82 protein-coding genes, 1 other RNA gene, 6 pseudogenes and 1 riboswitch (1 of these 90 only partly in view) are annotated in these 87,665 nt (G+C 57.0%); of the genes and pseudogenes, 33 read left to right on the forward strand and 56 right to left on the reverse strand.

From position 1 onward, the window contains the following. A protein-coding gene (locus ACR3ES_RS22105; RefSeq protein WP_170437281.1) for an SDR family NAD(P)-dependent oxidoreductase crosses the window boundary here: on the reverse strand, positions 1–176 show its start. The gene continues 607 nt to the left of window position 1, outside the view; the window shows 176 of its 783 coding nt (coding positions 1–176); its start codon is at positions 174–176; its stop codon lies off the left edge, out of view. A 155-nt stretch (positions 177–331) separates the two neighbouring features. Here ACR3ES_RS22105 and ACR3ES_RS22110 point away from each other — a divergent pair. Further along, positions 332–1,449, forward strand: a pseudogene (locus tag ACR3ES_RS22110) (IS3 family transposase). Here ACR3ES_RS22110 and ACR3ES_RS22115 read toward each other — a convergent pair. The 13 genes from ACR3ES_RS22115 to rpsJ form a co-directional block, all read right to left on the reverse strand. Then, the gene (locus ACR3ES_RS22115) at positions 1,399–2,043 is read right to left on the reverse strand and encodes a TIGR02466 family protein (RefSeq protein WP_480424531.1); all 645 of its coding nucleotides are present in this window, start codon (positions 2,041–2,043) and stop codon (positions 1,399–1,401) included. The pseudogene ACR3ES_RS22110 and the gene ACR3ES_RS22115 overlap by 51 nt on opposite strands. 9 nt (positions 2,044–2,052) lie before the next feature. Further along, a complete protein-coding gene (locus ACR3ES_RS22120; protein WP_480493529.1) occupies positions 2,053–2,352 on the reverse strand; it encodes a hypothetical protein in 300 nt (99 codons plus the stop codon). A 141-nt stretch (positions 2,353–2,493) separates the two neighbouring features. After that, positions 2,494–2,907 carry a 50S ribosomal protein L16 gene (gene rplP, locus ACR3ES_RS22125; RefSeq protein ID WP_058283513.1) on the reverse strand — a complete coding sequence of 138 codons (414 nt, stop codon included), beginning with the start codon at positions 2,905–2,907 and terminating at the stop codon, positions 2,494–2,496. Between the two features lie 12 nt (positions 2,908–2,919). Next, on the reverse strand, positions 2,920–3,630 hold the full coding sequence (gene rpsC, locus ACR3ES_RS22130; RefSeq protein WP_008758042.1) for a 30S ribosomal protein S3: 711 nt from the start codon (positions 3,628–3,630) through the stop codon (positions 2,920–2,922). Further along, a complete protein-coding gene (rplV, locus tag ACR3ES_RS22135) occupies positions 3,630–4,010 on the reverse strand; it encodes a 50S ribosomal protein L22 (RefSeq protein WP_039538267.1) in 381 nt (126 codons plus the stop codon). The genes rpsC and rplV overlap by 1 nt, the downstream gene beginning before the upstream one ends. Before the next feature lie 3 nt (positions 4,011–4,013). Beyond that, complete coding sequence (rpsS, locus tag ACR3ES_RS22140; protein WP_005980699.1) at positions 4,014–4,292, reverse strand: 30S ribosomal protein S19; 279 nt, start codon at positions 4,290–4,292, stop codon at positions 4,014–4,016. A gap of 3 nt (positions 4,293–4,295) precedes the next feature. Next, positions 4,296–5,138 (reverse strand): 50S ribosomal protein L2, encoded by an 843-nt coding sequence (rplB, locus tag ACR3ES_RS22145; RefSeq protein WP_008757664.1) that lies wholly within the window; start codon positions 5,136–5,138, stop codon positions 4,296–4,298. Positions 5,139–5,429: 291 nt separating this feature from the next. Further along, a complete protein-coding gene (locus ACR3ES_RS22150; protein ID WP_170437277.1) occupies positions 5,430–6,362 on the reverse strand; it encodes a YHYH protein in 933 nt (310 codons plus the stop codon). A gap of 242 nt (positions 6,363–6,604) precedes the next feature. Beyond that, entirely contained in the window at positions 6,605–7,237 is a 633-nt protein-coding gene (locus ACR3ES_RS22155) for a hypothetical protein (RefSeq protein ID WP_170437275.1), read from the reverse strand. Beyond that, entirely contained in the window at positions 7,234–7,530 is a 297-nt protein-coding gene (locus tag ACR3ES_RS22160; protein ID WP_009176651.1) for a 50S ribosomal protein L23, read from the reverse strand. The genes ACR3ES_RS22155 and ACR3ES_RS22160 overlap by 4 nt, the downstream gene beginning before the upstream one ends. Continuing rightward, the gene (gene rplD / locus ACR3ES_RS22165) at positions 7,527–8,144 is read right to left on the reverse strand and encodes a 50S ribosomal protein L4 (protein WP_010437039.1); all 618 of its coding nucleotides are present in this window, start codon (positions 8,142–8,144) and stop codon (positions 7,527–7,529) included. Before rplD ends, ACR3ES_RS22160 begins: the two co-directional genes overlap by 4 nt. Next, on the reverse strand, positions 8,141–8,866 hold the full coding sequence (gene rplC / locus ACR3ES_RS22170; RefSeq protein WP_039538255.1) for a 50S ribosomal protein L3: 726 nt from the start codon (positions 8,864–8,866) through the stop codon (positions 8,141–8,143). Before rplC ends, rplD begins: the two co-directional genes overlap by 4 nt. Positions 8,867–8,884: 18 nt before the next feature. After that, the gene (gene rpsJ / locus ACR3ES_RS22175; RefSeq protein WP_008756422.1) at positions 8,885–9,199 is read right to left on the reverse strand and encodes a 30S ribosomal protein S10; all 315 of its coding nucleotides are present in this window, start codon (positions 9,197–9,199) and stop codon (positions 8,885–8,887) included. 259 nt (positions 9,200–9,458) lie between these two features. Between rpsJ and ACR3ES_RS22180 the strand changes: the two genes are divergently transcribed. Further along, positions 9,459–10,469: a formylglycine-generating enzyme family protein gene (locus tag ACR3ES_RS22180; protein WP_480424534.1), complete on the forward strand. Its 1,011-nt coding sequence runs from the start codon at positions 9,459–9,461 to the stop codon at positions 10,467–10,469. A gap of 220 nt (positions 10,470–10,689) precedes the next feature. Here ACR3ES_RS22180 and ACR3ES_RS22185 read toward each other — a convergent pair whose 3' ends face one another. From ACR3ES_RS22185 to rpsL, 5 genes are all read right to left on the reverse strand, one after another. Next, a complete protein-coding gene (locus ACR3ES_RS22185; RefSeq protein WP_480424535.1) occupies positions 10,690–11,934 on the reverse strand; it encodes a cation:proton antiporter domain-containing protein in 1,245 nt (414 codons plus the stop codon). Positions 11,935–12,600: 666 nt separating this feature from the next. Beyond that, complete coding sequence (tuf, locus tag ACR3ES_RS22190; protein ID WP_170438373.1) at positions 12,601–13,776, reverse strand: elongation factor Tu; 1,176 nt, start codon at positions 13,774–13,776, stop codon at positions 12,601–12,603. A gap of 60 nt (positions 13,777–13,836) precedes the next feature. After that, complete coding sequence (gene fusA, locus ACR3ES_RS22195; RefSeq protein ID WP_170431214.1) at positions 13,837–15,954, reverse strand: elongation factor G; 2,118 nt, start codon at positions 15,952–15,954, stop codon at positions 13,837–13,839. 18 nt (positions 15,955–15,972) lie between these two features. After that, positions 15,973–16,443, reverse strand: a complete 471-nt coding sequence (gene rpsG / locus ACR3ES_RS22200) for a 30S ribosomal protein S7 (RefSeq protein ID WP_039529242.1) — start codon at positions 16,441–16,443, stop codon at positions 15,973–15,975. Between the two features lie 15 nt (positions 16,444–16,458). Continuing rightward, positions 16,459–16,830, reverse strand: a complete 372-nt coding sequence (gene rpsL, locus ACR3ES_RS22205) for a 30S ribosomal protein S12 (RefSeq protein ID WP_005621086.1) — start codon at positions 16,828–16,830, stop codon at positions 16,459–16,461. Positions 16,831–17,223: 393 nt separating this feature from the next. On the opposite strand from rpsL, the gene ACR3ES_RS22210 reads away from it, so the two are divergent. Further along, on the forward strand, positions 17,224–18,039 hold the full coding sequence (locus ACR3ES_RS22210; protein ID WP_170431212.1) for a putative rhamnosyl transferase: 816 nt from the start codon (positions 17,224–17,226) through the stop codon (positions 18,037–18,039). On the opposite strand, the gene ACR3ES_RS22215 is transcribed toward ACR3ES_RS22210, so the two are convergent. Then, the gene (locus ACR3ES_RS22215; protein ID WP_170431210.1) at positions 18,024–18,893 is read right to left on the reverse strand and encodes a DMT family transporter; all 870 of its coding nucleotides are present in this window, start codon (positions 18,891–18,893) and stop codon (positions 18,024–18,026) included. The two genes, ACR3ES_RS22210 and ACR3ES_RS22215, sit on opposite strands and share 16 nt — an antisense overlap. A 107-nt stretch (positions 18,894–19,000) precedes the next feature. Beyond that, on the reverse strand, positions 19,001–19,852 hold the full coding sequence (locus ACR3ES_RS22220; protein ID WP_480634758.1) for an autotransporter outer membrane beta-barrel domain-containing protein: 852 nt from the start codon (positions 19,850–19,852) through the stop codon (positions 19,001–19,003). 433 nt (positions 19,853–20,285) lie between these two features. Here ACR3ES_RS22220 and ACR3ES_RS22225 point away from each other — a divergent pair, with 433 nt between their 5' ends. Beyond that, the gene (locus ACR3ES_RS22225; protein ID WP_480493525.1) at positions 20,286–20,531 is read left to right on the forward strand and encodes a hypothetical protein; all 246 of its coding nucleotides are present in this window, start codon (positions 20,286–20,288) and stop codon (positions 20,529–20,531) included. Between the two features lie 51 nt (positions 20,532–20,582). Here the strand turns inward: ACR3ES_RS22225 and rpoC are convergent, their stop codons facing one another. From rpoC to rplJ, 4 genes are all read right to left on the reverse strand, one after another. Then, on the reverse strand, positions 20,583–24,824 hold the full coding sequence (rpoC, locus tag ACR3ES_RS22230) for a DNA-directed RNA polymerase subunit beta' (protein ID WP_170431205.1): 4,242 nt from the start codon (positions 24,822–24,824) through the stop codon (positions 20,583–20,585). A 215-nt stretch (positions 24,825–25,039) separates the two neighbouring features. Continuing rightward, entirely contained in the window at positions 25,040–29,176 is a 4,137-nt protein-coding gene (rpoB, locus tag ACR3ES_RS22235) for a DNA-directed RNA polymerase subunit beta (protein WP_170431203.1), read from the reverse strand. Positions 29,177–29,426: 250 nt separating this feature from the next. After that, the gene (gene rplL / locus ACR3ES_RS22240) at positions 29,427–29,804 is read right to left on the reverse strand and encodes a 50S ribosomal protein L7/L12 (RefSeq protein ID WP_170431201.1); all 378 of its coding nucleotides are present in this window, start codon (positions 29,802–29,804) and stop codon (positions 29,427–29,429) included. Between the two features lie 79 nt (positions 29,805–29,883). After that, positions 29,884–30,402, reverse strand: a complete 519-nt coding sequence (gene rplJ, locus ACR3ES_RS22245) for a 50S ribosomal protein L10 (RefSeq protein WP_170431199.1) — start codon at positions 30,400–30,402, stop codon at positions 29,884–29,886. Positions 30,403–30,883: 481 nt separating this feature from the next. Between rplJ and ACR3ES_RS22250 the strand changes: the two genes are divergently transcribed. Together ACR3ES_RS22250 and ACR3ES_RS22255 are read left to right on the forward strand one after the other, a co-directional pair. Further along, a complete protein-coding gene (locus ACR3ES_RS22250) occupies positions 30,884–32,614 on the forward strand; it encodes an LTA synthase family protein (RefSeq protein ID WP_480424542.1) in 1,731 nt (576 codons plus the stop codon). 57 nt (positions 32,615–32,671) lie between these two features. Continuing rightward, positions 32,672–33,679, forward strand: a complete 1,008-nt coding sequence (locus tag ACR3ES_RS22255) for an aminoglycoside phosphotransferase family protein (protein ID WP_480493523.1) — start codon at positions 32,672–32,674, stop codon at positions 33,677–33,679. 55 nt (positions 33,680–33,734) lie between these two features. Here the strand turns inward: ACR3ES_RS22255 and rplA are convergent, their stop codons facing one another. Beyond that, the gene (rplA, locus tag ACR3ES_RS22260; RefSeq protein WP_170431193.1) at positions 33,735–34,433 is read right to left on the reverse strand and encodes a 50S ribosomal protein L1; all 699 of its coding nucleotides are present in this window, start codon (positions 34,431–34,433) and stop codon (positions 33,735–33,737) included. A 1-nt stretch (position 34,434) separates the two neighbouring features. Further along, entirely contained in the window at positions 34,435–34,884 is a 450-nt protein-coding gene (gene rplK / locus ACR3ES_RS22265; protein WP_010440985.1) for a 50S ribosomal protein L11, read from the reverse strand. A 366-nt stretch (positions 34,885–35,250) separates the two neighbouring features. Here rplK and ACR3ES_RS22270 point away from each other — a divergent pair, with 366 nt between their 5' ends. Beyond that, positions 35,251–35,724 carry a putative molybdenum carrier protein gene (locus tag ACR3ES_RS22270; RefSeq protein WP_170431191.1) on the forward strand — a complete coding sequence of 158 codons (474 nt, stop codon included), beginning with the start codon at positions 35,251–35,253 and terminating at the stop codon, positions 35,722–35,724. Between the two features lie 230 nt (positions 35,725–35,954). Here ACR3ES_RS22270 and ACR3ES_RS22275 read toward each other — a convergent pair whose 3' ends face one another. From ACR3ES_RS22275 to ACR3ES_RS22310, 8 genes are all read right to left on the reverse strand, one after another. Then, on the reverse strand, positions 35,955–37,103 hold the full coding sequence (locus ACR3ES_RS22275) for an alpha-hydroxy acid oxidase (protein ID WP_170431189.1): 1,149 nt from the start codon (positions 37,101–37,103) through the stop codon (positions 35,955–35,957). Positions 37,104–37,234: 131 nt separating this feature from the next. Beyond that, positions 37,235–37,768 carry a transcription termination/antitermination protein NusG gene (gene nusG / locus ACR3ES_RS22280; RefSeq protein ID WP_170431187.1) on the reverse strand — a complete coding sequence of 178 codons (534 nt, stop codon included), beginning with the start codon at positions 37,766–37,768 and terminating at the stop codon, positions 37,235–37,237. A 224-nt stretch (positions 37,769–37,992) separates the two neighbouring features. Next, entirely contained in the window at positions 37,993–38,190 is a 198-nt protein-coding gene (secE, locus tag ACR3ES_RS22285) for a preprotein translocase subunit SecE (RefSeq protein WP_170431185.1), read from the reverse strand. 89 nt (positions 38,191–38,279) lie between these two features. Next, positions 38,280–38,438 (reverse strand): cbb3-type cytochrome oxidase assembly protein CcoS, encoded by a 159-nt coding sequence (ccoS, locus tag ACR3ES_RS22290; RefSeq protein ID WP_170431184.1) that lies wholly within the window; start codon positions 38,436–38,438, stop codon positions 38,280–38,282. A 5-nt stretch (positions 38,439–38,443) separates the two neighbouring features. Beyond that, entirely contained in the window at positions 38,444–40,621 is a 2,178-nt protein-coding gene (locus ACR3ES_RS22295; protein ID WP_170431182.1) for a heavy metal translocating P-type ATPase, read from the reverse strand. 4 nt (positions 40,622–40,625) lie between these two features. Continuing rightward, entirely contained in the window at positions 40,626–41,084 is a 459-nt protein-coding gene (locus ACR3ES_RS22300) for a FixH family protein (RefSeq protein WP_170431179.1), read from the reverse strand. 2 nt (positions 41,085–41,086) lie between these two features. After that, positions 41,087–42,514 carry a cytochrome c oxidase accessory protein CcoG gene (gene ccoG / locus ACR3ES_RS22305; protein ID WP_170431176.1) on the reverse strand — a complete coding sequence of 476 codons (1,428 nt, stop codon included), beginning with the start codon at positions 42,512–42,514 and terminating at the stop codon, positions 41,087–41,089. 103 nt (positions 42,515–42,617) lie between these two features. After that, on the reverse strand, positions 42,618–43,493 hold the full coding sequence (locus ACR3ES_RS22310; RefSeq protein ID WP_170431174.1) for a LysR family transcriptional regulator: 876 nt from the start codon (positions 43,491–43,493) through the stop codon (positions 42,618–42,620). 100 nt (positions 43,494–43,593) lie between these two features. Between ACR3ES_RS22310 and ACR3ES_RS22315 the strand changes: the two genes are divergently transcribed. Beyond that, positions 43,594–43,752 (forward strand): hypothetical protein, encoded by a 159-nt coding sequence (locus ACR3ES_RS22315; protein ID WP_480424546.1) that lies wholly within the window; start codon positions 43,594–43,596, stop codon positions 43,750–43,752. A 152-nt stretch (positions 43,753–43,904) separates the two neighbouring features. Here ACR3ES_RS22315 and ccoP read toward each other — a convergent pair whose 3' ends face one another. From ccoP to ccoN, 4 genes are read right to left on the reverse strand one after another with little or no spacing between them, the layout of a single operon-like run. After that, complete coding sequence (gene ccoP, locus ACR3ES_RS22320; RefSeq protein ID WP_170431170.1) at positions 43,905–44,768, reverse strand: cytochrome-c oxidase, cbb3-type subunit III; 864 nt, start codon at positions 44,766–44,768, stop codon at positions 43,905–43,907. Further along, complete coding sequence (locus ACR3ES_RS22325; protein ID WP_170431168.1) at positions 44,765–44,950, reverse strand: cbb3-type cytochrome c oxidase subunit 3; 186 nt, start codon at positions 44,948–44,950, stop codon at positions 44,765–44,767. Before ACR3ES_RS22325 ends, ccoP begins: the two co-directional genes overlap by 4 nt. 11 nt (positions 44,951–44,961) lie before the next feature. Then, positions 44,962–45,690 (reverse strand): cytochrome-c oxidase, cbb3-type subunit II, encoded by a 729-nt coding sequence (gene ccoO, locus ACR3ES_RS22330; protein ID WP_170431166.1) that lies wholly within the window; start codon positions 45,688–45,690, stop codon positions 44,962–44,964. 13 nt (positions 45,691–45,703) lie between these two features. Continuing rightward, on the reverse strand, positions 45,704–47,311 hold the full coding sequence (gene ccoN / locus ACR3ES_RS22335; protein ID WP_170431164.1) for a cytochrome-c oxidase, cbb3-type subunit I: 1,608 nt from the start codon (positions 47,309–47,311) through the stop codon (positions 45,704–45,706). Positions 47,312–47,506: 195 nt separating this feature from the next. Between ccoN and ACR3ES_RS22340 the strand changes: the two genes are divergently transcribed. Next, positions 47,507–48,346 (forward strand): universal stress protein, encoded by an 840-nt coding sequence (locus ACR3ES_RS22340; RefSeq protein WP_170431162.1) that lies wholly within the window; start codon positions 47,507–47,509, stop codon positions 48,344–48,346. Between the two features lie 47 nt (positions 48,347–48,393). Here ACR3ES_RS22340 and ACR3ES_RS22345 read toward each other — a convergent pair whose 3' ends face one another. Both ACR3ES_RS22345 and fnrL read right to left on the reverse strand, forming a co-directional pair. Then, positions 48,394–48,648: a GlsB/YeaQ/YmgE family stress response membrane protein gene (locus ACR3ES_RS22345; protein ID WP_170431160.1), complete on the reverse strand. Its 255-nt coding sequence runs from the start codon at positions 48,646–48,648 to the stop codon at positions 48,394–48,396. Between the two features lie 74 nt (positions 48,649–48,722). Next, positions 48,723–49,466, reverse strand: a complete 744-nt coding sequence (fnrL, locus tag ACR3ES_RS22350; protein WP_170431158.1) for a transcriptional regulator FnrL — start codon at positions 49,464–49,466, stop codon at positions 48,723–48,725. 61 nt (positions 49,467–49,527) lie between these two features. Here fnrL and hemN point away from each other — a divergent pair, with 61 nt between their 5' ends. Continuing rightward, positions 49,528–50,883: an oxygen-independent coproporphyrinogen III oxidase gene (gene hemN / locus ACR3ES_RS22355; protein WP_170431156.1), complete on the forward strand. Its 1,356-nt coding sequence runs from the start codon at positions 49,528–49,530 to the stop codon at positions 50,881–50,883. A gap of 213 nt (positions 50,884–51,096) precedes the next feature. Continuing rightward, positions 51,097–53,024, forward strand: a pseudogene (locus ACR3ES_RS22360) (elongation factor G). A 23-nt stretch (positions 53,025–53,047) separates the two neighbouring features. On the opposite strand, the gene ACR3ES_RS22365 reads toward ACR3ES_RS22360, so the two are convergent. The 6 genes and pseudogenes from ACR3ES_RS22365 to ACR3ES_RS22390 all read right to left on the reverse strand — a co-directional run bounded on the left by ACR3ES_RS22365 (position 53,048) and on the right by ACR3ES_RS22390 (position 59,444). Then, a complete protein-coding gene (locus ACR3ES_RS22365; RefSeq protein WP_170431151.1) occupies positions 53,048–54,625 on the reverse strand; it encodes an ABC transporter ATP-binding protein in 1,578 nt (525 codons plus the stop codon). Then, positions 54,622–55,746 (reverse strand): ABC transporter permease, encoded by a 1,125-nt coding sequence (locus tag ACR3ES_RS22370; RefSeq protein WP_480634759.1) that lies wholly within the window; start codon positions 55,744–55,746, stop codon positions 54,622–54,624. Before ACR3ES_RS22370 ends, ACR3ES_RS22365 begins: the two co-directional genes overlap by 4 nt. Then, positions 55,727–56,811, reverse strand: a pseudogene (locus tag ACR3ES_RS22375) (microcin C ABC transporter permease YejB). The gene ACR3ES_RS22370 and the pseudogene ACR3ES_RS22375 overlap by 20 nt, the downstream one beginning before the upstream one ends. A gap of 6 nt (positions 56,812–56,817) precedes the next feature. Beyond that, positions 56,818–57,192 (reverse strand): hypothetical protein, encoded by a 375-nt coding sequence (locus ACR3ES_RS22380; protein ID WP_480634760.1) that lies wholly within the window; start codon positions 57,190–57,192, stop codon positions 56,818–56,820. Continuing rightward, positions 57,189–58,760: an extracellular solute-binding protein gene (locus ACR3ES_RS22385; protein WP_480634761.1), complete on the reverse strand. Its 1,572-nt coding sequence runs from the start codon at positions 58,758–58,760 to the stop codon at positions 57,189–57,191. Before ACR3ES_RS22385 ends, ACR3ES_RS22380 begins: the two co-directional genes overlap by 4 nt. Before the next feature lie 171 nt (positions 58,761–58,931). After that, positions 58,932–59,444: a c-type cytochrome gene (locus ACR3ES_RS22390; RefSeq protein ID WP_170431247.1), complete on the reverse strand. Its 513-nt coding sequence runs from the start codon at positions 59,442–59,444 to the stop codon at positions 58,932–58,934. Positions 59,445–59,564: 120 nt separating this feature from the next. Here ACR3ES_RS22390 and ACR3ES_RS22395 point away from each other — a divergent pair, with 120 nt between their 5' ends. Continuing rightward, positions 59,565–60,398 carry a prephenate dehydratase gene (locus tag ACR3ES_RS22395; protein WP_170431144.1) on the forward strand — a complete coding sequence of 278 codons (834 nt, stop codon included), beginning with the start codon at positions 59,565–59,567 and terminating at the stop codon, positions 60,396–60,398. 6 nt (positions 60,399–60,404) lie between these two features. Here ACR3ES_RS22395 and ACR3ES_RS22400 read toward each other — a convergent pair whose 3' ends face one another. From ACR3ES_RS22400 to nudC, 4 genes and pseudogenes are all read right to left on the reverse strand, one after another. Next, positions 60,405–60,950, reverse strand: a complete 546-nt coding sequence (locus ACR3ES_RS22400; RefSeq protein WP_480424551.1) for a chloramphenicol phosphotransferase CPT family protein — start codon at positions 60,948–60,950, stop codon at positions 60,405–60,407. 44 nt (positions 60,951–60,994) lie between these two features. Then, positions 60,995–61,507: a GNAT family N-acetyltransferase gene (locus ACR3ES_RS22405; protein WP_170431140.1), complete on the reverse strand. Its 513-nt coding sequence runs from the start codon at positions 61,505–61,507 to the stop codon at positions 60,995–60,997. Further along, entirely contained in the window at positions 61,497–61,964 is a 468-nt protein-coding gene (locus tag ACR3ES_RS22410; protein WP_170431138.1) for an SRPBCC family protein, read from the reverse strand. Before ACR3ES_RS22410 ends, ACR3ES_RS22405 begins: the two co-directional genes overlap by 11 nt. A 38-nt stretch (positions 61,965–62,002) precedes the next feature. Further along, a pseudogene (nudC, locus tag ACR3ES_RS22415) lies at positions 62,003–62,961 on the reverse strand (NAD(+) diphosphatase). Between the two features lie 183 nt (positions 62,962–63,144). Here nudC and ACR3ES_RS22420 point away from each other — a divergent pair. The 3 genes from ACR3ES_RS22420 (at position 63,145) to rsgA (ending at position 66,361) form a co-directional block, all read left to right on the forward strand. Continuing rightward, positions 63,145–64,959 carry a bifunctional 2',3'-cyclic-nucleotide 2'-phosphodiesterase/3'-nucleotidase gene (locus tag ACR3ES_RS22420; RefSeq protein WP_480634762.1) on the forward strand — a complete coding sequence of 605 codons (1,815 nt, stop codon included), beginning with the start codon at positions 63,145–63,147 and terminating at the stop codon, positions 64,957–64,959. A gap of 97 nt (positions 64,960–65,056) precedes the next feature. Next, an RNA gene (ffs, locus tag ACR3ES_RS22425) (signal recognition particle sRNA small type) lies at positions 65,057–65,155 on the forward strand. A gap of 177 nt (positions 65,156–65,332) precedes the next feature. After that, on the forward strand, positions 65,333–66,361 hold the full coding sequence (gene rsgA, locus ACR3ES_RS22430; RefSeq protein ID WP_170431134.1) for a ribosome small subunit-dependent GTPase A: 1,029 nt from the start codon (positions 65,333–65,335) through the stop codon (positions 66,359–66,361). Between the two features lie 33 nt (positions 66,362–66,394). Here the strand turns inward: rsgA and ACR3ES_RS22435 are convergent, their stop codons facing one another. Further along, positions 66,395–67,279, reverse strand: a complete 885-nt coding sequence (locus ACR3ES_RS22435) for an alpha/beta hydrolase family protein (RefSeq protein WP_480424555.1) — start codon at positions 67,277–67,279, stop codon at positions 66,395–66,397. Positions 67,280–67,410: 131 nt separating this feature from the next. After that, a riboswitch (cobalamin riboswitch) is annotated at positions 67,411–67,631 on the forward strand. Between the two features lie 89 nt (positions 67,632–67,720). Between ACR3ES_RS22435 and ACR3ES_RS22440 the strand changes: the two genes are divergently transcribed. Beyond that, the gene (locus tag ACR3ES_RS22440; RefSeq protein ID WP_170431243.1) at positions 67,721–68,128 is read left to right on the forward strand and encodes a hypothetical protein; all 408 of its coding nucleotides are present in this window, start codon (positions 67,721–67,723) and stop codon (positions 68,126–68,128) included. Between the two features lies 1 nt (position 68,129). Here ACR3ES_RS22440 and ACR3ES_RS22445 read toward each other — a convergent pair whose 3' ends face one another. Next, positions 68,130–68,633, reverse strand: a complete 504-nt coding sequence (locus ACR3ES_RS22445; RefSeq protein WP_170431130.1) for a phosphatase domain-containing putative toxin — start codon at positions 68,631–68,633, stop codon at positions 68,130–68,132. 170 nt (positions 68,634–68,803) lie between these two features. On the opposite strand from ACR3ES_RS22445, the gene ACR3ES_RS22450 reads away from it, so the two are divergent. From ACR3ES_RS22450 to ACR3ES_RS22470, 5 genes are all read left to right on the forward strand, one after another. Next, positions 68,804–70,567: a DNA polymerase III subunit gamma/tau gene (locus tag ACR3ES_RS22450; RefSeq protein WP_480424557.1), complete on the forward strand. Its 1,764-nt coding sequence runs from the start codon at positions 68,804–68,806 to the stop codon at positions 70,565–70,567. A gap of 154 nt (positions 70,568–70,721) precedes the next feature. Further along, a complete protein-coding gene (locus tag ACR3ES_RS22455; protein WP_170431126.1) occupies positions 70,722–71,066 on the forward strand; it encodes a YbaB/EbfC family nucleoid-associated protein in 345 nt (114 codons plus the stop codon). 62 nt (positions 71,067–71,128) lie between these two features. After that, entirely contained in the window at positions 71,129–71,722 is a 594-nt protein-coding gene (recR, locus tag ACR3ES_RS22460; RefSeq protein ID WP_170431125.1) for a recombination mediator RecR, read from the forward strand. A gap of 27 nt (positions 71,723–71,749) precedes the next feature. Then, entirely contained in the window at positions 71,750–72,346 is a 597-nt protein-coding gene (locus tag ACR3ES_RS22465; protein ID WP_480424559.1) for a hypothetical protein, read from the forward strand. 289 nt (positions 72,347–72,635) lie between these two features. Continuing rightward, the gene (locus tag ACR3ES_RS22470) at positions 72,636–73,124 is read left to right on the forward strand and encodes a hypothetical protein (protein WP_170431123.1); all 489 of its coding nucleotides are present in this window, start codon (positions 72,636–72,638) and stop codon (positions 73,122–73,124) included. Here ACR3ES_RS22470 and ACR3ES_RS22475 read toward each other — a convergent pair. Then, positions 73,121–73,750: a ribonuclease T2 gene (locus tag ACR3ES_RS22475; RefSeq protein WP_170431121.1), complete on the reverse strand. Its 630-nt coding sequence runs from the start codon at positions 73,748–73,750 to the stop codon at positions 73,121–73,123. The two genes, ACR3ES_RS22470 and ACR3ES_RS22475, sit on opposite strands and share 4 nt — an antisense overlap. Positions 73,751–73,880: 130 nt before the next feature. On the opposite strand from ACR3ES_RS22475, the gene ACR3ES_RS22480 reads away from it, so the two are divergent. Together ACR3ES_RS22480 and ACR3ES_RS22485 are read left to right on the forward strand one after the other, a co-directional pair. Next, positions 73,881–74,642: a cell cycle transcriptional regulator TrcR gene (locus tag ACR3ES_RS22480; protein WP_170431119.1), complete on the forward strand. Its 762-nt coding sequence runs from the start codon at positions 73,881–73,883 to the stop codon at positions 74,640–74,642. 51 nt (positions 74,643–74,693) lie between these two features. Further along, on the forward strand, positions 74,694–75,083 hold the full coding sequence (locus ACR3ES_RS22485; protein ID WP_170431117.1) for a hypothetical protein: 390 nt from the start codon (positions 74,694–74,696) through the stop codon (positions 75,081–75,083). Positions 75,084–75,138: 55 nt separating this feature from the next. Here ACR3ES_RS22485 and ACR3ES_RS22490 read toward each other — a convergent pair whose 3' ends face one another. Together ACR3ES_RS22490 and ACR3ES_RS22495 are read right to left on the reverse strand one after the other, a co-directional pair. Next, positions 75,139–76,170 (reverse strand): permease, encoded by a 1,032-nt coding sequence (locus ACR3ES_RS22490; protein WP_170431115.1) that lies wholly within the window; start codon positions 76,168–76,170, stop codon positions 75,139–75,141. Further along, a complete protein-coding gene (locus ACR3ES_RS22495; protein WP_170431113.1) occupies positions 76,163–76,471 on the reverse strand; it encodes a winged helix-turn-helix domain-containing protein in 309 nt (102 codons plus the stop codon). The genes ACR3ES_RS22490 and ACR3ES_RS22495 overlap by 8 nt, the downstream gene beginning before the upstream one ends. Positions 76,472–76,606: 135 nt before the next feature. Between ACR3ES_RS22495 and pdxR the strand changes: the two genes are divergently transcribed. From pdxR to ACR3ES_RS22545, 10 genes and pseudogenes are all read left to right on the forward strand, one after another. Continuing rightward, positions 76,607–78,034 (forward strand): MocR-like pyridoxine biosynthesis transcription factor PdxR, encoded by a 1,428-nt coding sequence (pdxR, locus tag ACR3ES_RS22500; protein WP_480634763.1) that lies wholly within the window; start codon positions 76,607–76,609, stop codon positions 78,032–78,034. Positions 78,035–78,192: 158 nt separating this feature from the next. Continuing rightward, positions 78,193–79,962: a sulfoacetaldehyde acetyltransferase gene (gene xsc, locus ACR3ES_RS22505; protein WP_170431108.1), complete on the forward strand. Its 1,770-nt coding sequence runs from the start codon at positions 78,193–78,195 to the stop codon at positions 79,960–79,962. 117 nt (positions 79,963–80,079) lie between these two features. Continuing rightward, a complete protein-coding gene (locus tag ACR3ES_RS22510) occupies positions 80,080–81,012 on the forward strand; it encodes a phosphate acyltransferase (protein WP_170431106.1) in 933 nt (310 codons plus the stop codon). Next, a complete protein-coding gene (locus tag ACR3ES_RS22515) occupies positions 81,009–82,091 on the forward strand; it encodes an acetate and sugar kinases/Hsc70/actin family protein (RefSeq protein WP_170431104.1) in 1,083 nt (360 codons plus the stop codon). Before ACR3ES_RS22510 ends, ACR3ES_RS22515 begins: the two co-directional genes overlap by 4 nt. Positions 82,092–82,171: 80 nt before the next feature. Beyond that, a pseudogene (locus tag ACR3ES_RS22520) lies at positions 82,172–84,917 on the forward strand (molybdopterin oxidoreductase family protein). Continuing rightward, complete coding sequence (locus ACR3ES_RS22525) at positions 84,914–85,678, forward strand: 4Fe-4S dicluster domain-containing protein (RefSeq protein WP_170431100.1); 765 nt, start codon at positions 84,914–84,916, stop codon at positions 85,676–85,678. Before ACR3ES_RS22520 ends, ACR3ES_RS22525 begins: the two are co-directional and overlap by 4 nt. Next, a pseudogene (locus ACR3ES_RS22530) lies at positions 85,678–86,564 on the forward strand (dimethyl sulfoxide reductase anchor subunit family protein). Before ACR3ES_RS22525 ends, ACR3ES_RS22530 begins: the two are co-directional and overlap by 1 nt. Before the next feature lie 179 nt (positions 86,565–86,743). Beyond that, positions 86,744–87,130 carry a carboxymuconolactone decarboxylase family protein gene (locus ACR3ES_RS22535; protein WP_480634772.1) on the forward strand — a complete coding sequence of 129 codons (387 nt, stop codon included), beginning with the start codon at positions 86,744–86,746 and terminating at the stop codon, positions 87,128–87,130. A 73-nt stretch (positions 87,131–87,203) separates the two neighbouring features. Further along, positions 87,204–87,545 (forward strand): sigma factor, encoded by a 342-nt coding sequence (locus ACR3ES_RS22540; RefSeq protein ID WP_480634764.1) that lies wholly within the window; start codon positions 87,204–87,206, stop codon positions 87,543–87,545. Further along, the coding region (locus tag ACR3ES_RS22545; RefSeq protein ID WP_480634773.1) for a sigma factor-like helix-turn-helix DNA-binding protein at positions 87,497–87,665 on the forward strand (169 nt) is incomplete at its 3' end. The genes ACR3ES_RS22540 and ACR3ES_RS22545, both read left to right, overlap by 49 nt.

Raw genomic sequence — 87,665 nt, forward strand, 5'->3', positions numbered from 1 at the left:
AGCGGAATTGCAGTGACTGTGATGCCATGCGCAGCCTCAAGCTCTAATTTAAGGGCATCCAACGCATCCCTGCGCCGCGCACTGATGATCAGATTGCCGCCTTGTGACGCATGATAACGCGCCAGTTCCCGGCCAATTCCGGATGATGCGCCTGTGACGAGAGCTGTTTTGGTCATAGTATCCTCCTAAGAAACACCCGGAACGCTTTCACCTTGGCGCTTCAAGATGCTTCACTCCCATTTATAGTTGAAGCTGACAGATATTCGCTCGTCCTCGTGTCTTGGCCCCCTAAAACTGTGCCACAGTTGGCTTAGTTTTGGAGACGGGATTGATGGCGCGGAAACGGTATTCGGACGAAGATATTCTGCGGCTTTTGCGCGAGATTGAGCTGGGCCTGGCATCTGGTTCGGATGTCGCGACGGCGTGCAGAACGGCTGGTGTCAGTGATGCGACCTATTACACATGGCGCAAGCGGTTTGGTGGGATGGGACGATCTGAGATGGCCAATCTGAAGGCACTGCAGAAAGAGAATGATCGGCTCAAGAAGATCGTGGCCGAGCTTGAACTGGACAAGCTCATTCTCAAGGAGAGCCTTGATTATCTAAAGCCGAAGGCCTGACGGCAGACCAGCTTCGTCAGGCCGTGATGCATACCCGACAAAAGCTGGCAACCTCTGAACGGCGCACCTGTCGCGTGATTGGATTGGCGCGGAGCACGCTGCAATACCGCGCAGCGCCAAAGGATGATGAGGCGTTACGTCTGGCGATGATCCGATTGGCCAAACGGTATGGGCGCTACGGCTACCGCAAGGTCGCCGAGCTGCTGCGTGTCGAAGGCTGGGCAGTCAATCATAAAAAGATCGAACGACTATGGCGCGAAGAAGGCTTGCAGCTCCCACAACGGCACAAGAAACGCAAACGGCTGTACCACAAGGACAGCTCGATCATCCGGCTCCGACCGCAACATCCCAATCACATCTGGAGCATTGACTTTGTCCACGACAAGCTGAGCAACGGACAGAGCTACAAGATGCTGACGGTGCTGGATGAGTATACCCGTGAGGCGCTCTGCGTAGCGGTCAAGCCGAAGATGAACAGCGCAGACGTGCTGGATGCGCTCTACCCACTCTTATTGCGGCACGGGAAGCCCGAACACATCCGTTCCGACAACGGCGCGGAGTTCATCGCAACGGCCCTGCAGACCTGGTTAAGAAAGGTGGGCATTAAGCCGATCCAAATCTACCCGGGATCACCTTGGGAGAATGGATACAACGAGCGCTTCAATGGCACTCTGCGCCGGGAAGTCCTCAACGCAGAATGGTTCCACACCACCAAACAGGCTCAGATCGTCATCAATACCTGGCTTAGACAGTACAATCGTGTCAGACCCCATCAGGCTCTAAACATGCGACCGCCCGTTCCAGAAACCTTGCTCAAAACTGGCCCATAGAATTGGGGCTGGACACTCGGCCATGTTTATCGGCACCTCGTGTCGTAGCCAGCTTTCCCATAGCAAAACATCTCCGATCTTGGGTTTCACATAGATGAACGGCTGCAGATCGCGCCGCCCGCCTTTCAGGCGCGTCGGCGCAGCCATCATACGGCCTGAGCGGGGGTCTTCCAGTTTCAACGCACTCGCCCCCTCAGGCATTGCCACATAGGTCGTACCCGAGATCACACTGTGTGGGTGCAAGTGGCTGGAATGCATGCCGCCTTCGGGCAGAATGTTGATCCACAGATCTTCAAGTTTTAGCTCACCCTCACCCAGATCGAATTCGAGATCCTTGGCAAAGGCCGCCACATGCTGATCCAACGCCGCTACCAGATCGGCGAAAATCGGAAACCGCCAGGGCAGATCGGTCAGCGAGGCATAGCTGGTATAACCGGGATAGCCGTTCTCCTCACACCATTCCTGCCCGGCCTCATCATCCTCGGCGATGACAAGACAAGAGCTTTCCAACTCGCCCGCGTCGATCTTGGGATCAAACTCGGACAAAGCTGCGCGATAGAGACGGGTAACGAAGAGCGATTCAATCTGTGGCATGGTGGGGTACTAGCGTTTTCTCTGGTCAGGTAAAAGCGCCAGCAGCGCGACAAAGGCGTAGCAGCAATAACTCCACACAGCGGCACAAAACAAAAAGCCAATCGCAATAGGAATGGCAAGACCCTCCATTCCTGTAGGGCAACATTGGCCACTGAAAGTGAAGAACCATATGAGCCAAGCTGCGGTTCCACCGCACAACAACAGGTTGGCGCGAAACACCCACTTACCGCCTCCGAGATAGGCAATGACCAACGCGGGCAAGGTTACAAATAGGAGAGTGTACTTTGCAAAGTAGAGAACTAGACCCATGCGTGGCACTGTGATCTGCGACCTCGATCTCGCCAATACCAGAATTCCCTATCTGCCAAAAAAGCAAGCAACTATTTAAAAACCCCGCCGGTTTCCCGACGGGGGTCAATCTTGTCACGAACGGGGTAGCCCCCGGATCGCTTACCAGTCTTCGCGAACCACAACGCGAGTCTTGATCGGCAGCTTCATCGCAGCCAGGCGCAGGGCCTCGCGGGCGATGTCGTCATTGACGCCGTCGATCTCGAACATCACGCGGCCAGGCTTGACTTTGCATGCCCAGCGGTCGACCGAACCTTTACCTTTACCCATACGAACTTCGATCGGCTTAGCCGTGACCGGAGTGTCGGGGAAGATGCGGATCCAGACACGACCCTGACGCTTCATGTGACGCGTCATGGCACGACGTGCAGCTTCGATCTGGCGTGCGGTTACACGCTCAGGCTCAAGAGCTTTCAGGCCGTAAGTGCCAAAGTTCAGATCAGAGCCGCCCTTGGCGAGACCCTTGATCCGGCCTTTGTGCATCTTGCGGAATTTAGTACGCTTTGGTTGAAGCATATCTTTCCCTCCTTAGCGACGACCGCCACCAGCACCACGAGGTGCAGGGCCGTCCTGGAGTTCCTGTGCTTTACGGTCACGTGCCTGCGGATCGTGCTCCATGATCTCACCTTTGAAGATCCAGACCTTGATCCCGATGATCCCGTAAGGAGTCATCGCTTCGGCATGTGCGTAATCGATGTCGGCACGCAGGGTGTGCAGAGGCACGCGGCCTTCGCGGTACCACTCGGTCCGTGCGATTTCAGCGCCGCCCAGACGACCAGCGACGTTCACCCGGATACCCAGGGCGCCCATGCGCATAGCATTCTGAACCGAGCGCTTCATGGCGCGACGGAACGAGACGCGGCGCTCCAGCTGCTGAGCGATGGACTCGGCAACCAGCTGCGCGTCAAGCTCGGGCTTGCGCACTTCGACGATGTTCAGGTGCAGTTCGCTGTCGGTCATACGAGCAAGCTTTTTGCGCAGAACTTCAATGTCCGCACCTTTCTTGCCGATGATGACACCGGGACGTGCAGTGTGGATCGTAACGCGGCACTTCTTGTGCGGACGTTCGATGATCACACGGGCAACACCGGCCTGCTTGCACTCTTTGTTGATGAATTCACGGATCTTGAGGTCTTCCAGCAGAAGATCACCGTAGTCCTTGGTGTCGGCGTACCAGCGGCTGTCCCAGGTGCGGTTGACCTGCAGGCGCATGCCGATCGGATTTACTTTATGACCCATTAGGCTTGCTCCTCAACTTGACGCACCTTGATGGTGATCTCCGAGAACGGCTTCATGATCTTGCCGAAACGGCCACGGGCACGCGGACGACCGCGCTTCATGACCAGGTTCTTGCCAACCCATGCTTCGGCGACGATCAGCTCGTCAACGTCCAGGTTGTGGTTGTTTTCGGCATTCGCGATTGCGGATTGCAGGCACTTCTTGACGTCCTGCGCGACACGCTTGTTCGAGAAAGTCAGGTCGGTCAGAGCCTTCTCAACTTTCTTGCCGCGGATCATTTGCGCAACCAGGTTCAGTTTCTGCGGGCTGGTGCGAAGCATGCGCGTTTTCGCCATTGCTTCGTTTTCAGCCACGCGGCGGGGGTTCTTTTCCTTGCCCATGACTTACTTCCGCTTCGCTTTTTTGTCAGCGGCGTGACCGTAATAGGTACGAGTTGGCGAGTATTCACCGAACTTCTGACCGATCATGTCTTCCGAGACGTTGACGGGGATATGCTTCTGGCCGTTGTACACACCAAAGGTCAGACCCACGAACTGGGGCAGAATGGTGGAACGACGCGACCAGATTTTGATGACTTCGTTGCGGCCCGACTCGCGCGCTGCTTCGGCTTTTTTCAGCACGTAAGCATCGACGAAAGGACCCTTCCAAACAGAGCGAGACATAGATTAACGTCCCTTCTTCTTGGCGTGCCGCGAGCGGATGATCAGCTTCTGGGACGCTTTGTTCTTGTTGCGGGTACGCTTACCCTTGGTGTCCTTACCCCACGGCGTAACCGGTGTACGGCCACCCGAAGTACGACCTTCACCACCACCGTGCGGGTGATCGATCGGGTTCATAGCAACACCACGAACCGACGGACGAACGCCCTTGTGGCGCATACGACCGGCTTTACCGAGGTTTTGGTTGCTGTTGTCGGGGTTGGACACGGCACCAACGGTGGCCATGCATTCCTGACGGACCATGCGCAGCTCGCCCGAGCTCAGACGGATCTGAGCGTAGCCGCCATCGCGACCAACGAACTGAGCGTAAGTACCCGCCGCACGTGCGATCTGACCACCTTTGCCAGGCTTCATCTCGATGTTGTGGACGATGGTACCAATGGGCATGCCCGAGAACGGCATTGCGTTGCCCGGCTTGATGTCGGCCTTGGCGGATGCCACGACTTTGTCACCAACAGCCAGACGCTGCGGAGCCAGGATATATGCCTGCTCGCCGTCTTCGTATTTTACCAGTGCGATGAATGCGGTCCGGTTCGGGTCATATTCGATCCGCTCGACGGTTGCCGCGACATCAAATTTGTTCCGTTTGAAGTCAACGATCCGGTAGAGACGCTTTGCGCCACCGCCGCGGCGGCGTGAAGTGATCCGTCCGGTGTTGTTCCGGCCGCCCGATTTGGTCAAACCCTCTGTGAGAGATTTGACCGGACGTCCTTTCCAAAGCTCCGAACGGTCGATCAGCACCAGCCCGCGCTGGCCCGGCGTCGTCGGCTTGTACGACTTGAGTGCCATGCTTTCTGTCTTCCGTTTAGCAAGTGCAGGGCGTTGCCCCGCTATGTGATAGGCCCCCGTAGGTGCCAAGGGTATAGGGCCCCGAAGGTCCCCGGTTACAAATATCAGAGGCCCCGGAACGAATCCGAGGCCGTAAGATTGGGTGCATTTAGCAGTGTTGGGGGTGGGTGTCTATAGGCCGCGGCGGATTCTTTCAAACTAGCTAAGTGCATACTGTAAATCTCGATAGCACTCGTTTTTTTCTTACCGGCGGCGCCACAGATTGGACAGTTTTAGCCAACCGTTGCCATATCACTTTCGGAACGAAGGGTTGGGAGTTCCTGTGTAGCAATTCAGAATCCATGGATACGAGCTTGTGACATAGTACCCGTATTGACCATCGACGGTCATACCATTGCATTCATCCAGATCTCCATTGCCAGTAAACTCATAGTCTTCAGTGTAAGTGCCATCCGGCATACCACCCGGGCCGTTCGGCGGTTTTGGCCTCTCTGTCGACTTCAACTCATAGCCCGAGATGGCCGCTCGAATTTTCCCATCGCTATCCTCAAAGATTGTTCCGAATATCGGGAAACCGTCTGACGCAAAACCGATTACTGGAGAAGGCGCATCGAACTGTCGGTCATTGAACAATGCGTTCGGGTTCGAATGGTAGTGATACCTGCCATCTGGCTGTGTATGCGCATTATGTAGATCAACCCCAAAGTACTTATCGTAATATGGCGGATCGATCAGCCACGGGTCGCGGATGGTACAACCAGCAAGCACGTTGCCGTTTTTGTCAGCTCGGGGAGCATCTGGTCGATAGCAACCTGCCGAAAGCAAATCCACAGGTACGCCATTCAACAATATGGCGTTGTATGCCTGTTGGCCGAGGGGACTCGGGTTTGTAGCCTTTTCTGGCTTTCGCGTAATTTGGAATTCACTCAACAAAGGACGAAAGTCATTGGCAAAACGTGCTGTCGCACCATTGAAGTCATGGTTGGGTGTCCCATTCGTAGCAATTGTACAAGTCTCGTTGTCGGCGTCTATCTTAACTTGTGCCTCGTAGGAGGTGCCCTTTTGGATATCTTCGACGTCCGCTTTGTAGCTACCAATGTAGTCAGCGCAATCGCCTGATCTGCTGGTCAGAATGGCATTCTTAATGTCGGTCGGAGCTGATTCCTGTGAAAAACAGGGAAACGGCAAGGCCAGGGTAAAAACGCAAAAGACAGACAATCTCAATTTCGATACCTCCACGAACTGGCGGTGACACTTCTCAGGTTCTTATGACATTGTATTTGAAACTTATTGTTGTTGTATCATCTTTCTGGGTCCAGCGCTCTGTGTGCGTAGTGCAGAGGTCCTTGCGTCGCAGAATACTAACAAGAGCAATAACAAGTCGATTTGATCGTTTCTGTCGCATACGCAGATTCCGGTATCGCAGGGGTGTCTATCGATCACACAACAAAGGCTTCACCAAGTACTCACCCCAAAGACCGCCTGCGGCACAGCGGCTCAGTCTCCACTGCAATCCTCTGCTTGAGTTTGATATGCCCCAGCACCTCGCGAAAGGCGCGGTGTTTGGGTTTGCCTTCCAGATAATCCGCCAGTTTGAGCAGGTTGATCGGGTGTTTCGCAATCAACGCCTCGATCCGCTGCACCGCGTCGTCCAGCGCGTAGTGATCGACATACTGACAGGCCACCTGCGTGGGCGTCAGCAGGCAGTAATCCTGCGGGCGTTTCTCGGTATAGCGCGCGATGTCGAAGGGCGACGCTCCGAGGGCGTGGAACTTGGGCATGTAGACGCGCATGTTTGCCTCGGCGTGCTCCAGCACCGTGCCCGAAATCTGACGGAACCCAAGCGGACCAAGCTTGCCGACCACATGCTTGCGCATCGCCGGAGAGATCATGTCCACATCCGCCCGGTCATATTTCAGATCATCAAAAACCGACAGCAGCCCCAGCTTTTCGTCAACGATCTGGAAATAGGGCTCGGCGCTGAACGCCCGCATTTGATCCAGAACCTGCGCACGCACAGCTTCAGGGTCCGAAACGAAATCGGCCCCGGCGGGTTGAACCGCCGAGGCCGTGAATACTCGCAGTAAGCGTTGGATCAAAGACCGGTGCTCACGTCGATTGTGTTGCCCTCTTCCAGGGTCACATATGCTTTTTTGACGTCTTTCCGCTTGCCCAACTGGCCGCGGAACCGCTTGACCTTGCCTTTGGTCACGGTGGTGTTCACCGCTTTGACCTTCACACCAAACAGCGCCTCAACGGCCTCTTTGATCTGCGGCTTGTTGCTGTCGATCGCCACTTCAAAGACAACTGCGCCATTTTCGGACGCCATGGTCGACTTTTCGGTAATGATCGGCTTGCGGATCACGTCGTAGTGTTCTGCCTTCGCGCTCATTTCAGACGAGCCTCCAGTGCTTCGACAGCCGCTTTGGTGAGCACCAGAGTGTCACGCTTGAGGATGTCATAGACGTTTGCGCCCATCGACGGCAGGATATCTAGACCTTCGATGTTCTTCGACGCTTTCAGGAACCCTTCGTTCACGGTCGCGCCGTCGATGACCAGAGCGCGTTTCCAGCCCAGGTTTGCAACCTGTTTGGCCAGAGCGGCGGTCTTGCCTTCGGCTTCGGCGTTCTCGATCACAACCAGTTCCCCTGCCTTGGCTTTGGCCGACAGAGCGTGGCGCAGGCCAAGCTTGCGGAACTTCTTGGGCAGGTCGTGACCATGCGAACGAACCACGGGGCCTTTGTAGATACCACCACCACGGAAGATCGGCGCGTTACGGTCACCATGGCGTGCGCCACCAGTGCCCTTCTGGCGATAGATCTTCTTGGTCGAGTAGCTGGTTTCCGAGCGGGTCTTTACCTTGTGGGTGCCGGCTTGCGCGTTATTGCGCTGCCAACGGACCACACGGTGCAGGATGTCCGCGCGCGGCTCGAGGCCGAACAGGTCTGCATCCAGCTCGATGTTGCCGGCTTTGCCGCCGTCCAGTTTGATTACATCAAGTTTCATGCTTCACCACCTTCCGCGGGCGCTTCTTCCGCCGGTGCTTCGGTTGCGGCACCTTTTACGGCTGCCGGGAACGGCAGACCTTCGGGTGCTTTCTTCTTGACGGCGTCCTTGACGGTGACCCAGCCCGATTTCGGTCCGGGAACGGCGCCTTTGATGAAGACCAGGTTCCGGTCGGCGTCGGTTTTGACAACTTCCAGATTCTGGGTGGTAACACGGGCAGCACCCATGTGACCGGCCATCTTCTTGCCTTTGAACACCTTGCCCGGGTCCTGACACTGACCGGTCGAACCGTGCGAACGGTGGCTGATCGAAACACCGTGCGAGGCGCGCAGACCACCAAAGTTCCAACGCTTCATCGCACCAGCAAAGCCTTTACCGATCGAGGTACCCGACACGTCAACCTTCTGACCTTCCAGGAAGTGTTCGGCCGAAATCTCGGCACCCACATCGATCAGGCCATCTTCGGAGACACGGAACTCGGCCAGCTTACGCTTGGGCTCAACCTTTGCAGCGGCATAGTGGCCGCGCATGGCTTTCGAGGTGCGTTTTGCTTTGGCAGCACCAGCACCCAGCTGAACAGCGGTGTAGCCGTCTTTGTCAGCGGTGCGCTGAGCAACAACCTGCAGGTTGTCCAGGTGAAGAACGGTCACAGGGATCTGCTTGCCGTCTTCCATGAACAGGCGGGTCATACCGACTTTTTTTGCGATAATACCAGAGCGCATAATCTATACCCTCCGATCTTACGACTGCAGCTTGATCTCGACGTCCACACCAGCAGCGAGGTCGAGCTTCATCAGCGCGTCAACGGTTTGGGGGGTCGGATCAACGATGTCGAGCAGACGCTTGTGCGTGCGGATCTCGAACTGGTCGCGAGATTTCTTGTCAACGTGAGGGCCACGGAGAACCGTGAACTTCTCAATCTTGTTCGGCAGCGGGATCGGGCCGCGCACGTTCGCGCCGGTCCGCTTGGCAGTGTTGACGATCTCTTGCGTGCTGGCATCCAGAACGCGATAGTCAAATGCCTTCAGCCGAATACGGATGTTTTGGCTTTGCATAGTAACAGCCTTTTATCAGGCGTTGAGGTTGAGAGGAGGACAGACGCGCATCGCCAACCCTCTTCGAACCCAAAAGGCGGGAATCACCCCGCCTTGATGTTCTTATTGAGAACTCGCGCGGTTTAGTGGGGTTGGTGGGGTTTGGCAAGGGGGAACGTGACTGCAATTTCTAGTATCAGCTATTTTGATCAAAGACAAAAAACCGCCGGAATAGTCAAATATGCTAACTCTAGTAATCACCGCTATGAAGGTTGTCAAAGTGGACTTTAAAAAAACGGCCAAGCATTTGCTGATCCTAGTCACTCTGTTGGCCGGAGCGATAGCTAAGGCCGACATAGTAAATCCAGCCTATGGAGACCAAAACCTCACTGATCTCAATACATTCAAAGAATGTGACTCTTGCCCTGAAATGATCGTGTTACCTTTGGGTCGATTTTTGTTTGGCACGTCAGAAATTGCGGCAGAAGAAGCGCACCAAAGGATGAAAAGTATTGCTCGATCAGATAAGATCAAAGACTCTTTTCCATACGGCAATTTTGTTAATGAACTGCCAGAGCACGAGGTCGTAATAGATATTCCAATTGCAATGGGACGCAATGAGGTCACTCGTGAAGAGTGGGCGGCTTGCGTGGCGGATGAAGTCTGTTCGGACAGATCGGACGAACGCATACATTTCCGGCATCCAAATGGACCATATCAAGACCATCCACGCAGCCCGATTGCCGCGATAACTTACTTAGAAGCCGAGGAATACGTTGCTTGGCTCAATAAGAAGATTGGCATGAGTGCTTACCGTTTACCTACGGAAGCAGAATGGGAATATGCAGCTCTTGCAGGTGCGAATACTCCGTTTGCACAAGGTAATACGCTGACACGCAAACAAGCTAATTTTGCGGTTTTCTGGCTAGACTTGGAGGACGGTGAAATCGTGTGGGAAAGTGACCCTGAAAACGAAAAACGACCTGTCTCTGCAGATGAGCTAGATGCCGCGAATGATTGGGGGCTAAGGCATATGTCCGGAAACCTTTCGGAGATGACAAGATCTTGTTGGAATGACAAACATATCGGTTTGGTATCCTCCAGTCGGTATCTAGCCACCTCAACCAGACCGCTGGGTTGCAAACGAGTGGACAAAGGCGGGTTTTTTGCCGGGCATGTAGAATTGTCGCGCCCAGCTCGTCGTACAAGCTTGTCTGAAGATCATTGGTCACCGTGGATTGGCTTTCGCGTTGTACGTGAAATGAACGCTCCGATTCGGCAGTCGAAATGATCACTCCTCAATCACGACTCAATCTTCAATGCCTCAAGAAGGCCGCCGCCTAGGGAACGGCCTTCTTGAGTTCAATCGATTGGGCTCTCATTGCTCTTTCAGAGCAACTGCCGCCCACTAGTCGGCAAAGCCGCCTTACTTAATGATTATGGACACGACACCGGCGCTGACGATGCACAGTAACCTTGGTCCTCCAACGCTTCGTCCAGAAACTGCACTCCTAACTCTCGGCCTGTTGGTTCTGCGCGTATCGGGGCGCAACAACCTTATCGTAGAAAACAAAAAACAGCGGCGTCAGCACCATTGATAGCGCAACGACAATGATCAGCGTATTCGCCAGATCCGCGCTCAACACATGCGTTGCGACTGAAAAAGACAGCAGAACAAACCCAAATTCCCCGGCCTGCGCCATCCCAAGGGCAAACAGCCAGTTACTCGCGCCTGTCACACCGAACAGGCGACCGAGAATGAGAAGAACCCCAGCCTTGATGAGCATCACACCAAGCGTCATCGCAACAACCGTTCCGAAGTGATCGACCATCAGTCCAAAATTCACCGAGGCGCCGACGCTGACAAAAAACAAGCCAAGAAACAGCCCTTTAAAGGGTGTAATTTCCTTTTCCAGGGCGGGCCGATACTCACTATTGGCCAAAGCAACACCCGCAATGAAGGCGCCGAGCGCCGGTGTCAGACCGACAATCATCATCAATACTGCAACACCCACGATAAGTGTCAGAGCCATGGCCGTAAGCAACTCGGGCAGTTTGGCGGACTCGACATATCGGAATACGGGTCCGGTCAGGTAAGAGCCCCCGGCGATGACCAGTATGATTGAACTGAGGGTTAGAAGTGCCCGCAGCCATTCGGGCAGGTGCTGAACCAGATTCAAGGAAAACCCGGGGTTTGTTGTGGGTCCATGACTGACGGTGCCGACGCCGGCCGCCACCAGATCGGGCATCGCCAGCAGTGGTAGAAGCGCCAGAATAGGGATGACGGCAATGTCCTGCATGAGCAGAACGGAAAAACTCGCCTGCCCTCCGCTGCCCATCAGCAAACCTTTTTCGTGCAGGGTCTGAAGCACAATTGCTGTTGAAGACAATGAAAAGATCAGCCCAATGGTCAGCGCGGTCGGCCACGGTTGGCCAAGTGCTGTCGCCAAACCCATGATGGCGAGGGTCGTGCAAATCAGTTGTAGCCCACCCAAGCCCAGCAATCTATGCCTTAAGTCCCAGAGCTTTTTCGGTGCCAGTTCGAGGCCGATCAGAAACAGCATCATGACGACGCCAAACTCGGCAAATTGCTCCATGCTGCCTACATCGACGTTCAGGGCGGTTAATGCCGGACCGAGCAGCATGCCCGCAACAAGAAACCCAAGAACGGAACCCAGCCCAAGCCAAACGGCGATTGGGACAATCGCAATACCCGTTCCGAGCAAGACAAAGGACAAAAGAAGATAATTTTCCATCTGGTTTAAAAAAATCGCTAACAGGCTTGTCTTTAAAAAGATCACATTCGGGAGGGTTCAGTTGGTCCGACACCATACCGCCCCCGCGGCAGAACGTCGAGCCGCAAGGACATAAACACGTGCTTTCAGAAGCACTATATTTAGCCATACAGTCTGGAACAGACTTGCTTCAGTAAGCTGGCTGCCTGTCAAAAATAGGGTGGCAGAGGAACAACCGGATCATCTTCCTGAGGGTTTCCATCGCACGGGTTATCACAATCCCAGTCCGCCTTGCTGTCTACCTCGCACAAAATGGCATCCCGCATGTCAGCAAGGTCACTGCTGTGCAGTATCCGCGTTCCATAGTTCACAAACTGGAGCCCAAACATGGTTCACCCTCTCTTTCATCAAGAACGCGCAACCAACCGTTAGGCGGTGGCCCTTTGCAGCGGGATTTGGGTTGATCCATCTCTGGTTGGGCAGCCCATGATCCGTTTGTGCTCGGTCGATCTTGACGTTGCGATTTACCTTCCCACTCGAAGTTAAGACCGAGGCGTTTGAACCACGTGGCCAAACAATTAATTCATTTTTGGAAAACAAAAAAAGGCCGCCCGTGAGGGACGGCCTTTCTTGTTGCAACGGTTGGGCCCGAGATTATTCGGCGAATAATCTCATCGCCGCCACCGATTACTCGATGATTTTCGACACGACGCCGGCGCCGACGGTGCGGCCGCCTTCGCGGATGGCGAAGCGCAGACCGTCTTCCATCGCGATCGGGGCGATCAGTTCGACGCTGAAACCAACGTTGTCACCGGGCATGACCATCTCGGTGCCTTCGGCCAGGGTCACGGTGCCGGTCACGTCCGTGGTCCGGAAGTAGAACTGCGGACGGTAGTTCGCGAAGAACGGGGTGTGACGGCCACCCTCTTCCTTGGTCAGGATATAGGCTTCGGCTTCGAACTTGGTGTGCGGGGTCACCGAACCCGGCTTACACAGAACCTGGCCACGCTCAACACCGTCACGGTCGATCCCGCGCAACAGGGCGCCGATGTTGTCGCCCGCTTCACCGCGGTCCAGCAGCTTGCGGAACATCTCAACACCGGTGCAGGTGGTTTTCTGGGTGTCGCGGATGCCGACGATTTCGATCTCGTCGCCCACATTGATCACGCCACGCTCGACACGGCCCGTGACAACGGTACCACGGCCCGAGATCGAGAACACGTCTTCGACCGGCATCAGGAACGGCTTGTCAACTTCACGCTCAGGGGTGTCGATATACTCATCAACAGCCGCCATCAGTTCCTTGATCTTCTCTTCGCCGATTTCCGGGTTGTTGCCTTCCATCGCGGCCAGAGCCGACCCTGCGATGATCGGAACATCGTCGCCGGGGTATTCATACGAAGACAGCAGCTCGCGGATTTCCATTTCCACCAGTTCCAGCAGCTCTTCGTCGTCGACCTGGTCGACCTTGTTCATGAACACGACCATCTTCGGGATGCCAACCTGGCGGCCCAGCAGGATGTGCTCACGCGTCTGCGGCATCGGGCCGTCGGCTGCGTTCACAACCAGGATCGCGCCGTCCATCTGGGCAGCACCGGTGATCATGTTCTTGACGTAGTCAGCGTGGCCGGGGCAGTCGACATGCGCATAGTGGCGCGCGTCGGTCTCGTATTCCACGTGGGCGGTCGAAATGGTGATGCCGCGCGCTTTCTCTTCCGGCGCGCCGTCAATCTGGTCATACGCCTTGAAGTCACCGAAATACTTGGTGATCGCTGCGGTCAGCGTCGTCTTGCCGTGGTCAACATGCCCAATCGTGCCAATGTTGACGTGCGGTTTTGTACGCTCAAACTTTTCCTTTGCCATGATGGCCTCCTTTTTCGGTAATGAAGGGAGCCCCTGACCGGAGCTCCCTCAAATCGTCGCTTATGCGTATTTCGCCTGAATCTCGTCCGAGATGTTCTGCGGAACCGGATCGTAGTGGTCGAACTGCATGGTGAACTGGGCACGGCCCGACGACATCGAACGCAGAGTGTTGATGTAGCCGAACATGTTCGCCAGCGGAACAAACGCGTCGATCGCGATCGCGTTGCCGCGCGGTTCCTGACCAGACACCTGGCCACGACGCGAGGTCAGGTCGCCGATGATACCGCCGGTGTATTCTTCCGGGGTGATCACTTCGACCTTCATGATCGGTTCCAGCAGTTTCGCGCCAGCTTTGCGCATGCCTTCACGCATACACATCCGCGATGCGATTTCGAACGCCAGCACGCTCGAGTCAACGTCGTGGAACTTACCATCGATCAACGCGACCTTGAAGTCGATCACGGGGAAGCCGGCCAGCGGGCCGCTGTCCATGACCGAGTTGATGCCTTTTTCAACGCCCGGGATGTATTCCTTGGGCACGGCACCACCAACGATGCGGCTTTCGAACGAATACCCTTCCCCCGGCTCTGTCGGGGAGATGATCATCTTCACCTCGGCGAACTGACCCGAACCACCCGACTGTTTCTTGTGGGTGTAGGTATGTTCGACCTCGTGACCGATGGTCTCACGATAGGCCACCTGCGGCGCACCGATATTGGCCTCGACCTTGAATTCACGCTTCAGACGATCAACCAGGATGTCCAGGTGGAGTTCGCCCATACCCTTCATGATGGTCTGACCCGATTCCATATCGGTTTCCACACGGAAGGACGGGTCTTCGGCGGCCAGACGGGCCAGACCCTGGGACATCTTCTCTTGGTCGCCCTTGGTTTTGGGCTCAACCGCGATTTCGATCACCGGATCGGGGAAGGTCATGGTTTCCAGAACCACCGGATCCTTTGCGTCACACAGAGTGTCACCGGTGGTGGTGTCTTTCAGACCCGCCAGCGCGATGATGTCGCCTGCAAACGCTTCTTCGATCTCTTCCCGGTTGTTCGAGTGCATCATCATCATACGACCGATGCGCTCTTTCTTACCTTTGGTCGAGTTAAGGATCGAGTCACCCTTGTTCATGGTGCCCGAGTAGATCCGAGTAAAGGTCAGCGAGCCAACGAAGGGGTCGTTCATGATTTTGAACGCCAGACCCGAGAAGGCCATTTCGTCGTCTGCACGACGGGCGATGTCACGAACTTCTTCCTCGTCGCCGGGTTTGAAGCCCATGTAATCAACAACGTCCAGCGGGCTGGGCAGATAGTCGATCACAGCGTTGAGCAGTGGCTGAACGCCTTTGTTCTTGAACGCCGAACCACCCAGAACCGGAACGAACGCGATGTCCAGAGTACCTTTGCGCAGCAGGGCGCGCAGGGTCGGAATGTCGGGTTCATTGCCTTCCAGGTATTCCATCATCGCGTCGTCGTCCATTTCGACGGCCGCTTCGATCATCTTGCCGCGCCATTCGTCAGCCATGTCTTTCAGGCTGTCGCGGATCGGTGCTTTGATCCAGCTTGCGCCCAGATCTTCACCCTGCCACAGCCATTCTTCCATGGTGACCAGATCGATCAGACCTTCCAGCTCGGACTCGGCGCCGATCGGAATACCAACCGGAACAGCGCGTGCGCCGGTGCGGTCTTCGATCATGCGAACGCAGTTGAAGAAGTCCGCGCCGATCTTGTCCATCTTGTTGACGAAAACCATACGCGGAACCTTGTAGCGGTCAGCCTGACGCCACACGGTTTCGGTCTGAGGCTCAACACCGGCGTTTGCGTCCAGAACGCAGACGGCACCGTCGAGAACCGCCAGCGAGCGTTCAACTTCGATGGTGAAGTCAACGTGGCCGGGGGTGTCGATGATGTTCAGGCGGTGCTTAGGGGTATCGGCGGTCTGACCGTCCTCAGTGCGCTCCCAGAAAGTGGTGGTCGCAGCCGAAGTGATGGTGATGCCGCGTTCCTGCTCCTGCTCCATCCAGTCCATGGTGGCTGCACCATCGTGCACCTCACCGATGTTGTGGGATTTACCAGTGTAATACAGGATACGCTCCGAGCAGGTGGTCTTACCTGCGTCGATGTGCGCCATGATACCGAAGTTACGGTATAGTTCGAGCGGATATTCGCGTGCCATTTTTGATAAGCCTCTGAATTACCAACGGTAGTGGCTGAAGGCTTTGTTCGCCTCGGCCATCTTGTGGGTGTCTTCGCGCTTCTTCACGGCGGTACCGCGGGACTGTACAGCGTCCAGCAGTTCACCGGCGAGGCGTTCTTCCATGGTGTTTTCGTTGCGGCCACGGGCAGCGGTGATCAGCCAGCGGATGGCCAGAGCTTCGCGGCGCTCGGGGCGGACTTCGACCGGAACCTGATAGGTTGCACCACCAACCCGGCGCGAGCGAACCTCGACCGACGGTTTGATGTTGTCGAGCGCTTCGTGGAACACTTCGACAGGTGCGCGCTTGATCTTGTTCTCAACGCGGTCAAAGGCGTTGTAGACGATGCGCTCTGCGACCGACTTCTTGCCGTCGATCATCAGGTTGTTCATGAATTTGGTAAGTACCTTATCGCCAAATTTGGCGTCAGGCAGGACTTCGCGTTTTTCGGCGGCGTGACGACGTGACATATCAGCCTCTCCTTCTTACTTGGGACGCTTCGCGCCGTATTTCGAACGACGCTGCTTACGGTCTTTGACGCCCTGAGTATCCAGAACACCGCGCAGGATGTGGTAACGCACACCGGGAAGGTCTTTCACACGGCCGCCACGGATCAGAACAACCGAGTGTTCCTGTAGGTTGTGGCTTTCACCTGGGATGTACGAGATGACCTCGAACCCGTTGGTCAGGCGCACCTTGGCAACCTTACGCATAGCCGAGTTCGGCTTTTTTGGTGTGGTGGTATATACACGTGTGCAGACGCCGCGTTTCTGCGGGCACTGCTCCAGGTGCATGGACTTCGAGCGTTTTACTTTGGGCTGCCGCGGTTTGCGGATCAGCTGTTGAATAGTTGGCATTCCGGTTTCTTCCCCGTTTTGCAACACACATGACATGCACGCGGCTGCGTGCGGTTAAATTCGCTACACTTATGCGTCCACAAGCGCAAAACCCGCGAGCGTTCCCATTCCGAGGTGAACGTCGCGGTTTGTTATCAGAGGGCGCGAACGACAAAATTGTCCGGGCCTTGACCAGTTCATTACTGAAATCGGTTACGGGGCGGCCCCCGGTACCGAGATGCGCGCGTCTTAAGGGGAGTCGATGCAAGTGTCAACAGCACGCCCCGCACATATCCAAGCCGCCGGGAAGTGCCTTGTTATCCATTCAAATCCAAAGTCGTAAAAACACTACCGCATTGCGGGCAACTGAGGTCACCGGCATAGTGACCCCAGAGATCTTAAGACGGTTGAATCATGCAAGTCATCGGCCTGTGCCGTTTTTCTTACCCGGCCCTCAGCAGTTTTCAAGTCGTACACGATACCGTGGAACAGCGACGGCGGCATCTCTACCAACCGGACCGCCTGGAGGAGCGGTTCCGTCTTTTTGAGTCCTCCACCCTGCCCTGCTTTCGTGAACAGACCGACGACGATTTTCAATTGAAGGTGGTGATCGGAGATTGTCTTCCCAAAGCGGCGTTCGATCGGCTGCACGACCTGACTGCGGAAATGAAACAGGTTCAAATTGTTCAGCGTCCGTCCGATACCAGTCTTAAGCATAGGCAGGTGATGAAGGACGTTCTGAATGCGGCGCGGATAAATCCCGATCAGTCATGCCTGCAGTTTCGCCATGACGACGATGACGCAGTGTCTGTTGATTTCGTAGAACGGTTGCGAAACGCCGCCAAAGAAAACAAGATTTTGCTAGAGCGCAACCGCACTGTGGGTATCGACTTTAACCGGGGGTTCTTTGCGCGAATGACGTCAAACGGAATCTGCGCAACTGAGGTTTTCAAATCCTTATTGGGCGTAGGTCTCGGTATGTATGTCTCCGGCAAGTGCAAACAAACCATCATCAGCTTTACGCACCACAGGCTCGGGCGGTTCATGCCCGTTGTCAGCTATCCGGACGCCCCCATGTGGGTCAGGACCCTTAGCAGCTTCAACGATGCCCCGGGAGCTCGCAAAAACACCAAAGAACTAAAACCTCTCACTCCTGAACAAGAAGGTGAGTTCATCGCGCGGTTTGCCATCGACCAAAACACCGTCCGGCAGGTTCATTCTGTTTCTTGACGCACCCGCTCGCGGAACAGGGTGAACATCCCGGCTGCAACAACAAGCGCAGCCCCCAGAAGGGTCACGCCGTCAGGCCACTCATCAAACACAAGCCAACCCAGCCCTAACGCCCAGATCAGACTCGAATACCTGAAGGGGGCGACAAATCCAACGTCGCCAACACGCATCACCATGACGCTGAACAGATATCCCATCAGCACGAACACCGCCGCGGATGCCACCAATATGCCAGCGCCAGTTGAAACCGGCACCCATCCCTCGAATACGGACACAACAGCCGCCGCAATCGCTATGGAAATGGACGTTGCCAGGGTAACGACCAATGACGGAACATCGGGCGACATACGCCGCGTAATCAGATCGCGCAGAGTGATGCACAACACCGCCACCAGAGCGTAAGCCGAAAAGACGCTGAACCCCTCTGGCCCGGGCCGTACGATCAGCAGCATGCCTACAAACCCCATGGTGATCGCCAGAATTCGGCGCCAGCCTATATGCTCGGAGAAGAACAAGGCCGCCCCCAAGGTCACGGTCAACGGCAATGCCTGAAGCACGGCGGTCACATTTGCCAGCGGCATGTTCTTTAGCGCTGTGAGAAAGAAGAAGGTCGCGGACAACTCTGCCAGACACCTCAGGGCAACCAACCATTTGTCATGGCGCGAGAAATTCAGGTGAAGCGCACCAATCGACCGTGCCAACAGGTAGACCAGAAAGGCGGCCAGACACCCGCGCATTGCAACCAACTGGAACAAGGGCATTTCCTGCAGGGCAACCTTTACCAGCGTATCGTTCAAGGTGAACGCCGCCATGCTGCCCGTCATCAGCAAGGCACCCTTGATGTTTGGTGTCATGACAATTCGAACCAGCCTCAATTCAACCGGCACATTGGCCCAATGAGTGGACGTGTTGTCAACTGCTGCATGGTGAGGAGGGACCGGTTTTCGAGCGGCTCTTGAGTTTAAAACTCAAAATTGTAGGCAAACTCAATTTCGACTTCATTGTACCCACTTAGCCCAATTCCATCGTAGAGGATGCTGGTAGTCCAGCGCCCGCCATTGTTCGTCAGAAGGTCCGTCCCCGCAGAGAGAGAACCAACAACATCACCAACGCTTTCGATTTCCAGATCATTGCCCAGAACAAGACCATCTCCGGGACGTTCTGCGTACCAATCAATGCCTGCACCAAAGAACGGAAGCCATTGCACCCCATTCGATCCGGCAAGTGGGTCGACCCATACGTCAACGGCGACTCTTGCGATGAGGGTTTCGGCATCATTGCTGGCCACATTGAAAGCGGTGACGCCATCTGTGTATTGATGATCCGGCATGTCGTCCTGCGCATAAAAGACGCCGAGTTTTGGGAAAATTGACAGGTTACCGCGATTGAGGCGCCTGGTTAGATTCGCATCGACAAAGAAACGATCCGCATCAAAAGAAGATCCAAAGGTTCCGATCCGGTTGGTGACTTCTCGATTTGCGTAGCCGAGCCAAACATCCACCAACGTGGAATTGTCCGGTCGCCACCCGAGATAGGGACCCACAAAATAGCTGTTTATGTCGGCAGAAACTGTATTGTTGAACGAGTTTGAATTGGCGGCGTCCAAACCGGCTGCAATACCAACCTGCAAAACGTCGTCACTCCAAACATCCAGACCAAAAATCAGCTGAGCGCTCGAGTCGCTTCCATCTCGGGAATACTGATCATTGTTGGCATAAGAGAATGACGTATCGAACCAGGCAAAGCTGTCCTCGTCGGTTGCGGAGTTGCCCAATTCTTCGACACCATACGGCCCAAGCGACCGTCTGCTCAAACGTTCGGTAATTGACCAATGCCCCAACAGCGTCGGGGAAAAACCAATGATCGCGCTTTCGGTTATGGGTTGTCCCCCTCCGCCGGATCCACCACCGGGAACAGGCGGCAGCCTCTGACTGGGACGCGCCAATTGGTTGGTGGTCGCAATTGCGCAACCCGAACCCGAAGTGTCACCCGAAATCTCCGAAAGCGTATGGGCTCCGGCGGGTCCCACCGCAACAAAAGGAGACGCCGAAATATGCAAACCTGAGCCAATCCACGTATCAACACGTGTTGAAGAAACGGTTGCGTCCAATGCAAACGCCGAACCCGCGGTGGTTCTGGATAGCCAGAGCGATTGGCTACCGTCCGCCGTTGTGCTCAACGAATACAGATTTCCCAAGCTTCCGCAGGGGCCAGCCTGAGCCTGTGCATCGCGTGGTAGGGATGCGATGCCGACAACGAAACTCAAGGCCAAGCCAATTCTCATAGAGCTTCTTGAAGAAGCTTCAAACTCAATCATTGGAATCTACCCTAAGAATAATTCCAATTCTTGCATCATTTTACAGATTGGTCCACTTGTGGATGCTCAAGCGATCTTTGAAACAACTCCAAGCGGCGGCAAAGTGCCTACAATGCATAACCAAAGCCCTGAGTGGTCGCGATTGATAAAACGCCAAGATACTGATTCAAAATAAAAAAGGCCCCGCGTTGTTGCGGGGCCTTCTCAGACTGTCGTTTGCCGAAGCTTACTCGCGACTTTCCGGCGTCTCCACCAGAACATCAAGTTCGTCACCGACCAGATCATCCTCCATCACTGGCGCGGCCAGTGCGGCGGCGGCTTCGGCCTCCTCCCGGCGCGCTTCGATCACCACATTGTCGCGGCTCTGCGCAATGTGGCGGACGTTTTGGGTGGCACCCCCTGTCCCGGCGGGGATCAGGCGACCAACGATGACGTTCTCTTTCAGGCCAACCAGCTTGTCCTTCTTGCCCTGAACCGAAGCTTCGGTCAGCACGCGGGTGGTTTCCTGGAACGACGCCGCCGAGATGAACGAACGCGTTTGCAGCGAAGCCTTGGTGATCCCCAAGAGGATCGGCTCGCCCTGAGCCGGACGACCACCGCGGGCGATGGTCTTCTCGTTGGCTGCGTCGAACTCTTGCTTGTCGACATGTTCGCCTTTCAGCAGGGTGGTGTCGCCTGAATCCAGGATCTCCCACTTCTGCAGCATCTGGCGCACGATGACTTCGATGTGCTTGTCGTTGATCTTCACGCCCTGCAGACGATAAACGTCCTGCACCTCGTCGATCATGTAATCCGCCAGCGCTTCGACCCCCATGATGGACAGGATGTCATGCGGAGCCGGGTTACCGTCCATCAGGTATTCACCCTTCTGGATGAAGTCCCCTTCTGCGACCGGGATGTGCTTGCCCTTGGGCACCATGTACTCGATGGTCTCCATGGACTCGTCCGCCGGTTCGATGCTGATGCGGCGCTTGTTCTTGTAGTCGCGGCCAAAGCGCACGTAACCATCGGCTTCTGCGATGATCGCGTGATCTTTCGGACGGCGGGCTTCGAACAGTTCGGCCACACGCGGCAGACCACCGGTGATGTCCTTGGTCTTGGCGCCTTCACGTGGGATACGCGCTACAACGTCACCGGCTTCGACTTGCTGACCGTCTTCGACCGACAGGATCGCATCCACCGACATCGGATAGTGAACCGGGTTGCCCGCATCGTTGCGGACCGGCTCGCCATCTTCACCGACCAGAATGATCTCGGGCTTGAGGTCGCTGCCTTTGGGCGCAGCGCGCCAGTCGATCACGATCTTCTGGGTCATGCCGGTTGCATCGTCGGTCTCGTCACGAACAGCAAGGCCCGAAACCAGATCGACATATTTCGCAGTACCGGCTTTCTCGGCGATGATCGGCAGGGTGTAGGGATCCCATTCGAACAGCTTGTCGCCACGGGCCACTTTGGTGCCGTCTTTGACGAACAGCTTGGAACCATAGCCCAGCTTGTGGCTGGCACGCTCTTCGCCGTGTTCGTCGTTGATCACCAGCTTCATGTTCCGGCCCATGACCAGGCTTTCGCCTGCGGCATTGACCAGGATCTGCGGGTTCTCGAACGAAACGACGCCTTCCTGGCTGGCTTCCTGGAACGACTGCTGACCACCTTGGGCAACACCACCGATGTGGAAGGTCCGCATCGTCAGCTGTGTACCCGGTTCACCGATGGACTGAGCGGCGATGATGCCGACAGCCTCACCTGTGTTCACGATAGTACCGCGCGCAAGGTCACGACCGTAGCACATCGCGCAGACGCCTTCCTCTGACTCACAGGTCAGAGGCGAGCGGATGCGGGCCGACTGAACACCGGCTTCATCGATCGAGTCAGCCATACGCTCATCGATCAACTGACCGGTTGCCACCAATACCTCATCCGATCCCGGACGCAGGATATCACTTGCCGCCACGCGACCCAGCACACGCTCGGCCAGGGATGCAACAACCTCACCGTCATTCACCGCTGCTTCTGCAGTGATGCCACGTTCAGTGCCACAGTCGATCTCACGAACGATGCAGTCCTGCGCGACGTCCACCAGACGACGGGTCAGGTAACCCGAGTTCGCCGTCTTCAGAGCGGTATCCGACAGACCCTTACGAGCACCGTGGGTCGAGTTGAAGTACTCGAGAACGGTCAGACCTTCTTTAAAGTTCGAGATGATCGGCGTCTCGATGATGTCGCCGTTCGGCTTGGCCATCAGGCCGCGCATACCGCCCAGCTGCTTCATCTGAGTAACCGAGCCACGCGCACCGGAGTGGGCCATCATGTAGACCGAGTTCGGTTCCTGCTCGGAGCCGTCCTCTGCCCGATCCGACGACGAGATCGTCGACATCATAGCCTCGGTGACGCGGTCGTTACACTTCGACCAGGCATCGACAACCTTGTTGTACTTTTCGCCCTGAGTGATCAGGCCGTCCATGTACTGTTGTTCAAAGTCTTTCACCTGACCGCGGGTGTCATCGACGATGCCCCACTTGTCATCTGGGATGACCATGTCGTCCTTACCGAACGAGATGCCCGCCTTGAACGCTTCTTTGAAGCCCATCGACATGATCTGGTCACAGAAGATAACCGACTCTTTCTGACCGCAATACCGGTAGACGGTGTCGATGACCTGCTGCACTTCTTTCTTCCGCAGCAGGCGGTTGACCAGCTCGAACGGCGCTTTGTTGTTCATCGGCAGCAGAGCACCCAGGCGCAGACGGCCCGGAGTGGTCTCGAAACGCTTCTGAACTTCGTTGCCTTCGTCGTCGATCTGCGTGATCCGCGCGGTGATCTTGGTGTGCAGATGCACTTCACCGGCGTCCAGCGCGTGCTGAACTTCTTCGATAGACCCGAAGACCTTGCCTTCACCCGGCATGCCTTCGCGTTCAAGCGTCACATAGTAGAGACCCAGGATCATATCCTGCGACGGAACGATGATCGGTGCGCCGTTTGCAGGCGACAGAACGTTGTTCGTCGACATCATCAGAACGCGCGCTTCCAGCTGGGCCTCAAGGCTCAGCGGGACGTGAACGGCCATCTGGTCACCGTCGAAGTCGGCGTTAAAGGCCGAACAGACCAGTGGGTGCAGCTGGATGGCTTTACCTTCGATCAGGACCGGCTCAAAAGCCTGAATGCCAAGACGGTGCAGCGTCGGCGCACGGTTCAGCATGACAGGGTGTTCGCGGATCACCTCGTCGAGGATATCCCACACTTCGGGACGCTCTTTCTCGACCAGTTTCTTCGCCTGTTTCACGGTCGAAGACAGACCCTTGGCTTCAAGGCGCGAGTAGATGAACGGCTTGAACAGTTCCAGCGCCATCTTCTTGGGCAGACCACACTGGTGCAGCTTGAGTTCCGGACCGGTTACAATGACCGAACGGCCCGAGAAGTCGACACGCTTACCCAAAAGGTTCTGACGGAAGCGGCCCTGCTTGCCTTTCAGCATGTCCGACAGCGATTTCAGCGGACGCTTGTTGGCGCCGGTGATCACGCGGCCACGACGGCCGTTGTCGAACAGAGCGTCCACGGATTCCTGCAGCATCCGCTTTTCGTTGCGGACGATGATGTCAGGCGCGCGCAGTTCGATCAGACGCTTCAGACGGTTGTTCCGGTTGATGACACGGCGATACAGATCGTTCAGATCCGAGGTCGCGAAACGGCCACCATCCAGCGGGACCAGCGGACGCAGTTCCGGCGGAATGACCGGGATCACGGTCATAACCATCCACTCAGGCCGGTTGCCCGACTCGAGGAAGCTTTCGACAACCTTCAGACGCTTGATGATCTTCTTGGGCTTCAGTTCGCCGGTTGCTTCGGCCAGATCAGCGCGCAGCTGCTCGGCTTCGGCTTCCAGATCGATCTGGGCCAGCATCTCACGGATAGCTTCGGCACCGATATTGGCGGTGAACGCGTCCATGCCATAGGCATCCTGCGCATCCATGTACTCTTCTTCGGTCAGCATCTGGCCGTAGGTCAGGTCAGTCAGACCGGGCTCGATAACGACGTAGTTTTCAAAGTACAGAACGCGTTCCAGATCGCGCAGCGTCATGTCCAACATCAGACCGATGCGGGACGGCAGCGATTTCAGAAACCAGATATGTGCAACGGGTGCTGCCAGTTCGATGTGGCCCATACGCTCACGGCGGACTTTCTGCAGGGTGACTTCCACACCGCATTTCTCGCAGACAACGCCGCGATACTTCATCCGCTTATATTTGCCGCACAGACATTCGTAATCTTTGATCGGGCCAAAAATACGCGCGCAGAACAGACCGTCACGTTCAGGCTTGAACGTCCGGTAGTTGATGGTTTCGGGTTTCTTGATCTCGCCATAGGACCAAGACAGAATCCGCTCGGGCGACGCCAGCGAGACCTTGATCTCGTCGAAGACCTTCGGGGGCGTCAGCGGGTTGAACGGGTTATTGGTGATTTCCTGGTTCATTTAAAGTCCCTTTCTTAGGGGATTTAGAAGAAGATGATACGGACCGACGCTAGGAAGGCGAACCCTCCAAAAAGAAAGAGTATCGGTCTTAGAATCTTGAACAGGGTTGAGGTGCTGTACGGGGCGTATTGAATTGACGCTATTATGAGGCAGCCACTCAGGTAAGCTCCTAGGACACCAGTCCATACTGGAAGCTCCCCAACCCAGTTCATTGATTACTCATCCACCTCCGCATCCAGGAGTTCCATATTCAGGCCGAGGCCACGGACTTCTTTCACCAGAACGTTGAACGATTCTGGTACGCCCGCTTCAAAGTTATCCTCGCCCTTGACGATCGACTCATAGACCTTGGTCCGACCGGCGACGTCATCCGATTTCACGGTGAGCATCTCCTGCAGGGTGTAGGCGGCGCCGTAAGCTTCCAGAGCCCAGACCTCCATCTCACCAAAGCGCTGACCACCGAACTGCGCCTTACCACCCAGCGGCTGCTGGGTAACCAAGCTGTACGGACCGGTCGAACGCGCGTGGATCTTGTCATCCACCAGGTGGTGCAGTTTCAGCAGGTACTTGATGCCCACGGTCACCGGACGTGCGAATTGCTCACCCGTACGACCGTCGAACAGAATCGACTGACCGCTTTCCGAGAAGCCCGCACGCACCAGCGCGTCGTTGACGTCCGCCTCTTTGGCGCCGTCGAAGACCGGGGTTGCGATCGGAACACCGCGGGTCACGTTGCCCGCAGCCTCGATCAGGCCATCCTCGTCCAGACCGGTGATGCCTTCTTCGTAGACATTCTCACCATACGCCAGCTTCATCGCTTCGCGCACCGGGGTCAGATCGCCGGAGCGGCGGTATTCACCCAGAGCGTCGTCGATGTTCAGACCCAGACCACGTGCGGCCCAACCCATATGGGTTTCAAGGATCTGACCGACATTCATACGCGAAGGCACACCCAGCGGGTTCAGACAGAAGTCAACCGGCGTACCATCGGCCAGGAACGGCATGTCTTCCATCGGAACGACCTTGGAGATCACACCTTTGTTCCCGTGACGACCGGCCATCTTGTCGCCCGGCTGCAGCTTGCGCTTCACGGCGATGAAGACTTTGACCATCTTCATCACACCCGGCGGCAGGTCGTCGCCACGGCGGACCTTCTCAACCTTGTCCTCGAAACGGGCGTCCAAAGCACGCTTTTGCACTTCGTACTGCTCGTTCAGAGCCTCGACGATCTGTGCGTCCTGCTCACCTTCCAGCGCCAGCTGCCACCACTGACCACGGGTCAGGGTTTCCAGCAGCTCCTCGGTGATCACAGACCCTGCCTTGACGCCTTTCGGGCCTTTGACAGCGGTTTTACCCAGGATCAGACCTTGCAGACGCGCATAGATGTTGCGGTCGAGGATCGCCAACTCATCATCCCGGTCACGGGCCAGACGTTCGACTTCCTCACGCTCGATCTGCAGCGCACGTTCGTCTTTCTCGACGCCGTGACGGTTGAAGACGCGGACTTCGACGACAGTCCCGTAATCGCCCGGCTTCACGCGCAGCGAGGTGTCGCGCACGTCAGATGCTTTTTCACCGAAGATGGCGCGCAGCAGCTTTTCTTCCGGGGTCATCGGGCTTTCGCCCTTCGGAGTGATCTTGCCGACCAGAATATCGCCCGGCTCAACATCCGCGCCGATGTAAACGATGCCCGCCTCGTCGAGGTTGCGCAGCGCTTCTTCACCGACATTCGGGATGTCGCGGGTGATCTCTTCCGGGCCCAGCTTGGTATCACGGGCGGCGACTTCAAATTCCTCGATATGGACCGAGGTAAAGACGTCATCCCGCGCGATACGTTCCGAGATCAGGATCGAGTCTTCGTAGTTGTAACCGTTCCACGGCATGAACGCGACGACCACGTTCTTACCAAGGGCCAGTTCACCCATATCGGTCGACGGACCATCGGCGATGACCTCGCCCTTCTGGACAGTGTCACCTACCTTGATCAGCGGACGCTGGTTGATGCAGGTGTTCTGGTTCGACCGCTGGAATTTGCGCAGACGGTAGATATCAACGCCAGCGTCGCCCAGTTCCAGATCTTCGGTAGCGCGGATAACGATACGCTGGGCATCAACCTGGTCGATGATTCCGGCGCGTTTCGCCTGGATAGCAGCGCCTGAGTCGATCGCAACCTTTTCCTCGATCCCGGTACCGACCAGCGGTGCCTCGGCACGCAGCAGTGGAACCGCCTGACGTTGCATGTTCGAGCCCATCAGAGCGCGGTTGGCGTCGTCATTTTCAAGGAACGGGATCAGCGATGCAGCAACCGATACCAGCTGTTTCGGCGACACGTCGATCAGGTCCACATTCTCGCGCGGAGCCAGAGTGTAGTCACCGGCCTGACGGGTCGACACCAGATCGTTGATGAACTTGCCATCCGCATCCAGCGTCGCGTTCGCCTGCGCCACGGTGTGACGCATTTCTTCGGTCGCGGACATGTAGTGAACCTCATCGGTCACCTCAGCGTCTTTGACGACGCGATACGGTGTTTCGATGAAGCCATACTTGTTCACGCGGGCGAAGGTGGCCAGCGAGTTGATCAGGCCGATGTTCGGACCTTCCGGCGTTTCAATCGGGCACATCCGGCCATAGTGGGTCGGGTGTACGTCGCGGACCTCAAAGCCCGCACGCTCGCGCGTCAGACCACCAGGGCCAAGCGCCGAAAGGCGGCGTTTGTGAGTAACTTCCGACAGCGGGTTGGTCTGGTCCATGAACTGCGACAGCTGCGACGAGCCGAAGAATTCACGAACAGCAGCCGCAGCCGGTTTCGCGTTGATCAGGTCCTGAGGCATGACAGTGTCGATCTCGACCGACGACATACGCTCTTTGATCGCGCGCTCCATGCGCAACAGGCCAACGCGGTACTGGTTTTCCATCAGTTCGCCGACCGAACGCACACGACGGTTGCCGAGGTGGTCGATATCATCCACGTCGCCCGTACCATCGCGCAGCTCCACCAACGCTTTGATGCAGGCCACGATGTCTTCGCGGCGCAGGGTGCGCGTGGTGTCCGGCGCGTCCAGCGCCAGACGCATGTTCATTTTCACGCGGCCAACGGCAGACAGGTCATAACGCTCGCTATCGAAGAACAGGGTATCGAACAGGGCCGAAGCAGCTTCGACGGTGGGCGGTTCACCCGGACGCATGACGCGGTAGATGTCCATGAGCGCGCTTTCGCGGTTCATGTTCTTGTCCTGCGCCATGGTGTTACGCATGTAGGGACCGACATTGACATTGTCGATGTCCAGAACCGGGATGTCGGTGATGCCCGCGTCGATCAGCTCCTTTGCGGTGCCGCCGATCAGGTCGCCGTCTTTGTCGTATTCCAGTGTCAGCTCGTCCCCGGCTTCGACATAGATCGCACCGGTTTCTTCGTTGATGATGTCTTTGGCGACATACTTGCCGACGATGTTGTCGAAAGGCACCAGCAGGTTGGTGACGGTACCTTCGTCGATCAGCTTCTTGACTGCACGCGGAGTGACTTTCTTGCCCGCTTCGGCAACGACTTCACCGGATTTCGCGTCGACCAGATCATAGGTCGGGCGGGTGCCGCGCACACGTTCCGGGAAGAACGGCGTTACCCAGCCCTTCTTCTTGTCCAGCTTGTAGGACACGGTGTTGTAATACGCGTCCATAATCGCTTCCTGATCCAGACCCAGCGCATAGAGCAGGGTTGTCACAGGCAGTTTGCGGCGACGGTCGATACGGGCGAACACGATGTCTTTGGCGTCGAACTCAAAGTCAAGCCAGCTGCCGCGATACGGGATGATGCGGCAGGCAAACAGCAGTTTACCCGAGGAATGGGTCTTGCCCTTGTCGTGGTCAAAGAACACACCGGGCGAGCGGTGCATCTGGGACACGATCACACGCTCGGTGCCGTTCACGATGAACGTTCCGTTCGGTGTCATCAGGGGCATATCGCCCATGAACACGTCCTGTTCCTTGATGTCTTTGACCGATTTCGCGCCGGTGTCCTCATCGACATCAAACACGATCAGACGCAAAGTGACCTTCAGCGGCGCGCTATAGGTCATGTCGCGCTGCATGCACTCTTCGACGTCGTATTTTGGTCTCTCCAGATCGTATTTCACGAACTCCAGAACGGAGGTTTCGTTGAAATCCTTGATCGGGAAAACCGACTGGAACACGCCGTTGATGCCTTCGCCGTCTGTGGGCTGTTCTGCATCGCCGGAGCGCAGGAAAAGATCATAAGAAGATTTCTGCACCTCAATGAGGTTCGGCATTTCCAAAACTTCGCGGATTTTGCCGTAATATTTACGAAGACGTTTCTGGCCAAGGAACGTTTGAGCCATGTCAGATGTCACCTTTCGATGTTCTCAGCGGGCAAAGACACCGTCGGGCCCCGGTATCTTGCACATTCGAGACGACACGTCCGGATCAATTCATGGCCACCGTCCCGAGTGGCGGCCTCCCGATCCGAAAACCGTGTCTTAGAAAACGCCCCATCGGTTTAGGCCCTTTCTAAGACAGGTTCGGCTGGACCCGGATTTCTCCGGGACCAGCCAAATTTCCGGTGCATCCGCGATGCACCAAAAGACTGACTTAGGCCAGTTCGACCTCGGCGCCAGCTGCTTCCAGCTTGCCTTTGATCTCTTCGGCTTCGTCTTTCGACACAGCTTCTTTGATCTTGCCGCCGGCTTCGACCAGTTCCTTGGCTTCTTTCAGGCCCAGGCCGGTGATGCCGCGAACTTCTTTGATGACGTTGATTTTCGAAGCGCCGGCGTTCTTGAGAACGACGTCGAATTCGGTTTTTTCTTCCTCGGCTGCACCGCCAGCATCGCCAGCTGCGCCTGCGACCATTACGGCGCCGCCAGCGGCGGGCTCAATGCCGTACTCGTCTTTGAGGATGGTTTTCAGTTCTTGTGCTTCCAGCAGGGTCAGACCAACGATCTCTTCTGCCAGTTTCTTCAGATCAGCCATTGTATCAGCTCTTTCCGTTTACAGTGTGTGTTCCAACGTCAGGGCACATGCCCCACGCAGATCATTCAGTGCCAACCGCTTACGCAGCTTCCGCCTTCTCTTCGATGGTGGAAAGGATGCTTGCGATGTTGCTTGCAGGTGCGCCAATTGCGCCGGCGATGTTCGAAGCAGGCGCGCCGATGCAGCCCACGATCGAAGCAATAAGCTCTTCACGCGACGGCATTTTCGACACGGCTGTAACACCAGCCCGGTCCAGAGCGTTCTCACCCATTGCACCGCCAAGAATTTCGAACTTTTGGTTCTCTTTGGCGTAGTCCTCGGCCACTTTGGCTGCTGCCACAGGGTCTTCGGAATAGGTCAGAACGGTCATCCCTGTCAGCAGGTCGGCCATGCTTTCACACGGCTTACCCTCAAGGGCGATTTTGGCGAGCCTGTTCTTGGCAACACGCACTGCACCACCCGCGTCACGAGCACGTGCGCGCAGGTCCTGCATCTCGGCAACTGTCAGACCGGCGTAGTGCGATACGACTACGACGCCAGAGCTTTCGAAGATCTGGCCGAGTTCCTCGACCACTTTCTCTTTCTGGGCTCTATCCACAGTTCTCTCCAAGTTAGGGGCGATACCTCACCCCGGCTCATATTTGCCGCAGCTTTCGCTCCGGCGTTCAGGTCCGTAGTTACGGGATTGGCCAAAATGCGCCCGAGAGCTGGACCCTCAGAATTCTTTGGTCTTACCCGTCTCAGGCAGGGAATTAAGACCTGTCGTGAGGTCACCCACCGTCTTGGACGAAACGAAATAAAGCGCACGACGAATCGCACGCTTTGTTCCGCAAGTCTCTTTAGGGCAGATGACTCCGGTTTCCAAGAGGTAAATTGCACCCCCTGAAGATACGGCTGCGTCTTGGCAAGAGGGTCAATTCGCTCGACGAACCACCCCGAAGAACAGCGTAAAAATCACGCCTGTCATTAATGCGCGCTTCGTCGGGGCGCAAACAACCTTGCAATAGGCATCTCAATGTGAGCTTTTATGCAAAAAATGCGATCAAGCAGGCACTTCGACGATGACATCAGCATTTCGCTTGAAGCAGCGCGCAGCGCGCTTCGGAAGCATCTTTGTAAGCGTTCTCACTATCACGCTTTATCATCGGTATCTTTGTCTGACGGCTTTCGCGAAGGGTTCTTATGGCTGGACATATAACGCCCACCAGGGTTTCGACCCCACAACTGCCTTTTTCGTCGACAAGGGACCCGTCTTGTGGCTCGGTGTTGCCGGCGACGTCTTGTTTGCTACTGCAACTGCACTTTTGTTTACATTAGCACCCTACACGGTTCTTCTGATCTCATTCGGTGTCTTGGCGTTTTTCTATGCGTCCAACATCGAACACGTTAAAGCCAATCTGACGTCTATCGATCTCGATCTCCTGAGCTTTGCAACCGACACAACATTTATCGACGCGCATCTGACCTCAGGGATCATCGTGAACGCTGCTATTTTCTTCGCCATTGCGCTGGTTTTACTGCGACTGGAACGCTTGGGACATGTTGCCCGATTTAGCGTTCTTATCGGAGTGGCTCTAAGCACCGCGGCATTTGCCTATATCCCGAACAGTTTTCGCATCAGCGAGCCTGCCTGGCTGCAAACTCATCCGCTGCTTCCAACACTCGGCCAGTCAAGACTAGAAACATCGGACAGGAACTTCGATACCGCCGCCTTTGACCGCGCCCAAGTGATTGAACTCGGACCAGAGCGGTTGAACGTACTCTTTGTTTATTTGGAAGGGCTTTCCCGATTTAGCCTGACCAAAGCAGATATGAAAACTCTGGGCACCCTCGCAGACCAGAACATCAGCCTTGAACGTTTTGTCGGACATCAATTGATCACCTCCAATGGGCTCTACACCACGCTAACCGGAGACGTTCCGAGTTTCATCTCCAGCAAACACAAGTGGGACGATCTGGCCGATAGTGCCGAGGTCACCGCTGAGGCGCTGCCGGTTGTCCTATCCGAGCAAGGCTATCATACCGCCTTCCTGCAAAGCGCTCCTTTGGCATTCATGTCAAAAGACACACACCTTGCTGAACTGGGTTTTGAGGAGTTGCGCGGAAATCAGGATTGGTCATCCGGAGATGGTGTTCTCCGCAATGGGTGGGGCATTGATGATCGCTCCTTGTTCCGAAACGTCGTCAACTACATCGATGATCTGGACGGAACGCAACCCTGGTTCATTTCGGTTCTGACAACCGGCACTCACGCGCCTTACAACGTTCCCCATGACTTCCTGCCCCAAGAGATCTCTGCGCGCTATCGCGCGCTGAAATATCTCGACATCGCAGTTGCGGAGTTGATGCAGAAGTTGGAAGTCAGGGGGCTGCTGGCTAACACCGTTGTCATATTCACCGCTGATGAATCCCGCGAGTCCTCAAGCCTGCCGCCTTTAGACAACCAAATACTACTCAGCTGGCTACCATTCATAGCCATACATCCCAGTCAAGCGACACAGTCGGTAAATCAAGTCCTCCCAAACAAAATGACCCGGGATCTGGTATTGAAACTTGCCACAAATACCGCGGTGCCCGATTTGCAAGCGTTCGCCGCGGAGTCTGAACCAGTCATCTTTGGAAACGTTTTCGATGGCCGTATCTTCTGGTACGAACCTCAGACCGGGGATTTCTTTGCCTGCCTGAAAGGCGCTCAACTGGGCTGCGAGTATTGGCGCGATGTGCACGACATTACCCGCCCAACAATGGGCATCAGGACTGGTCAGGCCTTTTTCCCAAATCTCAAAAACGCCATTCTGGATCGCGAGTGAGATGACTCTGAGCGTGCGGGCCATTGACAGCGACATTCCGCTGCGGTCACGTCACACATGGAGACGCGGAACAGGCGCGGGTTCGAGGGCACAATGACGCCAGTCACCTCTGACGAATACGACAAGGCCAGTGCCTGCGCGGATGAATTGGTGCAACGCTGTCTGAAAACGCCTGTCACTCAAGTAGAGTTCCTCTGCCGGTCGCATGCGTTCCCCGACACCCGTCTTGTTTGGAAAGTCGAAAGCTCAGGTCGTAACTACGCACTAAAACTCGACACGCTTTCACCCGAAACCGGGCGCCTTGGCAAAGAGTTTGACCTGCTAGAACAATTGACGGGATACTTCAAGACCAACCCAACCAATCGGGTTGTGAGGCCCGTTTACTTGTCCCCAAGCGATCAATTCATGGTCACTGAGTTCGTAGACCGTCCGACAGCAACGGACATTATCTACAATAGTAACAACGAAGCACAGGTCGCGCAAATCTATCGTCGGTCGGGATCATGGCTGCACGACCTGCACGGGTTTAAAGCATCGACTGATTACGCATTCCGTCCTCGCTGGATGACTGAGAGCATAGATGATCTGAGTGCAAATCTGCCGCCACACGTCGCACAGATCACCCGACCCATGGTCGAAAGCTTTCTGAACGAAGCTGTCGCTCTGAAAAACCGTATGGACTTGCGGGTTTTCTCACACGGGGATTTTCATGGTTCAAACCTGATTATGGGGAAAGGCACCTCAATCGGGCTGGATTTTACCGAGGCACGAGACAAGCTCGCCGTCTATGATATCGTTGACCTTCTGAAGGCAGATATCTTCCGAGATGGAGACGAAAGCGATGTTGACCGAAGTGGTATTCTGAGCCGAAACAAACAGATGTTCTTTCGCCAGTACCGCCACCCCGTAGATATGGAGGTTCTCGATTGCTGCCTGCGAGGACGGCTGCTGAAAGATTGGCTGCGCCTTTGGCAGGCCGGCTTCACCTGCAGCGATTTCGAACTTCTAAAACGCGACCGCCTGGAACTGCGCCTCAAACAGGCCTTTCGATCGGCGCAAAAATAAACCCGAGCGGCGACGGCCACCCGGGTTTCACAACATGTTGCTTTTGAGCTCGGGCTCACTCGCCCGACGCGGCCGCCACATCCAGTGTCACACCCGGGCCCATGGTCGAGCTCAGCGCGATCTTCTTCATGTAGGTGCCTTTGGCGCCCGACGGCTTCGCCTTGGCGACGGCGGAGATAAAGGCACGAACGTTTTCGACCAGCTTGGCTTCGTCAAACGACGCTTTGCCAACACCGGCGTGCACAACGCCGCCTTTTTCCGCCTTGAATTGAACTTCACCGCCCTTGGCTGCTTCTACGGCCGCTTTCACGTCCATAGTCACGGTGCCAACTTTCGGGTTTGGCATAAGATTGCGAGGGCCCAGAACTTTGCCCAGACGGCCGACAATCGGCATCATGTCCGGGGTGGCGATGCAGCGATCGAACTCGATGGTGCCGCCCTGAACGGTTTCCATCAGATCCTCTGCCCCAACGATATCCGCGCCCGCTTCTTTTGCTTCGTCAGCCTTGGGGCCGCGCGCAAAGACAGCAACGCGCATCGATTTGCCGGTGCCGTTCGGCAGGCCAACAACGCCACGAACCATTTGGTCCGCGTGACGGGTGTCAACGCCGAGGTTCAGTGCGATTTCGACGGTTTCGTCAAACTTAGACGTTGCGTGGGCCTTAACCAGTGCAACCGCTTCTTCAACCGACAGATCTGTCTTGCCAGCGAAAGCTTCGCGCGCAGTGCGCGTACGTTTACCGAGTTTTGCCATCTTACTTCACCTCGATGCCCATAGAGCGGGCCGAGCCCAGGATGATCTGCATTGCGCCTTCGACGTCGTTGGCGTTCAGATCTTTCATTTTGGCTTCGGCGATTTCGCGAACCTGCTTGCTGGTCACGGTGGCCACGGTCTCACGACCGGGGTTTTCCGCACCACGGGGGCGGTTCCGCTTGCCAACCGGCTTCAGACCAGCTGCTTTTTTCAGGTAATAAGACGCGGGCGGCGTCTTGATGTCCATGGTGAAGGACTTGTCCTGATAATAGGTGATCACGGTCGGGCACGGAGCGCCGGGCTCCATGTCTGCGGTCTTGGCGTTGAACGCCTTGCAGAATTCCATGATGTTGATGCCGCGCTGACCCAGCGCCGGACCAACTGGCGGCGATGGGTTCGCCTGACCTGCAGGAACCTGCAGTTTCATTGTACCAGCAAGCTTCTTGGCCATTTGGTTTTCCTTTCAACGTAGGTGAAACGCGTTCCACCCGGTTTATGTTGCGTGGTCCGGCCCGGGATCGCGATCCCGGCAACCTCCCACGAGAGAATCTCGCCCGAAGACGATAATGGCGGCACTTATAGAGGAATGCGGGGGTTGGCAAGTGGGAGCCGTTGAAACCCGAAACCTGCACCGAGCCAAATACGGTGTGATTTTAGTGACGGACGAAGCAACCGTAAAACAGTCCACAATACACTTTCGCTCCGCAGCCAATTTGTCTTGCCAATAAGATTTAGCATTTTCACTGTCAGCGCAACGGTTTGAGGTCGACACAAATCGTCTGACACGGGACCAAAGACCCGGCTGTAGGAGGGAACAATGAAGATCATATCGGGAGGGCAGACTGGCGTGGACTCGGCCGCACTTGAATTTGCCCTGCAAAACAGCCTCAGACATGGGGGTTGGGTTCCCAAAGGGCGTCTCAATGAAAACGGTCGCATTCCCGCACAGTTTAAAGGGTTGGTCGAAGCGCTTACACCTGAACCCAATGAAAGAACGCGGCTCAATGCAGGTTCCAGTGATGCAACACTGATTATCACGGATCGATCTCAAAGCCCCGGAACAACCTACACCAGCGAAGTGGCGAAAGAACTCGGAAAGCCTGTCCTGTGCATCGATCTTTCACAGAACGGCGAAAAGCTGAGAGAGCGACTCTGGCACTGGCTCACATCGACCGACCCGGTTGTCTTGAACATTGCCGGTCCTCGAGAGTCCGAAGCGCCCGGCATCCAATCAAAGGCACTGACCTTTCTGAATACTACCCTTTTGCCTTTCCTGAACTCTGCTTCTTAGCCTGCGTAAGGTCCAGTTCAATAGGCGTTTACCCGCCAAAGATCGACAACGATTCCTTCGGCTTCGCGCCGACCTCGACAGCGATCATTAGACTCGGCGCTTGTTCATCCACTCGAACGCGTTGGATGGTACGGTTCAAACACTAGACGTCGCTGAAAAGTGACGTGTCGGTCGGCAATGCCAAGCTGTGCAGCGGCTGCCGGAGGCTCAAGTGCGGGTTCACCAAAACCTCAGCGATATCGCAGATTGTCCCGACTCAACTGATCCAACTTGGTAACGCCCATCAGTTTCATGTCACGTTCGATTTCTGTCTTTAGATTGCCCAGCGCCTTTTCCACGCCCGCCTGACCGGCAGCTGCCAGCGCATAGAGGTACAATCGCCCACCGGAACACGCCTTGGCCCCAACTGACAGCGCCTTAAGGACATGGGTCCCGCGTTGGATGCCGCCTTCACAGATGACGTCGATCTTGTCGCCGACGGCGTCGCAGATTTCGGCCAGCTGATCAAACGGTGCGCGCGAACCGTCCAGCTGTCGTCCGCCGTGGTTCGAAACCATAATCCCCGTGCATCCGATGTCGACCGCACGTTTCGCGTCCTCAACACTCATGATGCCCTTCAACGCAAACTGACCGTTCCACTGCGCGCACAGCTTTTCGGCGTCTTTCCAGTTCATGGACTGGTCGAGCATCGTCGAAAAATAGTCGCCAACCGAAACCGCCAGATTGGTGCCGGCGCTGACATATCCCGACAAGTGGGGCATATCGAATTTCTCTTTGGTCAAAAAGTTCCAGGCCCAGGCCGGGTGCGTCGCAAAACTCAACAGCGAGGACGGTGTCAGTTTTGGTGGAGAAGTAAACCCCGTATGCAAATCCCGTTCGCGGTTGCCTCCGGTGATCGTATCAACGGTCAGAGCCATCACGTTGAAATTCGCGGCACGCGCACGCTCCAGCAACGCATCATTGAGGCCCCGGTCCTTGTGAAAATAGAACTGGAACATTTTGGGCGTGTCGGTAATTTCCGCAATTTCCTCGACCGTCACTGTTGCCAACGACGAAACTCCAAACATCGTGCCGTACTTATCCGCAGCGCGCGCGACCGCCCGCTCTCCGTCATAGTGAAACAGGCGCTGCAGAGCCGTTGGCGCGCAGTAGATTGGCATGTTCAGCTTCTGGCCCATAACCTCGACGCTCATATCAACGTCTTCGACACCAGCCAGAACATTGGGCACCAAATCGACGTCATCATAGGCAGAGGTGTTGCGGCGATAGGTGATTTCATCATCCGCCGCGCCATCGATGTAATGAAAAATCGGACTGGGAAGCCGGCGCTTTGCCAGCTTTCGAAACTCCTGGAAATTATGGCAACTCGCGAGCCCCATCGTACGCCTCCAATTTTGGTAATATTTTTTTACCAATTTAGGTATACGCAGATTCTAGACCCATGACAAGAAAAAACACCCGCCGTTGGGAAACGGCGGGTGTTTTTATTTATTTCAGAGGTTTGGTCGGGTTAACTCTGTTTTGTAACCTGCGTAAAGTCCAACTCGACCGGGGTTTCCCGACCAAAAATCGAGACCGAAACCTTCAGTTTCTGGTTGTCGTCGTCCACACCTTCGACCATGCCATCGAAATCCTCGAACGGGCCGTCGTTGACCTTGACCTTTTCGCCGACCTCAAAGGTGATCATCAGCTTGGGCGCTTCTTCGCCTTCCTGAACACGGTTGAGGATCTGGTTCACCTCGGCATCGCGCATCGGCATAGGGCGACCTTGCGGTCCCAGGAAACCCGTGACGCGGTTGATCGAGTTGATCAGGTGATAGCCCTGATCCGACATCTCCATATGCACCAGCACGTAGCCGGGCATGAAACGACGCTCGGTCGTGACCTTCTTGCCCCGACGCACTTCGATTACCTCTTCGGTGGGCACCAGAACTTCGTCGATATCGTCCTCAAGGCCCTGCTCGGATACCGACGTGCGGATCTGCTCTGCGATCTTCTTTTCGAAATTCGAAAGAACGCTGACCGAATACCACCGTTTCGCCATGAACCTGTCGTCCTTGTTTGCCTTTGGCGCATCCAACCAACCGGACACACCCTGTATTGAAATCCTGTTGCGGCTGTCCCGCGTCATCCGGAATAAAAAGCGGCGCGCAGCCCGAATCGCCACACGCCCACCCCGAAAGGTACCGCGTCACCTACTCTGACATTGCGCGCTGTGCAAGGGGGGACCCGCAGTTTCGGCGGCCCTACAGCCCCGGATTGTCCGTCTTAGCCGAAGGCGCCAAGGATCAATTGCAAACCGCTGCGAATGCCCAAATCAACAAGTGCAAAGAACACGGCCGTCAGGGCGGCCATGATAAACACCATCACCGTGGTCAACAGCACTTCGCGCCGGGTCGGCCAAACGACCTTCGCAACTTCGGCACGGACTTGCTGAATGAACTGGATCGGGTTGGTGGTGGCCATTTGGCGTTATCTCTCTGCTAGCAATGGGCCGGACATAGCGGGGCATTACGGCAATTTCAAGGGCAGTTGGTGGCGGATTTGAACGCGAATCACGGCTTGGGCCGGTCATCCCATTCGTCGCTCAAGATGCGGCGGGCATCGCCCTCGGGGTCTTCATATTGATTGGAGCGCACGGTGTAAACGAACGCAACCAGTCCAATGCCTCCTAACAACAGGGAAATCGGGATCAGATAGGCGAGCACTTCCATTCACATCACCTCAGCCGCAGCGCGTTCACAGAAACTGTAATCGACGAGGTCGACATCGCCAAGGCCGCGATCAGAGGAGTGGCAAGCCCGGCCACCGCCAACGGCACCGCGATCACATTGTAGACAGTGGCAATTTGGAAATTTTCGCGAATCCGTTTGGTGGCTTTGACCGCCGTACTGCAAGCATCCGCGATTGGGGACAGGTCATTGCCCAGCAGAACGATGTCTGATGCGACCCGTGCCGCGTCGAGGGCCGATGCCGGAGAGATCGACACATGCGCCGCCGCAAGAGCCGCCGTGTCGTTCAAACCATCGCCCACCATGAGAACATGACGACCCTCGTCATTCAGGGCCTGGATCCGATTGGCCTTGTCCTGCGGGAGCGCTTCGGCAATCCAGTCCTTGATCCCGAGTTTTTCGGCCAGCGTTCTAACCGCCCCTTGCGAGTCGCCAGAAATCAGGATGACCCGCTTGCCGGATTGTTGGAATGCCTCAACAGCCTCCGCCGCGCCAGGGCGTAGAGCGTCGTTGAACCTGAAAGCCTGCGGAGTCTGGTCTCCAATTGCCAGCCATGCAGCGGTTTCGGCCCCTTGGTTGGCGCCGATCCAAGCGGCTCGCCCCAGTCGAACGCGCTGCCCGCGATACTCGCCTTCAGTTCCAAACCCCGGCACTTCTGCGACATCGCGAATCTTGGCCGGTTTAACGCCGGCCGCGCGGGCCGCCTGCGCCAGCGCAAGTGACAACGGGTGTGCGGACGCTTCGGCCAGCGCCAGAGCGACTTCAAGATCGGCGCGGCTGTGCTCTCCCAGGTTCGTCAGTTCCGGCGTGCCAGACGTCAGGGTTCCTGTTTTGTCAAACACAACCGTGTCCACTTCGGCCAACCGCTCAAGGGCCGTGGCGTGTTTGATCAGCATGCCTTTGCGGAACAACCGCCCCGAGGCTGCAGTTGTGACCGCAGGCACGGCCAGCCCAAGCGCACAGGGGCAGGTGATGATCAGAACTGCCGCCGCGATGTTCAACGCCGTTCTCAGGTCACCCGAATAGATGTACCACCCCACAAAGCTGAGCGCAGACAGGATATGTACGCCGGGCGCATAAAGCTTGGCTGCCTTGTCCGCCAAGGAGGTATACCGCGACCGGCCTGACTCGGCGATCGCCACCAGATCGGCCATGCGATGCAGCGAGGTATCCTCACCAACCGCCGTTGCACGTATTACAAGTGGGCCGGTCAGGTTGACCTCGCCTGCACTGACCGACCGACCGGCTTCGGCAAACACAGGCAGCGTCTCACCCGTCAGCAGCGACCGGTCAAGCTCGGACTGGCCGGACACAATCTGCCCATCAACCGGCATACGACCGCCGGGCCGCACAAGGATCAGGTCGCCCAGGTTCAGCGAGGCCACTGCGACTTCTTCCTCGGCGCCGTCAACGACGCGAATGGCCCTTGGAACTTCCAGCGCAGTCAGTTCTTCCGCGGCCGAGCGCGCGGCAGCGCGTGTCCGATAGTCCAGATATCGACCTGCCAAAAGAAAGAAGGTCAGGGTCAAGGCCGCGTCAAAGTAAGCGTGTTTGCCGCTCAACGCAGTTTCCCATAGGGACGTGACCAGCGCGAGCAGGATCGCCAGCACGATGGGTACGTCCATGTTCAGGCGCCGAACGCGCAGGGCACTCCAAGCGTTTGCAAAGAAAGGTTGTGCCGAAAACGCAATGGCAGGCAGCGCGATGGCTGCCGAAATCCAATGGAACATGTCCCGTGTCGCATCGGTCGCACCGGACCAGACGGATACGGACAACAGCATCACATTCATCGAGGCAAAGCCGGCAACCGCCAATCGCATCAACAAATCGCGCCCGTCCTTGTCGGTCTGTGTCGCGGACAGGGCGCCCGGATCCAGCTCATGCGCCTCAAAACCGGCACGTTCGAGCACCGGGATCAGATCAGTGGCGCGCGTCTCTGGCGCGGCTTTGATCATGGCCCGTTTCAAGGTCAGGTTGACCCGCGCGTCTTCAACTCCGGGATGGGCGTTCAGCTCACGCTCTACAGTTGAGATACAGGCCGAACAATGAATGCCTGGCAGAGACAGCGCAATCTGCACATCTTCCGGTATAGGCCGGGCAGGCTCCGCCGGGGTTGCAATGCAACCCGGACAAGCTGCCGTGCCGGAAGAAACGCGCGCTGTCACAATTCTAACCCTTCACATACAGCGGAACGCGCTGGGAAAACTCGGCGCCCTCGCCGTCGCGAGCAACCAGACGAATGTTCCAATTTCCCTCACCCAGGGTGGCTGGTGTGGAGTATACAACCCCGTCGAAAACAAAATCCGGCGAGAAATCGTCACGTACATGCGTTGCGCGCCCAACGATGGCCTCAAGCTCAGCCACCTTCACGGGTGCACCGGTTGCATCGGTAATGTGCAGGATCAGAAGCCCGCCCTGTGTTTCAGCCTGAACCTCCCACCCCAGTGCCTGATGCTCCAACAAGCGGTCGTTGAATTCCTGGCTGGCCACATAAGAGTTTTTGACTTCCAGACCCGGAAAGGTCTTGACCGCACTGTAGGCCAACACAAGGTTCACGGTGATAATCACCCCAAACGCAATCACAAAGATTGCCAGAGCGTGTTTCCCGGTAAATTTGCGTTCAGCCATGATCAGTCCCCTCGTCCGCTGAAGGTGGTATCCCTGTAAGCGCGTTCGCCGCTGCTCAGATCTTCAACCCAGATCCGAACGGGCGTTGTTTCAGCCGATGCAGGACCTGTATCCCTGGATGCGGTGATGTAGACACGCGTCAATTGTGCCGTATCGGCGGTGACATTCACAGTATCAATTTCGGTGCCCTCAATCTGCAACTGCAGCTCCGAATCACCGGTCAGAGACAATTTGAACAACCGATCCTCACCATGCTTGTTACGGAGGCGCACATCATAGGTGTTGCGGATGGTGCCGTCAGACATGGTTACGTAGATCGGGTTGCGCTCGGGCGCCACGGTCAGATCGATGTCAGAGCGAATGAACAGCGCGAATAAAAGTGCAAAGCCAACCAGAGACCAAAGCGTGGTGTACATGATTGTTCGCACCCGAAAGATGTGCTTCCAGACACTCGTAGGCGATTGGCCTGACCTTTCGCGGGTTTCGTCGCTCAGCGCCATGTAATCGATCAAACCCCGTGGCTTGCCGATCTTGGCCATCATGTCGTCACAGGCGTCAATACATAACGCACAGGTGATGCATTCCAGCTGTTGTCCGTCCCGGATGTCGATCCCGACCGGGCAGACATTCACACACGCCATACAGTCGATGCAGTCCCCAAGCTCAGAGTCTGCGTCCCGCTTGCCTTTGCCGCGTGGTTCGCCGCGCCACTCGCGGTAGCCGACCACCAGCGTGTCCTCGTCCATCATTGCCGCCTGAATGCGCGGCCATGGACAGGCATAGATGCAGATCTGTTCGCGGGCAAAGCCGCCAAAGAAGAATGTCGTCGCCGTCAGGATCAGCATCGTCGTGTAAGCAACCGGATGCGCATTTCCGGTCACCAAGTCTCGCGCCAATGTCGGGGCGTCCGCGAAATAGAACACCCAAGCCCCGCCCGTGGCCAGACCGATCAAAAACCATGCCGCCCATTTCGAGAGCCTGAGACGCGCCTTGCGGAAGTCGAGTTTCTCCTGACGATGCAGCCTCAGCCGCGCATTTCGATCGCCCTCGATCCAGCGTTCCACAAGAATAAAAAGGTCCGTCCAAACGGTTTGCGGGCAGGCGTACCCGCACCAGACGCGGCCCAGAGCCGAGGTGAACAAAAACAACCCTAAACCGGCCATGATCAGCAAACCGGCAACAAAGTAGAACTCGTGCGGCCAAATCTCGATCCACAAAAAGTAGAACCGGCGATTCGCCAGATCCAGCAGAACCGCCTGATCCGGCAGACTGGGCCCTCGGTCCCACCTAAACCACGGCGTCACGTAATAAATGCCCAGCGTAACCACGAGGATGATCCATTTCAGGTTGCGAAACGGTCCTGATACGCGTCTGGGAAAGATGGGTTCTCGCGCGGCATATAGGCTGGGGGCTGGTTCGGAATCGCTCACGGGCTGGCTCCAGATCTGGCTCTTCTGAGTGTGTTCTTCCAGATCACAGGCATTCAAACTTTGACATGGGTCAAAACGCGCATCGTACAGACATCTTTTGCTGTCATTCAACCCGCGCCATGCGCATCAACCAGCCGACAAAAACCTTCACTGCAGGTCTGAGCGCTGTTTTTGCAGTTAAAACATGATATCCACCGGAATACGGTTCGGCGTACAGTTCAACGATCCTGCCCGCCTGGATGTCGTGCTCGACAAAATGCCGCACGGTGACCGTCACACCCTGCCCGGCCCGCAGCCCGTCCAGCAACAGATTGCCGGGCAATTCGATGCGTCCTGCGCCACGTTCGGGGACTGCACCATGCTGCTCCAGCCAGGTTGTGGCCTCGGTCGTTCCGATCTCTTCCAGCCAGGGCAGCTTTGCCAGTTCAGCCGGTGTCCAATCCGTTTTGCCGCCAAGCAAGTCGGGCGCGGCTACTATAACCATCGGTGTTTTAAGCAACATTTCCGATTGCACGCCCGGCCAGCCGCCCAACCCATAGCGAATGGCCACATCGACCCCGCCAGGACGTAGCTCGACAAGTTCGGGCGTTGGGTCTAGCGCAAGATCAATCCCCGGATGAGTTGCGCGAAATGCCGGAAGACGGGGCATCAACCAGGATGCGGCAAAAGATGACGTCAGCGAGACATGCACCGGCCGGTCTTCACTGACGCGCGTCAGATCCCGCACGGCGGCCTCGATTGTTGTGAACCCCAGATGCAGAGCGCGGGCCAGATGTTCCCCATCCGCGGTCAGCGTCAGGGATTTCCCCGCGCGATCCACAAGCGAAACAGACAGATGATTTTCCAGTGCCTTCAATTGTTGGCTGATTGCAGCGTGGCTGACATTCAGCGCAGCGCCGGCCTCGACCACGTTGCGCCGTTCAGCGAATGCAGAAAAGGCCCTGAGGGATGCCAAAGGCGGCAGTTTTAGCCAATCCATATGTAATTCCTGATTACATAAAGTGATGCTAATTGAGTCGCATTCATAGCGTTAAAGGTCAATCCTGAACTGAGTGAAAGCAGCCTGCAGGAGAAAGATCATGCTAGATGTACTTGCCCGGTCCTTCATGACCGCGACCCGTATTGATACCCACCATATCCGCGATGCACCGAAACCGGACGCAAAGAAACGGCGCTGGTTGCCAGAAGGCCACTGGTGGACGGAAAAACGGCGCGAGGTCGATCTGAATGATCTGTGAATACCGCAGGAACAGCGGGGTTCTGGACCAATCGACGTCAACGACTTAACTTAGGAAGAAAGACACCGGCTGTTCTGGAAACGCGCGAACAGATGGAACAGCCGGTGCCTCAACCTTCGGGCGGCGAACCGCCTGAAGGTATTCTTTTGTCTTTACTGACCGCCACCCAATTGGTGGACATAGGCGGACACGGCGCGGATCTGCGCCTCGGTCAGGCGAGTGTCCCAGGGCGGCATTACGCCAAAGCGGCTGTAGGTCACCGACTCGGTCAACGCCTCTTCGCTACCACCGTATAGCCAGATCGCATCCGTCAGGTTTGGTGCGCCCTGAAAGATGTCACCCTGGCCATTGTCCCCGTGACACACAGAGCAGTTGTCTTCGAAAACAACCTGACCCGCCTGCGCCGCCGCATCATCGGTCTGCGCGTTGGTCAGCGACATCACGTATTGAACAACCTGAGTGATCTCTTCCGGTTCCAGGATCTCGCCAAAGGCCGGCATTTCGGAATAGCGCGTATCATCGCTTTCCTCGCTCCGGATCCCGTAGCTGACAGTCGTCACGATGTCATCCAGCGTACCGCCCCACAGCCATGCGTCATCCAGCAGGTTCGGGAAACCCGGCGCGCCCTGCGCGCCCGAGCCGTGGCACTGTGCGCACCAGGTCCGGAATACCGCGCCGCCTGCGTTTACTGCATACTGCTGCAGTTCAGCATCTTTGGAGATGTCATCAAGCGGAGTTTCGACCAGTTTCACATTCCATGGCGCGTTGGATTCCTCGAACGCGACCATTTCCTCCTGAACCAGTGCCCGTGAAGACCAACCCAGAACACCGGCGGTTGCCGACTGTACCAAGGGCCATGCCGGATACATGATCGTGTAGATCACACCCCAGATGATGGTGGCGTAGAAGGTCCACAGCCACCAGCGCGGCATTGGGTTATCGAACTCCTCGATGCCATCCCAGGTATGGCCGGTGGTGTTTGGATCACCCGGCTGTTTTTCAGGTGTCTTGCTCATTTCCTCGCCTCCTCGGATTCGGCGGGTTTGTCTTGATGCCGGAACGGGATGTTGGCGGTGTCCTTGTATTCCTTGCTGGCACCGGGACGGAAAACCCAGATCACGATACCTATGAAGAACAGAAACAAGAGCAGCAGCATCCAGCTATCAGCGAACTGCCTGAGGAATGTATATTCTTCCATAACTCCCTCCTTCAGCGGTTTGCGACCGGGGTGAAGGTCGAGAAGTCGACCAGTGTACCCAGCATTTGCAGATAGGCGATCAGCGCGTCGGCCTCGGTCAGCTCAGGCTGACCATCGAAGTTCCGCACGTTGACCTTGTCGCCGTACCGTTCCAACAGACCGTCATAATCGCTGTCCGGATCGGCCTGCGCCTGGAAATCCGCAACCGCGTTTTCGATCATCTCGTCGGTGTAAGGCGTACCAACCAGAGCATTTGCGGCCATGATGTCACCCATGTACTCACCGTCTATGATCCGGTTTTCGAGGAAGCCGTATTTCGGCATCACCGACTCTGGCACAACAGATTGCGCGTCGCGCAGATGACGCACGTGCCAGTCATCCGAATAACGGCCACCGACGCGCGCCAGATCAGGCCCGGTGCGCTTGGACCCCCACTGGAACGGGTGGTCATACATCGACTCGGCCGCCAGAGAGTAGTGGCCATAGCGTTCGACCTCATCCCGCATGGGCCGGATCATCTGACTGTGGCAGACATAGCAGCCTTCGCGGATGTAGATTTCACGCCCCGCCATTTCGAGAGGGGTGTAAGGGCGCATGCCCTCCACCTTCTCGATGGTGTTCTCAAGATAAAACAGCGGGGTGATCTGAACGATGCCACCGATGGTCACGACCAGAAAGCTGAAGATCAGCAGGAGGGTCGCGTTGGTCTCGAGGATTTTGTGTTTGTCGAGAATTGCCATTGCTCCGACCTCCTTACTCAGCCGGGACCGCGACGGTCAGGCTGGCCTCTTTGGCCGGTCCTTTCCGTACAGTCATCCACAGGTTGTAGCACATGATCACGCCACCAGCGACGTAGAGAACACCGCCCAGAGCACGCACCACATACATCGGGAACTTGGCAGCCACGGTGTCAGCGAACGAGTTCACCAAGAAGCCGTTGGCATCCACTTCACGCCACATCAGGCCTTCCATGATCCCGGTGACCCACATCGACGCGGCGTAGAGCACGATGCCGATTGTGGCGAGCCAGAAGTGCCAGCTGACCATTTGCAGCGAGTACAGACGCTCACGCTTCCACAGGACAGGCACCAGATAGTACAGGGCGCCAAAGGTGATCATGCCATTCCAGCCCAGCGCACCCGAGTGTACGTGACCGATGGTCCAGTCAGTGTAGTGGCTCAGGCTGTTCACAGCGCGGATCGACATCATCGGACCCTCGAATGTGGACATGCCGTAGAAGCCGACCGAGATCACCATCATGCGGATGATTGGATCGGTGCGCAGCTTGTCCCATGCGCCCGATAGGGTCATCAGACCGTTGATCATACCACCCCATGAGGGCATCCACAGCACGACCGAGAACACCATGCCCAGCGTCGAGGCCCAGTCAGGCAACGCGGTGTAGTGCAAGTGGTGTGGCCCAGCCCAGATATACAGGAAGATCAGCGCCCAGAAGTGGATGATCGACAGCTTGTAGCTGAAGACCGGACGCTCGGCCTGTTTCGGGATGAAGTAGTACATCATGCCCAGGAAGCCTGCCGTCAGGAAGAAACCCACAGCGTTGTGGCCATACCACCACTGGATCATGGCGTCTTGCACGCCCGACCAGACGATGACCGACTTTGAGCCCCAGACGCTGACCGGGATGGTCATGTTGTTGACCAGATGCAACATCGCAACCGTCACAATGAAGGACAAGTAGAACCAGTTGGCCACGTAGATATGGGGCTCTTTGCGTTTGACAATTGTACCAAGATAGACAGCCAGATAGGCCACCCAAACGATGGTCAGCCACAGGTCCACATACCATTCAGGTTCGGCATATTCCTTGGATTGCGTTCCACCCAGGACATACCCGGTTGCTGCCAGAACGATAAACAGCTGGTACCCCCAAAAGACGAACCAGGCCAGATTGCCGCCCCACAGGCGTGCGGCACTGGTGCGCTGCACGACATAGAACGAGGTTGCGATCAGCGCGTTACCGCCAAAGGCGAAAATCACTGCCGATGTGTGCAGCGGGCGCAACCGCCCGAAGTTCATATACCCTTGCGCCCATTCAAAGTTCAGCGCGGGAAAAGCCAGCTGAAACGCGATAAAGGTTCCTGCGAGGAACCCAATCACGCCCCAAAAGGCAGTGGCGATCACGCCGTAGCGGATCACGCCATCCATGTACTCCGCCGAGCGGTCGACATTGGTATCTGGCTCATCGGTGTTTCGAAGCGTCCAGATGAACAACCCACCGGCGATCAACATCACCAGCAGTGCGTGCACCTGATACGCCAAATCCCGCGCATAGTTGGTTCCGATAGCGGCAAACACCACGACCAGACCAAGCGCGATCAGCTTGATGTAATTCGACATACTGCGTCCCTTTGCCTTGCTCTGCGCGATTCCATTGTCGCACAGAACTTTTTTGACTGTCTGTTGTAATGTCGAAAGGCGGCATGGTTTGCTTTGATCTGAGTCAAGACACCGCGCCGATTTCTGTGACACGCATAAGAGATTGAAGGGGTTAACTGGTCACTCGAAACCAAACACCCGAACGATGAGGTATAAATGGCGTATAAAACTCTTCTCACGGTTATGACCGAAACCAAGGCAGCTCGGGCGGCACTGAGCCAGATGGCGGCTTTGGCCGACGCACAGGACGCACATGCCGAGGCGCTGTGCCTGGGCGTCGATCGCAGCCAGACGGGGTACTATTATGCCGGTGCCAATGCCTTGATCCTGCAAGAAACGCTGAGTCGGGCCAAGGCCGAAGCGGATGAGGTGCTGGGGTTCGCCAAGGACTATCTGAGGAAAACCGGCGTGCGTTGGTCCGCTGAAAGCGGGGTTGCGCAAATCGCGGATATCGGTCGCCACGTGGCACACAGGGCACGTTTTTCGGACCTTGTGGTTCTGCCGCATCCGTACGGAGACGAGCGCGGCGCGGAGGCGGAGCCCATTGTCGAAGCCGCCATGTTCGAGGGCCACGCTCCGGTTCTGGTTGTTCCCGAGGAGGCCAAACCCATTTCCGTGCCCCGAACTGCCATGATTGCCTGGAATGAAAGTGTCGAGGCCATGCGTGCCGTCCGGCGCGCCCTGCCCTTTCTCAAACAGTCCGAGCTGGTTCGTATCGTGGTGATTGACCCCCCGCGCCACGGTCCTGATCGCTCGGATCCGGGTGGAATGCTGTCGCAAATGCTTGCGCGGCACGGGGTGAAATGCGAAATCGACGTTCTCAGCAAGACGATGACCCGCGTGTCCGACATCCTGAACCGACATGCTTCCGACACAGAGTCCGATATGATCATCATGGGTGCGTATGGCCATTCCCGGTTCCGAGAAGCCATTCTGGGTGGTGCTACCCGGAACATGCTGGAAAAATCAGCCGTACCCGTTTTCCTGGCTCATTGACACAAAGTGCGTCAAAGGCAGAGCCGCCCTTGGGCGTGCTCTGCCGTTTATCCCCGCCGGATTAAGCCGATCAGGAATAGCAGGATCACGGCTCCGATCGTTGCGAAAAAGATTGAGGACAGCAGGCCGCCGCCAACGGCAAAGCCCAGTGCCGGGAAAATCAAACCAGCCAGAAAAGCACCGACGATTCCGACAATAATGTTGCCAATCAGGCCGAACCCGCGTCCTTCAATGATCTTTCCGGACAGCCAACCGGCGACTGCGCCGATCAACAACATGGCTAAAACGCTACCGAATTCCATAGTCTGCTCCCGCATTCTGTGTCATGCGAGAATCGGTAATCACAGCGGGCGCGCCATGTCACGCTAAAACATGGTCAGACCAAAAATCCACCGTCTGAATCGTCGCCCGCCTCTTCCATCAGGCGACCCATGTCCGGAACTGTCACGTTCCGCTTTCCCTGAAGAGAAATAACATCATCCTTTTTGAGCGCCGAGATCTGGCGGCTTACGGTTTCAAGCGTCAGGCCCAGATAGTCCGCCATCGCCTCCCGCGTTAGCGGCAGATCGAAAACTATAGGCCCGACAAGACCCTTCTGGCTGATCGACGCATCCCTGCGGGCAATAATCGATAGCAGGCTGGCGATTTTTTCACGTGCGGTTTTGCGCCCGAGCACAAGCATCCATTCACGCGCCGCATCCAGCTCGTCCAGCGTCATCTCCAAAAGGCGATGTGCGATATGTGGCGTGCTGTTCATGAGGTCTTCGAACGGCTTTTTTCGAAAGCAGCACATCACCACATCCGTGGTGGCCTGAACGTCATAAGGGGCCGATTCCCGACCCGGGCGGCCGACAAAGTCACTGGGCAACAAAAGACCGACCATCTGGGTTCGCCCGTCCTCCATCGTTTGCGTGAGGGACGCGATACCGGATACGACCGATCCTACAAAATTCATCTGGTCGCCTGACCAGATAATTGTCTGCCCTGCCTCGAAGCTACGGTAATACTTGACACTTTCCAGTTCTTCTAGCTCGTCTGTTTCGCAACGCGCGCACACCGCCCGATGTCGAATCGGACAGTCTTCGCAATTGGCGTGATCAAACTGTACTTTCACTGTCATGCGCGTTCCCACTTGATCTTTATCAAAGTAGCCGGTTCGGTTCTCGAATAAGGGTATCGTTATGATAGTGAAACCACAATTGGCAAAGCTCGGACTTTTTGACGCGAAGGTGCCGCGTTACACGAGCTACCCGACCGCTCCCCACTTCAGCAATGACGTGGGGGCCGATCTTTTCGGTAACTGGATTTCGGACATAACGCCCAACAGCGCGGTATCTCTATATATTCATGTACCTTTTTGCCGTAGGCTGTGCTGGTTTTGCGCCTGCAGGACGCAGGGCACGCAAACGGATAATCCGGTCATTGCTTATGTGGACATCCTGAAGGCAGAACTGGACCTGCTGGCCGCACGTTTGCCCGCAGGCGTCAAACTGTCGCGCCTGCATTGGGGTGGCGGTACGCCAACGCTTTTGAATCCCACCCTGATGCGCGAACTGGCGCAACATATTCTCGGGATCGTGCCTATGGGGCCGGACGCAGAGTTCTCGGTTGAGATCGACCCCAACGAAATCGACGAGGCCCGTCTGGACGCTTTGGCCGAAGCCGGAATGAACCGGGCTTCAATCGGGGTGCAGGATTTTGACGATCAAATCCAGAAAACCATCGGACGCATCCAAAGCTATGACACAACCCGCGACGCGATCGAAATGATCCGGGCGCGCGGCATTGCCAGTCTGAACGCAGATATTCTTTTCGGCCTCCCGCATCAGACCAAAACACGGATGACAGAAAGCGTGCAGAAGCTGCTGTCGCTCAACCCGGACCGCGTGGCACTTTATGGGTACGCGCATGTCCCTTGGATGGCGAAACGGCAACAGTTGATCCCGTCCGATGCGCTGCCAACACCCGAACAGCGGCTGGATTTGTTTGATACCGCGCGGCGGCTGTTCATGTGGGATAACTATGCCGAAATTGGGATCGACCATTTCGCGACCCAGGATGACGGGCTGACACATGCCTTGCGCGCGGGACGACTGAAGCGGAACTTTCAGGGGTACACAGACGATCAAGCCAAGGTTCTGATCGGTATCGGCGCCAGTTCAATCTCGCGCTTTCCACAGGGCTATGCCCAGAACGCGCCGGCCACGTCCGTGCATAACAAGGCGATCCGCGAGGGGCAGTTCTCGACCGCGCGCGGCCATTTGTTTAAAGATCAGGACGTCCTGCGTGCCCGGCTTATCGAAGCACTGATGTGCGATTTCCAGATCGACTCGGCGGAAATACTACGGGATCACGACATAACCGCCACTGAGCTGCAAAAGATGTATCAGACCGCAAACGCAACCTTCGATGGCTTGCTGCGCGTTACCGGGGACGGACTTTACATCCCGCAAGAGGCGCGTGCCCTGACCCGCATGATCGCCCGCAGCTTTGACGCCTATGACCTCAGCAAGGCTGGTCACAGTTCGGCGATTTAAAGAAAACGGGTTGAACGGTTATCCGCCCGGCCCATCCAAAAAACTGAACGGGGGCTTGACGTACGCCCAGGGTTTTCCACACACTTGCTACGCGGGCGGCAGACCGTTCCGCACCCGAGGTAGGACAATTCACAGGCAGTCCCTGCCAACGCATCTGCGTGGGGCACCTCTTGTCGTGCAGCCGTTCTGAAACCTGAAAGAGGGACAGCACCTATGCGCGTTTTCACCGTCCTCGGCCCCAGCCAATCGGGCAAATCTACCCTGGTCGAGGCCATTAGCCGCCTCGACGGACGCCCCACAACATTCGATGTTTCCGGAACCGTGCATTTGCACGGTTTTTCTTACTTGGGCGAACCCTGGTGCGCCGTCGACGTCGATGGCGGCGGGGACGCACTGGCCTATGTCGGCCCGGCCATGGCAATTTCGGATGCCGCTGTTGTGGTAGTTCCGCCGGACCCGGACACCGCCGTTCTGTGCGCCCCTTACCTGCGGTTGGTCGAAGAAGCCGGCATTCCCTGTTTCCTGTTTATCAACCGGATGGACAATCCGAACGGTCGTATCCGCGACATCATCGCAGCGCTACAGACCTACTGCACGCATCACATCGCCTTGCGCCAGGTTCCGATCCGCGAAGGCGGCGCGATTATAGGCGCCGTCGATCTGATCTCGGAACGCGCGTGGAAGTATCAGGAGGGGCAGCCCTCTGCCCTGATCGAACTGCCCCAATCGGTCGAAGACCGCGAACAGGAGGCCCGCACCGAACTTTTGGAAACACTGTCGGATTTCGACGACCATTTGTTGGAGCAACTGATTGAAGACAAACAACCTCCCAGTGACGAAGTCTATGATCTTGCAGCTCAGGTCTTGCAGAACCACCAGCTAATCCCAGCCTGCCTGGGCGCGGCAAGTCATGGAAACGGCCTCACCCGCTTGATGAAAGCTCTGCGGCATGAGGCGCCGGAATTCGATATCGCCGCCGGTCGGGATGAGGCCGCAGACAATGCCCGCGCCATTGCGGGTTTTGCGGATGTTAAAAAGCACATTGGAAAAATCGTTGTTCTGCGGGGTCTCGGCGACGGCGTTAAGGCGCACGAAGCCTTGGGAGGGGAAACAGTTGGCAATCTGACAACGCTGGACGCCAAGACACAGATCGGTGCGTTGGAGGCAGGACAGATCGGGCTGGCAGTGAAATCCGATCACCTCAATCCCGGATATCTGTATGACAGCAACTCGGCCACTCCGCTTCCGGAGTGGGCGTCTTCGCACCCGGTGGCTCACCGGCAAGTGGTGTCTCCGTCCCATGAACGCGACGATGTGCGCCTGTCGAACGCCTTGTCACGCATGGCCGAGATCGATCCTGGACTGCATCTGGAACAGGATGAACTCAGCGGGCACGCAGTGCTTGGCTCGCAAGGTCCGCAGCATATGCGGCGCGTGACGGCGAAACTGGCCGAGGATTTTGGGATCGAAATCGAGGCCGAACCTGTTGAAACCGCGTATCGCGAGACCATCAAGTCAACCATCGAACACCGGCACAGGCACCGCAAGCAATCCGGCGGCGCCGGGCAATTTGCGGATGTGGTGATTTCGATAGGGCCAATGCCGCGCGGTGCGGGATTTCAGTTCGAGGAAGTCGTTAAAGGCGGTGCGGTACCCAGAAACTACATTCCATCGGTCGAACACGGCGCCAAAGACGCGCTGATACAGGGGCCCGAAGGGTTTCCTGTCGTCGATGTCAAAGTCACGCTGAGCGATGGCAAACACCACAATGTCGACAGCTCGGACTATGCGTTCCGGACCGCAGGCAAAACGCCGTGCGCGAGGCGCTCCCGCAGGCCAAACCGGTTGTCCTGCAACCCATCCTGAACGCAGAAATCCACCTGCCTTCAGCTTTTGTGGGCGATCTCGTACCAACGATCAGTTCTCTGCAGGGTCAGGTGCTGGGCTTTGAAGGCAATCCAAACGCATCAGGATGGGAGATATTCAACGCCCTGCTGCCGGCGGTCGCCGAGGACGAGCTGCACCGCACCCTTGCAAGCGCAACGCGCGGCACCGGTTGGGTTAAGCTGAACTTTGATCACTACGAAGAGCTTCGCGGGCCAGTGCCCAAATCGGCTGCACGGGAAACCGCCAACGCCTGAAGTGTTTTAGAGGCAGGCTGCCTTTAGCCCGCCGCAGCGATCAGTTCGCGGGTGTACTCCGTCTGCGCGTTTTCGAACAGATCCTCGGCAGCGCCCATCTCGATCACGTCGCCATTTCGCATGACGATCACTTTGTGCGACATGGCCCGCACAACCTTCAGGTCATGGCTGATGAACAGATAGGCCAGCCCGTATTTTCGTTGAAGATCCCGCAGCAGGTCCACAATCTGCACCTGCACGGTCATGTCCAGCGCGCTTGTTGGTTCGTCCAGCACCAGCAGTTTTGGACGCAAAACCATCGCCCGCGCAATGGCGATGCGCTGACGCTGGCCGCCCGAGAACTCGTGCGGGTACCGATCCATTGACACAGGATCAAGGCCGACCTCGGTCATCACCTCGGCCACCAGATCTCGCGGAGCGCGATGCGGATCGACCTTATGGATTGCCAGGCCTTCGGCGATGATCTGCTGGCAGGTCATGCGCGGGCTGAGGCTACCGAACGGATCCTGAAAAACGATCTGCATATCCTTGCGCAGCCGCCGTAACTCGCGTGTCGACCAGCTTCGGACATCCTGATCACGGTATGTGATTTCACCTTCGGACGCGATCAGCCGCATGATCGCCAAGGCCAGCGTCGTCTTCCCCGAACCGCTTTCACCGACAATGCCCAGCGTCTCCCCCGCGCGCACGCTCAGGGTCGCGTCGTTGACCGCTTTCACATAGCCAACGGTGCGTTTCAACAGCCCGCGTTGAATCGGAAACCAGACCTTCAGGTGTTCAGTTTTGGCAACTTCCTCCGCATCGCCCGCCACCGGATCGGGCGCGCCAGATGGCTCTGCCGCAAGTAATTTGCGCGTATATGGATGTTGCGGGTTGTCGAAAATTTCAAGCGTCGGGCCCGTCTCGACGATCTCGCCATCTTTCATCACACAAACCCGGTCTGCGATCCGCCGCACAATGCCCAGGTCATGGGTGATGAACAGCATCCCCATGTTCTCGGATCGCTGCAATTCTGCAAGCAACTCAAGAATCTGAGCCTGAATGGTCACGTCCAAAGCGGTTGTGGGCTCATCCGCAATCAGGATATCCGGCTTGTTGGCCAAGGCCATGGCAATCATCACACGCTGCCGCTGACCGCCGGACAGCTGATGTGGATAACTGTCCAACCGGTCCTGGGGGTCGCGGATACCGACCTTGACTAACAGTTCGATAATCCTGTCGCGTGCGGTATCACCTGTCACATTCTGGTGCAGCGCCAGAGATTCCGCCATCTGCTTCTGAATCGTGTGCAGAGGGTTCAGCGAGGTCATCGGCTCCTGAAAGATAAAGCTGATGTCGTTACCGCGCACGTCCATCAGATGCTGCTCAGAGGCCCCGATCATCTCTTGCCCGTCGTATTTTGCCGACCCTTCCACAATCGCACTCTCACCCAGCAAAGACACGGTCGACAGGGCTGTGACGGACTTGCCCGACCCGGACTCTCCAACCAACGCAACCGTTTCACCGCGATCAACGCTAAAGGACAAACCTTTCACAGCCGCAGAGACCTGTCCGTCCTGTCGGAAGGAAACCTTGAGGTTCTTTACATCCAACAGGCTCATGAAAAGGTCTTTCTCGGGTCAAAGGCATCACGGACGCCTTCAAAAATGAAGACCAGCAGCGACAGCATAATGGCGAAAGTAAAGAAGGCGGTGAACGCCAGCCACGGCGCCTGCAGGTTCTGTTTGGCCTGAAGGGTCAGCTCTCCCAGAGAGGGGGCCGAAGACGGCAGGCCGAACCCAAGAAAATCCAGCGAGGCAAGCCCGCCGATTGTTCCGGTTACGATGAACGGCATGAAGGTCAGTGTGGCGACCATCGCGTTGGGCAGCATGTGGCGGAACATGATGGTCATGTTGCCGACGCCCAGCGCCCTTGCAGCGCGCACATATTCCAGATTTCGAGCCCTCAGAAACTCCGCGCGTACAACGCCGACCAGACCGGTCCAACTGAACAGGATCATCAAGGCCACCAGCAGCCAGAAACTTCGGCCAAGTATGGCGAACATGATGATAATCACATACAGCGATGGCGTCGCCGACCAGATTTCGATGATCCGCTGAAATATCAGGTCCAACCATCCGCCAAAGAACCCCTGAATGGCGCCTGCAAAAATCCCGACTAGGCTGGCCGCGCCGGTGACGATCAAGGTGAACAAAATGGACAAACGGAACCCATAGATCACCCGCGCCAGGACATCCCGTTTGGTGTCATCGGTACCGAGAAGGTTCTGCCCGTTTGGTGGCAGGGGCGCTGCGCCGGGGCGGTCGACGCTGGTGTTATATGAATAGGGGATCAACGGCCATATGGCCCAACCGCGTTCGAAACCCTCGGCCTGAAACGTTCCGGCATCGATCTGCTCAATAATGCCTTCGGGATCGTCAAAACATTGTTCAAGCCCACCGCTGTCGATCAGGCATTGAACTTCGGGATCGCGGTAGATCGCTTCGGTCTGAAAATCGCCGCCAAACTCGGTTTCGGCGTAGAAGTTGAAGATCGGCGTGTAGAAATCGCCGCGATACTTCACCAGGATCGGTTTGTCATTGGCGATGAACTCGGCAAACAATGACAGGCCAAAAAGCACGGAGAAAATGATCAGCGCCCAGAAGGCCCGACCATTACGCCGGAAGTTGCGCCAGCGGCGCTGATTAAGGGGGACAGTGCCATTACCCCTCCCGCTTTTCAAAGTCGATACGCGGGTCGACCAGAACGTACATCAGGTCGCTGATGATGCCGACAACAAGCCCCATCAGACCAAAGATGAACAGCGTACCGAAAATGACCGGGTAGTCTCGCGCCACGGCTGCTTCGAAACCCAGACGCCCCAGACCGTCCAACGAAAAGATGGTTTCGATGATGATCGAGCCACCAAAGAACACGCCTATGAAGACAGCAGGAAAACCCGCGATTACGATCAGCATCGCGTTACGGAAGATGTGACCATACAAAACCTTCCGCTCACTCAGCCCTTTTGCACGCGCCGTCATGACGTATTGCTTTTTGATCTCATCGAGAAAGGAGTTCTTTGTCAGCAGGGTCAGCGTCGCAAAGGCCGAGATTGTCAGCGCTATGATCGGCAAGGCAATGTGCCAGAAATAGTCGACAATCTTGCCAAACAGGCTGAGACTTTCCCAATTGTCTGAGGTCAGACCGCGCAGGGGGAAAATCTGCCAGTACGAACCGCCGGCAAACAGCACAAGCAAAAGGATGGCGAAGAGAAAACCGGGGATCGCATAGGCCACGATAATGGCTCCGCTGGTCCACGTGTCGAACTGAGAGCCGTCCTTGACGGCTTTGCGGATACCCAGCGGGATCGAGACAAGATAGGCAATTAGAGTCGACCAGAGACCCAGTGAGATCGAAACCGGCATTTTTCCAGCACCAGATCAATCACACTGATCGAGCGAAAGTAGCTCTCGCCGAAGTCCAAAGTCAGATAGTTGCCCATCATCGTCAAAAACCGCTCCAGCGGCGGTTTATCGAACCCGAACTCTTTTTCAAGTTCTTCTATGAACTCCTTGGGCAGACCACGCGCGCCGATATACTCACTGTCCGAGCCAAAGGTTTCTTCGGTCTGCGCCCCTTCGCCACCGGCAAAGCCGGCAAAAACATCCCCTTCGCCTTGCATCTGGGCCAGGATTTGCTCGATCGGGCCGCCTGGAACAAATTGAACCAGAGTGAAGTTCACGACCATGATGCCGATCAGCGTCGGGATCACCAGCAACAGCCGGCGGAGAATGTATGCGCCCAAAACCGGTTACCTCACCGCGCCTGCGGCCTTCAATTCCTGGAATTTCTCCTCGTTGAACCACCAGAAGTCAAACTGACCGACAGCAAGTGGTGGCAGCACTTCGGGATGCTCGAACATGTCGTAATACGCAACCCATGTATCTGCGACATACCCTGTGGGGACCTGAATGCGCAGGTATCGCAATACGCGATCCAGCGACTTCAACGCAGCAATTTCTTCCTCACGGGACTTGGTTTCCAAGGCCGCATCAATGATTGCATCGACCAAAGGTTCCTGAAGGGATTGAGGATTGTAAGACGACACCACCGCCGTTTCTGATCCGTAGGCCTGCTTCAGGCCAGTACCCGCTTCCAGGAAAGGCTGGTTGCGGAAAAAGATCATGTCGAAATCTTTGTCGTAGTAGCGCTGAATCCACTGTGCGCTATCAGTTTTTCGACTGTGACCGATATGCCAAAGCTTTCCAGGTTCGACGCATATGTCGTCACGATTGCCTCGGCAGTGTCCGAAGAGGACGCGTTGAGCATGATTGTGATTGCCATCGGGTTGCCTTCGGCATCTCTCAGCTTACCGTCGCCGGAGACCGTCCAACCCGCGTCGGAAAACAGTTGCAATGCTGTCCGTTTATTTCGGCGGTCGACTGTTCGGCTTGCGCTGGAGCTATGAGCGCGCACTGCCTCTTGAGTAAAGATCTCTTCGGGAACGATATCACCGAGCGATTCTAGGAACGCTATCTCTTGATCGGTGGGCACCCCATCCGCTGCAACTTCCGAGTTTTCGGCAAACGAATGGCGTTGCTCAGTCAACCCGAACTGGAGCGATTCAGAGGTCCATTCGAAGTTAAACGCCAGTCCGAGTGCTTCCCGGACTTTGATGTCGTCGAATGGCGCGCGCTGCATGTTGAAAATGAAACCCGAAGGCGACGGCGGCGTCATCACGGGAATGCTCTCACGCTTCACATAGCCCTTTTGAACCGCAGGAAAATCGTATCCGGTTGCCCATTTCTTGGTGCTGCCTTCGGCGCGGAAGGTGTATATGCCGGCCTTGAAGGCTTCGAACTCGGCTGCATCGTCTGCAAAGTACTCGACCCGTACGGTTTCAAAATTGTGCCGACCCACGTTGATCGGCAAATGCCAACCCCAGTAGTCGGGATTGCGACGGTAAAGGATATATCGGTTCAACTCAAAATCATCGACCACATACGGGCCGCTGCCCATGGGCGTCACGAGGCTTTGCTTGTCCAACCGCTCTCCGGTTTCTTCATACCAGGCCTTTGAAAAGACAGGCGTACCACCGACTTGAGAAATGAGGGACCGGCGCGAGATCCCATCCACAAAATTGTATTTGATCGTGTGATCGTCGATGATTTCATAACCTTCAATGCGCTGCTTGACCGCCCGCGCATAACTGCGGATGCCCTGTTCCAGGAACAGATCATGGGTAAAGGCGGCATCATGGGCTGTCAGCGGCGTTCCATCGGCAAACCGCGCCTCTGGACGCATATAAAAGATGCACCATTCCTTGGTGTCGGGGTACTCGACGGACTCGGCAAGTAGCCCGTAGGATTCGGTGATCGAGTCGGCAGGCGAGGCTGACCCGAACGGGCTGCCGCCAAACATGCTTTCCGCTATCAGCCCGGAATAAAGACCCGCCTTACCCTGCCAGTTAAAGCGGTTCATGCCATCAAACGTTCCCCGGGTGGAGACGGAAATCTCTCCGCCAATGGGGGCATTTGGGTTCACATAATCGAAATGTGGAAAATCAGGCGGGTAGCTGAGATCTCCGAAATAGGAGTATCCGTGCGCCTTGATTGTGCCACTTCCTTCAACACCAGCGGCAAAGGCGCCTTGCAAGCTCGGCGTCACCGCAGCCAGAGCGCCGCCACCCAAAAGCTGAAGGGCAGTGCGCCGCTTTAGCACCGTCTGCGCTGGCCAAATGCGTTTATTCGTCATACCCGCCTCTCCTGCATAGTCCCGACCGTCTTCATGCGGCTAAACCTAGCTAAAGGTCCAGCACTGACTGTTTCAAGTTTAGAATGCATAAACGCTTTGTGAAGTTTTTCCGGAACAAAAAAGCCGCTGCCTGTCGGCAGCGGCCTGGAATCACCTAGAATTGACCGGATATCAGTTCCCGATGGTTTGCAGATACGCAATCAGATCGGCGCGTTCTTCGGGTTTTCTCAAGCCCGCAAAGCTCATGGATGTGCCCGAAATATACGCGCTTGGGCGTTCAAGGAAGGCGTCTAGGGCCTCAGGTGTCCAGTTTCCGCCATGCGCCTGCATGGCTGCCGAATAACCGGTGAATCCTTTGGCCGTTGCAACGGGCCGGTCAACGATACCATACAGGTACGGACCGGTGCCATTGGCGCCATCTTCCAGTTTGTGGCAAGCCGTACACTTACGGTACACGCGGGCGCCCTTCTCGGGATCGGCAGCCGCCAACATGTCCTCGAACACAATTTCTTCGCCGTCCGCGCTTTCACCCGCGCTTTCGGTTTCGATGATATACGCAAGTTCGCCGTCACCATGGCCACCGGCATAATAAAGAATGTCGGCCCCCCATTTGGCCAACAGCAGCACCAGAAACGTGCCGAACAGGCCTGCTGCGGCCTTGGTAACTGTCATCGTGTCGAACATTGATCGCGAGTCCATTTCAGCTGTCTGCGCAGGTGTCTAAGGCTTCCCCTGACGAGAGGCAAGGTATAGACACCGCGACGAAACGCCCAATTCACGAACTTGTTGCATGGAATCGACCAAATGACCAACCGCATTGCCTTTCAGGGGGAACCCGGCGCCTACAGTCACGAAGCCTGCCGTAATGCGCGCCCGGATATGGAGGCTTTGCCCTGCCGGACCTTTGAGGATGTGATCGAATCGGTCCGCGCGGGCGATGCCGATCTTGCCATGTTGCCGGTTGAAAACACCACATACGGGCGTGTTGCCGACATCCATCGGCTGCTGCCCCATAGCGGCTTGCAGATTATCGACGAGGCCTTTGTGCGGGTTCACATCAACCTGCTTGGTGTCAAAGGGGCAAAGCTTGAGGACATTGCCGAAGCGCATTCACATCTGGTTCTCCTGCCGCAATGCGCAGAGTTTTTGAAAAAGCACGACATTCGCGGCCGTGTCAGCCCGGACAATGCCCGTGCGGCGCGCGAAGTGGCCGAAGTGGGGGATATTCACTCCGCTGCGCTGGCCAGCGCGCTTGCTGCCGAAATCTACGATCTCGACGTTCTCGCCCACCATATCGAAGACCACGACGACAATACGACGCGCTTTCTTTTGATGTCGCGAGAGGCTGACACGTCGCGGCGTGGAGATTATGGGATGATCACAAGTTTCGTATTTCAGGTCCGCAACATTCCCGCCGCGCTGTATAAGGCGATGGGGGGATTTGCGACCAATGGGATCAACATGACCAAGCTGGAAAGCTATATGGTCGACGGGTCGTTCACCGCAACCCAGTTCTACGCTGACATCGTTGGCCACCCCAAAGACCGCAACGTCAAGCTGGCGATGGACGAATTGGAGCACTTTACAACAAATGTGGAGATATTGGGCGTTTACCCGGCCGCACACCCGCGGGGGTAGGCAAATCTACCTATTGGAGCCCGATGCAAATTCGGACTGACGCAAAGCGCCACTCCAGGCATCCAGTATACGCCCGACATTTTCCTCCACTCCGGCCTCGGAGTGGATTTCGAGGTCGTAGAGTCTGCCCTTATGGATTTCAAAATAGTCCTTTTGCGCGCTGCCCGCTTGACGATCTCCGCGTTCTTGCTCGCGGGCGTTCAGAACCGGAAGGGAGCAATGCACAGCCACAAACAGAACGTCATGAGGCTCAAACAAGCTCTTCAGCGTGTCCGCCCATCCGGCTGTATCGAGGATATGTTCGAGAATCAGATTGTTACCGGCATTGGCATAGGCGGCCAGCGACTGGTAAAAACCATCAAACACGGTTGACCTCGACGCCGACCAGTCAAATTCTCCGCTGCGAAAGCGATCCATTGGGAGCGTACCCGCATCCCTAAGGTGGTCTATGGACACATGCCAGAACGGCATAGGCAATCGCCGCTGCAAAGCTTTGGCGATTGTCGATTTGCCGCTGCTTGATGCGCCATGAAGAAAGATGATCTGAGACACAGCTGAGCCTTACCGCACCAATCTAACACCGACGCTGAAAAGGTTCAGGACGGTAGTTGAAAAACCTTTGACACCGCATGTTTTTGCGTCCGGTATTCGCGGAAACCCATTGCCTCATAATATGCCAGCCCTTCACTGTTTTTCGCGCCAATTGTCGCATCAATGCTGGTGAGACCAAACTTACGCGCAGCCTCAAATGTCTTGGCAAACAACCCTCGTCCGATGCCACGGCGGGCAGCTGACGGTCGGATGTGCGTGCCTATGATGCCCCAGCCGACAGCCACATCATAAGGGTTGTCCGCCACAGCATGTTTGAGCGACTGAAAGCCCAGGATGCGCCCGATTTCGTCCGCAGCGACCGTACATCGAATACCATCAGGGTGGTCTATGTAGTGACCCAGAACAAATTCAGAAGTGCATGGTTTTGTTCGCTTTCCAGCCTCAACAAGGTCTTGCAAAACACTTGCGATCCCTTCGGCATCCGTTTCTTGCGCGCTTCGAAAGCTCACATCCTTCAATTGCCCATGCCTTTTCCCAAAACGGATTTCACGATCCATGCAAATGTCGCTGCTCCAGCTCTCTGGCAAAATCATCCAAACGCGTCTGAAACTGCCTGCGAAACCTCGATTGGCCCAGCTTCAGCGACTGCAACAACAGACGCGCAGGTAACGATTTGGCAGCCAGTGACATTTCGACACTCAGCCGGGTTTTGCGCTGAGACAATGCGAGAAAGTCAACCGTTGTAACCCCTGTCATTCCCTTGCTCGTCGATTCGAACCGCATTTGCCCAGGTCGTTCGTAATCCGTCATCACGATAGTCATCTGCCGAGGTTTACCGCGCAGCTTGAACTCGGTTTGCCACTCAGCTCCCGCAGCAACCGGCACTCCAAGGGTCATGCGCCGCACGTCAATTCCGCGCCGCATTGCCATTCGTTCGAATCTTTCAAAATCAGCAACCATGTCAAAGACCGACTGAATCGGAGCTTCGATGTCTTCCCGGGCTAGAAACTGCATATCTGCCTTTGCTGCATGTGCTTTTGCCTAGTGTTTCCTTAGTCCAGCGTATCTGCAAGCCAGTTCTGCAACAGGAAATGTGCGATCGCCCCTTTGCGGGCTGGCAGCAGTTTGGGATGTTCCCCGGCAAACGCCTGCATCACATCGGTCTTACTAACCCACATCGCCTCTTCAATCTCGACGGGGTCGATGTGGATATCCCGCGAAAGCGCTTCACCTGCGCATCCAATCATGAGCGAAGCGGGAAACGGCCAGGGCTGGCTCGAGAGATAAGAGACCGCACCAACCGGAACGCCCGCCTCCTCCATGACTTCGCGTCGGACGGCGGCCTCAAGGGTTTCGCCGGGCTCAACAAAGCCGGCCAACAAAGAGAACATCTTCTCGGGCCATCCCGGGGACCGCCCCATCAGAACTAAATCTCCATGCGTGATCAGCATGATAACGACCGGATCGGTTCGAGGAAAATGCAGTGCGCCGCAAGAGGGGCACCGGCGCTGCCACCCGGCTTGCGAAGGCACGCTGGCCGCGCCACACCGCGCGCAAAAACGATGTGTCTCATGCCAGCCTATCACCGCCTTTGCAGTCGCCACCAGTTCTGCATCCCGCGCAATTCAGCAAACACAAACCCGTCAGGTAGATCTGGGTGATGCTGAACCGTCCTGTCGACAAACTCACCCAGACCGGAAAGATCCTGACCCTCGGCAGTCCATTTGGACATATCAATCGCAAAAACCGGAGCCTGATCATCAAGGCAACCCAGGAAAATTGGGCTTTCGACAAAAAGCTCTGCGCGTTCGATGACGAACGTATCGGACATCGGAATCAACCCAACTTGGTCCAGCGCCTCACCACACACCAAGGGTTTTCCGCGCCAAACCAAAAGACACTGTGCCGCCGGATCATCAGTGGCTTGGGACAGTTTATCCGCGTCGATACGAAAATGCGCCGCCCGGTCCAGACCCGCGCCGCCGAAAGTCACCGATTCCGCGTTTTTCATTAATTGTCCTTTAGATCTTGCTCACACGGCTGCCATGGTTGAAGCTGTCTTGCAATGGTGTTTTCTTGATTTCGAGTATGACAGGTGCCGCCGAAAGGTCGCATGGTCGCCCCGGAAATTTCACGTATTGTGCTTTTTAATCAAATTGTTCGAACAACAGCATCCTAAAGTAGAAGATTGAAATTGGACCACAAACCGTCAAGGCCGGTTCAAACGCAGCCGCCCAGTGCGCATGTCCGTATTCTGGCGACAACCGATCTGCATATGAACCTGAGCAGCTTCGACTATTATGCCGACAGACCGGACCCGACCATTGGCTTCACACGAACGGCAAGCCTGATCCGAGAGGCCCAGCGGCAGGCGCAGGACGCCCTCGTTTTGCTGTTCGACAACGGCGATTCCCTTCAGGGCACGCCGTTTGGAGATTGGGCTGTTCAGAATGGTGGCCCACACCCGATGATGCAGGCTTTCAAGTCATTGGGCTATGACGCAATCGGTCTTGGGAACCATGATTTTGGCTTTGGGTTGGAAGCCATCAATCACATGCTCAGCCAATCCTCCTGCCCGGTTGTGTGTAGCAACCTGCGATGTGTCTCCCAAACTCCGGAATGGCAAGACCGCATAATTCTCGACCGTGCAGTGTGCCAAGACGGCACCCACCGAGCGATCCGTATCGGCGTCTTTTCCGTTCTGCCCCCACAAACCGCCCGTTGGGAAAGTCACCTTTTACACGGAGAGGTCGTTGTCGATGACATTTTGACAACGGCACAACACACCGTTGGCAAGCTATTGGCCGATGGCTGCGATGTCATTGTGGCGCTGGCGCATTCCGGCCTCGGCCAAAGCCGACCGCATCCAGGACTGGAAAATGCGGTTGTGCCTCTTGCCGAGATCAACGGGATCGATGCGATCATTGCCGGTCACACACATCTGGCCTTTCCCAACAAGGTCAAAGACGACTGCGAGCATGTCGACCACACGGCTGGGCGAATTCACAACAAACCTGTTGTCTTACCCGGATCTGCCGGATCCCATCTGGGCGTCATTGATTTGCGCGTCGAACCCAAGCCGGGCGGCGGGTGGCGCGTCAGCACCCACCAAACTGATCTGCGACCGATCTTTCCAGCAGAAAGCAGCCGTCCCATAGCGGAAGACCCCGACATGCTGCGTCTTTTTGCATCAGGACATGCGGGCACCAGGACGATGGCAGCCGAGCCGGTTGCCTGGTTTCCGCGCAGCCTGCACAGCTATTTCAGTTTCTGTGCGCCAGATCGCGGGCTGGCATTGGTGGCATCCGCGCAGGCTGCGGCCGTGCGGTCATATCTGCCCGAAACGGCCTGGGCTCACCTGCCGCTGTTATCGGCGGTGTCACCTTGCAAAACGGGCGGGCGCGGGGGCCCCCGGCACTATACGGATGTCCCGGCCGGCGAGATTTGCCAACGCCATGTCGCGGATTTGCACGTCTTCCCGAACGAGTTGAGGGCGGTTCTGATCACCGGGGCACAGTTACACGATTGGCTGGAAATGTCGGCAAGTGTCTTTAACCAATTGGTGCCCGGTTCAGAAACCGATCTGATGGACACCCGCCGGGCCGGGTACAATTTCGACATCATTTTTGGACTCACCTACCAGATTGATCCGTCCCGGCCAGCTTGCTTCGACGCGGCTGGAAATCTGACGGACGCGACCCATGGAAGGGTGCAAAACCTGACATGCCAGGGACGACCCTTTCAACCAGATCACAGGTTTGTCGTGGCCCTGAACAACTACCGCGCCAGCGGTGGCGGGCAGTTTCCTTTGTCAAAAAAGCCCAACGGATCGAGTTGCCCCGTTGGACATCAAAAGCGTCGTGCGGGATTATCTGACCGAGCAGTTACCACACGATCCGATAAACTCCATGCCCTACCCGTTTTCACTGACGCCGCAATCCGGGACCCACGCGATCCTCAAAACGGGACCCGGAGCGCTCCGGCATCTTTCGGACATAGAGGTGTATGATCCACAGGTACTGAAACATGATTCCGAGGGGTTTGCGCAGATCCGCCTGACCCTTTGACGGGTTGTGTTTTCCACTGGTGTTGCCTATATCGGCACCTGAGAGGTTGGCGCGGGCGAGCGCCTCGCCAACCTGGTCAGGTCCGGAAGGAAGCAGCCACAACGAGCCCCGCTTGGGTCGATGTCCAACCTCTCACTTAAGGTGCCAATTGGCGCAGTGGAATCACTAGCCGCAGGAGGGCTTTTATGATTGTAGCAAATTCCCTTCGGGCACAGCGGTTCTGAATTTCAAAACCCCCTGACTGCCTGAACACATCACCGACAGATGCGCGCGTGGCCATCTGAAGGTTTGTTGTACCTGAACACAGGCAGAACAATGTCCTTTACCTTATCGGACCTGGGATGGTCCTCACACTTTGCCGCGCAGCACGCGGCTAATCCATCATGCAATCCATTTCGTGTCTCGGCGGTTCACCGGGATCGTCTGATCGGTCTTGACCCCGCCGGCGAAATACCTCTGCTGACCCCGCATTGTCCGACAGGCGATTTCGCGGTTGGAGACTGGGTGCTCGCAGACGAAAACAACTGCGTTCAGCATCTGTTGCAGCGGCGCAGCGTGCTGAAACGGCGTGCGGCGGGAACCGGTGCAACATCACAGCTGATCGCCGCCAATGTGGACGTGCTGTTTATCGTCAGTTCCTGCAACGCCGATTTCAACCTGCCCCGGTTAGAGCGTTACCTTGCTCTGGCGCATCAGGCTGGATGCTATCCGGTTGTTGTTCTGACCAAGGCCGATGCCTGTGCCGACCCCCACGATTTCGAAGCGCGCGCGCAATCGCTTGCCCCGTTTCTAACTGTGCTAACGCTCAATGCGCTGGATCGGACCGCCATTCATCAGGTTTTGTCCTGGTGCCCTGCCAGTCAGACCGCAGCGCTGGTTGGATCGTCCGGGGTAGGCAAGACGACCCTGGCAAATGGGATGACCGGGTTGAGCGAGGCCACCGCCAGCATTCGCGAAGACGATGCACATGGCCGACACACTACAACTGTCCGCGCGCTGCGCCTGATGCGCAACGGCGGGTGGCTGATCGACACACCGGGAATGCGCGCCTTGCGGTTGCTGAACGCGCAGGAGGGCGTTGACGAAGTGTTCTCGGACATTCTGGAACTGGCGGATTCCTGCCGGTTCTCGGATTGCCAGCACATCTCAGAGCCCGATTGCGCGGTTCAAGCGGCCATCGAAACAGGCGCGCTTGATTCGGCAAGGTTGGAACGGTGGCGAAAACTGCGGCGCGAGGATCAACGCAATTCGGAAACCGTGGCGCAATCGCGCGCCCGCAACAAAGCCTTTGGCAAGATGGTGCGCTCCGTGATGCAGGACAAAAATGCCCGCAAACGCTACTGACCAAAGGGGCGCCGATTTTTGGCGCCCCTGACTTCAGGCGATCAGCCGGGGCCAGATGTTTGCACTGCGGCGGGCAAACGCCCCGATGTGGCCAATTTTTGACAACCCAAAGTCCTTTGGAACCAACAGGTGTCGCTCACCCTCTGGGCCGTACAGATCGGCCAGACGCCAAACCGCTTCTGGCGGGACCATTTCGTCGTCCTCAAACGTGAACAGATCAACGGGTACACCTGACCCCGACCAATGGGCGTCCGGCAATTCGACACCAATATCTGGCACATAGTTCTCCGGGGCCGTGCACCACTTGCGCCACTCCCAATACACCGAAGCGGGCAGGTCGGACCCAAACCCGAGCGCTTTCCCGGGCAAGTATCCAAATGCACGCACAAACAGTGGCGCATGGCCGTGCCAGAAAAGCCAGGCCAAAGCCCGATACGGCCAGGGATGGTCGGCCAATGTCACAAGGCCCGAGCACACGCAGATCATCCGATCGATCTGATCGATATCCGGCTGCAACGGCCCCAGCATCGCACCTATTGAGTGGCCAATGGTCCACTGTTTTGCGTCAGGAAACCGGTTCCGCATCTCGGTCCGAGCGGCAGGCATGTCGACCAGAGCCCACTCCGCCATTGTGACGCGAGAGTCTCTCAGGTGACCGCTACGGGAATGACCGAAATCTCGATAATCGTAGGTCAGGCAAGCCATCCCTTGTTCTGCGGCCAGCCAATGGGCGAAATGTCGATAATAATCGCGCGGCACACCTGTCGCGCTGTTCAGAACCACGACCGTATCCGGCTCGGCCAATGGTCGGTAGAACCGCGCCGACAGCATTGCCGGCCCAGACGGGAATTGAAATTCTTCGGTCAGTACCGCCTGCTGCGTATCCAACATGGTGCCCTCGGACTCAATCTGAACCAAGCAGTTCACTTTGATGGGCGTAAGTCAACACTGATCCGAGTTGACCAAACGTCCACTTAAGGTCAGCTCCGGCCTTCAAATCGCAGGGCGTCAGATACCAAAGATCAACTTGACTTTGGTCGCCGGTACCCGCTAGCGATTGTGTGATGGTTCTCGCGCCCCACAAGGGCTCGGGATGAAAAGGGAACACGGTGCGGTCCTGCCCGGTGATGACCGGAACGGACCAAGGCCGCGACTGCCCCCGCAACTGTAAGCGGTGAGCAACGCCGAAATACCACTGGCCGAAAGGCTGGGAAGGTCGGCAGAGCGATGATCCGCAAGTCAGGAGACCTGCCATCGAAACTGAAACCGAAACTCGGGCGGGGTGTCCGGGCAGGTCTCGACGGCGTAGATTGCCGTCCCGCCTGGTCCATGCCCTGTCCGCCGCGCGGAGGGCGCAGGATGATCTGGAAGACGGAAACACATGAATTCACCGCAACGGTGTGTCAGCGGACGGGCAAACCCTGCCCTGCGCTTGCGCGCATGGCGCGGGTAATGGCACAGGCCATGGCCCAAGCTGCCAATGTCACCACCGAGGCGTTTGAGATCGAAGGCGACAGCACATTGACCCATTGTCCTGAGGGCTGCATGGCTCGGTTTCGGGCGCAACAGGATCAGATACGGGTCTACTGTGGCGCTGATCCCGAAACCGGGATGAACCTGTTGGATAACTATGCCGATATGATCTTTGGTCTGGAGTTCAGCGCGATGGCGTCCGGCACCATCTGCAAACCACCTTGTGCTCTGCTGGAAGCAACGGTTTTGACGCCCCCAGCCGCGGCGCAAGAACCGCAGCACGTTCCTGCGTGACCTAGTGATCCACCGTTGCTCGGGCCGGTTCAGCGGCCCAGTTCCTCTGCGCCTCTGTCTCGACGGCGCAGGGGCGTAAAGCCCGCAAACGCGCCAGAGCCTGACCCGGCTGTTCACCGCATTCGACCATTAACCGCAAGACGACCATCCCGGACCTGCCGCACCCGCCCTTGCAATGGACCATCACACGCCCACCGCCCGACAAGGCGTGCCGAATCGCACTGCTAACCGAGGGCCATTGATTGATGACGGTTGCGGGCGGTGAATTGAAATCATCCACCGGCAGATGCACCCAGCGACTGGCACGACTCTGAATGTCTTGGCCGAAAGCCTGCGCGCCGTATTGCACCATCTCGGCAGCGGTCGTCATCGAAAGCACAATACCGGGTTTCCAGTCGGAAATCACATCCAGATCACCCGGATAATCCCCACCTCGCCCCGGCAGCGAGGTCAGAGCGAGTGTGCCACCACCCACCTGCAAAGCGTAGATCACCATTTGAGACATGGATCGCGACCTCCCGATACTCCCTAGAACCAAACTGTCGTGTGAAATGCACCTGTCTAATCTACCCGCGGCGTGACACTTTCCAAACCGAAAATCCTGTCATCGCGCTGTGGACGCGGGCGGCGGCGGGCCTTACGCTGCATCGAAGTTCCGAATCCACCAGAGCAGACATGACCGACACTTCCAGCCCCGCCTATCAGGTTCTCGCCCGCAAATACCGCCCAGAGACCTTTGCGGATCTGGTTGGACAGGATGCCATGGTGCGCACGCTTAAGAATGCGTTCGAAGCGGATCGGATCGCACAGGCCTTTGTCATGACCGGGATCCGCGGCACCGGAAAAACCACCACCGCACGGATCATCGCAAAGGGCATGAACTGCATTGGCGAGGACGGCAACGGCGGGCCGACAACTGAACCCTGCGGGAAATGCGAGCACTGTGTCGCCATCATGGAAGGACGTCACGTCGATGTTCTGGAAATGGACGCGGCCAGTCGCACCGGCGTCAACGACATTCGCGAAATCATCGACAGCGTCCGATACCGCGCGGCTAGCGCACGCTACAAGATTTACATCATCGACGAGGTTCACATGCTCTCGACCAGCGCCTTCAACGCGCTGCTCAAAACGCTGGAAGAACCCCCGGAACATGTAAAGTTCATCTTTGCAACCACTGAAATCCGCAAGGTTCCGGTCACGGTTCTGTCACGCTGTCAGCGCTTCGATCTGCGCCGGATCGAACCGGAAGACATGATTGGCCTGTTACGCAAGATTGCCGAAAGCGAGAACGCTCTGATCGCCGATGACGCTTTGGCACTGATTACCCGCGCCGCAGAAGGGTCAGCGCGGGATGCAACCTCACTGTTGGACCAGGCTATCTCGCATGGTGCCGGCGAAACAACGGTCGATCAGGTGCGCGCCATGCTGGGTTTGGCAGATCGCGGTAGGGTTCTGGACCTGATGGACATGATCCTGCGCGGCGATGCAGCAGGCGCGTTGACTGAGCTGAGCGGACAATATGCCGAGGGTGCGGATCCGCTGGCCGTTCTGCGCGATCTAGCCGAAATCACGCACTGGGTCTCGGTCGTCAAAATCACACCCGATGCAGCCGAAGATCCAACTGTCGCCCCAGATGAGCGCACACGCGGGCTGCAGATGGCCGAAGCCCTGCCGATGCGTGTGCTGACCCGGATGTGGCAAATGTTGCTGAAGGCTCTGGAAGAAGTGTCCGCCGCGCCAAATGCGATGATGGCTGCGGAAATGTCGATCATCCGCCTGACGCATGTGGCGGACCTGCCCAGCCCGGAAGAACTGGTGAAACGGCTGCAAGATGCCCCGCCACCGCCGAATGGAAGTCCTGGCGGCGGCGTGACACCCCAACGGACCGGTGTGCCGAGCGTTCAGACGAGCGCGACCACATCCCAGACGTACGCCCCCACGCCACAAGGTTCCGGTGGCGCGCCCGTAGCAGCATTGGCCCAAGATGTTCAGGCCGCGTTGGCCCGGTATCCGACTTTCGAACATGTGGTCGAACTGATCCGGGCACATCGGGATGTCAAACTGCTGGTCGAAGTGGAAAACGGCATCCGTCTGATCTCTTACCAACCGGGCCGGATCGAGTTCACACCGGCGGATCAGGCTCCGACAGACCTTGCTGCGCGACTGGGTTCGGCGTTGCAGCGCTGGACGGGCAACCGATGGGCGGTGTCCATCGTGTCAGACGGCGACGCGCCCACGATAAGCGAATTGCGAGACAAGGCAGAACTGACCTTGAAGGCCGAGGCCGAACAACACCCTTTGGTTCAGGCCGTTTTGGCTCAGTTCCCAAAGGCAAAGATCACCCGGATCGAAACCCCCGAACAACGTGCGGCCCAGGTCGAAACCGAGGCGTTGCCCGAAGTCGAAGACGAATGGGACCCGTTCGAAGAGGATTAGTCTGCCCCGCCTCTGAATGCTGGACAGTTCTTGGGCGCACAAACAAAAAAATTCTCGCCACAGACCATAGCGACCGATGGGAATGCCCACGGCCCTTGTGCAGCGCAGGCACCGCCCGTATCTAAGCAGCAAATTGATACACAGGAGAAAACAGATGCTCAAAGGACTCGGCGGTCTGGGCGACATGGCCAAGATGATGAAATCCGCTCAGGACCTTCAGACCAAGATGACCGAGATGCAGGACGAGCTGAACAACATCGTTGTTGTCGGCGAATCCGGTGCCGGGCTGGTCAAAGCCACGGCCACGGCAAAAGGAGAGTTGAAAGGTCTGGATATCGACCCGTCGATCTTCAACGGCGACGACAAGGAAGTGGTCGAAGACCTGATCCTGGCGGCCATCAAAGATGCCCAGTCCAAGGCGTCGGAACGCTCGCAGGAAGAAATGGGCAAGCTGACCGAAAGCATGGGATTGCCGAAAGACATCAAGCTGCCGTTCTGATACACCGTCCTGACGGATCAATGGTCGGGCCACCTTGCGTGGCCGCTCTGCAGGAACACGCGGTGAGTTCGAACAGCGATATCGACAATCTGATCGACCTTATGGCCAAACTGCCGGGTCTCGGGCCGCGCTCGGCGCGGCGCGCCGTGCTGCATCTGATCCGCAAACGCGCTCTGCTGCTGACGCCGCTCTCGGACGCGATGCAACAGGTGGCCATCACCGCCCGCGAGTGTCTGAACTGCGGCAATGTGGGCACGACCGACATCTGCGACATCTGCAATGACGAGGCTCGCGCCACCGGAGAGCTCTGCGTGGTCGAAGACGTCTCTGACCTCTGGGCGATGGAACGCGCGGGCGTGTTCAAAGGCCGCTATCACGTTCTGGGCGGCACCTTGTCCGCACTCGATGGGGTGGGTCCAGAAGAGCTGCGCATTCCCCGGCTCAAGGATCGGATAACCGCAGAAGGCATAACAGAAGTCATTCTTGCCCTGAATGCCACTGTCGATGGTCAGACTACAGCGCATTACATCGCGGACCAATTGGACGGTCAAGTGCGCCTGACCTCACTGGCCCAGGGCGTGCCGATTGGTGGCGAGCTGGACTATCTGGATGATGGCACAATCACGGCAGCGCTGCGCGCGCGGAAAGAACTTTAGCGAAACATAACAGGTGGACACCGGGTGTTGACCCCGAAAAACCATGTATTCGAGTGGGAAAACATGATGCGCGTTATTGCATTAATGTTAATCGTGGCGCTAGCTGCGGCACTTTCTGCCTGCACCACTAAACCGACACCCGGCCCGTCAGACATAGAGGACCTTGCCGCTGAAATTCAGGGGCTTGGGCCGGATGTGGATCCAGAGGAGGCATCGCGCGCGGCGCATATCGCCTATACCTATTCGCAACAACTCGCGCAGGAATACCGGGTCACGGACCCGCCGCTGATTCACAATGCCAAGGTGATGCATGGCTTTCGGGAACGCGGGCTCTGCAACGATTGGGCGCAGGATATCCAGAAGCGTTTGAACCAGGAGAATTTTCGGACGCTGACACTGCACTGGGCCACGTCACCGCCCACGGATTTCAGGATCATCCACCATTCCGCCGTTATCAGCAGACGCGGCGACACTATGTATGATGGCATTATTCTTGATCCTTGGCGCTACGGCGGGGTGCTGTTCTGGTCAAAAACCAAAGCGGATGAGCGCTACAACTGGCGACCCCGGATGGAAGTCCGAGAAGAACTGATAAACGCCAGCCGCGCCCGCCAAGCCAGCTAAGAAGTGTTGAGATCAAACATAATCGCACCCAATGGAACAAATAGGGCTTGGTCGTTTAGTCCATGATTGCTTTTGAATGGCCTTCCGTTAAGACCAATCTGGAATGGAAACTGAAGATCAGATCGGTCGCCAATTCAAAGAGGTCCGCAAGATCAGATCGTTTGTGGTGCCCTGAATCGACCTTTCAAAGTCGCTTGACCTGTAGGCTTAAGAGAACTGGTGCCTTTGATGGCGCGCCGAACTAGGTTAGAGACAAGCAAACTCAAGTATTTGTTTTGGGAGCTTAATTATGACCCGCCTTCTCGCCTTCATCTTCGCAGCCGTCACTGCAACCTCCGCTCTGTCGCAGGAGCTGATCGACAAGGGCTTTGTTGAAGGTTGGAACATCATGATGGACCCTGCGCTTGGAAACGGGTGCCTGATCCAGACGGTGTATCAGGATCTGTCGGTCGTTCGGTTGGGCTATGACGCGCTGGACAATCGGGGGTACTTCGCCGTTTACAACAAGGCCTGGGGCGACATTAAACAAGGTGAAAGCTATCCGATCCGGTTCGAACTGGACGGTAAGAGCTATGACGCTACTGCCATCGGGTTCAATGAACGCGACGTTCCGGGGGCCACCGTGTTTTTCACCGACCGGAGTTTCGTCAACGCGATTGCGCAGAACAAGACGCTGACTGTCTACAACCCGGCGGGTGAGGTGGTGATGGCGATTGATCTGAAAGGCACCGCCAAGGCGCTGGAATATGCCCGCGAGTGCCAGAACCGTGAGCTTTAACGAATCGGATCGAACAGAGCGTCTTTGGCGCTGCAATCCTTTATGGCATCACGACCGCAAGGAACTGGTTCTAGGTCATGGGAGAGGCACAGGCGGACTTCTTCAATATAGCCCTGCCTACACGTCACGGTGATCATATCCCGCTCCAGCACCGGGTTTTCCTTCAGAAAGGCCTCCTCAACAACCGATGCAGGCAGTTGCACCGACGCATCCAGCATGCGAAAGACTTTGGGTCGCTGAACGGCCTCATACGCCCGGCGTGACAGCGCGAGATAGTCGGGCGCGCTCAGTCCCGTGCAGGTGCCGTGCTTTTTCCACTGGTGCCAGGCCAGGCCGGAACTGCCTTGAATATCTTCCATTTCGCGGGTCATGCGCCGAGTCGGTGGTGCCTCGGACGTGGGACAGTAGGCCGGCCAGCCTTGATGGTATTGTGGCCAAAGCCCGTGTAGCACCCATCCATGGTCATACCGTGCATCGCATTGGTCCGATCCCCGGGCATCCCCTTCGCGCGCGCACCAGTTTGGCGACCAGCTGAGCGACAGAACATAATAGTCGAATTCACCGGCCTTCTCACCATCGGCCAGTGCTGCCATTGCGCTCAACACCCACAAAACAACCCAGCGCATTCGCCTCTTCCCTTCTTGCCTTTGCGCGACTATATACGGCCCAAGTTCCCCGACAACGGAAACCTGCCCCAAGATAAAGGGGCCGCCGAATTCCGGCGACGGGACACATGTATTCGAAGGAGACGGGCTGATGGCAAAACCCCTGATGGCCAAAGCGACAGCCGTATGGCTGGTGGACAACACCACGATCAGCTTCAAGCAGATCGCGGATTTCGTAGGCATGCACGAGTTGGAGGTGCAGGGCATCGCGGATGGTGACGTTGCCGCTGGCGTTAAAGGGTTCGACCCAATCGCCAACAACCAACTGACGCAAGAAGAGATCGACACGGCGCAGGATAACCCGCTGCACAAGCTGTCGCTGAAGTTCAATCCGGCGGCAACCGGCGAAGAGAAACGCCGCGGCCCGCGATACACGCCCTTGTCCAAACGACAGGATCGACCGAACTCGATTCTCTGGCTGGTGAAATTCCACCCTGAACTCAGCGACGGGCAGATCGCAAAACTGGTTGGCACGACCAAGCCCACCATCCAGTCAATCCGCGAACGGACCCATTGGAACATCTCGAACATGCAGCCGATCGATCCGGTTGCGCTGGGCCTATGCAAGCAGTCCGAGCTGGACATGATCGTGCAAAAGGCCGCCGCGAAGAAAGCCGCCGAGGGCGGCGTGATGAGCGACGACGAGCGCCGCAAGCTGGTATCGACCGAGCAATCGCTCGAAATGGATGCGGCGCCAAAGATTCCGACCGCCATCGAAGGTCTGGAAACATTTTCACTGTCGGATGAACCGGCGGACGAGAAAGAAGACGAGCCGATGGTGGATGCCGACAGCTTTTTCAACCTGCCCAAGGGCGGCGGTGAAGACGATGGCGAGGATGACCCACGCCCCTAAAGTAATGGTGACCCTGACCTGACCGGGTCGGGTCCTTTCTACGGGACACCCATGCTGAACTTTCTGTCCGCCATTTTTGGCCCCCACCTTGCCGTTTCGATCTACGCCTTCCTGAAAACATGGGGGCTGGGTTTGGCGGGCGGCGCGTTCATGATCGTGATCGTGACCAGCCTGTTCTTGCTGGGCGACGATGGCGAACACGAACATCATTCGTTCATGACCGTGCCGGTCTTGTCTGCGACGGCCATCAACGGAGATCTCAAAAACGGGGTGATCGCATCTGTTCGCTTGCCGGATGGAACCGCCACATCGATCACGTCGACCGAAGCTCCGATTTCACAGACGGTCGGCACCAGTGCCTGTGTTGAAAAGCGGGTGTATGTCGAAAGTGGCGAACCGCGCTACCGGTTCAAACTGCCAAGGTTCTGCGACACCGGTTGAGGTCCAGATTGCTTAAGAAAAAACCGTCCGACGATGCCACCGGACGGTTTGGTTTTTAGATCATCTGGAACAGGATGCCAGTGATGATCGCGCCACCGACGCCAAGCGTCAGGTAGGTTGCAAAGACGCGCGGTTTGACCAAGGACCAGACCGCGGCCATTGCCGGGATTGAGCTGACGGCCCCTGCCACCATGAACGACATGGCAGCCCCCGCGCTCATGCCTTGCTCCATCAGACCGGCCAGCAGGGGCGGTGCAACGTAGGAATTCAGGTATGCGGGCATCCCGACGAGCGCGGCGACAACTATCGGTACGACACCTTCACCCCCGACCGCGCCTGCAATCAGGTCTGCGGGAACGTAGCTGACAAGCAGCGCTTCCAGCACATAGGCCAGGGCCAGCCACTTCAGCAAGAACAGGCCATTTTGCACAAACTCTGCCCGGAAACGCACACGACGCTCAGGTTCCTGCCAGAATTTCCAAACCGGCTTGTCCTCTTGTTTTGGTTCACAGCCGCAGCACCCTGCAGGCTTATACTCGCGCAAAGGTTGGGCAAAGGCTCCCTGCCGCATCAGAAACCGAACGGCGAACCCGCCGAACAGTCCCAACGCAACGGCGGAAATGGCTTTACCAACAGCAAACGGCCAACCCAAGGCCCCAGCCGTAATGAGCAGCGTTGGCGGATCAATCAAGGGCGAACTGAGCCAAAAAGCCATGACGGCAGACAGCGGCGCGCCCAAGGCCAGCAACCCGGCAATAAACGGTATGACCTCGCATGAACAAAACGGGGCCAAACCTCCAAACAACGCGGCCAGCAGAATCATCCGTGTTTCGCGGCCCTCAAACGCCCGGGCCACCATCACCTCGGCACCCGTGGCTTTGAGATAGGACAGCAGGAGAACGGCAAACAGTATGTACTGACCGGTATGGGCCAGCGCCTTGGCCGCAAAAGTGACGACTTCGATCCAGTTGCCGGGGTCCAGAACCGCAACAGCGGCGAGGATCGCTACGATCAAAGCCCACGGTGTTTTGATCACGTCAAGCGCGCCTTTGCTTAAGGGTCTGGGATTTTGTGTCAGCTCAGCCATCGTTCGCAGCCTTTGTAACCTCGTCCGCGCAGCATTCACTCAGAATGAACTGGGCGAGGTTTTCAAGTTCGTCGTAGCAGGCGCGGTTGATCGTGCTGCGCCCGATTTTCTCTTGCTCGACCACACCCCCTGCCGCCAAAAACCGCAGGTGATGAGCCAGTGTTGACGGGGCAATCCCTGTCCGGCTTTGGATCTCGCCAACCGTCAATCCTGCCTCACCAGCACGAACAAGCGTTTTCAGAACTTTCAACCGGGCTTCCGACCCCATAGCTGAAAACCCGGCAGCCGCTGTTTCCCACATCTCTTTAACTCCATTAAACTAGATTTATAGTTATTTAATCCATGTAATCCATTTGGTCAACTCCGGTCCGCATGATTTTTCAGCAGTTTCGTAAGTCCAGATTGCCCATCTTATAAGTCCAACCTATAAGACCCTATGGGAATATCGGTCGACACATTCTTTCTTGAACTGAACGGGCAAGGCACGCTGCAGGCGCGGATCCAACAGATGATCGCCGAGGGCATCCTGTCGGGCCGGTTTCACGTCGGAGAAAAACTGCCCTCTTCGCGCAAACTGGCCGCCCATCTTGGGGTCAGCCGGATCACTGTCACGTTGGCCTACACTGAATTGCTGGCCAACGACTATCTGACCGCAAAAGGCCGATCCGGGTATTATGTTTCACAAAACGCGCCGGTCCCTCCGAAGTATTCACCGATGCAACGCGGCACAGAAACAGTGGACTGGGACAAAGCGCTGGCGCGGCGTTTTCTGGATTCGGATGTATTGCCAAAACCCAGCGACTGGCGCGAATACAGGTATCCCTTCATTTACGGACAGGCAGACCGGACTCTATTTGACCACGCCAACTGGCGGCTATGTGCGGTTCGTGCATTGGGGCACAAGGATTTCGACTCGCTGACAGGCGACTACGTGGATCAGGATGACCCGTTGCTGGTAGAGTTCATCGCCCGGCACACCCTGCCCCGCCGTGGCATCGCAGCGCGCCCCGAAGAGATCTTGATCACGCTCGGGGCACAAAACGCGCTTTGGCTGGCCTCGCGTATCTTGCTGACCCACAATCGCACAGCTGTCATCGAAAACCCCTGTTACTATGCGCTGCGGAGTCTTCTAAACCACTGGGATTGCAAGGTAACGCCCTTGAGCGTGGACCGGGATGGATTGCCGCCTGATGCGCTGCGTGACGACACGGACGTCATCTTTACCACACCCAGTCACCAAAGTCCGACAACTGCAACCATGCCGGTCAATCGCCGCAAACAATTGCTCGACCGCGCGCGCGCACTGGACGCCATGGTGGTCGAAGACGACTATGAGTTTGAAATGGCCTTTCTGGGTGCGCCATCGCCCGCGCTCAAATCCATGGATCGTGACGGCCGGGTGATCTATGTGGGCAGTTTCTCGAAATCTCTGTTCCCGGGATTGCGTCTGGGGTACATGGTTGGGTCCGAACCTTTCATACGCGAAGCCCGGGCGTTGCGTTCCCTCGTGCTGCGCCATCCTCCTGGCCATATCCAACGCACGGCGGCGTATTTCCTGTCTCTGGGCCACTACGATGCCCAAATCCGGCGAATGTCCCAAGCCTTAAGAGAACGTCGCGATGCGATGGACGCAGCCATAGATGAAAACGGACTGACTGTGGCCGGGCGCGGTGTGATGGGCGGTTCGTCTTTGTGGATGTCCGCGCCTGAACATGTCGACGCGACTTTACTTGCGCAAAAGCTGCAAACCAAAGTGTCCATATCGAGCCGGGTGCATCGTTCTTTTCGGGGCCCCATCGGCCCCAGAATTTCTACCGCCTTGGCTACTCGTCCATATCGACCGATCGCATTGCACCCGGCATAAAGCTGATTGCGGATGCTATTCGCGCCGGGTAGCCGGTATCTGGACATAATCCGCATTTCGTTTTGGACCTAACGCGGACCTGCCCCATCGGCGAAAACCATAGTCAAAGGCTGGACTGCCCGTCTGGCTGCAACCCCAATTGCGCGGAGTACACAAAGATGGAGATGACGACCGAAGAGGCCTTTGTAAAGGTATTGCAGAAGCACGGCATTGAGCATGCGTTTGGGATCATCGGGTCTGCGATGATGCCGATTTCGGATTTGTTTCCGACCGCTGGGATCATGTTCTGGGACTGCGCACATGAGGGCAGCGCGGGCATGATGGCGGATGGCTACACGCGTGCCACCGGCAAGATGTCGATGATGATTGCGCAGAACGGCCCCGGCATCACCAACTTCGTGACCGCCGTGAAAACCGCCTACTGGAACCACACGCCGCTGCTGCTGGTCACACCGCAGGCGGCAAACAAAACCATCGGTCAGGGCGGCTTTCAGGAAGTCGAGCAGATGAAGCTGTTCGAGGATATGGTCGCCTATCAGGAAGAGGTCCGCGATCCGACCCGCGTCGCCGAGGTTCTGACCCGCGTGATCGCCCAGGCCAAACGCCTGTCGGGCCCGGCGCAGCTAAACATCCCGCGCGATTTCTGGACCCAGGTCGTCGACATCGAGATCCCCGATCCGATTGAGTTCGAGCGCAGCCCGGGCGGTGAGAATTCGGTGGCCAAAGCCGCCGAGATCCTGTCGACGGCCAAGACCCCCGTCATCCTGAACGGTGCCGGCGTCGTGCTGTCCGAGGGCGGCATCGACGCCTCGATCGCGCTGGCCGAGCGCCTGGATGCGCCGGTCTGCGTGGGCTATCAGCACAATGACGCCTTCCCCGGCAACCACCCGCTGTTTGCCGGCCCGCTGGGCTATAACGGCTCGAAGGCCGGGATGGAGCTGATCAAGGAAGCCGATGTGGTGCTGGCGCTCGGCACCCGGCTGAACCCGTTCTCGACCCTGCCCGGCTATGGCATGAGCTACTGGCCAGAGGATGCCACCATCATCCAGGTCGACATCAACCCCGACCGGATCGGCCTGACCAAAAAGGTCACCGTGGGTATTGTCGGCGATGCGGCCAAGGTGGCAAACGGCATCCTGCGCCAGCTGTCCGACGATGCGGGCAATGCCGGACGCGACGCGCGCAAGGCCAATATCGCGCAGAAGAAATCCGCCTGGGCGCAGGAGTTGACCTCGCTGACGCATGAGCAAGACGATCCCGGCACCACCTGGAACCAGCGCGCCCGCGACGCCAAACCGGACTGGATGAGCCCGCGCATGGCGTGGCGCGCGATCCAGCAGGCACTGCCGCGCGAGGCAATCATCTCGTCCGATATCGGCAACAACTGCGCCATCGGGAACGCCTATCCTGACTTTGACGAGGGCCGTAAGTATCTGGCCCCCGGCCTGTTCGGCCCCTGCGGCTATGGCCTGCCGGCCATCGTCGGCGCCAAGATCGGCCAGCCGGACGTGCCGGTTGTCGGCTTTGCCGGCGACGGTGCCTTTGGCATCGCGGTCAACGAACTGACCGCCATCGGCCGTTCGGAATGGCCCGCTATCACCCAGATCGTCTTCCGCAACTACCAGTGGGGCGCGGAAAAGCGTAACTCGACCCTGTGGTTCGACGACAACTTCGTGGGTACCGAGTTGGACACCCAGGTCTCGTATGCAGGGATCGCCCAAGCCTGCGGCCTCAAAGGTGTCGTGGCCCGCACCCAGGACGAGCTGACCGCCGCCCTGAACCAGGCCATCGCGGACCAGAAAAACGGTATCACAACCCTGATCGAAGCCATGATCAACCAGGAACTCGGGGAACCCTTCCGCCGCGACGCCATGAAAAAACCAGTCAAAGTTGCTGGGATCGCAGCGGCCGACATGGCAGCGCAGTAAAACTGAAAATTGCTGCGGGCGTGACGAAACGTCAGGCCCGCACTTATCGTAAATGTCAAACAGGAACGTTATTGGTTACATGCCGTGCTTTATCCCAAAAACGACATGAGCTGACCTATGTTCCCTTTTCTCTCACAAACATCTCCAACCGTTTCCGGACGACTGCTCCGACAAGCGCAAAATCTGCGGACACCGCGTGTGGCGCTGGTCAACGCCAGTTCGGCGACCGCCTTGGCAGGTATTCAGGAAGCGGCCAAAGCGGATCTGGCCGAGCCTGTTTTGATCGGCAATCCGGCAAAAATCACCCAAGCCGCCGAATCCATCGAATTTGATCTGACAGGTATTCAGGTCATCGACGCCCCGCACGACGCCGCAGCGCCCGAAGCGGCACGCCTGGCGCGCGACGGCCACGTCGATGCCATTATGAAGGGGCAGATTCATTCCTCCACCTTTCTGAAGGGCTTGCTGCCGACTGCCGCCGGACTTCGCGCGCCCGGCGTGCGGTGTGCGCATGTGTTCCATATGACGGCGCCGGGATCTGATCGTCCGATCCTGTTGACGGACGCCGCGTTAAACGTCGATCCGAGTGTCGAGACACGCCAAGCCAGCCTCGCCCACGCAGTTCATATGGCGCATCTATTAGAGATCGAGCGTCCCAAGGCCGCTATCCTGGCACCCAGCGAAGATCCAACACCCACTATCCAAAACACCATGGAAGCTGCGGAAATCGCGGCATGGGCCAAAACCGGTCTGCCCAGTGCAGATGTGGCCGGTCCGCTCGCCATGGACCTCATCCTGTCGCGTCAGGCCGCCGATATCAAAGGGGTTGAAACACCTGTGGCCGGAGACGCAGACATTATTCTGACGCCCAACATCACAACCGGAAACGCGGTGGTCAAACTGATGGTGCTGGGGATGGGCTGTTGCGCGGGTGGTCTGATCATGGGCACAAAAGTGCCTCTGCTGCTGACATCACGGTCTCAGGGGTCAGCCGCGCGGCTGGCCTCGGCGGCATTGGGCGCGATTGTTGCGAATGGGGGGTCGGCATGATCCTCGTTCTGAATGCAGGATCGTCGTCGATCAAAATCAAGCTTTTCACGCTTGATCTGGCCCCAATCCTGTCCGGCTCGGTCAGCGAAATCGGTGGCGACGCGCAGATCAAACTGGGTGCCGAAAAATCGCAGATCACCGCAGAAAATCACGGCGCCGCGCTAGATGCCCTGTTGGCGGGACTGGTCCGACAAGGATACAACCTGTCGGACCTGTCCGCTGCCGGCCATCGGATCGTGCATGGCGGCGCCGACCTGACGGCGCCCAGCGCATTGACCCCGGACATCCTGCGACGGATTGAGGATTGCGTGACGCTTGCGCCTTTGCACAATCCACACAACCTGTCAGCCATCCGCGTTCTGGCGGACCGTTTGCCGGATCTGCCTCAGTTCGGCTCGTTCGACACCGCGTTTCATGCCGACAATTCCGCTGTATCTGTCGCCTATGCCATTCCGATCGAAGAACGCAATAAAGGGCTTCGCCGCTACGGGTTTCACGGGCTCAGCTATGCGTCCATGGTCGAGTATCTGGGCGATGACCTGCCCGAGCGGTTGCTAGGCCTGCATCTTGGGAACGGATCCAGCCTCTGCGCTATTCGAAACGGGAAGAGTGTTGCCAGCAGCATGGGGTATTCCCCTCTGGACGGGTTAACAATGGGGACCCGCAGCGGGGCGATTGACGGGATGGTCGTGTTGCGGCTGGCGCGTGAGCACGGGCTGGACGATGCAAACCATTTACTGAACTTTTCCAGCGGTCTGACCGGATTGGCTGGAACCAACAATATGGCCGATCTGCTGCAGCGGGATGATGAAGACGCCCGATTTGCTGTCGATCACTTTTGCTACTGGGCGGCGCGTCACGCAGGCAGCGCAATCGTGGCCCTAGGCGGTCTGGACGCCGTCGCCTTTACCGGGGGTATCGGTGAAAACGCCCCTCAAATCCGCGACAGAATAATGGATTATCTGTCCTTTCTGAGACCAGTTTCCGTGCACATCGTACCGGCTGATGAAGAGGCCCAGATTGCCCGGGATGTACTGCACCTGTTAAATGGGAGGACGGTTCTAAAGTATAGAGCCTAGGGAGGGATTACGTGAACCAGCAGCCGCAAGTTGACTTATCACCCAAAGTGTCTGACGAGATTCGTCGCACAACGTGCTACATGTGCGCCTGCCGATGCGGCATCAACGTGCACATGAAGGACGGCAAGGTTGCCTATATCGAAGGCAACCGCGATCACCCGGTGAACCAGGGCGTTTTGTGCGCCAAGGGCTCGGCCGGGATCATGCAGGTCAACGCACCGTCGCGGCTGCGTAAACCCCTGCGCCGGGTCGGCCCGCGCGGGTCGGGCGAGTTTCGCGAGATCGAGTGGGAAGAAGCGATCAGTACGGCTGTTGGCTGGCTGAACGAGTTGCACGAAACGGCTCCGCAAAAGCTGGCCTTCTTTACGGGGCGCGATCAGAGCCAGAGTTTCACTTCGTTCTGGGCTCAGAATTTCGGCACGCCAAACTATGCAGCCCATGGTGGGTTTTGCTCGGTCAACATGGCGGCTGGCGGCATCTACACGATGGGCGGTGCATTCTGGGAATTCGGGCAACCCGATTGGGACCATACCAAGCTGTTCATGCTGTTCGGCGTGGCCGAGGATCATGACAGCAACCCGATCAAGATGGGCATTGGCAAGATCAAGGCACGTGGCGCCCGGGTGATTGGGGTGAATCCGATCCGTACAGGCTATAATGCCGTGGCAGATGATTGGGTCGGGATCACACCTGGCACAGACGGGCTGTTCATCCTGTCGCTAATCCACGTGCTAATGAAGGCCGGCAAGATCGACCTTGATTACCTGAGCCGCTACACCAATGCACCTGTTCTGGTAAACGCCGCCGAAGGTCCGGAAAACGGCCTGTTCCTGCGCGACGCAGACGGCAAGCCACTGGTGATCGACCGCGTGACGGGCGAACCCACCGCCTTTGACAAACCCGGCGTGCGCCCGGATCTGGCTGCGACTTACGAGAAGGACGGTGTCACCCACCGCCCGGTCTTTCACCTGATAGCTGAAAAGTATCTTGATGACGCGCACGCGCCCGAGGCCGTGGCAGATCGTTGTGGTATTCCCGCAGAACGCATCCGCGCCATCGCCGCTGAAATCGCTCGCGTCGCTTTTGACGAAGCGTTCGAGATAGATCAGGAATGGACAGATTTCCGGGGTGAAACACACGCAAAGATGATCGGCCGCCCGGTCAGCTTCCACGCGATGCGCGGTATCTCGGCCCATGCCAACGGGTTTCAGACCTGCCGCGCCTTGCACACACTGCAGATCCTGCTGGGAACGGTTGAGGTTCCGGGCGGCTTTCGGTTCAAACCCCCCTATCCCAAACCGGTCGAAGCGCACCCGACCCCACATGGCGACCGGCGTCCCGGACGCCCCCTGGAAGGTCCGCACTTGGGCTTCCCACGCGGACCCGAGGATCTCTTGCTCGACGATTGCGGTACGCCGCAGCGGATCGACAAGGCGTTTACCTGGGAAAACCCGATGTCGGCCCACGGGCTGATGCACATGGTGATCTCGAACGCGGCTGCGGGTGACCCCTACAAGATCGACACGCTGTTCATGTACATGGCGAACATGTCGTGGAATTCGACCATGAACACCAAGGGTGTCATGGAGATGCTGACCGCCCGCAACGAAGACGGCAAATACGTCATCCCGCATATCATCTATTCGGACGCCTACTCGTCCGAGATGGTTGCTTATGCCGACCTGATCCTGCCCGACACGACCTATCTGGAACGCCACGATTGCATCTCGCTGCTCGACCGCCCGATTTGCGAGGCCGATGCCGCCGCCGACGCAATTCGTTGGCCCGTGATCGAGCCCGACCGCGATGTGCGCGGCTTTCAATCGGTGCTGATCGAACTGGCCAACCGCATGAGTCTGCCGGGCTTCACCAACGAGGACGGCAGCCCAAAGTGGAAGAATTACGCCGACTATATCGTAAATCATCAGCGCAAACCGGGTATTGGCCCTCTGGCCGGTTTCAGGGGCGAAAACGGCGACAAGGAAGGGCGCGGCGAAGTCAACCCAGACCAGTTGAATCGCTACATCGAAAACGGCGGGTTCTACGTCGCGCACATTCCGGAAGGCGCGAATTACTACAAACCCTGGAATGCCGCCTATCAGGACTGGGCGGTTGGCATGGGCATCTATGACAGTCCGCAACCTTATCTGTTCCAACTCTATTCGGAACCTATGCGGAAATTCCAACTAGCCGCCGAAGGCTATGGCGACCGTCAACCACCCGACCATCTGCGTCAGCGGATCAAGGAAACCATGGACCCGCTGCCGATCTGGTACGAAACCGATCAGCAAGGCAATGAGGGCTTCGCCATCACCGCACTGACCCAGCGCCCGATGGCCATGTATCACAGTTGGGGCACGCAGAACGCATGGCTGCGGCAATTGCATGGTCGCAATCCGCTCTATGTCCCGACAAAGCTGATGCGCGAACACGGGCTGAAGGATGGTGACTGGGCCAAAGTCAGCTCTCCGCACGGAGAAATTACCGTACCGGTCATGGAAATGGCAGCGCTGAACGACAACACCGTTTGGACATGGAACGCCATTGGAAAGCGCAAAGGCGCATGGGCTTTGCAGGATGACGCCCCGAGGCCACCAAAGGCTTTTGCTGAACCATCTGATTCATGAGTTGTTGCCGCCGAAAGGTGACGGGATGCGATGGGCCAACTCTGATCCCGTGACGGGTCAGGCCGCTTGGTTCGACCTGAAGGTCAGAATCGAAAAGACCGAGGCGCCGAGTGACGCGGAAAGCCAGCCAGAATTTGGCCCGATTAAATCGCCGGTTGGAACCGGCCCCAAAGATCTGGCGTGGAAGGTAGGTAAATGACCCAACTCCCCCAATCGACCGACCGCAAGCTGGGACTGGTCATCGATCTCGACACCTGTGTCGGCTGCCATGCCTGTGTGATCTCGTGCAAAGGCTGGAACACGGAAAACTATGGCGCGCCGCTGTCGGATCAGGATGCTTACGGTGCCGACCCGTCTGGCACGTTCCTAAACCGCGTGCACTCTTATGAAATTCAGCCTGAACAAGGTCAGGCTCAATTGGTTCATTTCCCCAAATCCTGCCTGCATTGCGAGGATGCGCCCTGCGTTACCGTCTGCCCCACCGGGGCAAGCTACAAGCGGGTTGAAGACGGCATCGTTCTGGTCAACGAAAGCGATTGTATTGGCTGCGGTCTCTGCGCCTGGGCGTGCCCCTATGGCGCGCGAGAGATGGACATGGCCGAAGGCGTAATGAAAAAGTGCACGCTGTGCGTTGACCGCATCTACAACGAAAACCTGCCCGAAGTAGATCGCGTCCCCGCTTGCGTGCGCACCTGTCCTGCCGGCGCGCGCCACTTCGGTGATCTGGGTGATCCAGACAGCGATGTCAGCAAGCTGGTGGCCGAGCGCGAAGGCATGGACCTAATGCCTGAGATGGGGACTAAGCCGGTCAACAAATACCTGCCGCCCCGGCCAAGGGACACGGTTGAGGACCAGATCGACATCCTCGCGCCGCTGTTGACCCCGGTTGCCGACGAAGCCAAGGGTTTTGTTGGATGGCTCGATAAGGCTCTCGACAAACTGCCCGGAGGCGCGACCTGATGCATCCAGCCCCTTCAGTCATCATATTCACCACGTTTTCCGGATTGGGTTTTGGCCTGCTGTTCTTTCTCGGCCTCGGTCAGCCCGCAGTCACCGGGGTGGTTGCCTTTGTATTCTATGCCATTGCCTACGCGCTGGCAGTCGGTGGCCTTCTGGCATCGACCTTTCATCTGGGTCATCCGGAACGTGCCTGGAAGGCTTTCAGCCAGTGGAAATCGAGCTGGCTCAGCCGAGAAGGTATCTGCGCCGTCGCCGCCCTCGTCATCATGGGTCTGTATGCACTTGGCGCGGTCTTCCTGAACAGCCATTGGGCGCTTTTGGGCTGGGTTGGTGCGTTGCTCTGCCTGGCCACCGTATTCACAACCTCGATGATCTACACACAGCTCAAGACCGTGCCGCGCTGGAACATGGGCCTGACGCCGCTTGTCTTTCTATCTTTCAGCCTGGCAGGGGGTGCCCTTCTAGCAGGTGCTGAAAACCTTGCCCCCTGGCTGTTGTTGATCGCTGGGGTGGCGCAATTGGCCTATTGGGCCAAGGGCGACCGGGCGTTGGAGAATTCCGGAACAAATATGGCAACCGCCACCGGATTGGGGGATCGCGGAGCGGTGCGCGCATTCGAACCGCCGCACACCGGAACAAACTACCTGCTTCGTGAGTTCGTACATGTGGTTGGGCGAAAGCACGCACAGAAACTGCGTGTCATCTCATTCGTCCTGGCGTTTGCCCTACCCCTTGTGCTGATCCTGACACCTGTCGAGGGTTTCGTGGTCAAACATGTCTTTGCGTTGCTTGCCGTATTGTCACATCTGGCGGGCGTTCTGGTCTCACGCTGGCTGTTTTTGCGCAGGCCGAACATGTCGTGGGCCTGTATTACGGAAAACGCTGACGCCTCAAAAATCCGAGTTTTCTCGGAGTTCTTTTTGGCACCGTGTCACAAACACGGTGGTTCGTGCGTCCTGTTTCTGTACAAATCAAAAACAGGAGTACGCAATGTCCCCTCGGATCAATCACTTTTCCGTCGCCCCCGCGTTGATGCAGCCCATGCTGGATATGGAAGACCTCCTTATGGCGTCAGGGCTGGAGCACAGCCTGATCGAGCTCGTGAAGCTGCGGGTGTCTCAGATCAACGGATGCGCCTACTGCATTCACATGCACACCCACGACGCCCGTGCGAGTGGTGAAACCGAAGACCGGTTACATCTTTTGAACGCGTGGCGTGAATCATCGCTTTACTCGGAACGCGAACAGGCGGCTCTGGCCTGGGCAGAGGATCTCACTCGGATCGAAACCAGCCGCGCTCCCGACGCCACTTATACAAAAGTCGCAGCGCAGTTTTCCGAAGAGGATCAGGTGGCGCTGACACTTGTCGTCACGACCATCAACGCGTGGAACCGTCTGGCCATCGGATTCGACGTGCCGCACCCGGTTTCCAACACGGCATCGGCCGCGTGACCCGGCCCGGATCAAAGCCCGGCGATACCGCCTTCGTCGATATGCAACCGCGTCTTTTGCGGTTGCATATCGCATGCTCAGATCGGTCAACGATGCCGAAGACATCGTACAGGATGCCTATCTACGCTGGCGACGGGTCGACCCTGCCATCGTACGCGATGAAACCGGGTTTCTGATCCGCGTCGTGACGCGCTTGTGCCTGGATCATTTGCGCGCGGCACGCACCGTTCGAGAAACCTATCCCGGCGAGTGGCTGCCCGAGCCACTTGTCACCGAAGACGCAACCGAGCGACTGGATCGTGACGTCTCGGTGGCTCTTTTGATGGCATTGGAAGGTTGTCGCCGCTGGAACGCGCCGCATTCCTGTTGCACGATATCTTCGATCAAACCTATGACGACCTGGCAAAAGCCCTGAATCGAAGCCCAACCACGTGCAGACAGCTTGTCAGCCGGGCGCGCAAGCATGTCGAACAGGCCAAGCCGCGTTCGAATGTCGACCCAGCGCTCAGCGATGATCTTGCAAGGGCGTTTTTCC

Source organism: Ruegeria sp. B1, from assembly GCF_056535885.1.

What these genes read in the sequence shown, in the direction of transcription:
- ACR3ES_RS22325 (WP_170431168.1), bottom strand. Translation starts at nt 44,950, where the DNA reads ATGGAAGAATATACATTCCTCAGGCAGTTCGCTGATAGCTGGATGCTG.
- rplB (WP_008757664.1), bottom strand. Translation starts at nt 5,138, where the DNA reads ATGGCACTCAAGTCGTACAAGCCGACGACGCCGGGCCAGCGCGGGCTG.
- rpoB (WP_170431203.1), bottom strand. Translation starts at nt 29,176, where the DNA reads ATGGCTCAAACGTTCCTTGGCCAGAAACGTCTTCGTAAATATTACGGC.
- ACR3ES_RS22510 (WP_170431106.1), top strand. Translation starts at nt 80,080, where the DNA reads ATGTTCCCTTTTCTCTCACAAACATCTCCAACCGTTTCCGGACGACTG.
- xsc (WP_170431108.1), top strand. Translation starts at nt 78,193, where the DNA reads ATGGAGATGACGACCGAAGAGGCCTTTGTAAAGGTATTGCAGAAGCAC.
- ACR3ES_RS22215 (WP_170431210.1), bottom strand. Translation starts at nt 18,893, where the DNA reads ATGACACCAAACATCAAGGGTGCCTTGCTGATGACGGGCAGCATGGCG.
- ACR3ES_RS22495 (WP_170431113.1), bottom strand. Translation starts at nt 76,471, where the DNA reads ATGTGGGAAACAGCGGCTGCCGGGTTTTCAGCTATGGGGTCGGAAGCC.
- ACR3ES_RS22365 (WP_170431151.1), bottom strand. Translation starts at nt 54,625, where the DNA reads ATGAGCCTGTTGGATGTAAAGAACCTCAAGGTTTCCTTCCGACAGGAC.
- ACR3ES_RS22255 (WP_480493523.1), top strand. Translation starts at nt 32,672, where the DNA reads ATGGAGACGCGGAACAGGCGCGGGTTCGAGGGCACAATGACGCCAGTC.
- ACR3ES_RS22315 (WP_480424546.1), top strand. Translation starts at nt 43,594, where the DNA reads ATGCTAGATGTACTTGCCCGGTCCTTCATGACCGCGACCCGTATTGAT.
- ACR3ES_RS22540 (WP_480634764.1), top strand. Translation starts at nt 87,204, where the DNA reads ATGCTCAGATCGGTCAACGATGCCGAAGACATCGTACAGGATGCCTAT.
- rpsC (WP_008758042.1), bottom strand. Translation starts at nt 3,630, where the DNA reads ATGGGTCATAAAGTAAATCCGATCGGCATGCGCCTGCAGGTCAACCGC.
- ACR3ES_RS22480 (WP_170431119.1), top strand. Translation starts at nt 73,881, where the DNA reads ATGGCAAAACCCCTGATGGCCAAAGCGACAGCCGTATGGCTGGTGGAC.
- ACR3ES_RS22120 (WP_480493529.1), bottom strand. Translation starts at nt 2,352, where the DNA reads ATGGGTCTAGTTCTCTACTTTGCAAAGTACACTCTCCTATTTGTAACC.
- rpoC (WP_170431205.1), bottom strand. Translation starts at nt 24,824, where the DNA reads ATGAACCAGGAAATCACCAATAACCCGTTCAACCCGCTGACGCCCCCG.
- hemN (WP_170431156.1), top strand. Translation starts at nt 49,528, where the DNA reads ATGATAGTGAAACCACAATTGGCAAAGCTCGGACTTTTTGACGCGAAG.
- ACR3ES_RS22185 (WP_480424535.1), bottom strand. Translation starts at nt 11,934, where the DNA reads ATGGAAAATTATCTTCTTTTGTCCTTTGTCTTGCTCGGAACGGGTATT.
- rplA (WP_170431193.1), bottom strand. Translation starts at nt 34,433, where the DNA reads ATGGCAAAACTCGGTAAACGTACGCGCACTGCGCGCGAAGCTTTCGCT.
- ACR3ES_RS22345 (WP_170431160.1), bottom strand. Translation starts at nt 48,648, where the DNA reads ATGGAATTCGGTAGCGTTTTAGCCATGTTGTTGATCGGCGCAGTCGCC.
- ACR3ES_RS22485 (WP_170431117.1), top strand. Translation starts at nt 74,694, where the DNA reads ATGCTGAACTTTCTGTCCGCCATTTTTGGCCCCCACCTTGCCGTTTCG.
- rplK (WP_010440985.1), bottom strand. Translation starts at nt 34,884, where the DNA reads ATGGCCAAGAAGCTTGCTGGTACAATGAAACTGCAGGTTCCTGCAGGT.
- ACR3ES_RS22210 (WP_170431212.1), top strand. Translation starts at nt 17,224, where the DNA reads ATGCAAGTCATCGGCCTGTGCCGTTTTTCTTACCCGGCCCTCAGCAGT.
- ccoO (WP_170431166.1), bottom strand. Translation starts at nt 45,690, where the DNA reads ATGGCAATTCTCGACAAACACAAAATCCTCGAGACCAACGCGACCCTC.
- ACR3ES_RS22275 (WP_170431189.1), bottom strand. Translation starts at nt 37,103, where the DNA reads ATGGGGCTCGCGAGTTGCCATAATTTCCAGGAGTTTCGAAAGCTGGCA.
- rpsJ (WP_008756422.1), bottom strand. Translation starts at nt 9,199, where the DNA reads ATGCAAAGCCAAAACATCCGTATTCGGCTGAAGGCATTTGACTATCGC.
- ACR3ES_RS22380 (WP_480634760.1), bottom strand. Translation starts at nt 57,192, where the DNA reads ATGATCTTTTTCCGCAACCAGCCTTTCCTGGAAGCGGGTACTGGCCTG.
- ACR3ES_RS22490 (WP_170431115.1), bottom strand. Translation starts at nt 76,170, where the DNA reads ATGGCTGAGCTGACACAAAATCCCAGACCCTTAAGCAAAGGCGCGCTT.
- ACR3ES_RS22310 (WP_170431174.1), bottom strand. Translation starts at nt 43,493, where the DNA reads ATGGATTGGCTAAAACTGCCGCCTTTGGCATCCCTCAGGGCCTTTTCT.
- rsgA (WP_170431134.1), top strand. Translation starts at nt 65,333, where the DNA reads ATGTCCTTTACCTTATCGGACCTGGGATGGTCCTCACACTTTGCCGCG.
- ACR3ES_RS22405 (WP_170431140.1), bottom strand. Translation starts at nt 61,507, where the DNA reads ATGGATCGTGAAATCCGTTTTGGGAAAAGGCATGGGCAATTGAAGGAT.
- fnrL (WP_170431158.1), bottom strand. Translation starts at nt 49,466, where the DNA reads ATGACAGTGAAAGTACAGTTTGATCACGCCAATTGCGAAGACTGTCCG.
- ACR3ES_RS22385 (WP_480634761.1), bottom strand. Translation starts at nt 58,760, where the DNA reads ATGACGAATAAACGCATTTGGCCAGCGCAGACGGTGCTAAAGCGGCGC.
- ACR3ES_RS22115 (WP_480424531.1), bottom strand. Translation starts at nt 2,043, where the DNA reads ATGCCACAGATTGAATCGCTCTTCGTTACCCGTCTCTATCGCGCAGCT.
- rpsS (WP_005980699.1), bottom strand. Translation starts at nt 4,292, where the DNA reads ATGTCTCGCTCTGTTTGGAAGGGTCCTTTCGTCGATGCTTACGTGCTG.
- rplD (WP_010437039.1), bottom strand. Translation starts at nt 8,144, where the DNA reads ATGAAACTTGATGTAATCAAACTGGACGGCGGCAAAGCCGGCAACATC.
- ACR3ES_RS22475 (WP_170431121.1), bottom strand. Translation starts at nt 73,750, where the DNA reads ATGCGCTGGGTTGTTTTGTGGGTGTTGAGCGCAATGGCAGCACTGGCC.
- tuf (WP_170438373.1), bottom strand. Translation starts at nt 13,776, where the DNA reads ATGGCAAAGGAAAAGTTTGAGCGTACAAAACCGCACGTCAACATTGGC.
- rpsL (WP_005621086.1), bottom strand. Translation starts at nt 16,830, where the DNA reads ATGCCAACTATTCAACAGCTGATCCGCAAACCGCGGCAGCCCAAAGTA.
- ACR3ES_RS22470 (WP_170431123.1), top strand. Translation starts at nt 72,636, where the DNA reads ATGACCCGCCTTCTCGCCTTCATCTTCGCAGCCGTCACTGCAACCTCC.
- pdxR (WP_480634763.1), top strand. Translation starts at nt 76,607, where the DNA reads ATGGGAATATCGGTCGACACATTCTTTCTTGAACTGAACGGGCAAGGC.
- fusA (WP_170431214.1), bottom strand. Translation starts at nt 15,954, where the DNA reads ATGGCACGCGAATATCCGCTCGAACTATACCGTAACTTCGGTATCATG.
- ACR3ES_RS22225 (WP_480493525.1), top strand. Translation starts at nt 20,286, where the DNA reads ATGCCGACAACGAAACTCAAGGCCAAGCCAATTCTCATAGAGCTTCTT.
- ACR3ES_RS22455 (WP_170431126.1), top strand. Translation starts at nt 70,722, where the DNA reads ATGCTCAAAGGACTCGGCGGTCTGGGCGACATGGCCAAGATGATGAAA.
- ACR3ES_RS22515 (WP_170431104.1), top strand. Translation starts at nt 81,009, where the DNA reads ATGATCCTCGTTCTGAATGCAGGATCGTCGTCGATCAAAATCAAGCTT.
- ACR3ES_RS22450 (WP_480424557.1), top strand. Translation starts at nt 68,804, where the DNA reads ATGACCGACACTTCCAGCCCCGCCTATCAGGTTCTCGCCCGCAAATAC.
- rplV (WP_039538267.1), bottom strand. Translation starts at nt 4,010, where the DNA reads ATGGGCAAGGAAAAGAACCCCCGCCGCGTGGCTGAAAACGAAGCAATG.
- ACR3ES_RS22300 (WP_170431179.1), bottom strand. Translation starts at nt 41,084, where the DNA reads ATGGCTGAACGCAAATTTACCGGGAAACACGCTCTGGCAATCTTTGTG.
- secE (WP_170431185.1), bottom strand. Translation starts at nt 38,190, where the DNA reads ATGGCCACCACCAACCCGATCCAGTTCATTCAGCAAGTCCGTGCCGAA.
- ccoS (WP_170431184.1), bottom strand. Translation starts at nt 38,438, where the DNA reads ATGGAAGTGCTCGCCTATCTGATCCCGATTTCCCTGTTGTTAGGAGGC.
- ACR3ES_RS22535 (WP_480634772.1), top strand. Translation starts at nt 86,744, where the DNA reads ATGGCGTCAGGGCTGGAGCACAGCCTGATCGAGCTCGTGAAGCTGCGG.
- ACR3ES_RS22390 (WP_170431247.1), bottom strand. Translation starts at nt 59,444, where the DNA reads ATGTTCGACACGATGACAGTTACCAAGGCCGCAGCAGGCCTGTTCGGC.
- ACR3ES_RS22440 (WP_170431243.1), top strand. Translation starts at nt 67,721, where the DNA reads ATGATCTGGAAGACGGAAACACATGAATTCACCGCAACGGTGTGTCAG.
- ACR3ES_RS22270 (WP_170431191.1), top strand. Translation starts at nt 35,251, where the DNA reads ATGAAGATCATATCGGGAGGGCAGACTGGCGTGGACTCGGCCGCACTT.
- rplL (WP_170431201.1), bottom strand. Translation starts at nt 29,804, where the DNA reads ATGGCTGATCTGAAGAAACTGGCAGAAGAGATCGTTGGTCTGACCCTG.
- ACR3ES_RS22160 (WP_009176651.1), bottom strand. Translation starts at nt 7,530, where the DNA reads ATGAGCGCGAAGGCAGAACACTACGACGTGATCCGCAAGCCGATCATT.
- ACR3ES_RS22395 (WP_170431144.1), top strand. Translation starts at nt 59,565, where the DNA reads ATGACCAACCGCATTGCCTTTCAGGGGGAACCCGGCGCCTACAGTCAC.
- ccoN (WP_170431164.1), bottom strand. Translation starts at nt 47,311, where the DNA reads ATGTCGAATTACATCAAGCTGATCGCGCTTGGTCTGGTCGTGGTGTTT.
- rplC (WP_039538255.1), bottom strand. Translation starts at nt 8,866, where the DNA reads ATGCGCTCTGGTATTATCGCAAAAAAAGTCGGTATGACCCGCCTGTTC.
- rplP (WP_058283513.1), bottom strand. Translation starts at nt 2,907, where the DNA reads ATGCTTCAACCAAAGCGTACTAAATTCCGCAAGATGCACAAAGGCCGG.
- ccoP (WP_170431170.1), bottom strand. Translation starts at nt 44,768, where the DNA reads ATGAGCAAGACACCTGAAAAACAGCCGGGTGATCCAAACACCACCGGC.
- nusG (WP_170431187.1), bottom strand. Translation starts at nt 37,768, where the DNA reads ATGGCGAAACGGTGGTATTCGGTCAGCGTTCTTTCGAATTTCGAAAAG.
- ACR3ES_RS22410 (WP_170431138.1), bottom strand. Translation starts at nt 61,964, where the DNA reads ATGCAGTTTCTAGCCCGGGAAGACATCGAAGCTCCGATTCAGTCGGTC.
- ACR3ES_RS22445 (WP_170431130.1), bottom strand. Translation starts at nt 68,633, where the DNA reads ATGTCTCAAATGGTGATCTACGCTTTGCAGGTGGGTGGTGGCACACTC.
- rpsG (WP_039529242.1), bottom strand. Translation starts at nt 16,443, where the DNA reads ATGTCACGTCGTCACGCCGCCGAAAAACGCGAAGTCCTGCCTGACGCC.
- ACR3ES_RS22340 (WP_170431162.1), top strand. Translation starts at nt 47,507, where the DNA reads ATGGCGTATAAAACTCTTCTCACGGTTATGACCGAAACCAAGGCAGCT.
- ACR3ES_RS22525 (WP_170431100.1), top strand. Translation starts at nt 84,914, where the DNA reads ATGACCCAACTCCCCCAATCGACCGACCGCAAGCTGGGACTGGTCATC.